Annotated in this window: 96 protein-coding genes, 1 tRNA gene and 1 pseudogene; 56 read left to right on the forward strand and 42 right to left on the reverse strand. The window is 72.0% G+C overall.

Annotated features, from left to right (window positions below; all coding sequences use genetic code 11):
• Positions 1-187: 187 nt before the first annotated feature.
• Positions 188-751 carry an MFS transporter gene (locus FHX40_RS21935; RefSeq protein ID WP_142261366.1) on the reverse strand — a complete coding sequence of 188 codons (564 nt, stop codon included), beginning with the start codon at positions 749-751 and terminating at the stop codon, positions 188-190.
• 270 nt (positions 752-1,021) lie between these two features.
• Here FHX40_RS21935 and FHX40_RS21940 point away from each other — a divergent pair, with 270 nt between their 5' ends.
• The 10 genes from FHX40_RS21940 (at position 1,022) to FHX40_RS21985 (ending at position 14,569) form a co-directional block, all read left to right on the forward strand.
• Complete coding sequence (locus tag FHX40_RS21940) at positions 1,022-1,990, forward strand: sulfotransferase family protein (protein ID WP_142261367.1); 969 nt, start codon at positions 1,022-1,024, stop codon at positions 1,988-1,990.
• Between the two features lie 150 nt (positions 1,991-2,140).
• Complete coding sequence (locus FHX40_RS21945) at positions 2,141-3,310, forward strand: glycosyltransferase family 4 protein (RefSeq protein ID WP_142261368.1); 1,170 nt, start codon at positions 2,141-2,143, stop codon at positions 3,308-3,310.
• Between the two features lie 269 nt (positions 3,311-3,579).
• Positions 3,580-4,293 carry a Crp/Fnr family transcriptional regulator gene (locus FHX40_RS21950; RefSeq protein WP_142261369.1) on the forward strand — a complete coding sequence of 238 codons (714 nt, stop codon included), beginning with the start codon at positions 3,580-3,582 and terminating at the stop codon, positions 4,291-4,293.
• Between the two features lie 116 nt (positions 4,294-4,409).
• Positions 4,410-5,240, forward strand: coding sequence for a hypothetical protein (locus tag FHX40_RS21955; RefSeq protein WP_142261370.1), 831 nt, complete (start codon positions 4,410-4,412; stop codon positions 5,238-5,240).
• Positions 5,237-7,465, forward strand: coding sequence for a hypothetical protein (locus FHX40_RS21960; protein ID WP_142261371.1), 2,229 nt, complete (start codon positions 5,237-5,239; stop codon positions 7,463-7,465). Before FHX40_RS21955 ends, FHX40_RS21960 begins: the two co-directional genes overlap by 4 nt.
• A gap of 86 nt (positions 7,466-7,551) precedes the next feature.
• Positions 7,552-8,340, forward strand: a complete 789-nt coding sequence (locus tag FHX40_RS21965) for a hypothetical protein (RefSeq protein WP_142261372.1) — start codon at positions 7,552-7,554, stop codon at positions 8,338-8,340.
• A complete protein-coding gene (locus tag FHX40_RS26130; RefSeq protein ID WP_142261373.1) occupies positions 8,337-9,626 on the forward strand; it encodes an OmpA family protein in 1,290 nt (429 codons plus the stop codon). Before FHX40_RS21965 ends, FHX40_RS26130 begins: the two co-directional genes overlap by 4 nt.
• 1 nt (position 9,627) lies before the next feature.
• The gene (locus FHX40_RS21975) at positions 9,628-11,040 is read left to right on the forward strand and encodes a hypothetical protein (protein WP_142261374.1); all 1,413 of its coding nucleotides are present in this window, start codon (positions 9,628-9,630) and stop codon (positions 11,038-11,040) included.
• Positions 11,037-11,534, forward strand: coding sequence for a Pycsar system effector family protein (locus FHX40_RS21980; RefSeq protein ID WP_142261375.1), 498 nt, complete (start codon positions 11,037-11,039; stop codon positions 11,532-11,534). Before FHX40_RS21975 ends, FHX40_RS21980 begins: the two co-directional genes overlap by 4 nt.
• 281 nt (positions 11,535-11,815) lie before the next feature.
• Entirely contained in the window at positions 11,816-14,569 is a 2,754-nt protein-coding gene (locus FHX40_RS21985) for a glycoside hydrolase family 3 protein (RefSeq protein WP_142261376.1), read from the forward strand.
• A 135-nt stretch (positions 14,570-14,704) separates the two neighbouring features.
• On the opposite strand, the gene FHX40_RS21990 is transcribed toward FHX40_RS21985, so the two are convergent.
• Together FHX40_RS21990 and FHX40_RS21995 are read right to left on the reverse strand one after the other, a co-directional pair.
• A complete protein-coding gene (locus tag FHX40_RS21990; RefSeq protein WP_142261377.1) occupies positions 14,705-16,303 on the reverse strand; it encodes a sugar ABC transporter ATP-binding protein in 1,599 nt (532 codons plus the stop codon).
• Between the two features lie 111 nt (positions 16,304-16,414).
• A complete protein-coding gene (locus FHX40_RS21995) occupies positions 16,415-17,224 on the reverse strand; it encodes a DeoR/GlpR family DNA-binding transcription regulator (RefSeq protein ID WP_142261378.1) in 810 nt (269 codons plus the stop codon).
• Positions 17,225-17,468: 244 nt separating this feature from the next.
• On the opposite strand from FHX40_RS21995, the gene FHX40_RS22000 reads away from it, so the two are divergent.
• The 5 genes from FHX40_RS22000 to FHX40_RS22020 all read left to right on the forward strand — a co-directional run bounded on the left by FHX40_RS22000 (position 17,469) and on the right by FHX40_RS22020 (position 25,081).
• A complete protein-coding gene (locus tag FHX40_RS22000) occupies positions 17,469-20,069 on the forward strand; it encodes a PA14 domain-containing protein (protein WP_142261379.1) in 2,601 nt (866 codons plus the stop codon).
• 20 nt (positions 20,070-20,089) lie between these two features.
• On the forward strand, positions 20,090-21,190 hold the full coding sequence (locus FHX40_RS22005) for an ABC transporter substrate-binding protein (RefSeq protein ID WP_211350352.1): 1,101 nt from the start codon (positions 20,090-20,092) through the stop codon (positions 21,188-21,190).
• Between the two features lie 118 nt (positions 21,191-21,308).
• The gene (locus tag FHX40_RS22010) at positions 21,309-22,967 is read left to right on the forward strand and encodes a sugar ABC transporter ATP-binding protein (protein WP_142261380.1); all 1,659 of its coding nucleotides are present in this window, start codon (positions 21,309-21,311) and stop codon (positions 22,965-22,967) included.
• A 102-nt stretch (positions 22,968-23,069) separates the two neighbouring features.
• The gene (locus tag FHX40_RS22015) at positions 23,070-24,032 is read left to right on the forward strand and encodes an ABC transporter permease (protein ID WP_142261381.1); all 963 of its coding nucleotides are present in this window, start codon (positions 23,070-23,072) and stop codon (positions 24,030-24,032) included.
• A complete protein-coding gene (locus tag FHX40_RS22020) occupies positions 24,029-25,081 on the forward strand; it encodes an ABC transporter permease (RefSeq protein WP_142261382.1) in 1,053 nt (350 codons plus the stop codon). The genes FHX40_RS22015 and FHX40_RS22020 overlap by 4 nt, the downstream gene beginning before the upstream one ends.
• A gap of 337 nt (positions 25,082-25,418) precedes the next feature.
• On the opposite strand, the gene FHX40_RS22025 is transcribed toward FHX40_RS22020, so the two are convergent.
• On the reverse strand, positions 25,419-25,904 hold the full coding sequence (locus tag FHX40_RS22025; protein WP_170198926.1) for an ATP-binding protein: 486 nt from the start codon (positions 25,902-25,904) through the stop codon (positions 25,419-25,421).
• 594 nt (positions 25,905-26,498) lie between these two features.
• Here FHX40_RS22025 and FHX40_RS22030 point away from each other — a divergent pair.
• From FHX40_RS22030 to FHX40_RS22040, 3 genes are read left to right on the forward strand one after another with little or no spacing between them, the layout of a single operon-like run.
• Complete coding sequence (locus FHX40_RS22030; protein ID WP_229788492.1) at positions 26,499-27,347, forward strand: helix-turn-helix domain-containing protein; 849 nt, start codon at positions 26,499-26,501, stop codon at positions 27,345-27,347.
• A gap of 21 nt (positions 27,348-27,368) precedes the next feature.
• Positions 27,369-27,590 (forward strand): DUF397 domain-containing protein, encoded by a 222-nt coding sequence (locus FHX40_RS22035; protein WP_142261384.1) that lies wholly within the window; start codon positions 27,369-27,371, stop codon positions 27,588-27,590.
• A 58-nt stretch (positions 27,591-27,648) separates the two neighbouring features.
• Entirely contained in the window at positions 27,649-27,885 is a 237-nt protein-coding gene (locus FHX40_RS22040; protein WP_142261385.1) for a DUF397 domain-containing protein, read from the forward strand.
• A 7-nt stretch (positions 27,886-27,892) separates the two neighbouring features.
• Here the strand turns inward: FHX40_RS22040 and FHX40_RS22045 are convergent, their stop codons facing one another.
• The 3 genes from FHX40_RS22045 to FHX40_RS22050 form a co-directional block, all read right to left on the reverse strand.
• Positions 27,893-28,165: a DUF397 domain-containing protein gene (locus FHX40_RS22045; RefSeq protein WP_142261386.1), complete on the reverse strand. Its 273-nt coding sequence runs from the start codon at positions 28,163-28,165 to the stop codon at positions 27,893-27,895.
• Between the two features lie 104 nt (positions 28,166-28,269).
• A complete protein-coding gene (locus FHX40_RS25270) occupies positions 28,270-28,446 on the reverse strand; it encodes a hypothetical protein (protein ID WP_170198927.1) in 177 nt (58 codons plus the stop codon).
• Positions 28,447-28,513: 67 nt separating this feature from the next.
• Positions 28,514-28,999 carry a MarR family winged helix-turn-helix transcriptional regulator gene (locus FHX40_RS22050; protein WP_142261387.1) on the reverse strand — a complete coding sequence of 162 codons (486 nt, stop codon included), beginning with the start codon at positions 28,997-28,999 and terminating at the stop codon, positions 28,514-28,516.
• A gap of 410 nt (positions 29,000-29,409) precedes the next feature.
• On the opposite strand from FHX40_RS22050, the gene FHX40_RS22055 reads away from it, so the two are divergent.
• From FHX40_RS22055 to FHX40_RS22075, 6 genes are all read left to right on the forward strand, one after another.
• A complete protein-coding gene (locus tag FHX40_RS22055) occupies positions 29,410-30,900 on the forward strand; it encodes an FAD-dependent oxidoreductase (RefSeq protein WP_142261388.1) in 1,491 nt (496 codons plus the stop codon).
• Positions 30,901-30,976: 76 nt separating this feature from the next.
• Positions 30,977-31,636 (forward strand): DUF998 domain-containing protein, encoded by a 660-nt coding sequence (locus FHX40_RS22060; protein WP_170198928.1) that lies wholly within the window; start codon positions 30,977-30,979, stop codon positions 31,634-31,636.
• Positions 31,633-32,505 (forward strand): DMT family transporter, encoded by an 873-nt coding sequence (locus tag FHX40_RS25570; protein WP_211350353.1) that lies wholly within the window; start codon positions 31,633-31,635, stop codon positions 32,503-32,505. Before FHX40_RS22060 ends, FHX40_RS25570 begins: the two co-directional genes overlap by 4 nt.
• Complete coding sequence (locus FHX40_RS25575) at positions 32,487-33,725, forward strand: glycosyltransferase (protein WP_211350354.1); 1,239 nt, start codon at positions 32,487-32,489, stop codon at positions 33,723-33,725. The genes FHX40_RS25570 and FHX40_RS25575 overlap by 19 nt, the downstream gene beginning before the upstream one ends.
• Entirely contained in the window at positions 33,697-34,401 is a 705-nt protein-coding gene (locus FHX40_RS22070) for a response regulator (RefSeq protein WP_142261390.1), read from the forward strand. The genes FHX40_RS25575 and FHX40_RS22070 overlap by 29 nt, the downstream gene beginning before the upstream one ends.
• A complete protein-coding gene (locus FHX40_RS22075; RefSeq protein WP_211350355.1) occupies positions 34,398-35,729 on the forward strand; it encodes a sensor histidine kinase in 1,332 nt (443 codons plus the stop codon). Before FHX40_RS22070 ends, FHX40_RS22075 begins: the two co-directional genes overlap by 4 nt.
• 42 nt (positions 35,730-35,771) lie before the next feature.
• Here the strand turns inward: FHX40_RS22075 and FHX40_RS22080 are convergent, their stop codons facing one another.
• The 9 genes from FHX40_RS22080 to FHX40_RS22120 form a co-directional block, all read right to left on the reverse strand.
• Complete coding sequence (locus tag FHX40_RS22080) at positions 35,772-36,314, reverse strand: DUF6624 domain-containing protein (protein WP_142261959.1); 543 nt, start codon at positions 36,312-36,314, stop codon at positions 35,772-35,774.
• Positions 36,315-36,319: 5 nt separating this feature from the next.
• Positions 36,320-37,309 (reverse strand): MvdC/MvdD family ATP grasp protein, encoded by a 990-nt coding sequence (locus FHX40_RS25275; RefSeq protein WP_170198929.1) that lies wholly within the window; start codon positions 37,307-37,309, stop codon positions 36,320-36,322.
• 3 nt (positions 37,310-37,312) lie between these two features.
• Positions 37,313-37,939, reverse strand: coding sequence for a GNAT family N-acetyltransferase (locus FHX40_RS22090; protein ID WP_142261391.1), 627 nt, complete (start codon positions 37,937-37,939; stop codon positions 37,313-37,315).
• 19 nt (positions 37,940-37,958) lie between these two features.
• On the reverse strand, positions 37,959-39,872 hold the full coding sequence (locus FHX40_RS22095) for an ABC transporter ATP-binding protein (protein ID WP_142261392.1): 1,914 nt from the start codon (positions 39,870-39,872) through the stop codon (positions 37,959-37,961).
• Between the two features lie 213 nt (positions 39,873-40,085).
• The gene (locus FHX40_RS22100; RefSeq protein WP_142261393.1) at positions 40,086-40,376 is read right to left on the reverse strand and encodes a hypothetical protein; all 291 of its coding nucleotides are present in this window, start codon (positions 40,374-40,376) and stop codon (positions 40,086-40,088) included.
• 161 nt (positions 40,377-40,537) lie between these two features.
• Positions 40,538-41,299 (reverse strand): AfsR/SARP family transcriptional regulator, encoded by a 762-nt coding sequence (locus FHX40_RS22105; RefSeq protein WP_142261394.1) that lies wholly within the window; start codon positions 41,297-41,299, stop codon positions 40,538-40,540.
• Between the two features lie 366 nt (positions 41,300-41,665).
• Positions 41,666-42,157, reverse strand: coding sequence for a hypothetical protein (locus FHX40_RS22110; protein WP_142261395.1), 492 nt, complete (start codon positions 42,155-42,157; stop codon positions 41,666-41,668).
• A 104-nt stretch (positions 42,158-42,261) separates the two neighbouring features.
• Positions 42,262-43,782 (reverse strand): nitronate monooxygenase, encoded by a 1,521-nt coding sequence (locus FHX40_RS22115; protein ID WP_244941612.1) that lies wholly within the window; start codon positions 43,780-43,782, stop codon positions 42,262-42,264.
• Positions 43,783-44,399: 617 nt separating this feature from the next.
• Positions 44,400-45,275, reverse strand: coding sequence for a DUF2249 domain-containing protein (locus FHX40_RS22120; RefSeq protein WP_142261396.1), 876 nt, complete (start codon positions 45,273-45,275; stop codon positions 44,400-44,402).
• A 97-nt stretch (positions 45,276-45,372) separates the two neighbouring features.
• Here FHX40_RS22120 and FHX40_RS22125 point away from each other — a divergent pair, with 97 nt between their 5' ends.
• Genes FHX40_RS22125 through FHX40_RS22135 form a run of 3 tightly spaced genes read left to right on the forward strand, consistent with a single transcriptional unit; the run spans position 45,373 to position 49,942 of the window.
• Positions 45,373-46,113, forward strand: coding sequence for a helix-turn-helix transcriptional regulator (locus FHX40_RS22125; RefSeq protein WP_229788490.1), 741 nt, complete (start codon positions 45,373-45,375; stop codon positions 46,111-46,113).
• Complete coding sequence (locus tag FHX40_RS22130; protein ID WP_211350357.1) at positions 46,110-47,381, forward strand: hypothetical protein; 1,272 nt, start codon at positions 46,110-46,112, stop codon at positions 47,379-47,381. Before FHX40_RS22125 ends, FHX40_RS22130 begins: the two co-directional genes overlap by 4 nt.
• Entirely contained in the window at positions 47,378-49,942 is a 2,565-nt protein-coding gene (locus tag FHX40_RS22135; RefSeq protein ID WP_142261398.1) for a multicopper oxidase domain-containing protein, read from the forward strand. Before FHX40_RS22130 ends, FHX40_RS22135 begins: the two co-directional genes overlap by 4 nt.
• On the opposite strand, the gene FHX40_RS22140 is transcribed toward FHX40_RS22135, so the two are convergent.
• The gene (locus tag FHX40_RS22140; protein WP_142261399.1) at positions 49,929-50,717 is read right to left on the reverse strand and encodes a helix-turn-helix transcriptional regulator; all 789 of its coding nucleotides are present in this window, start codon (positions 50,715-50,717) and stop codon (positions 49,929-49,931) included. The two genes, FHX40_RS22135 and FHX40_RS22140, sit on opposite strands and share 14 nt — an antisense overlap.
• A 263-nt stretch (positions 50,718-50,980) precedes the next feature.
• Entirely contained in the window at positions 50,981-51,295 is a 315-nt protein-coding gene (locus FHX40_RS22145; RefSeq protein WP_142261400.1) for a MerR family transcriptional regulator, read from the reverse strand.
• Between the two features lie 172 nt (positions 51,296-51,467).
• Here FHX40_RS22145 and FHX40_RS22150 point away from each other — a divergent pair, with 172 nt between their 5' ends.
• From FHX40_RS22150 to FHX40_RS22175, 6 genes are all read left to right on the forward strand, one after another.
• The gene (locus FHX40_RS22150; protein ID WP_142261401.1) at positions 51,468-52,613 is read left to right on the forward strand and encodes a COG1470 family protein; all 1,146 of its coding nucleotides are present in this window, start codon (positions 51,468-51,470) and stop codon (positions 52,611-52,613) included.
• 16 nt (positions 52,614-52,629) lie between these two features.
• Positions 52,630-53,631, forward strand: coding sequence for an ABC transporter ATP-binding protein (locus tag FHX40_RS22155; protein ID WP_142261402.1), 1,002 nt, complete (start codon positions 52,630-52,632; stop codon positions 53,629-53,631).
• Entirely contained in the window at positions 53,615-54,565 is a 951-nt protein-coding gene (locus FHX40_RS22160) for an ABC transporter permease (protein WP_142261403.1), read from the forward strand. Before FHX40_RS22155 ends, FHX40_RS22160 begins: the two co-directional genes overlap by 17 nt.
• Before the next feature lie 464 nt (positions 54,566-55,029).
• Entirely contained in the window at positions 55,030-55,854 is an 825-nt protein-coding gene (locus FHX40_RS22165) for a hypothetical protein (RefSeq protein WP_142261404.1), read from the forward strand.
• Positions 55,791-56,477, forward strand: coding sequence for a sensor histidine kinase (locus tag FHX40_RS22170; RefSeq protein WP_142261405.1), 687 nt, complete (start codon positions 55,791-55,793; stop codon positions 56,475-56,477). Before FHX40_RS22165 ends, FHX40_RS22170 begins: the two co-directional genes overlap by 64 nt.
• Positions 56,474-57,103 (forward strand): response regulator transcription factor, encoded by a 630-nt coding sequence (locus FHX40_RS22175; protein WP_142261406.1) that lies wholly within the window; start codon positions 56,474-56,476, stop codon positions 57,101-57,103. The genes FHX40_RS22170 and FHX40_RS22175 overlap by 4 nt, the downstream gene beginning before the upstream one ends.
• Before the next feature lie 7 nt (positions 57,104-57,110).
• Here the strand turns inward: FHX40_RS22175 and FHX40_RS22180 are convergent, their stop codons facing one another.
• Positions 57,111-57,866, reverse strand: coding sequence for a hypothetical protein (locus tag FHX40_RS22180; RefSeq protein WP_142261407.1), 756 nt, complete (start codon positions 57,864-57,866; stop codon positions 57,111-57,113).
• 341 nt (positions 57,867-58,207) lie between these two features.
• Between FHX40_RS22180 and FHX40_RS22185 the strand changes: the two genes are divergently transcribed.
• From FHX40_RS22185 to FHX40_RS22235, 11 genes are all read left to right on the forward strand, one after another.
• A complete protein-coding gene (locus FHX40_RS22185; protein WP_142261408.1) occupies positions 58,208-58,663 on the forward strand; it encodes an excisionase family DNA-binding protein in 456 nt (151 codons plus the stop codon).
• Between the two features lie 2 nt (positions 58,664-58,665).
• Positions 58,666-59,223 (forward strand): PIN domain-containing protein, encoded by a 558-nt coding sequence (locus FHX40_RS22190; protein ID WP_142261409.1) that lies wholly within the window; start codon positions 58,666-58,668, stop codon positions 59,221-59,223.
• Positions 59,224-59,689: 466 nt separating this feature from the next.
• Positions 59,690-60,220, forward strand: coding sequence for a flavin reductase family protein (locus FHX40_RS22195; RefSeq protein ID WP_211350359.1), 531 nt, complete (start codon positions 59,690-59,692; stop codon positions 60,218-60,220).
• Between the two features lie 124 nt (positions 60,221-60,344).
• Entirely contained in the window at positions 60,345-61,247 is a 903-nt protein-coding gene (locus tag FHX40_RS22200; protein WP_142261410.1) for an isocitrate lyase/PEP mutase family protein, read from the forward strand.
• Positions 61,240-62,613 (forward strand): FAD-dependent oxidoreductase, encoded by a 1,374-nt coding sequence (locus FHX40_RS22205; RefSeq protein ID WP_142261411.1) that lies wholly within the window; start codon positions 61,240-61,242, stop codon positions 62,611-62,613. Before FHX40_RS22200 ends, FHX40_RS22205 begins: the two co-directional genes overlap by 8 nt.
• A complete protein-coding gene (locus FHX40_RS22210; RefSeq protein WP_142261412.1) occupies positions 62,610-63,392 on the forward strand; it encodes an SDR family oxidoreductase in 783 nt (260 codons plus the stop codon). The genes FHX40_RS22205 and FHX40_RS22210 overlap by 4 nt, the downstream gene beginning before the upstream one ends.
• Before the next feature lie 23 nt (positions 63,393-63,415).
• Entirely contained in the window at positions 63,416-64,018 is a 603-nt protein-coding gene (locus FHX40_RS22215) for a cysteine hydrolase family protein (protein WP_142261413.1), read from the forward strand.
• Positions 64,019-64,026: 8 nt separating this feature from the next.
• The gene (tcuA, locus tag FHX40_RS22220; RefSeq protein ID WP_142261414.1) at positions 64,027-65,460 is read left to right on the forward strand and encodes an FAD-dependent tricarballylate dehydrogenase TcuA; all 1,434 of its coding nucleotides are present in this window, start codon (positions 64,027-64,029) and stop codon (positions 65,458-65,460) included.
• A gap of 127 nt (positions 65,461-65,587) precedes the next feature.
• Complete coding sequence (locus tag FHX40_RS22225; RefSeq protein ID WP_142261415.1) at positions 65,588-66,385, forward strand: aspartate/glutamate racemase family protein; 798 nt, start codon at positions 65,588-65,590, stop codon at positions 66,383-66,385.
• Positions 66,382-67,767, forward strand: a complete 1,386-nt coding sequence (locus FHX40_RS22230; RefSeq protein WP_211350360.1) for an FAD-dependent oxidoreductase — start codon at positions 66,382-66,384, stop codon at positions 67,765-67,767. Before FHX40_RS22225 ends, FHX40_RS22230 begins: the two co-directional genes overlap by 4 nt.
• A 19-nt stretch (positions 67,768-67,786) precedes the next feature.
• Positions 67,787-69,181 carry an MmgE/PrpD family protein gene (locus FHX40_RS22235; protein WP_142261416.1) on the forward strand — a complete coding sequence of 465 codons (1,395 nt, stop codon included), beginning with the start codon at positions 67,787-67,789 and terminating at the stop codon, positions 69,179-69,181.
• A 289-nt stretch (positions 69,182-69,470) separates the two neighbouring features.
• Here FHX40_RS22235 and FHX40_RS22240 read toward each other — a convergent pair whose 3' ends face one another.
• From FHX40_RS22240 to FHX40_RS22280, 9 genes are all read right to left on the reverse strand, one after another.
• Positions 69,471-70,202 carry an ABC transporter ATP-binding protein gene (locus FHX40_RS22240; protein WP_211350361.1) on the reverse strand — a complete coding sequence of 244 codons (732 nt, stop codon included), beginning with the start codon at positions 70,200-70,202 and terminating at the stop codon, positions 69,471-69,473.
• Positions 70,199-70,945, reverse strand: coding sequence for an ABC transporter ATP-binding protein (locus FHX40_RS22245; protein WP_142261965.1), 747 nt, complete (start codon positions 70,943-70,945; stop codon positions 70,199-70,201). The genes FHX40_RS22240 and FHX40_RS22245 overlap by 4 nt, the downstream gene beginning before the upstream one ends.
• Positions 70,938-72,005: a branched-chain amino acid ABC transporter permease gene (locus FHX40_RS22250; protein ID WP_142261417.1), complete on the reverse strand. Its 1,068-nt coding sequence runs from the start codon at positions 72,003-72,005 to the stop codon at positions 70,938-70,940. Before FHX40_RS22250 ends, FHX40_RS22245 begins: the two co-directional genes overlap by 8 nt.
• Positions 71,992-72,867, reverse strand: a complete 876-nt coding sequence (locus tag FHX40_RS22255; protein ID WP_142261418.1) for a branched-chain amino acid ABC transporter permease — start codon at positions 72,865-72,867, stop codon at positions 71,992-71,994. The genes FHX40_RS22250 and FHX40_RS22255 overlap by 14 nt, the downstream gene beginning before the upstream one ends.
• Positions 72,868-72,931: 64 nt before the next feature.
• Complete coding sequence (locus tag FHX40_RS22260; RefSeq protein WP_170198930.1) at positions 72,932-74,158, reverse strand: ABC transporter substrate-binding protein; 1,227 nt, start codon at positions 74,156-74,158, stop codon at positions 72,932-72,934.
• A gap of 131 nt (positions 74,159-74,289) precedes the next feature.
• On the reverse strand, positions 74,290-75,015 hold the full coding sequence (locus FHX40_RS22265; RefSeq protein WP_142261420.1) for a putative quinol monooxygenase: 726 nt from the start codon (positions 75,013-75,015) through the stop codon (positions 74,290-74,292).
• Between the two features lie 37 nt (positions 75,016-75,052).
• Positions 75,053-75,601: a 3-phenylpropionate/cinnamic acid dioxygenase subunit beta gene (locus FHX40_RS22270; protein WP_142261421.1), complete on the reverse strand. Its 549-nt coding sequence runs from the start codon at positions 75,599-75,601 to the stop codon at positions 75,053-75,055.
• 30 nt (positions 75,602-75,631) lie between these two features.
• Positions 75,632-76,948: an aromatic ring-hydroxylating dioxygenase subunit alpha gene (locus FHX40_RS22275; protein WP_142261422.1), complete on the reverse strand. Its 1,317-nt coding sequence runs from the start codon at positions 76,946-76,948 to the stop codon at positions 75,632-75,634.
• Between the two features lie 58 nt (positions 76,949-77,006).
• Entirely contained in the window at positions 77,007-78,137 is a 1,131-nt protein-coding gene (locus FHX40_RS22280; protein WP_170198931.1) for a VOC family protein, read from the reverse strand.
• Positions 78,138-78,489: 352 nt separating this feature from the next.
• Between FHX40_RS22280 and FHX40_RS22285 the strand changes: the two genes are divergently transcribed.
• The gene (locus FHX40_RS22285) at positions 78,490-79,734 is read left to right on the forward strand and encodes an NAD(P)/FAD-dependent oxidoreductase (protein WP_142261424.1); all 1,245 of its coding nucleotides are present in this window, start codon (positions 78,490-78,492) and stop codon (positions 79,732-79,734) included.
• A gap of 192 nt (positions 79,735-79,926) precedes the next feature.
• Here FHX40_RS22285 and FHX40_RS22290 read toward each other — a convergent pair whose 3' ends face one another.
• The 3 genes from FHX40_RS22290 to FHX40_RS22300 all read right to left on the reverse strand — a co-directional run bounded on the left by FHX40_RS22290 (position 79,927) and on the right by FHX40_RS22300 (position 82,343).
• Positions 79,927-80,277, reverse strand: coding sequence for a beta/gamma crystallin domain-containing protein (locus FHX40_RS22290; protein ID WP_142261425.1), 351 nt, complete (start codon positions 80,275-80,277; stop codon positions 79,927-79,929).
• 507 nt (positions 80,278-80,784) lie between these two features.
• Positions 80,785-81,126 (reverse strand): bifunctional 3-phenylpropionate/cinnamic acid dioxygenase ferredoxin subunit, encoded by a 342-nt coding sequence (locus tag FHX40_RS22295; RefSeq protein ID WP_189136160.1) that lies wholly within the window; start codon positions 81,124-81,126, stop codon positions 80,785-80,787.
• Between the two features lie 344 nt (positions 81,127-81,470).
• Positions 81,471-82,343, reverse strand: a complete 873-nt coding sequence (locus FHX40_RS22300; RefSeq protein WP_142261427.1) for a hypothetical protein — start codon at positions 82,341-82,343, stop codon at positions 81,471-81,473.
• Between the two features lie 333 nt (positions 82,344-82,676).
• Between FHX40_RS22300 and FHX40_RS22305 the strand changes: the two genes are divergently transcribed.
• Positions 82,677-83,087 carry a helix-turn-helix domain-containing protein gene (locus tag FHX40_RS22305; RefSeq protein WP_142261428.1) on the forward strand — a complete coding sequence of 137 codons (411 nt, stop codon included), beginning with the start codon at positions 82,677-82,679 and terminating at the stop codon, positions 83,085-83,087.
• The gene (locus FHX40_RS22310; protein WP_142261429.1) at positions 83,087-83,374 is read left to right on the forward strand and encodes a DUF6941 family protein; all 288 of its coding nucleotides are present in this window, start codon (positions 83,087-83,089) and stop codon (positions 83,372-83,374) included. Before FHX40_RS22305 ends, FHX40_RS22310 begins: the two co-directional genes overlap by 1 nt.
• A 13-nt stretch (positions 83,375-83,387) precedes the next feature.
• Here the strand turns inward: FHX40_RS22310 and FHX40_RS22315 are convergent, their stop codons facing one another.
• The 3 genes from FHX40_RS22315 to FHX40_RS22325 all read right to left on the reverse strand — a co-directional run bounded on the left by FHX40_RS22315 (position 83,388) and on the right by FHX40_RS22325 (position 87,231).
• A complete protein-coding gene (locus tag FHX40_RS22315; protein ID WP_142261430.1) occupies positions 83,388-84,536 on the reverse strand; it encodes a hypothetical protein in 1,149 nt (382 codons plus the stop codon).
• A 259-nt stretch (positions 84,537-84,795) separates the two neighbouring features.
• Positions 84,796-85,836 (reverse strand): tetratricopeptide repeat protein, encoded by a 1,041-nt coding sequence (locus tag FHX40_RS22320; protein ID WP_170198932.1) that lies wholly within the window; start codon positions 85,834-85,836, stop codon positions 84,796-84,798.
• A gap of 75 nt (positions 85,837-85,911) precedes the next feature.
• The gene (locus FHX40_RS22325) at positions 85,912-87,231 is read right to left on the reverse strand and encodes a helix-turn-helix domain-containing protein (protein ID WP_142261432.1); all 1,320 of its coding nucleotides are present in this window, start codon (positions 87,229-87,231) and stop codon (positions 85,912-85,914) included.
• Positions 87,232-87,546: 315 nt separating this feature from the next.
• On the opposite strand from FHX40_RS22325, the pseudogene FHX40_RS26320 reads away from it, so the two are divergent.
• Positions 87,547-87,849 (forward strand): annotated as a pseudogene (locus FHX40_RS26320) (ATP-binding protein); the annotation flags it as partial.
• A 318-nt stretch (positions 87,850-88,167) separates the two neighbouring features.
• On the opposite strand, the gene dmpG reads toward FHX40_RS26320, so the two are convergent.
• The 3 genes from dmpG to FHX40_RS22345 are packed head-to-tail and all read right to left on the reverse strand — an operon-like array spanning position 88,168 to position 90,925.
• Positions 88,168-89,211, reverse strand: a complete 1,044-nt coding sequence (gene dmpG / locus FHX40_RS22335) for a 4-hydroxy-2-oxovalerate aldolase (protein ID WP_142261433.1) — start codon at positions 89,209-89,211, stop codon at positions 88,168-88,170.
• Positions 89,208-90,113 (reverse strand): acetaldehyde dehydrogenase (acetylating), encoded by a 906-nt coding sequence (locus FHX40_RS22340; RefSeq protein ID WP_142261434.1) that lies wholly within the window; start codon positions 90,111-90,113, stop codon positions 89,208-89,210. Before FHX40_RS22340 ends, dmpG begins: the two co-directional genes overlap by 4 nt.
• Positions 90,110-90,925 (reverse strand): 2-keto-4-pentenoate hydratase, encoded by an 816-nt coding sequence (locus FHX40_RS22345; protein ID WP_142261435.1) that lies wholly within the window; start codon positions 90,923-90,925, stop codon positions 90,110-90,112. The genes FHX40_RS22340 and FHX40_RS22345 overlap by 4 nt, the downstream gene beginning before the upstream one ends.
• Before the next feature lie 127 nt (positions 90,926-91,052).
• On the opposite strand from FHX40_RS22345, the gene FHX40_RS22350 reads away from it, so the two are divergent.
• Entirely contained in the window at positions 91,053-91,883 is an 831-nt protein-coding gene (locus FHX40_RS22350) for an IclR family transcriptional regulator (RefSeq protein WP_229788489.1), read from the forward strand.
• Positions 91,884-91,895: 12 nt separating this feature from the next.
• Here the strand turns inward: FHX40_RS22350 and FHX40_RS22355 are convergent, their stop codons facing one another.
• Entirely contained in the window at positions 91,896-92,285 is a 390-nt protein-coding gene (locus FHX40_RS22355; protein WP_142261436.1) for an ArsR/SmtB family transcription factor, read from the reverse strand.
• A gap of 309 nt (positions 92,286-92,594) precedes the next feature.
• Between FHX40_RS22355 and FHX40_RS22360 the strand changes: the two genes are divergently transcribed.
• A complete protein-coding gene (locus FHX40_RS22360) occupies positions 92,595-94,460 on the forward strand; it encodes an NAD(P)/FAD-dependent oxidoreductase (protein ID WP_142261437.1) in 1,866 nt (621 codons plus the stop codon).
• Between the two features lie 69 nt (positions 94,461-94,529).
• Here FHX40_RS22360 and FHX40_RS22365 read toward each other — a convergent pair whose 3' ends face one another.
• The gene (locus tag FHX40_RS22365; protein ID WP_142261438.1) at positions 94,530-95,342 is read right to left on the reverse strand and encodes an SDR family NAD(P)-dependent oxidoreductase; all 813 of its coding nucleotides are present in this window, start codon (positions 95,340-95,342) and stop codon (positions 94,530-94,532) included.
• A gap of 150 nt (positions 95,343-95,492) precedes the next feature.
• Here FHX40_RS22365 and FHX40_RS22370 point away from each other — a divergent pair, with 150 nt between their 5' ends.
• Genes FHX40_RS22370 through FHX40_RS22385 form a run of 4 tightly spaced genes read left to right on the forward strand, consistent with a single transcriptional unit; the run spans position 95,493 to position 99,376 of the window.
• A complete protein-coding gene (locus FHX40_RS22370; RefSeq protein ID WP_170198933.1) occupies positions 95,493-98,051 on the forward strand; it encodes a sensor histidine kinase in 2,559 nt (852 codons plus the stop codon).
• Complete coding sequence (locus FHX40_RS22375) at positions 98,048-98,455, forward strand: roadblock/LC7 domain-containing protein (protein WP_142261440.1); 408 nt, start codon at positions 98,048-98,050, stop codon at positions 98,453-98,455. The genes FHX40_RS22370 and FHX40_RS22375 overlap by 4 nt, the downstream gene beginning before the upstream one ends.
• The gene (locus tag FHX40_RS22380) at positions 98,452-98,820 is read left to right on the forward strand and encodes a DUF742 domain-containing protein (protein WP_142261441.1); all 369 of its coding nucleotides are present in this window, start codon (positions 98,452-98,454) and stop codon (positions 98,818-98,820) included. The genes FHX40_RS22375 and FHX40_RS22380 overlap by 4 nt, the downstream gene beginning before the upstream one ends.
• Positions 98,801-99,376, forward strand: coding sequence for a GTP-binding protein (locus tag FHX40_RS22385; protein WP_142261442.1), 576 nt, complete (start codon positions 98,801-98,803; stop codon positions 99,374-99,376). Before FHX40_RS22380 ends, FHX40_RS22385 begins: the two co-directional genes overlap by 20 nt.
• A gap of 543 nt (positions 99,377-99,919) precedes the next feature.
• Here FHX40_RS22385 and FHX40_RS22390 read toward each other — a convergent pair.
• Complete coding sequence (locus FHX40_RS22390; RefSeq protein WP_142261443.1) at positions 99,920-100,504, reverse strand: HD domain-containing protein; 585 nt, start codon at positions 100,502-100,504, stop codon at positions 99,920-99,922.
• 229 nt (positions 100,505-100,733) lie between these two features.
• On the opposite strand from FHX40_RS22390, the gene FHX40_RS22395 reads away from it, so the two are divergent.
• A tRNA-Arg gene (locus FHX40_RS22395) sits at positions 100,734-100,806 on the forward strand.
• A gap of 251 nt (positions 100,807-101,057) precedes the next feature.
• On the opposite strand, the gene FHX40_RS22400 is transcribed toward FHX40_RS22395, so the two are convergent.
• Together FHX40_RS22400 and FHX40_RS22405 are read right to left on the reverse strand one after the other, a co-directional pair.
• The gene (locus tag FHX40_RS22400; protein ID WP_142261444.1) at positions 101,058-101,708 is read right to left on the reverse strand and encodes a LuxR C-terminal-related transcriptional regulator; all 651 of its coding nucleotides are present in this window, start codon (positions 101,706-101,708) and stop codon (positions 101,058-101,060) included.
• Positions 101,696-102,910 carry a sensor histidine kinase gene (locus tag FHX40_RS22405; RefSeq protein WP_142261445.1) on the reverse strand — a complete coding sequence of 405 codons (1,215 nt, stop codon included), beginning with the start codon at positions 102,908-102,910 and terminating at the stop codon, positions 101,696-101,698. The genes FHX40_RS22400 and FHX40_RS22405 overlap by 13 nt, the downstream gene beginning before the upstream one ends.
• A gap of 204 nt (positions 102,911-103,114) precedes the next feature.
• On the opposite strand from FHX40_RS22405, the gene FHX40_RS22410 reads away from it, so the two are divergent.
• Positions 103,115-103,329, forward strand: a 215-nt coding sequence (locus FHX40_RS22410) for a hypothetical protein (RefSeq protein ID WP_211350362.1), incomplete at its 3' end; no start/stop codon positions are given.

The following is a 103,329-nucleotide window of genomic DNA, read 5'->3' on the forward strand; positions in this document are numbered from 1 at the left end:
CCTGCGGGTTGCCGGGCGTGCGGAACAGGGCGCGCCGAAGGACCGCCGTCAGGGCGGGCATCCGCGGGCAGAAGGGGTCACCGGTGCCCGTTGGAACGGTTCCGGGCGGCGTCGGCGCGCCGCCGTACCGGCACCCGTGGGCGTACGGCGCGGTGTGCACCCGGGCCGCCTGGCGTGGCGGATCCGGTCACGCGGCGGAGGCGGCGGGCAGGAACGGCGGGCCGCGCCAGCTGATCACATGGCGCGGCGGCGCCTGGTGACGCGGCCGCTCCCGGTCCACCCGTACCGGCACCGGGGACGCGAAGTTCGGCACCGAGGGCCCGGTCAGCAGCCGGATCAGCCGTACGGCGAGCCCGCGCAGCAGCCGCCACAACGCGGCCTCGCCGCGCGCGAGCCAGACCGCGGTGAGCCCGGCCGCCCACGCGTGGGCGATCAGCATCCCCAGGGTCGGGGTGCACTCGTCGTGCAGGTTCGCGACCAGGGCCCCGTCCGCCGCCGCGGCGGGCCACGACGAGAACAACAGGTGCAGCACGACCTGCACCGCGCCGAGCAGCGGCATGATCGTGCGGAGGGTGCGCTCCCGGCCGGACAGCGGCATCGCGGCCGCGTACCCCACCGCCAGGCCGACGCCCACGCCCCGCCAGGTGATCGTCCCGCCGGCGAACAGGTGCGCACCCAGCGCCAGCCCGAGACACACCACCGCGAACGCGGTGGCCCGAGCGAGACGGAACGTCAGGGCGGCGGGAAACATCGCATCGCCATCATGACACGCGCCCCCGCCGGTCCCCCGCCCGGCCGGGAAACTCGGACCACCCCGCGTCACCCGGCGTCCGTCGCGGCCGTGCCGTACCGCTGATCTTCCACGTTGCGCATTGCGACACGCGGTCGCCGCCGGGTCGCCTAGCCCGGCGATCGGCCGACCGGGCCGTATCCTCGCAGGTGAGCGAGTTGATCACAGAGTGGCCGCGGCGGTTTGCGGCTTACATTCTTTTCACAGGAAGACTGGGTAATATCGGCGCGCATGAGCTGGAAACGCAAGGTAAACGAGGCTCTGGTGGAGTTCACCGGGTACCAGATCACCCGGTACCGGCCGGAGCAGAGCCGTCCACGCCCGGCCGCCGCTCGGGCGACTCCAGCTCCCACGGCGCCGCCGGAGCAGGTGCGGCCGCCCGCCGACCCGGAGCACGACCGGCTGGTCAAGTCGCCGATCTTCATCATGTCGCCGGTGCGCTCCGGCTCGACGCTGCTGCGCGCGATGCTCAACGCGCACTCGATGCTGCACGCCCCGCACGAGCTGCACATCCGCCGGCTGACGGTGCAGTTCGGCACGAACCTCGCCGAGAAGGCGATGGCGGCACTCGGCCACAACCAGGCCGATCTCGAGCATCTGCTGTGGGACCGGGTGCTCCACCGCGAGCTGGCGCGGAGCGGCAAGAAGTACATCGTCGAGAAGACGCCCGCGAACGCGTTCGCGTACCAGCGGATCGCCACCTGCTGGCCGGACGCGAAGTACATCTTCCTGCTGCGCCACCCGGCCTCCATCGCCCAGTCCTGGTACGAGGCGAGCCCGGACAAGCGCACCCCTGAGGAGGCCGCCGAGGACGCCCTGCGCTACATGCGCGCGGTGAACAGGGCGCGCAAGGCGCTGCAGGGGCTCACCGTCCGGTACGAGGACCTCACCGCCGACCCGGAGGCCGAGGCGAAGCGGATCTGCGAGTTCCTCGGCGTGCCGTACGAGCCGGGCATGCTCGAGTACGGCATGCCGGACGTGATCGTCAAGGGTCTCGGCGACTGGAAGGAGAAGATCCGCGCGGGCAAGGTGCTGCCCGGCCGGGAGCTGCCCAAGCCCGACGAGATCCCCGAGCTGCTCCGGCCCATGTGCGTGGCCTGGGGCTACCTGCCGAAGGAGAAGGGCGGGTCCGCCGGGCAGAGCGCCGAGACCGGCACGGACACGAGCACGGAGAAGCCCGACCAGGAGACGCCCGCCTAGCCATGTGTCCCGGCCCCGGTTCCGGCCGCGGCAGGGGAACGCGTCCGCGGGCCGTATCCCGCTCCCGACGCCGGTCCGGCCTCGGTCTGAGCACCGCCCCGGCGGGCAGGTGGACGAGGCGGGAATCCGCCTGAGCGAAGGTGATCGACGGTGAGAATCCGGTACCTCCTCCTCCACGCCTACGGGATGGGCGGCACCATCCGCACGGTGTTCAACCAGGCGAGCGCGATGGCGGCGGCCGGTCACGACGTGGAGATCGTCAGCGTGGTGCGGCGCCGTACCAAGCCGCAGTTCCCCCTCGACCCCAGGGTGCGGATCAGCACGCTGGTGGACCAGCGTGACGGGTACGGCCCGGACAGCCTGTTCCGCCGGATCCGCCGCAAGCTGCGCGGCCGGGTGGTGCCCAGCGACGAGTTCGCCGCCCGTTACTTCACCGAACGGGTGGAACGCGCCACCATCGACGCGGTCGCGAGCCTCGACGGCGGCATCCTCGTCACCACCCGCCCGGCGCTGAACATCATCGGCGCCCGGTTCGCCCCGCGCCACGTGGTGCACGTGGCGCAGGAGCACATGAACCTCGCCACGCACAAGCCGGACACCAGGCAGCAGATCATCAAGTACTACCCGCGCTGCGACGCGGTCGTCGTGCTCACCAACACCGACCGCGAGGAGTACCGCAAGGTGCTCCCCGGCACCCGGATCGAGCGCATCCCCAACGCCACGCCGCTCGCCGGCCGCAAGCCCTGCGACCCGGACAGCAAGATCGTCATCGCCGCCGGGCGGCTGTACAAGCAGAAGGGCTTCGACCTGCTCATCCCCGCCTTCGCCCAGGTCGTCGCGGCCCACCCCGACTGGCGGCTGCGCATCTTCGGCACCGGCCCGCGGCAGCAGCGGCTCCAGGAGCAGATCGACGAGCTCGGCCTCACCGAGCACGTGAAGCTCATGGGCCGCAGCGACACCTTCGACGAGGAGCTGGCCAAGTCCTCGATGTTCGTGCTCAGCTCCCGCTTCGAGGGCCTCCCCATGGTCATGATCGAAGCGATGGCCCACGCCCTGCCCGTGGTCAGCTTCGACTGCCCCACCGGCCCCGCCGACGTGATCACCCACGAGAAGGACGGCCTGCTCGTCCCGCCCCGCGACATCGACGCCCTCGCCCAGGCCATGATCCGCGCCATCGAGGACCCCGACCTGCGCAAACGCCTCGGCGCCGCCGCCCGCGAAACGGTCCGGGCCTACACCCCCGAGGTCGTCATGCCCCAGTGGGAGTCCCTCTTCGCCGACCTCCTCGCCACCAAGGGCGCCACCGCCCCGGTGCGCTGACCGTCACGCGCGGCCCGGCCGGTCCTCAGGCCGGGCTTTAGTTCGCTTTTCTGGACATAATCTGTATTTCCGGCCAGAACAAAAATATCCGGCGCGCCCACTTTTTACGGCACATCCATAATCAGCCCGTACGGCGCATCCGAAACCACGGTTCGAATCTTTACCAAATATCCATCGAGCATCACCAAAAACAAGTAGTAAAGTTTGCGGCATCGGGCGGTGATCCCGCCCAAACATCCGTTTTGCCTGCAAACGACGCAGGAGACGTGGTGGCACCACAGCCCACGCCATTGGCGTCCCGCGACTGGCCCGCGGGCACCTTCATGTCCAAATTGCCGGTTGCCGACCGGAAGGCGCTGCTGGACCTCGGTATCCCTCGATGGCACTCGGCCGGCGAGATGCTCTTCCGCCAAGGGGACAAAGGCGACAGTGTTCTCGTTCTGCTCGATGCGGTGGTGACGGTGAAAGCGGGCGTGGAAAACGGCGTTGAGACGCTCATCGCCATCCGGGTCAGCGGCGACCTGGTCGGCGAGATGGCGGTGATCGACGACACCACGAGGTTCGCCACGATCACCACCTGCCGCCGCTCGCTCATCAGCCACATCCCCGGCCCGGCCTTCCTCGACTGCCTGCAGCGCAGACCCTCGGTGGCGATCACCGTCAACCGGATGCTCAGCGAGCGGCTGCGACAGGCCGGCCGCCGTCGGCTCGACTTCACCGGCTACGGAGTGGAGGTACGGCTCTGCCGTGCCCTGCTCGAGCTGGCGGACCGCCACGGGCGTATGGATCCGAGGAGGGGTGCCGTCGACGTCGGCGTGCGGCTGTCCCACGCGGAATACGGCGCGTTGATCGGTGCCACCAAGGAATCGGTGCAGCGGGCGCTCAGCCGGCTCGCGGCGAAAGGGCTGGTCGAGACGGGTCGTCGTCGCGTACTGATCACCGACAAGGCAAGGCTCGCGAAGTTCGCGGACATCGTCACCTAGCCGCAAACGAGGTCAGCAAGTTCGCCCTTTCGACGACTTTTGTCGTCGTTCGTGTCGCCCACCTCGTGGCACGGTGCGTGTCAGCCACGTCGCATGACTTATCCGGAGGCTTACGGATGAGCGACTCCCGCATGCGCAAGATCCATCCGATGCTCTCGCTCGATATCGAGAACTACACCGGCCGGAACGAGGCGGAGCAGTTCCAGGCGCAGAAAAGCCTCACCGGCCTGGTGGAGACCGCCATGCGCGAGGCGGGCGTCGACCTGAACGACTGCTGGCCGCAGTTCTCGGGGGACGGCCTGTTCGCCGTACTGCCCGCCGACACGCAGATGGACCGCTTCGCGGAGACGTTCATCGAGGAGCTCAACGTCCTCCTCGGCACCCACAACCGCCGCAGGCGACCCCGCCCGTGGACCCCGATCCGCCTGCGCATGTCCCTGCACGAAGGCCCGGTACGGACCGACGCCGCCACCGGCATCGCGGGCGATCCCGCGGTGGCCGTCAACCGGCTGATCGACGCCGAGGCGCTGCGGGTCGCGCTGGCCGCCTGCCAGGGTGCGGACCTGGCGGTCATCGTCTCGGATCGCATCTACACCGACCACCTCAGCGCCGGGTACGGCTCACTCGACCTCGCCGCCTTCCGCCCGGTCCACGTCGCGGTGAAGCGGAACCGGTACCGCGCCTACCTGTACGTGCCGAACTGCGATCTCTTCAAGATCCCCGAGCTGGACCGTTTCAGCCTGCCCCCTGACTCACCGCCGGGCACGGACCCCGACCCGCCCTCCGGTGGGATTCCCGGTCCGTCCCCCTCCCCGCCTTCGCCGCCGGCGCCGAACCACGTGCAACCCCGCACCCAGTCCGCCCACAACATTCGGAATTCCGTGGTGAACCAGACCGACTCGGGTGACATCAACATCCGCGACATCAACCTGGGCGGCCGCAGATGACCGAACCGGCACCCATTCCCGAGACCGCCACCGCCGCCGAGCACGCCCCTGTCTCGCCTGCCGACACTCCCCAGGCCACCGGCACCACTCCGGATTCGGATTCCGTCGCCGCGAACGCTGACGGCACGCCGAATGCGGATTCCGGCACCGCGGCCGACCGGAACACGGAGGCACAGGACCAAGGGGACGATGAGGAGGCCGACAAGCCTCTCGGCCAGCGGCTCGCGCGCGAAGCCGTGGAGAGCCGGATGCGCGAGGAGAGCCTGCGGACGTACGTCCACACCTCCCATCACGTCGAAGGCGGCGTTCTCCTGAGGACACGCACCGGCAACATCACCATCCGCGACATCAACATAGGGCTGGAACGCTCCGGAACGATCAAACCTGATCTGGTCGGCGCGAGGCTTGCATCGGAGATCAAAAACACCTTCGTTCCGACCCCCTCATACGAAAAGCTGGTACGGCAGCTCCGCGACGACGAGGTCGTCGTGCTGAAGGGGCCCGCAAACAGCGGGAGGTTCTGGACCGCACTCGCCGCCCTGGCCATGTGGGTGGCCGAGAAACCCGAACTCCGGAGTCACGGATGGCTCGACGGCGTTGAGGACCCACGCCGGATCGAGGCGGCATGGCTCGACAAGCACACGGGCTACGTGATCGACGCCACCGACGAGGAGTGGGTCCGGCGTGGCCGGGACGCGGCGATACGCCACCTCCGGGGTATCGCGGAAACCTTGCAGGGTCGTTTCGTCATTCTGACCGGCCCGGACGGTTTACCCGGCTGCCCCGAGATCGCGCACGAGCCCTCTGATCCCCGCGAGGTGTTCGAGAGCCGCCTCATATGGCACCTGCAGCAGCGGGGTCATGAATGCACCCAGTCCACCCTCCAGGCGCTCGCGGACATCGCGAGCGAGCACCGGCTGCCTCGGGAGAGCGACGACCTGGCGATGCAGGCGGCCGATTTCCTCGCCGGGGGTGGGCGCGCCGAGGACTTCTCCTCCGGTCTCCCGGACGCGTTGCGCAAGCTGGCGAAGGAGCTGCTCCAGGAGGACTCCACACTGCACCGGCGTTGCTTCCTCATCAGCCTCGCGGTGCTGAACGAACTCCCGCTGGTCACGGTGTCACGCGCCGCCACTCTCCTGCTCGAAAGGCTGGCGCCGCCCAACTCGGTACCCGAGGCGGCGGCCTCCCCGTCATGGGAGTGGCTTCCCGAGTGGCTGGAGTCGGCCCAGGCCGAACGCCTCGTCCGGGAGAGCGTCACCAGGGTCCGCTTCCGCCGCCCCAGGCTCGCGGGCGCGATCCTCGAGGTGGCCTGGCAGGACGGAGAGAGCATCCGCGAGGCGATCCTCGACTGGCTGAAGCTGCTCGCCCAGCGAAAGGACCGGCAGGACTGGGAGGTCCGTCTCAAGGTCGCCCACGCGATCGGGCGCATCGCGGCCTTCGACTTCAAACTGATCGAGGCCGAGTTCCTGAACCAATGGGTCGGTACGAGGCGGCAGAACGACTCGTGGCTCGCCGCCTGGACGCTGGAGGCGGCGTACGCGGCGGACCCGTCCCAGCAGGTGCTGGACTGCCTTGCCCGGTGGGTGCGCACTGCGACCGCGCGACGCACCGCGGCGCGCGCTTACGGCTCACTCATCGGCCGGGAACGGATCGCCGAGGCGCTCTGGGCCTTCCGAACCATGGTGCGCCAGTCCACGCGCTGGAATCGTTACCTGCACGACTCCGTCGGGCGAGCGCTCACCGAGGTGTACCACCTCACCACCGCCTCCGCGATCCTCAAGGAGCTCGCCCGCTGGAGCGAAGACGATCACCCCGGTCTTCGCCGCACCGCCGCCCTCGCCCTCACCCGGCTCGCCATGAGGAAGGGTGCGACACCGGACCGGCTGCAACTCGACGATCTGGAGACCGAGTCGTGGCCGTTCACCGAGCGACGGCTCGCCAAAGCCTGGATCAACGCGTTGAGCTACGGCCTGAGCTCGGCCGCGCAGGAACACGGAGTCGCACCGCCGGTGTCCGAGACCTGGGAAGCGCTCGCATCCTGGCTGGCCGACTGGGATGACTCATCGGACCGCTACCGATCCGTCGTCGAGCGCGTGTTCACCACGAGCCCCGCCGTACTGCACGGGCCGCTCCGGCTGCATCTGTGCCACTGGTACCACAACCGCATCGCGAGCGCCGACCTGTGCCGACACCTTCACCAGCTCATGGAGGGCGGTTCCGGCTGATGAGTATCCTCCAGCGACTTCGACGGTTGTTCCGACGCCACTCGGCTCTTCCCGCATGCGCCGGCGAGGGACCGGACATCCCGATCATGTTCGTCCAGCGGTTCCTCCAGCCGCCGCCCCAGCCGTGCGATCACCCGCCCGGCGAGGGCCTGCACGTGTGGGACGAGCCGCTGGTGATCAACACGCCCGCTCGCGGCGACGCGTACGACTTCGTCGTGACGGTGTGGTGCACCTGGTGCGCCCAGCCGAAGACGTTCGACCCCAAGCCGGATCTCGCCGCAGAGATCAACGCGAGGCGGCGAGGGGTGGAACGGGACATTCGCAACGTCATCCGCGCTACCGCCCGGCAGTTCCTCGCCAACCTCCCGCACGAGGCTGAGGAGGCGGTCAACAAGGAGCTGGCGGCGGCGTTCTTCCGGCCGATCCACGACTGTGAGAACGCGACGGTGAAGCTCACCGTGCAGGCGTGGGTGGGGCTCAGCGAGGAGCTTCGCGAACAGCGGCGCGAGTTCTACCGCAAGGTAATGAACCGGCGCGATGAGCTGGAGGACACCCACATCCGGGTGGGAACCCTCCGGCAGCAGCGCGACCTGTGGCTCGGCTTCCTCGAGGAGTGCGAGGAGAACTGGCGCAGCCGCCACGCCGTGAAGATCCCCGACGGCGAGGCGGCGAAGGTCATCGAGGACATGGAGCGCCGGCGCGAGGAGGCCGTCGACCAGTTCCTCAAGACGCTCGACAAGGTCATCGCCAGCCAGCAGCAGGTCAACGTGTTCGACCTGGCCAAGAACAGCGAGAGCGCGCTCCGGGTCGCTCTCCGGCAGCTCGGTGTGCACGTTCCCGAACCCTCGACTCGGCTTCCGTGGGAAGACGCATGAACGCTCCTCCACTGCGCTCGGCCGCCGCTCTGGCCGGCCTCCTCCTCGTGTCCGCGTGTTCGCTCTTCAACGACCCGACGACCGTCACCGCCGAGCCGGTGCCGGGTGCCGCCTGCGCCGCGATCGAGCGCATGGCCCGGGACAAGACCCCGACGGCGCAGGAGGTCGTCGTGGTGATCGACCGCAGCCCCTCCATGCGCGACGCGGAGACCGGCCAGAGCCCCGACTGGTACGCGGCGATCTTCGGCGGCAGGGGTGTGCCGCAGCAGGACGGCTCGATCAGCTTCGGCTCTGAGGCGGCGCTGATCCCGTCGATCGGCACGCCGGCCGTGATCAGGATCGGCACGATCGACGGCGGGGAGAGCATCACCTGGCAGGGTGCGCCTATCTACCTGCCGCGGATGACCGGTGGTGACCGTAACCGGCAGATCTTCGCCGGGAACACGAGCGCCTGCCTGCGGGAACGCATCGGCCAGGCGGTCCGAGAGCCCGCCGCGGAACGGGGCAGCAACGTCATGGCCGCGTTCCAGGTGGGCACTCAGGAGACGAGCCGGGCACGGCGCACCCTGGTCATCGCCACCGACGGACTCGCCACGACCGGCTGCGCCGACCTGCGCCAGACCGCGATGCGGGACATCGGCCACGCCAAGCGCATCGTCCGGGCCTGCGCCCGGCAGCGGGCCGTACCCGAGCTGAAGGGCTGGGAGGTGCTGCTGCCGTGGGTGGGCGTGGTCGGACCGGGGCACCCGGAGCCCGAGGAGCCACACCGGCAGTGGCTGCGCACCCTGTGGACGGAGATGTGCGCTGAGGTCACCGGCGCCAAGGACGGCTGCCAGGTCAGGTCGACCGACCGGCCGCAACTCGCCGAGGGCGCCGCGGCGGCGAAGGGGGCCGCGGACGAACCCGTCCGGTTCCGGCCCATCGCGACGCCGCCGAATCCGGTCCGTACCGAGACGCTCCCCAGTGACCTGCTCTTCGACGTCGACTCGGACCGAATCTCCGCGAAGGGGCGCAAGGCGCTGGAGGCGTTCGCGGAAAAGGTCATCCCGAAGGCGCCGGAATGGGTCGAGGTGGCCGGGCACACCGACGATCAGGGCGACGAGGCGTACAACAAGGACCTTTCGCTCCGGCGCGCCGAGGCGGTGCGCCGCGTGCTGGAGGACGCCGGGCTCGGCGGCATCCGTGTCGTCGGGAAGGGCGAGACGTCACCCAAGTGCCCGGGGACGAGCGCCGCGGCGCGGCAGTGCAACCGCCGGGTGGAGATCAAGTACAAGGTGCGTGGTTGACATGACCGGCAAGGAATTCAACCGAGACGACGATGCGCCGGAGGGCCGGTTCCCGCAGGACGACGACGGCGCGCTGGACGGCCGGCTCGTGCCGCCCGGCGCGAACACCGGTGCGCCGAACGGCGTCGCGCCGGTGCACCTGTGTCACCACGGGTGCGACTGCTGGCAGCGCAACTTCGACGCCTACCTGCACCGCACCCCGGCCCGGCGGCCGGAGCAGCTCGACAACCTGGAGGCGCACGCCCTGCTGTACGCCAAGAACCAGGGGTCGCAGCTCGTGCAGCGGCACGCCGACCGGCTGAACGCGCAGCGGGAGCGGCTGATCGGCGCGTACCACGCGGCGGAGGCGTCCCTCACCGAGCTGCGCGCGCTCGTGCACGCCGAGGAACTCGGCGCGGCCGTGCGGGAGCTCCGGCGGGTGACGGAGGCGCGGATCGAGAGCGGGGCGAAACCGCCGCCGCTCTGGCTGCGGGCGCTCGCCTGGCCCACGGTCATCGCGGTCGGCCTCTTCGACACCTGGTACTTCAAGGGGGTCTTCCAGCAGTTCGTCGGGAACACCGACATCAGCGCCCTGGAGGAGGTCCTCACCCTGCTGCCCGGGTTCGCGCTCACCGTCGGGCTGCTCATCTCCGGCACGATCCTCGGCGGCCCGGTGTACCGCGCCCGCCGGACCCACCACGAGCGGCAGCTGCGCCGCACCGGCCTGGCCCGCGGGCTCGCCGGGCTCGCGTACTGGGTGTTCCGTCTCACCCTGCCCGCCATGCTCGTCATCTGTGCCCTGGTCTGGGCGGTGCAGCGCACCCGGGAGGCGAACGCCTCGCTCGGGCAGGCCGGCGACGTGCCGTACCTCGAGCTGCCCACGGACTTCGTGGCGATCCTCATCCTCACGCTCACCCTCTGCGCGCTGGCGTTGAAGATCGTCGCCTACGACCCGTTCGTGAGCGAGGAGTACCGCGCCCGCAGGCGGCTGCGGCGGGCGAACCGGGCGACCACGCGCCTGCTGCGCAAGGCGGGAAAGCTGGTGAAGCGGCACGACGTCGCCTGGAGCGACCTGAAGGCGCTGCGCGAGGAGATGATCGCCCGGATCGTCGAGCGGTACGCCGCGGCGTACCAGTTCGTGCTCTACTCCCGCGGCTTCCACGACAAGGCGGGCGGCGTGCCTCCGGCCTTCGCCACCGCGGGGCGCACCGACTCGCTTCGTGACCGGCTCCGCCCCGAGCTGCACGGCGTGACCGGTCCCGAGCCGGAGTTCGGCGCGCTGCAGGAGGTGGACGACGCGCTCCGGCGGTTCGAGCCGGAGCCGCTGGCGGAGGAGCTGCGGCGGCTGCGCGAGGCGTGGGTCGCGCAGCGCGGCGACGGCGCCCCGGTCACGGCGGCCACGGTGCCCGCACGGTTGGCGGACCAGGTCCCATGACGGATCCGACGGAGCAGGCCGCCGCCTACGCACGCCACCTGCTCGGCGAGATCAGGGCCGAGGTGAGCCGGGCCGACACCAAGGCGTCGATCATGCTCGGGGCGACGGCGGTGGCGGTGGGGGCGGCGCTCGGCGGGCTGTTCGCGGGGGACTGGCGGCCGCACTACCTCGGCGACGGGCAGTGGCTGTGGTGGTGCGGCGCGGCCCTGACGTGCACGGCGATCGTGATGTTCCTCGCGGCCGTGTATCCGCGGCTGGGGCACGGGCGGGCCGGGGAGCTGATCCGGTTCTACGGCGACGCGGTACGGCAGAGCTCGCCGTACGCCCTGGTCGCCGCGCTGGAGCGGTCCTCGCGGACCGAGCTGGAGGCGCTGGCGCAGCAGATCGCGGTGCTGAGCAGGCTGGTGCGGACGAAGTACCGGCTCATCCAGGCGGGGGTGTGGACGCTGGCGGTGGCGACCGCGGCGCTGGTGGCCTCGCCGTTCCTCGCGTGATCGCAACCGACTTGACCTTCGATCTAACATGAGTCAAGATCGGTTTGCAAAAGCGTGACGGCGGTGGTGCCATACCGCGGCCGTGCGAGCACCGGGGTGCGGCGAGCGCGGTCGCCGCACCCCGGACCCTGCCGTGAGAGCGCTCTCAGCCTAGCCCGATTGCTACGCACGGGTAACACGAATCGTTATTTCCACAAACCTTGACTGTGAGAAAAGTGACACCGACGCTGTGCTGAGAGCGCTCTCTCCTTGATCGGTCCCATCGCACCCTTGGAGGGTCCATGGGTAGCTCGCACGCACGGCGCCCGGTACCCGCCTCCGGCCGGCGCCGCCTGCGCCCCCTCTTCCGTGCCCGCCTGCTCGCGACCGCGGCCGGGGTCGCGCTGCTCGGCGGCACCGTGGCGATCACGCCCGCCGCCGCGGCCACGACGCCGCCGGGGCCGGGTCCGGTCACGGCCGGGCCGGGGCCCGTCGGCGGCCCTCACCCGCCGCAGGGTCCGCCGGTCGGCCCGCACCCGCCGCAGGGCCCGGTCGCCTGCACGCAGATCCCGAAGAACCTGCCGAAGCTGCGGGACTGGCCGAAGGTGAACAGCCGGTTCCGCAAGGACCCGGCGGACGAGAAGCGCATCGACGAGCTCCTCAAGAAGATGACGCTTGAGGAGAAGGTCGGGCAGATGACCCAGCCGGAGATCTCCGCCATCACCCCCGAGGAGGTGAAGCAGTACCACATCGGGTCGGTGCTCAACGGCGGAGGCTCCTGGCCGAACCGGAACAAGCACGCCTCGCCGCAGGAGTGGCTCGCCCTCGCCGACGCGTACTGGGAGGCGTCGAAGAGCACCCGGCTGAAGATCCCGATCATCTGGGGCACCGACGCGGTGCACGGCCACAACAACGTGTTCGGCGCGACGCTGTTCCCGCACAACATCGGCCTCGGCGCCGCGCAGGACCCCTGCCTGGTACGCAAGATCGCCCAGGCGACCGCGCTGCAGGTGCGGGTCACCGGCCTGGACTGGACGTTCGCCCCGACCGTCGCCGTGCCCCGCGACGACCGGTGGGGCCGCACGTACGAGGGCTACTCCGAGGACCCGCGGATCACCCGCGCGTACGCGACCGAGGCCGTGCTCGGCCTGCAGGGCACCGGCAACCGCCGCATCGACAAGGCCGGCGTGATCGCCACCGCCAAGCACTTCATCGGCGACGGCGGCACCGACAAGGGCGTCGACCAGGGCGTGAACATGTCCTCCGAGGCCGAGATGATCAACATCCACGGCCAGGGCTACTACGGCGCGATCGCCGCCGGCGCCCAGACCGTGATGGCCTCGTTCAACAGCTGGACCAACGAGGAGCTCGGGATCACCGAGGGCAAGATCCACGGCAGTGAGAAGGTCCTCACCCGGATCCTCAAGCAGAAGATCGGGTTCGACGGGTTCGTCGTCTCCGACTGGAACGGCATCGGCCAGGTGCCGGGCTGCACGAACGCGAGCTGCCCGCAGGCGATCAAGGCCGGCATCGACATGGTGATGGTGCCGAACGACTGGAAGGCGTTCATCACCAACACCGTCGCCCAGGTGCGGTCCGGCGAGATCCCGATGTCCCGGATCGACGACGCGGTGCGCCGCATCCTGCGCGTCAAGCTGCGCGCCGGCCTGTTCGAGGCGCCCAAGCCGTCCGCCCGGTACGCCGCGGGCAAGGTCGACCTGCTCAAGGCCCGCGAGCTCGCCCGCGAGGCGGTACGGCGGTCGCAGGTGCTGCTGAAGAACAACAAGGGCGTGCTGCCGCTGTCGCCGCGGTCGAAGGTGCTCGTGGTCGGCAAGAGCGCCCACAGCATGCAGAACCAGACCGGCGGATGGTCGCTCACCTGGCAGGGCACCGGCAACACCAACGAGGACTTCCCGGTCGGCCAGACCATCCTCGACGGCCTGCGCGAGGCGCTCGGCCCGCAGAACGTCACCTTCAACGAGACCGCCGACAACGTCGACGTCCGCGCCTACGACGCGGTGATCGCGGTGATCGGCGAGACGCCGTACGCCGAGGGCGTCGGCGACCTGTCCCGGCGCACCCTGGAGGCGGCGCGGCTCTACCCGGGCGACCTCGCCGTGCTCGACAAGGTGAGCGGCAAGGGCACCCCGGTGATCACGGTGTACGTGACCGGCCGCCCGCTCTACGTCAACAAGGAGCTCAACCGCTCGGACGCGTTCGTGGTCGCGTGGCTGCCCGGCACCGAGGGCGGCGGCGTCGCCGACCTGCTGGTCCGCGGCCGCAACAGCGGCCCCGGCTACACCGGCAAGCTGCCGTACTCCTGGCCGAAGGGCCCCTGCCAGACCCCGCTCAACGTGGGCGACAAGGGTTACGACCCGCTCTTCCCGGTCGGGTACGGCCTGCGGTACGGCCAGCCGAGCAAGATCGGCAAGCTCGACGAGCCCACCTCCGAGCTGCCGTGCGGCGCCACGGACGGCGGCGGCACCGCCACCGAGCCCCTGGAGATCTTCAACCGCACCGACGTCGACCCGTACCGCGGCTACATCGGCTCGGCGGAGAACTGGAGCGGCACCGAGATCGGCCCGGACCTCACCGCGTCGCACAGCGAGATCAGCGTCGAGCCGTCCGACGTGAACGTGCAACAGGACGCGCTGCGCGCCACCTGGAACGGCACCGGGCCCGCGCAGATCTACATGCAGGACCCGGCCGGCGGCAGCGACCTGCGCGGCTACCTGAATGCGAACGGCGCGCTGGTGTTCGACACGATCGTGCACCAGCCGCCCGCCGCCCGCACGGTGATCAGCGTGCACTGCGTCTGGCCGTGCGGCGCCGAGGTGGTGGCGACGAACCTGTTCCAGAACCTGCCGGTGGGCGAGAAGGCCACGGTGAAGATCCCGATCGCCTGCTTCGCCTCGCTCGGCCTCGACCTGGAGAACGTCAACACGCCGTTCCTCGTCTACACCGAGGGCGCCTTCTCCGCCTCCTTCGCCAACGTCCGCTGGGTCCCGCAGGCGGCGAACGACCCCGACGCCCGCTCCTGCGAGAGCCTGACCTGACCCGCGGACCCCGTCACGGACACGGCCCCCGGATCCGCCGGATTCGGGGGCCGTTCCCCTGCCGGGACGTTCGCCGGACGTCCCCGCTCGGATCGGATGATGACCGAATCCGACCGATTCGGAGCGGTCGAGGTCTCAGGGGGTGGCGAGCCCGGGGTCCGCGGTGGCCATCCCGGCCGCCCGGGCGGGGGCGGACGCGCCGGAGGGGCCGGTGGCGGGTACGGCGGCGATCGCCTCGACGATGCGCTGCTCGGTGATGGCGAGGCCGGACAGCTCGCCGACCACGGCGCCGTCGCGCAGCACGACGACGCGGTCGCAGTTGTCCGCGAGCTCGCGCGGGTCGTTCGAGATGAGCAGTACGGCGAGCCCGTCGACGGCGAGGTCGTCGATGAGGGAGCGCAGGTCGGCCTTGGCGGCGACGTCGACGCCGCGGGTGGGCTCGTCGAGCAGCAGCACCCGCGGGCGCATGGCGAGCCAGCGGGCGAGCAGCACCTTCTGCTGGTTGCCGCCGGACAGCTCGGCCACCCGCTGCCGGGGCGAGGTGGCCTTGATGTGCAGCCGGTCCATCAGGTCGGCGACCAGTTTGTCCACCCGCGCGTCGGAGACGATCCCGGCGCGGGACAGCCGGGACAGCGCGGCGAGCGCGATGTTGTCCCGCACCGACAGGGTCGGCACGATGCCCTCGGTGCGGCGGTCCTTGGGCACCAGGCTGATGCCCGCGCGGATCGCGGCGCGGATCGACCACTTGCGTTTCGGCGCGCCCGCCACGGTGACCTGGCCCGCGTCGACCGGCAGCGCGCCCGCGATCGCCCGGGCGGTCGCGCTGCGCCCGGCGCCGAGCAGGCCGCCGAGGCCGAGCACCTCGCCGGGGCGCAGCGCGAGCGACACCCCGGAGAGCACGCGCCGCCGGGTGAGCCCGGTGGCGGTGAGCACCGGCTCGTCGCCGGGCTCGTCCGCGGGCTGCTCGCCGGCCGGGTCGGCCGCGGCCGGGCCGGTCGTCGCGGGCCGGTACGGCCGGCCGAGCATGAGCGAGACGAGCCGCACCTGGTCGATCGCGGCGAGCGGCCCGGTGCGCACCACCCGGCCGTCGCGCAGCACGGTGACCCGGTCGCCCACCCGGTACAGCTCGTCGAGCCGGTGGCTGACGTAGACGATCGCCCGGCCCTCCGCGCGCAGCCGGTCGACCACGGCGAACAGCGTGTCGAGCTCGGCCGGTTCCAGCGCGGCGCCGGGCTCGTCGAGCACGATCACGCGGGCCCCGGTGGACACCGCGCGGGCGATCGCGACGAGCTGCCGCGTGCCGGGGCCGAGCGAGCCGAGCGGGCGGCGCACGTCGACGTGCAGGCCGTACCCGGCGAGGGTCTCGGCGGCGAGGTCGTGCATCCGGGAGAAGTCGATGAGGCCGAACCGGCGGGGCTCGCGGCCGAGGAACAGGTTGCGCGCCACGCTCATCATCGGGACGAGGTTGCCCTCCTGGTGCACCGCGCCGATCCCGGCGCGCAGCGCGTCGAGCGGGGTGGCGAAGCGTACCGGGCGGCCGTCGACCCGCAGCTCGCCCCGGTCGGGGCGGCACACCCCGGACAGCACCTTGACCAGCGTGGACTTGCCGGCCCCGTTGCCGCCGACGATCGTGTGCACCTCGCCGGCCCGCACGGCGAGGGAGACGTGGTCGAGCGCCCGGACCTCCCCGAAGGACTTCAGGACGCCCACGGCTTCGAGCAGGTTGGCGGCCACAGGCTCCCTCCTCACCCCGAGGAGACGTTCCCTTGTGATCGATCGTGTGCCCACCCGGTAACAGGAACGTAATAAAACGGAACTGTTACGGTTACGAGCGATCAGACTCGATCAGAGTCGAGCGACGTGCAGCCGCACGCCCCGGGCGGCGAGCTCGTCGAGCACCTCGGCGGGCGCGTTCTCGTCGGTGACGAGGTGGTCGATGCGCTCGGCGGGCACGGTCTGCACCATCGTGTCCACGCCGATCTTGGTGTGGTCGGCGAGCACGACGACCTCCTCGGCCGCCGCGGCCAGCGCCCGGTCCACGCTCGCGACCTGCATGTTCGGGGTGGACAGGCCGCGCTCGGCGGTGAGCCCGTTGCCGGACAGGAAGGCCCGCCGTACCCGGAGCCCGGCGAGCGAGGCCTCGGCGGCGCTGCCGACCAGGGCGAGGATCGAGCCGCGCAGCGTGCCACCGGTGAGCACCACCTCGATGCGCGGGTACGCGGCGAGCGCCTGGGCCACCGGGAGCGAGTTGGTGACCACGGCGAGCTCGGAGAACCGGCCGAGGCGGGCGGCGAACGCCTGGGTGGTGGTGCCCGGGCCGACCACGATCGCGTCACCGTCCTCCACCAGGGAGGCGGCGAGGTCCGCGATGGCGAGCTTCTCGGCCGAGGCGACCTGGGCCTTCTGCGCGTGGGTGGGCTCGCGGGTGAGGTCGCCGGGCAGGGTGGCCCCGCCGTGGTGCCGGTTGAGCAGGCCCTCGGCGGCGAGCGCCTTCAGGTCGCGGCGGACCGTGACCTCGGAGGAGCGCACGGCCTGCGCCAGCTCCCGCAGCGACAGCGCCCCGTTGGCGCGCAGCAGCTCGAGGATGCGCTGCCTGCGCTCGGCCGCGAACACGGGGCGGCGTGCCTCGCCCGGGACCTGCGGGTCGCTCACCATGCCTACTCCGGCGTCACCCTCGGGCCGGCCACCGGCCTCACCTGACGTCTCCGGCCGGCCCGTGCCGACGTCCCCGCCGCCCCCGGCGGGGACCTGACCACTACCGATCATAGTCGGTCGGCCACAGCCGGGAGCACCCCGCGAAGGTTGAACGAATGTGAACGTTTTCGATCGAAAGTGTTGACTCTTTCGATCACGCGGTGCTTTCTTTAGGGCACGGGCTCCCGAGAGAGGACGTCGTGCGATGAGCACCACTCGTGGAAGGACAACCCTCAAGCACCCCCTCCTGCTCCTGCTCGCGGCCCTCTGCACGCTCGCGGCGCAGTTCGCCGCGCCGGCGCCGGCGGCCGCGGAGGCCGCGGACGGCCGCCCCGGACTGCGCGGCGACTACTACACGAGCACGGGGCCGGGCCGGTTCGACTTCGGCGAGCTGAAGGCGACCGTCGTCGACCCGAACATCGAGTTCGCCGACCTCGAACCGGTCTTCACCCTGCTGACCGGCCAGAACGACAACGTGACCGTCCGGTGGACCGGGCGCATCACGCCCGAGCACTCCGAGACGTACACGTTCTCGGCGATCGGCGACAACGGCTACCGGCTGTGGATCGACGGCCGGCTCGTCATCGACCACTGGGTGGACGACTGGGACGTCGAGGTGGTCGGCACCCCGATCGCGCTCGAGGCCGGCCGGGCGTACGACTTCAAGCTCGAGTTCTTCGAGCACTGGGGCGGCTCGCACATGCGGCTGCGCTGGGAGAGCCCGAGCACGCCCAAGCAGATCGTGCCCGCGTCCGCGTTCACCCTCCCCGAGGGCTTCGAGCCGCCGGGCCCGGTGACCGCCCGCGTCGTCGAGTCCGGTGACACGGCCGTGCTCACCTTCGACAGGCCGCTCGCCCGCGTGCCGAAGCAGGCCGCGTCCCACTTCGGCCTCACCATCGGCGGTACGGCATGGCCGGTGAAGTCGGCCACCCTCGACCCGCGGGACCGCCGGGTGCTGCGCCTCGGCCTGCAGTACCCGATCCCCGCCAAGGCCGGCAACAACCTGCGCACCTCCTACGACGGCCAGGGCGGCGTCACGTACGCCGACGGCGGCGAGTTCCCGGCGTACGTGCACGTGCTCGTCGAGAACGGCTCGGCGTACACGCTGAGCACCAGGTGGGCGAAGAAGGTGAACCCGAACCGGCCGCTGCCGGAGTACCCGCGCCCGCAGCTCACCCGCAAGGACTGGAGCAACCTCAACGGCGTCTGGGAGTTCGCCCCCGCCCGGGAGGGTGAGGCCCCGCCGTTCGGCCGCACCCTGCCCGAGCGCATCACCGTGCCGTTCCCGGTCGAGTCGACGCTCTCCGGCATCGGCCGGCACGAGGACCGCATGTGGTACCGCCGCACCTTCACGGTGCCGGGCGCCTGGCAGAAGGGCCGCGTGCTGCTGCACCTCGACGCGGTCGACTACGAGGCGGTCGTCTACGTGAACGGCAGGCAGGTCGGCTCGCACAAGGGCGGCTACGACCGGTTCACCGTGGACGTCACCGACGCGCTCCGGCCGCACGGGCGGCAGGAGCTGATCGTCCACGTGTCCGACCCGAGCGACCGCGACCGGCAGGCGCTCGGCAAGCAGCACCCCAACCCGCACAGCATCTGGTACACCACCGCCTCCGGCATCTGGCAGACCGTGTGGCTCGAGCCCGTGCCCGCGGCGTACATCAGCGGCCTGCGCACCACCCCGGACGTGCCGGGCAAGGCGCTGAAGGCGACCGTGACCGCCGAGGGCGAGGCCGCCGCCGTCACGCTCACCGCCCGCGCGAACGGCCGCGTCGTCGGCACCGTGACCGGCGCCCCGGGCACCGAGCTCACGTTGCCGGTGAAGGACCCGATCCTGTGGACGCCGGAGCGGCCGTTCCTCTACGACCTCGAGGTCACGCTCAAGGACGGCCGCGGCCGCACCCTCGACAAGGCCGGCAGCTACTTCGGGATGCGCTCGATCGCGATCGGCAAGGTCGACGGGATGAACCGCATCCTGCTCAACGGCGAGCCGGTGTTCCACTTCGGCCCGCTCGACCAGGGCTTCTGGCCGGACGGCATCTACACCGCGCCCACCGACGAGGCGCTGCGCTTCGACCTGGAGCAGACCAAGAACCTCGGCTTCAACGCGGTGCGCAAGCACGTGAAGGTGGAGTCCGACCGCTGGTTCTACCACGCCGACCGGCTCGGCCTGCTGGTCTGGCAGGACATGCCGTCCCGGTTCGCCGCCCGCTCCGCCGAGGACAACGCCCAGTTCGAGGCCGAGCTGAAGCGGATCATGGACCAGCACCACAACAGCCCGGCCGTGGTGATGTGGGTGCCGTTCAACGAGGGCTGGGGCCAGTACGACCAGGCCCGCATCGCCGACCAGGTGAAGGCGTGGGACCCGTCCCGCCTGGTGAACAACATGAGCGGCATCAACTGCTGCGGCGCCGTCGACGGCGGCAACGGCGACGTCGCCGACTACCACATCTACGTCGGCCCCGGCGACCCGCCCGCCCCGACCGGAAACCGCGCCACCGTCCTCGGCGAGTACGGCGGGCTCGGCCTGCTCGTGGTCGGCCACAGCTGGTCCGGCGGCGGCTGGGGCTACCAGGGTGAGCCCGACGCGAACGCGCTCACCGAGCACTACCTGCAGCTCAACGAGCAGCTCAAGCGGCTGCGCTCGTGCAAGGGCCTGTCCGCCGCGATCTACACGCAGATCACCGACGTCGAGATCGAGGTCAACGGCCTGCTCACCTACGACCGCGCGATCCTCAAGCCGGACGCCGGCAAGGTCCGCGCGGCCAACCGCGCCGTGATCGACGGCCCGCCGGTCGCGTGCTGACCACCCGGAAAGGAACCATCATGATCACCGCTCTGCGTCCCGTGCCCCGCACGGCCCGCCGTACCGGGATGGCGCTCGCCCTGTGCGCGGCGCTCGCCCTGGCCGGCTGCGCCCGCGGCGAGGAGGACACCGCCCCGCCGGCCGCCTCCGGCGGCGGCCAGGGGCAGCAGCAGGTCGTGGCCTCCCCCACCGGCGAGCCCGCGTCCACCTGCACGCTGGAGAGGTTCGGCGGCGAAAAGTTCGACCTCACCTCGGTGCCGGTCGGCTTCTCCCAGTCGGAGAAGGAGGCGAACCCGTTCCGCATCGCCGAGACCAAGTCGATCAAGGATGAGGCGGCGAAGCTCGGGATCAAGGACCTGCGGGTGACCAACGCCCAATCGCAGTTCTCCAAGCAGATCACCGACGTGCAGCAGCTCATCGCCCAGGGCGTGAAGCTGCTGGTGATCGCGCCGCTGAACAGCGACGGCTGGGAGCCGGTGCTCCAGCAGGCCGCGGCGAAGAAGATCCCGATCATCACGGTCGACCGCAGGATCAACGCCACGCCGTGCCAGGACTACCTCACGTTCATCGGGTCGGACTTCTACGAGCAGGGCAAGCGCGCCGCCGACCGGATGATCGAGGCCCTGGGCGGCAAGGGCGAGGTGGCGATCCTGCTCGGCGCGCCGGGCAACAACGTCACCAACGAGCGCACCGCCGGGTTCAAGGACCGCATCCAGGAGAAGGCGCCGGACATCAAGATCGTCTTTGAGCAGACCGGTGAGTTCACCCGGGAGAAGGGCCAGCAGGTCACCGAGCAGCTCATCCAGTCCCGGCCGGACATCAACGGCATCTACGCCGAGAACGACGAGATGGCGCTCGGCGCGGTGACCGCGCTCAAGGGCGCGGGCAAGGAGCCCGGCGACATCAAGATCGTCTCGATCGACGGCACCCGCAGCGCGGTCCAGGCGATCGTGGACGGCTGGCTGCACGCCGTGGTCGAGTCGAACCCGAGGTTCGGGCCGCTCGCCTTCGAGACCGCGCAGAAGTTCCTCAACGGCGAGGAGATCCCGGACAAGATCATCATCTCCGACCGCGAGTACGACACGTCCACGGCCAAGGAGTCGCTGGGCGACGCGTACTGATCCGTGAGGCCCGCCCCGTCCGGACTTCCCGTGAGCCCGTGTCCGGGCGGGGCGTCCACGGGCGCGGCACGCGGTTCCACCGCAAGACCATGCACGAGACGGCCACGGGGGAGGACCGTTGCCCGTATCCACCGACCCGGAGCCGGTGCTCGAGGCCCGGCGGGTCTCCAAACGTTTCCCCGGGGTGCTCGCCCTCGACGAGGTGTCGTGCGCCCTCCGCCCCGGCGAGGTGCACGCGCTCGTCGGGGAGAACGGCGCCGGCAAGTCGACCCTGATCAAGGTGCTCACCGGGGTGTACCGGCCCGACGGGGGCGAGCTGCGGTACCGGGGCGAGCCGGTGACGTTCGCCACCCCGCTGCAGGCGCAGCGGTCCGGCATCTCGACCATCTACCAGGAGGTCAACCTGGTGCCGATGATGAGCGTGGCCCGCAACCTGCTGCTCGGCCGCGAGCCGCGCAACCGGTTCGGCATCATCGACGTGGCCGAGATGAACGCCCGGGCCGAACGGCTGCTCGCCGAGTACGGCGTGCGCACCGACGTGCGCCGCCCGCTGCGCAGCCTCGGCGTCGGCGCCCAGCAGATGGTCGCCCTCGCCCGGGCCGCGTCGGTCGACGCCCGGGTGATCGTGATGGACGAGCCCACCTCGTCCCTCGAGCCGCGCGAGGTGGAGACGCTGTTCGGCGTGGTGGCGGAGCTGCGCCGCCGCGGCCTCGCGGTGGTCTACGTCAGCCACCGGATGGAGGAGCTCTACCGCATCTGCGACCGGGTCACCGTGCTGCGCGACGGCCGCCTCGTGCACACCGGCCCGCTCGCCGAGCTCGACCGGCTGGAGCTCATCTCGCTCATGCTCGGCCGCGACCTCGCCGCCGCGCCGGCGCGCCGGTCCACCCGGGGCCGCCCCGCCGCGTCCGGCTCCGGCGGCGACGGGGCCGGCCACCCGGCGCCGCGTACGGCCGCACGCGAGGCCGGCCCGCGGGGGCACGCGGCGCACGGGGGCCGGGCCCCGGTGGTGGAGGCGCGCAACCTCACCCGCCGCCACGTGCTGCACGGCGTCTCGGTCGCGGTACGGCCCGGCGAGGTGGTGGGCCTGGGCGGGCTGCTCGGGTCCGGCCGCAGCGAGACCGCGAAGGCGATCGCGGGCGCGGTGCCGCTCGACGACGGCGAGGTGATCGTCGCAGGGCGGCCGCTGCGGCGCCGCACCACCACGGCCGCGGTTCGGGCCGGGGTGAGCCTGCTGCCGGAGGACCGCAAGGCCGAGGGCATCGTGCCCACGCTCTCGGTCCGCGAGAACATCGCGCTCGCCGCGCTCCCCCGGCTGTCCCGCGCCGGGATCGTCTCCGACGAGCGCATCGACCGCATCGTGGAGACGTTCATGCGGCGGCTGCGCATCAAGGCCGCCTCGCCGCACCAGCGGGTGTCCGAGCTGTCCGGCGGCAACCAGCAGAAGGTGCTGCTCGCCCGCTGGCTCGCGGTGCAGCCGAAGGTGCTGCTGCTCGACGAGCCCACCCGCGGCATCGACGTCGGCGCCAAGGCGGAGGTGCGGGCGCTCATCGACGAGCTCGCCGAGGAGGGGCTCGGCGTGCTGCTCATCTCCTCCGACCTGCAGGAACTCGTGGACGGCTCGGACCGCGTGGTGGTGCTGCGCGAGGGCGCGGTCGTCGGCGAGCTGCGCGGCGACGAGGTCACCGAGCAGGCGATCATGGCGACGATCGCCCGCTCCCGGGGCGCGGACGCCGCCACCGCCGCCGGCCCGGGAGAAGGAGAGCAGGATGTCTGAAAGATCCGCCTTGCGGCGCTTTCGCGTCGGTGAGTGGATGGTGTCGGCGGCGTCGTACGCCGGGCGGCCGTGCCGTACCGGGAAGGCGGAGGGCGGTGCCTGATGGCCGAGATCGCGGCGAAGCCGGGGCGGCTCGACCGGGAGCGGGTGCTGGCCTGGCTGCAGGAGTACGGCGTGTACGCGGCGGTGCTCGCCCTGCTCGTCTTCAACATCCTGTTCACGCCGAACTTCCTCGACGTCGGCAACTTCCGCACCCAGCTCGTCCAGGTCACCCCGATCGTGATCGTCTCGCTGGGCATGGCCTTGGTCATCGGCACCGAGGGCATCGACCTGTCGGTCGGCTCGGTGATGGCGCTCGCCGCCGCCGTCGTCGTGCTCTACCTCGGGTACGGCGCGCTCCCCGCGATCGCCATGGCGCTGCTCGCCGGGGCGGTCGTCGGCGCGGTCGGCGGGTCGCTCGTCGCGTACGTCGGGGTGCAGCCGATCGTGGCCACGCTCGCCCTGCTCGTCGGCATCCGCGGCCTGGCGAACGTGCTCGTGCCGCAGCTGCGCGAGTTCCGCAACCCGGACCTGATCGCGCTCGGCGGCGAGTCGATCGCGGGCGTCCCGATCATCGTGATCGTCGCGGCCGTGCTCACGCTGGCCATCGCGTTTGTGGTCCGCCGCACCACGTTCGGGCGGCACGTGGTGGCGATCGGCGGCAACCGGGCGGCGAGCGAGCTGTCCGGCCTGCCGGTGAAGCGCACCCTGCTCATCGTGTACGTGATCTCGGGCGTGCTCGCCGCGATCGCCGGGGTGCTCGCCACCGCCCGGCTGCAGGCGAGCGACCCCACCTCGCTCGGCCTCTACATGGAGCTGTCCGCGATCACCGCCGTGGTGGTGGGCGGCACCCCGCTCACCGGCGGGCGCATCCGCGTGCTCGGCACCGTGATGGGCGCGCTGCTCATGCAGCTGCTCTCCGCAACGCTGATCAAGCACAACCTGCCCCAGTCGTGGACCCAGATGGTCCAGGCGGCCATCATCCTCGCCGCCGTCTACGCCACCCGGGAGCGAGGCACCCGATGACCGAATCCTCCACCTCCACCCCGGCCGCCGGTACGGCACGGCCGCCCGCCGCGGCCCGCCTCGACGCGGCGGCCGAACGGCAGCGGGGCGTGCTGCGCGAGCGGGTGGGCCGGCTGCTGCAGCAGCACGGCGCGCTCATGGTGCTCGCCGTACTCGTCGTCTTCGGCTCGGTGGCCTTCGAGTCGTTCGCCACCGCGGACAACGCGATCAGCGTGATCGTGTCCTCGTCCTTCCTGGCGATCATCGCGATCGGCATGACCTTCGTGATCATCAGCGGTGGCATCGACCTGTCGGTCGGCTCGCTGTTCGTGCTCGGCGGCGTGCTCGCCGCGTACGCCTCCCAGGCCGGGACGCTCACCGCGCTCGCCCTCCCGCTCGCGGTGTGCGGCCTGTTCGGCCTGGTGCAGGGGGTGATCATCGCCCGTACCGGCATGGCCCCGTTCATCGTCACGCTCGCCGGCATGCTCGGGGCCCGCGGCCTCATGCTCGCCGTGTCGCACGAGGGCGCCACCACGTACCTGGTCGAGGACCGGGCCTTCGCCGCGCTCGGCCAGACCGGCCCGTTCGGCACCGGCCTCACCTGGCCGGTGTACATCACCGTGGCCCTCGCCCTGCTCGGCATGCTGCTGCTGCAGCGCACCGGGTTCGGCCAGAACGTGTACGCGATCGGCGGCAACGAGGACGCGGCCAGGCTGATGGGCGTGCCGGTCGCCCGTACCAAGATCCTCGTCTACACCATGTCCGGCCTGCTCGCCGGGCTCGCGGGCGCGCTCAACGCGGCCCGGCTCTCCTCCGGCGTCACCATCCTCGGCGTCGGCCTCGAACTCGACGTGATCGCCGCCGTGGTGATCGGCGGCACCCTGCTCACCGGCGGCGTCGGCGGCATCACCGGCACCATGGCCGGGGTGCTGCTCATGGGCGTCATCCAGAGCCTGATCAACCAGGTCGGCAGCCTCACCTCCGCGGTGCAGCAGGTGGTCAGCGGCGCCTTCCTCGCCCTCGTCGTCATCGCGCAGCGCCTGCTCAGCAGGGCCCAGGGCATCACCTGACCAGCTCGCGGGAGGGGCGCGGCCGGCGGCGGGAAAGGTACCTCGGGCGGTCATCGCCCGTCTCCCCGCCGCCGGCCGTCCGATGTCCGCATCCGGCCGCACGGAATCCGCCAAATGTCGCGCGGCCTTCATCGCCTTCTACACGGGAGTGGGCTAGGCCGGTGGGCTGCACGAGCCTGCCGAGCCTGACTCACCACGCCGGTGTGGGACAGCCCACGCCGGTCTATGTTCAACCGAACTCGCCTCGCTGCGACTTGCCGTCGGGGTCCTGTCGGATCGCGACAACGAGCGATACCTCCCCGACGGCTTCAAACGCTTTGCGCCTCGCGACTGTTCGTCAGTCGGGCAAGGGTCTGGCATCCAACTCAGCCCATACCACGGTGCCTGCGGGATCCCGGTGGAAGCCCCATCGCCGTGCCGCCATGGCCACGAGCGCGAGCCCTCGTCCGCTGTCGCAGTCGATGTCGCATGAGCGCAGGTGGGGTGTGCCGGACAGTCCGCTGTCGCGGACGGCCACCACGACCGAGTCGTCTCCCAGCACCACGGAGACCTCGAACTCGCGTCCGGGGCCTTGGCCGCCGTGCCGTACAGCGTTTCCCGCGAGTTCGCTCACCACGAGCACGACGTCATGCAGCCGCGGATGCCGCTCGCCCACGACGCGGCGGGCGAACGTGCGTGCCTGCCCGACCTGCTCAGGTGTCGCCGTGAAGTGGCGGACCCTCAACAGCGGGCGCTCGGTGAGGTGTAACCAGGTCAGACCGAACGATTGGCTGCGGGCGTGACGTCCCTGGGCGCTTCTGAGGCGGGCGACCGCAATCCTCATGCCACGAACCCGGGAGGACACTCGAGTCAGCGTTCCGCGCAACATGACGATCGCCCATCCGGTACATGGCCGACGGCCGCGTGTTCTGACCGTGGCCTCGTGCTGATCGGGTGCCGTCGCGGGTGTGTCCCGGTGCCGTCGTCCCGGTCACCTGCTGTGCGTTCGGCCTGCTGGATCAGTGTGGCAAGCGCCTGCGGGTCAGGGGCTTCGAGGAGCCTCTGTGCATGGCGGTACGTGGCGGGTGGCATCGCCCACCATCGCCTGGTGAACGGCCCGTACCAGATGTGCCAGCCGCAGGGTGGGCTCACAGAAGCCGGCGATCGTTGCGTCTCGGCGGCCGATTGAGGGTGCGCGCGGTCGGCGTTGTCGATCGCGATCGTCGCGGGTTGGGCAACCACGGTCGCCTCCATGTCCATGGCTGGGGGATTGCGGGCAAGGCATGGGTAACCCTTGATCGCCACTTTGCGTGTACGATCCCTCACGCAGAGCATGTCATGAACAGCTCATGACTGCATAGTGCTTAAGCAGAATCACGCAAAGTTGTGTGGCGCAAGTCCGCCACAAACGGCCCCAACCCACCCGAGAGGAGCCGCGGTGACCGCCAGACGAGGCATGACGCTCCGCGCCCAATGGCTCGGCCGACAGCTTCGCGAACTTCGGGAGGCCGCCGGATACACGTTGCGGGAGGCCGGAACGTACATCCAGCGCGACGGTGCCACCATCAGCCGCTTCGAAGCGGGCATCTACCCCGCCCGCACCCCGGACGTTGCGGCGCTCCTCGACCTGTACGGCGTCTCCGACCCCGACGTACGCGCCGCCCTCATGCGTTTGGCCGCCGACGTCTGGCAGGAGGGCTGGTGGGACAACTACAGCCAGGACCTGCCCAGAATGATCATTGATTTCGCCTGGCTGGAGTCCCGCGCATGTCGAATCCGGTCGTTCGATGCCATGGTGATCCCCGGCCTGCTCCAGACTCCCGCATACATGCAGGCCTCGATGCAAGAGGCGGTGGGTGACGAGGCTCCCCAGACGCGAGGGATGCAGTTCCGGCAGGAACGGCAGAGCCTGCTCGACAGGCCGAATCCTCCACAGATCGAAGTAATCCTTGACGAGAGCCTGCTATGCCGCGAAACCGGAGGACGTGCGGTCCTTAAAGAACAGCTCGACCACCTCATCGAGCTTTCCGGCCGCCCAAATATCGATATTCGAGTCCTACCCTTCGCCGCCGGAGCCCATACAAGCCCTGAAGGCCCATTCATGATCTTCGACCTGCCCGGCCCATATCCCGAGGTCGCCTACATCGACACTCCTGTCGGCGGAATCTATGTAGAGACAGAGAACGTACAGAGGCTTATCCTCAGATATGACCGTATTCGTCAGCGTTCGTTGGATCCATCCCAGTCGACCGCCTTCATCAAAGCGGCCGTGGACAGGCTGAACTAGCTCCGATCGGAGAGACGGCGCATGTCACGTCCTGATCAGCTGCCCGAGGTTGCCTGGCACATCAGCAGTTACAGCCCTAACGGTGGTGCCAGTTGCGTCGAGGCAGGTCCGCTCCTGGATGGCAGCGGCCGTATCGCCGTCCGGCACAGCCACCACCCCGACGGCCCGGTGATCATATTCACCCGAGCCGAATGGGACGCCTTCCTCGCAGGAGTACGTGCTTCCGAGTTCGACTTTCGGTGACTCCTCTTTCCCGCGGGTGTTCCTCCCAGCCCTCGCCGTGATCGGGAAAGGATCTGGCATGAGCAGGGACGCCATCGACCCGGCTTGGCTCGAAACACAGCTCCGAAACGCGCAATGGCGCACCAGCAGCTTCAGCAGCGGCGGGACGAACTGCATCCAGGTGGCATTCCTGGACCGTGGCCTTGTGGCCATCCGCGACTCCAAGCAGCCACAAAATCCGCCGCTCCTGTTCTCCGACGCCGAATACGACGCGTTCGTCAAGGGCATCGAGCATGGTGAACTTCGGCGCGCCTGAGCGCAGCTCAGGGTGGTTGCCGCGGGTAACGGAGACGAGGCCGGCCAAGGCCTGATCCATGGCCTACCGACCTGTTGGCGGAACGGCCCAAGTGCTGGATGAATTCCTTCCACTCAGTCCTGCTGAACAACAAGACAGGGCCGTCCGGGTTCTTCGAGTCGCGCAATGCGATCCGGTCACCGAAAGCTGCGACCTCGACACATTGGTTACCTTGCGTGTTGGAGTGGCTGGATCGGCGCCACGTCGACGTGGCGCATTCGCGTCCTTCTCGCTGAGGCATAGCGTGCTCCTCCGCTGCGACCACTCCATGTGCTGAGGCGTGGCGGCGTTCCCACCGCCTGATTTCCGTGTGGAGAGCACCGAAAACCGCGTCACCGCAAATACTCACTTCGCGACCTCGATGTCGCGGTCGTTCGTGTCGATCCAGGCGTGCGGTAGCGGGACGGAAGTTTTCACCTCGTCGGCCGCGGGGCCGGACGGGAACGGCCCGCACGGCGACAGCCACCGGGCGGTCGCCGTCCAGACCTTGCGGGCTGGTGTGGCCCAGATTGGGGGGGGCACGTGCTCGCTGGTTGTCGTCCATCTTGTCGCCCATCAGAGATACCGGCGCTCCCCCGATCCGCCGCGGCTAGTCCTCCTTGCGCTCGGCCAGCGTGGCCGCGGTCGTCAGGTCGTCGGCCAACCGGCGCAGCAGGCGGTCGAGTTCGAGGAGGTCGCGGTCGCTCCACTCGGTCAGGGCGGGGAGGAACATGCGCTCGCGGGCCGCGTCGAGCGCCTCGGTGACGCGGCGGCCCGCCTCGGTGAGCACGGCCTCCTTGACCCGGCGGTCGATCGCGCTGGGGCGGCGTTCCACGAGGCCGAGTTCGGCGAGCTTGGCCACCTGGCGGCTGACCGTGGTGTGGTCGCGGCCGCCGCGTTCGGCGAGCTCGACGACACCGATCGGGCCGAAGCGCCGGATGGCGACGAGGACCTGGAGCAGGGCGCGGTCGAGGTCGACCCCGGTCTCCGCGATGAGGGTCTCGTCGCGTTGCGGGAGGTTCAGGACCGCGATCAGGTCGAGGATCGATTCGTGGATGCGCCGGCCGATGAGGGCGCGGCGGTGTCTGGACGTCATGATCGCAACCCGATGCCTCTGGCGCCCTTGCGGGCGGACGACGGTGTCGAGGGGAGGATACCGGCGATCATCGCGGGCACGGCCCTGACCGGCCCGGGGGCCGCTTTCGGCCCGTGGCCGTCCCACGCCGTCCGCCAACGACATGCCGGATCACCTCCTCTCACTTAGATGTGCTCATCGTACACATATCTTCGATCGGCACGCCACTCCACCGAGGGAATTTTCCCGGCTGCCATGACAAGCTGAATCAGCAGCTCATCGTGCATGTACGTCGTTCCAATCGGGCCGCCGCCCCGGATCGGCCACTTGACGCACGCATCTGACCGCCCACATACTCCGTGCAAAACGCACACATCTTGAAGGTCGCCGCGGCGCCCGTACGGCGGGCGGCGGCGGAAAGGCGGAGTCCGATGGCACGCAAGTACGACACCGACGTGGTCATCTGCGGGGCGGGGCCGACCGGGCTGACCCTCGCGATCGAGCTGGCGCGCCGGAACGTGTCGTTCCGGCTGATCGACAAGTCGCCGGAGCCGTTCCCCGGGTCGCGGGGCAAGGGCATCCAGGCGCGTACCCAGGAGGTGTTCGAGGACCTCGGCATCCTCGACCGGGTGGTCGCGTCCGGCGGCCAGTACCCGACCGCCCGCGTCTACACCGACGGCGGGCCGATCGACCGGGCCGCCGTGCCGCCCCCGCCGACCCCGGCCGAGCCGTACCACCTGGCGCTGCTCGTCCCGCAGTTCCTCACCGAGCGCCGGATGCGGGAGCGGCTCGCCGAGCTGGGCCACGCCGCGGAGTTCGGCCGGCCGCTGGTCGGGTTCGAGCAGGACGACGAGGTGGTGACCGCGCACATCGGCGGCGCGCACGGCGAGGAGACCGTGCGGGCCCGGTACCTGGTCGGCGCGGACGGCGGGTCGAGCTTCGTCCGCAAGACCCTCGGCGTCGCGTTCCCCGGCCGGACCCTCGGCGTGGAGGCGATCGTCGCCGACCTGCGGGTCGAGGGGCTCAGCTGGGACCTCTGGCACCGCTGGGGCGACGGCACCCAGGGCCGGGAGTTCTCGCTGTGCCCGCTGTACGGCACCGACCTGTACCAGCTCATGGCCGCGGCCCCGGCCGAGGGCGAGATGGACCTCACCCCGGAGGGGCTCACCGCGCTGGCCCGGGAGCGCACCGGGCGGGACGACATCGTGGTCCGCGAGGTGTCCTGGGCGTCGGTGTTCACCATGCAGGCGCGGCTCGCCGACAGCTACCGGGTGGGCCGGGTGTTCCTCGCCGGGGACGCCGCGCACTGCCACCCGCCGACCGGCGGGCAGGGCCTGAACACGAGCGTGCAGGACGCCTACAACCTGGGCTGGAAGATCGCCGCGGTGATCGACGGCGCGTCCGCGGCGCTGCTCGACACCTACGAGGAGGAGCGGCGCCCGATCGCCGAGGACATGCTCGGCCTCACCAAGCGGCTGCTCGGCGAGGCGAAGGCCGGCGGCATGCGGCGCGGCCGCGACGTGATGCAGCTCGACGTCGGGTACCGCGGCTCGTCGCTGGGGCTGCCCTGCCCGGGGCGGGACAAGGGCGTGCTCCCGGGCGACCGGGCCCCCGACGCGCCGGTCACCGGGGCGGCCGGGCAGACCGTGCGGCTGTTCCACCTGTTCCAGGGCACCCACTGGACCCTGCTCGGCTACGAGCCCGGCACCGCGACCATCGCGCCGCGCCGCGGCCTGCGCATCCACATCGTCGGCGCCGACATCCACGACACCGAGGGCCACGTGCGGGACGCGTACGGCCTGGAGGCCGGCGAGTGGGCGCTGATCCGCCCGGACGGGTACGTCGCCGCCGTGGTCGGCACCGCCGGCCTCGGCTCGATCGAGTCCTTCCTCGACCGCGTCGGCGTGCGGCCGGTGCGCTGACCGCTCGCCCGAGCTTCACGGAAGCTTCATGATTCCCTACGTCTCTCCCTCACGCAGGCCCGGTTCGCTACGGGTCATGACCGGATCCCCTCACTCACGGAGCCTCGCGGTCGCCGCGCAGGCCGGGCTCGCCGCGACCGTGGTGGGCGCCACCGCCCTCCACCTCGGCTGGGCCCGGCAGGTCGACACGGTGCGGCACGCCGTGAGCGACTACGCGCTGGCCAAGGGCGCGAACCGCGTCTTCGCCGGGACCGTGGCGAGCCTCACCGCCGGATCGGCGGCGCTGCTCGCCGGGCTCGTCCGGTCCCGGCTCCCGATCGGCGCGTCGGCGACGGCCCTGCTCGGCACCTGGTGCGGCGGGCTCGCCCTCGCCGGGATCTTCCCGCCCGACCCGCTCGGCGCCACCCGGACGCCGAGCGGCCGCACCCACCGGTACGCCGCGGGGGCCGCGATGGCGGCCCTCCCGGCCGTGGGGCTGCTCGCCGCCCGGCGGCTGCGCCGGCTGCCCGGCTTCGCGGCCCGGGCGCGGCGGCTGAGCCGTACCTCGTGGGCGAGCGCGGCCGCCTGCCTCGGATTCCTCGTCGCCGACCAGTGCGCGGCGCGGCGCGACGCCGGCCCGGTGGCCCGCACGGTCGGCGGCTGGCTGGGCCTCACCGAGCGCGTGGCGCTCGGCCTCGAGCTCGGCCTGCTCCACCAGCTCGCCACCGCGGTGCGCGCGGGCCGGGGGAAGCCGTGAGCTGGCTCGCGATCGGCCTGGCCCTGCTCAACGCGTGCTGCTTCACCGCCGGGACGTGGCTGCAGTACGGCGTGGCCGCGACCACGCCGTCGCTGCTCGCGGCGGCCCGGCGGCCCCGCTGGCTCGCCGGGCTGGCGCTGCTGGCCACGGGGGCGGCGTGCCAGGTGATCGCGCTCTCCTTCGCCCCCGTGACCCTGGTCGAGCCGGCCGGGGTGCTCGGGATCGTGCTCACCGTCCTGCTCGGGCTCCGGCTGCGCGGCGAGCGGCTGCGCCCCGGCACCGCGTGCGCGCTCGCGGCGATCCTCACGGGAGCAGGATCGTTCGCGGTGCTCGCCGCGCTGCACACCGTGCCCGCGCCGATCGGCACGGAGTCGCTGGTCGGCGCGGGGGCGGCGGTCGGCGGCGTGGTCGCGGTCTGCGCGCTCGCCGGCTCGGCGCTCGGCGGCCGCGCCCGCTCCCTGATCTCCGCCGTGGGCGGCGGCGCCGCCTACGGCACCACCTCCACGTTCGTCCGGGCCGCGACCGAGCGGTTCGCGGCCGAGGGCGTCGGCCCGGCCCTGCTCGCCGTACTCGCCGGGCTCGCGGCGGTGCTGCTCGCGGGCTTCTGGCTGGTGCAGCGCGCGCACGCGGGCAGCCCGCCGGAGAACACCGTGGCGAACCTCACCGTCACCGATCCGCTCGTCGCCGTCGCCATCGGCGTCGGCCTGCTCGGCGAGGCGCCCGGGCTGACCGTACCGGTCGCGGGCCTGGGGATCGCCGCCGCGGTCCTCGCGTTCGCCGGCGTCGTGCACCTCTACCGCACCACTCCCCCGCACCCCTCCCTTCCCTCCGCCACACGTCAGGAGACCCCATGTCCTTCCAGCGCATAGTGATCGGCGCGGACACCTACCCGCCCGACGTCAACGGCGCGGCGAACTTCGCCCACCGGCTCGCCGCCGGGCTCGCCGCCCGCGGCCACGAGGTGCACGTCATCCGGCCCGCGGTACGGCCCGGCGCGCCCGCCCAGGCGGTGCCGGACGGCCTGACCGTGCACGACCTCGCCTCCTACCCCACCCCGTTCCACCCCACGTTCCGGTTCTGCGTGCCGTGGCGCATCCGCGGGGAGGCGGCCCGGCTGCTCGACCGCATCGCGCCCGACGTGATCCACGTGCAGTCGCACTTCGGCGTGGGCCGTACCCTGATCCGGCTCGCGCAGCGCCGGGGCATCCCGGTGCTGGCGACCAACCACTTCATGCCGGAGAACCTGCTCGGCTACACCCCGCTGCGCGGGCGCGCCGCGGCGACGGTGTCGAGGCTCGCCTGGCGGGACTGCGTGCGGGTGCTCGGCCGCGCCCGGGTGGTGACCGCGCCGACGCCGCGCGCCGTACGGCTGCTGCGCGAGCAGGGCCTCGGCGGCCCCGTGCTGCCCGTGTCCTGCGGGCTCGACCTGCGGCACTTCGGACAGACGCCGGCGCGGGCGGACGGCGCCGGGCCACGGACGGTGCTGTTCGTGGGCCGGCTGGACGCGGAGAAGAACGTGGACGTGCTGCTGCGCGCCCTCCCCTCGGTGGCGGCGTGCACCCCGGTCCGGGCGGAGATCGTGGGCGACGGGTCGCGCCGCCGCGAGCTGGAGCGCCTCGCCGACGAGCTCGGCGTCGCGGACCGGGTCGTCTTCCGCGGGTTCGTCTCCGAGGCCGAGCTGCTCGACGCGTACGCCCGGTGCGACGTGTTCTGCATGCCGAGCATCGCCGAGCTGCAGAGCCTGGCCACGATGGAGGCGATGGCCGCGGGCAAGCCGGTGGTGGCCGCGAACGCCATGGCGCTGCCGCACCTGGTGCGGCCCGGGCGCAACGGGCTGCTGTTCCCGCCCGGTGACGTCGCGGCGCTCGCCGACGCCCTCGCGCTGATCCTGGGCGACGCCGGGACGGCGGAGCGTATGGGCGAGGCCGGGCGCGAGATCATCGCCCGGCACGACATCGAGGCCACCCTCGACGCCTTCGAGGCCCTCTACCGGGGGTCGACGACCATACCGGCGGCGGAGCCCGCGGCGCTGCTCGGCGCCGGGCACGGTGGAGGCGAACGTGAGCAGGCGGCGCATTCTGGTCGTTGACGACGAACCCAAGATCCGCATGACGGTACGGGGCTACCTGGAGGCGGACGGCTTCGAGGTGCTGGAGGCGGCGGACGGGCCGTCGTGCCTGGCCGCGGTCGGCCGGGAGCGGCCCGACCTCGTAGTCCTCGACGTGATGCTGCCCGGCCTCGACGGGTTCGAGGTGCTGCGCCGGATCCGGGCGACGAGCCAGGTGCCGGTGATCCTGCTCACCGCCCGCAGCGAGGAACTCGACCGGGTCATCGGGTTCACCGCGGGCTCCGACGACTACGTGACCAAGCCGTTCAGCGCGCGGGAGCTCGCGCTGCGGGCGCGGGCCGTGCTGCGCCGCGCCGAGGGCGCCGAGCCGGCCCCGGAGGACCGGGTGCTGCGGTTCGACGGCCTGGTCATCGACCCGGACGCGCGCACCGTGGTGGTGGACGGCGAGCGGAACGTGGAGCTGTCCGCGCTCGACTTCGACCTGCTGCTCGCGCTCGCCCGCGCGCCGCGGCGGGTGTTCACCCGGCGCGGCCTCATCGAGCAGGTGTGGGGCCGCGACTTCTTCGGCGACGAGCGGGTGGTGGACGTGCACATCCGCACCCTGCGGCGGGCGCTCGGCGACGACGCGAGCGCGCCCCGCTTCGTGGGCACGGTGCGGTCGGTCGGCTACCGCTTCGTCGCCCGGCCGGTCGGATGACCGGCCGCCACCGCCGGGCCGCGCGGGGCGGGGCGATGCGGGCCACCGCCGCCCCGTTCGTGCCGGCGCCGGTGGCAGGGGCCGCGGCCGCGCTGGTACGCCTCCCCGCCCGCGCGCTCCGCGGGCTCGCCGCGGCGGTACGGCGGGCGGTGCCGTCGCCGCTGCGCGCCGCGGCGTCCCGCGTCGCCGGCCTGGTGGCGGCGGCCGGACGGGTGATCGCGCTGCCGCTCGCGGTACGGCTGGCGCTGTCCCACATTGCCGTGCTGCTGGTGGCGCTGGTGACGGTGAGCATTGCCATCGATGTGATCACCAACCGCGACCTGCTCGGCGCGTTCGGCCGGCTCGACTCGGCGATGGCCCTGTTCACCTCGCTGCTCCTGCAGAAGGCCGGGGCCGAGGTGATGTGGCCCGCGCTCACCTTCGGCCTGGTCGCGGCGCTCACCATGGCGCTGGTGTTCTCCCGGTTCCTGCTGCGGCCGCTGCGGCAGGTCAGCGCCGCGACCCACCGGCTCGCCCAGGGGCACTACGACGACGTGCTCGAGGTGCCCCGGGAGCCGGGGCTCGCCACGCTGGTCGAGGACGTCAACCGGCTCGCCGCCGCGCTCGCCGACATCGAGCGCCGCCGCGCCCGCCTGATCTCGGAGATCGCCCACGAGATGCGCACGCCGCTCACCATCCTCCGCGGCCAGATCGAGGGCATGGCCGACGGCATCTTCGCGCCCGACGAGGCGATGTTCGCCTCGCTCGCCGACGACCTCAACCGGCTGCAGCGGCTCGTGGACGACCTGTCGAACCTGTCCCGGGCCGAGGAGGGCGCGTTCGACCTGCAGTGCAGCCGGGTCGACGTGACCGAGCTGGCCCGCAGGACCGCCGAGTGGCTGCGGCCGCAGTTCGACGACGCCCGGATCCGGCTCGTCGCGGTCCCCGGCCCGCCGGTGGCGGCGTGGATCGACCCGGGCCGCATCCGGCAGGTGCTGGTGAACCTGCTCGGCAACGCGCTCGCCGCGTGCGACCCCGGCGGCCGGGTGGAGATCGCGGTGCGCCCGGTCGGCGGCCCGCACCCGCACGTGGAGATCCGGGTCACCGACGACGGCGTCGGCATCGCCGCCGCCGACCTCGACCGCATCTTCACCCGGTTCGAGCGGGTCGAGCACCCGGGCCGCCCGGCGCGCGCGGGCGGCAGCGGCATCGGGCTCACCATCGCCCGGGGGATCGCCCGCGCCCACGGCGGCGACATCGTCGCGTCCTCGCCCGGCCCGGGCCTGGGGGCGACCTTCACGGTATGGCTGCCGCTGGAGGCGGTACGGCAAGCCGGCGCGGCCGGCTGACCGGCCGTCCCGTGCCGGGGCCGGTGGCGCCGCGGGCCCGGGTCAGCGGCGGACCGGGCAGGCGGGCGGGATCGCGGCGACGATCTCGGCGGGCAGGGGCGGCAGGCCGACCGCGGCGCGGCGCTCGTTGAGCCGGTCCACGTCCGCCACCGGCCAGGGCCGGTCGCCGTGCTCGGTGTGCACCTGCTGCGTGCCGTACCGCTGGAGCCTGCCCGCCGCCACGAGCACCCGGTCGCACAGGTACGCGTACAGGCGGGGGTTCGCCTCGCCGTGGGCGACGGCCGCGGCCATCAGCTCGGCGCACCGGGCCTGGAAGGGGCGGTCGTGGTCGGCGTGCAGGGCGAGCAGCCACAGTTCCTCCGCGGCGCGGTCGCCGATGCGGGACCGGGGCGGCCAGGCGTCGCGCAGCACGGTGCGGAGCCAGGCGGTGTTGTCGCGGTCGATCGCGTGCATGCGGGCGAGCAGGCGGGCACGCCGTACCGGGTCGCCGGGGCCGGCCCGCCGTACCGCGGCGCGGATCGCCTGGTCGGCCGCGGCCCGGCGGCCGAGCTCGGCGGCGAGGTCGAGGTCGACGCCGAGGTCCATGCCGGTCACGGCCCCTCCCCGGCGAGCAGGTTCGCGATCGCCGCGCCGATCGGCAGCCCCGCCTCCTCCTCCAGCCACAGCCACTGGCCGTTGCCGTTGACCTCGAGGAAGACGTGGTCGCCGGCGGGGGTGACGATCAGGTCGACGGCGCCGAACGCGAGGCCGAGGTCGGCCACGACCTCGACGCAGGCGCGCGCCACCGGCTCGGGCAGCTCGCACGCGGACCAGTCGAGGCCCGGCGCGTCGAACCGCCAGTCGACGGCGGTGTGCGCGGACGCCTGGCTGTCCACGGCCGCGGCGAACACCTCCCGGCCCACGACGACCGCGCGGATCTCGTGGTCTTTCTTCACGTACTCCTGGAACAGGCACGGGGTGACGCGGACCCGGTCGAGGTGGGCGGCGTGCTCGTCGGTGATCTCCGTGGTCATGACCACCTGCGGCACCCTGGCGCCCTTGGCGACCGGGCGGCCGCTCAGGCTCTTGTAGACGACCCGGTCCCGTTCCCGCAGGAAGGCGCGGGCCGCGTCCGGGTCGTTCGTCACGAGCGTGTCGGGCACGCGCAGCCCTCTGCGGCGGGCGACGGTGAGCTGCAGCGGCTTGTACTGGGCGGTGGTGAGCTTCTCCGGGTGGGAGACCCACCGCGCGGGGAGGCTGCGCAGGAGCCCGCCGATGCCGCGGCGGGTCTCGGCGAGGGCGAACTCGCGTTCCAGGCCCTTCAGCGCGTCGGGCAGGCCGAACGCGCGGGGGCGCCGGTAGTAGACGCCGCGGACCTCGGCGAGGTCGACGACGGTCTCGCCGTGGCGGAGCGCCGCGCGCCACGGCCGGTCGCCGGTGAGCGTCGCGGTGAGCGTGGCGGCCATCGGGTAGTCGGCGAGGTCGAACCGGGCCACGCTCGTGCCGCGGGCGCGCAGCTCGCCGATGACGCGGTCGGCGTGCACGTCGTCCGGCTGGGTGAGGACGAGGACCCGCGGCCTCGCGAGGTTGATCTCGGGCATCGGCTACCCCTCCGTCCACGGCTCGAACCGCAGGGCGCGGGCGATCCGGCCGGCCTTCTTCAGCCACTCGTCCCGGTAGACGGCGATGGTGAACCGGTCGCGGTAGCGGCCGTCGAGGAAGATGTGCTCGCGCAGCCGCGCCTCGACCCGGAAGTACCGGTCGATCCCCGACCGGTACTGGCGCAGGGCGTTGTCGTAGGAGTCGGCGTAGATCTTGCGCATGGCGGTGGTGAGGAAGAGCTGGGTGAGGAACAGCGCGGCCGCCTCGATGCCGAGCCCGGTCGACCGGGTGCCGGGGTCGGCGACCACGCTCAGCCACGCGTACCCGTCGGCGGCGTTCCGGTTGTACAGGGACAGCCAGACCACCGGCGTGCCGTCGGGGCGGGTGGCGACGAGCTGGCGGGTGGGGTCGAGGCGCATGCGCTCCTCGAAGATGCCGAGGCTCGGCGCCGGCTCCCGGTAGCCGAGCAGCCCGCGTACCTCGGGGTGGTTCTCCCACTGGTAGAGCAGCGGGTGGTCGGCCGGGTCGACGGCCCGCAGGCGCAGGTGGCGCGAGCGGGTCGGGGCCGGTCTGCCCTCGGCGGTCCGCGCCAGGTCGGCGACGTCCCAGTCGGTCAGGTTCTGCTGCACGGGCTCACCCGTCTCCTTCTCACTCGTCGGTCCGGTCGGGCCCGGCCTGCTGGGCGTAGAGCCGCGAGTAGACCGGGCCGCCGTTCACCAGGTCGCGGTGCCGCCCCCGCTCCACGATCGCCCCGTCGGCGAGGACGACGATGTGGTCGGCGTCCACGACGGTGGAGAGCCGGTGCGCGATCACCAGGCAGGTGCGGTCGGCGCTGAGCCGCTGGAGGGCGGCGTTCACCAGCCGCTCGTTCTCCGCGTCCATCTGCGAGGTGGCCTCGTCGAGCACGAGGATGCGCGGATCCTGCAGGATCGCCCGGGCGATCGCCATGCGCTGCCGCTCGCCGCCGGAGAGCCGGTGACCCCTCGCGCCCACCCGGGTGGCGAGGCGGTCGGGGAGGGCGTGCACCGTGTCGTGCAGGTTCGCCGCCTCCAGCGCGGCCCACATCTCCTCCTCGGTGGCGTCGAGCCTGCCGTACCGGAGGTTGGCGGCGATGGTGTCGTTGAACAGGAACGGGTCCTGCGGCACGCAGCCGACCAGGGCGCGCAGGCGGTCGTCGTCGAGGTCGGCGGCATCGGTCCCCCGGATCAGGACCCTGCCGGAGGCCGGCGGGTAGATCGCGGTCGCCAGGTAGCCGAGGGTAGTCTTGCCGGAGCCGCTCGGGCCGACCACCGCGACCTTCTCCCCGGCCCCGACCCGCAGGTTCACGCCGCGCAGCGCCCACCGCTCCGGCCGGTACGGCGCGGCGTCGCGGCCCGCGGGGCCGGTGGGGCCGGCGCGGTCCGGCCGGGCGCGGTCGTAGCTGAACCACACGTCCCGCAGCTCCAGGTCGGGGACCTCGCCGCCGGCGGCGTGGTCCTCGGCCGGGACGGCCGTCTCGGCGGGCGGCCGCTCCCGCACCTGGAGCGCGGGGCGGCTCACCGGGACGTCGAGGAAGGCGTAGATGCGGGTGAGCGAGGCGCCGGCGGCGGCGAGCCGGGTCCGGGACTCGGCCATCGACGACAGCGGCAGGTACAGGCTCGCCAGTGCGGCGGCGAACCCGGCGACCGTGCCGATGCTCGTCGCGCCGGTGCTCACCAGCCACATGCCCACCCCGACCGTGGCGACCGCGACGAGCGCGCCCATGACGGTCACCGCGAACCTGACCAGCGCCTCGATCCGGGTCCGCCGGATCCCGAGCCGCCGCACCCGGTCGGTGAGCCGCAGGAAGCGTTCCTCCTCGTGGCCCTGGCGCCGGAACAGGCGGATCTGCAGCGCGCCGGACACCCCGGTGGTGTCCGACACCACGCCGATCAGCTCCTGCAGGCCCGCGAGCTGGGTGGCCGCGGTCCGCGTGGCGTGGCCGCGGGCGATCCGCACCAGGAGCACGGCGAGCGGCACCGAGACCAGGGCGACGAGGGTGAGCCGCCAGTCGAGCACGAGCACGGCCGCGACCACGACGAGCAGGTTCGCCGCGCCGGCGAGCAGCGCGGGGATGTCCATCGCCATCGCCACCTGGACGTTGGAGACGTCGTTGGCGAGCAGGGTGAGGAACGCCCCCGGCTCGCTGGACGGGTAGAAGCCGAACGGCACCCGCAGCGCGTGCCGGTACAGGGTGGTGCGCATCCGGCTGGCGACCGTCTCCCCGAGGGCCGCCGTGGTCACCATGCGCAGGGCGAGCACGCCGGCCTGGGCGACCGCGACGGCGAGGACGACCAGCAGCGGGGGCCACAGCGCCGCCGTCCCGGTCCCCGCGACGACGCCGTCGACGAGGGCCCGGACCACGAACGGGGTGACCAGCACCCCGAGCGAGCCGGTCACCGACAGCAGGACGACGCCGATCAGCCGGGCCGCCTGCCCGTGCAGCAGCTCACCGGTACGGCGGGCGAGCGGGCTGCCGGTGAGCCATGCGAACACGGCGGTGAACACGCCCGCCACCCGGTCGCCCCTGCCGCTTCGCGCCATTCTCCCCGCCCTTTCGATCGCCGGAACCGGTGCCCGGGAGAAGTGTTTCCCCGGGCACCGGCACCACCTCGGAACCACTCGGAACCGGCCGGATTCATCCGGCGGAGCAGCTCACGCACGGTGAATCCGGACCGCCCTTTTCGTGTCGTGAACGGGCCTTTTCTCCCCCAGGGTTCCCCGGTCAGGAGAACTGCGCGAGGGGCACGGTGAAATTCAGTCGTTGATGCACTGGAAACCGTTGTCGATCCAGACGTAACCGGTGGAGTTGTACCGGGTCGCGTACACGCGGAGGTACCGCTCCTCGTCGGCGATCACGGCGTCGCCGGAATCGCCGACCGGGGTGAAGGAGAGACCGGCCGCGAAAGGCAGGACCGCGGCGTCCGCGGTCTTCTCGAAATCCGCGAAATGGTCCTCCGGAACCAGTGTGGGCTCGTACTCGGCGAGCCCGCTCATCTCCAGCGCGCCCTGGTCGAGGTCGACCTCGGCAGGGGTGTACGTCGGCACTTCCTGACTCCTTTCGGGAAAGATGCCGGAAAGGGTTCCCTGGGGAGAGCGTCACCCGGCGGGGTCCACCGCCGGTTCACCGGGGGAACACCGGCGATACACCGCGCCGTCGCCGCCCGGCACCGCGGTTCCGCGCGGCCGCGGCCGGCCCGGCGCGGCGGTCAGCGGGCGGCGCCGCGGGCGTCGGCGAAGGTCGGCGGCCGGGCGGCGAGGATCCGCTGGTGGAGCTCGGCGAGGCGGGGCCCCGGCTCCACGCCGAGCTGCTCGGTCAGCACGTCCCGGCACTGGAGGTAGGCGGCGAGCGCGTCCCCGCGGCGGCCGTCCTCGTAGAGCGCGATCATGAGGTCCGCCCACAGCCGCTCGTGCAGCGGGTAGATGGCCAGCGCGACCCGCAGCCAGGCGACCGCCTCGCCGTACTCGCCCAGCCTCCGGTAGACGGCGGCGAGCCGGTGCAGCGTCTCGATCAGCCGGTCGTCGAGCAGGGTCGCGGCGTTCCGGAGCGCCTCGGACTCGCCGACGAGGTCCTCCAGGGCGGGCCCGCGCCACAGCTCGGCCGCCGCGCGCAGGTGCCGGGCCGCGGCCGCGTGGTCGCCCCGGGCGAGCGCCGCCGCGCCCGCGGCGCGGTGCTCCTCGAAGCGCACGACGTCCAGGCTGTCCTGCGGCGCGTCCAGGCGGTAGCCGCTCGGGACCGTGCGGATGGACGCCCCGGTGGCGCGCAGCTCGTTCCGGAGCATCGACACATACGTTTTCAGATTTCCGTGGGCGGAGGCCGGCGGCCGCTCTCCCCACAGCGCGCTGGAAAGTCGTTCGGTCGAGACCGCCCGGCCGCGATTCAGCAGCATATAGGCGAGAAGTTGCCGCAGCTTCAGCCGCCGCAGCTCGACGCGACCGCCGTCCGCCCTGCGCACCTCCAGTGGACCCAATAATAAAAACCTCACCTGGCCATCCTCCCCCGGGGGCAATTTTCGGTGACCCACTAGGTGGCCTGAAGCGATCAGATTCAACTCGCGGTGTGACGACGGCGTCAAGGAATTCTTAAGGAACGGGAACAGGCGTCGGTGCGCACCTGTTATCGCGGGTCACCCGCCGCGTGCGCCGCCGGTGAAACACGCAGCGATTTCGGGTGCGGCCCGCGGCCGGGGAGAAACGAATACCGAGCGTGACGGATCTCCGGGCCCGGCGGGATTGAAACTAGCCTGAAATCCGGCCGCGCCGGCGCGGCCGGGCCGCCGCGGGAACGGTACGGCGGGGCGCGGCCTCGCCCCGCCGCCGTTCTCCCGGGAGCCTGCTCAGGAGCCGGTCGCCAGCACCGCGGCGGTCATGACGAGCGCGGCGCCGATCGCCATGAAGGCGAGGCCGAGGCCGATGACCAGGGTGGTCAGGTGCCAGGCCTGGTAGGCGCTCATCAGCGAGGCGCGCAGGGTCTGGCCCATGAACGCGGTCTGGCGGAGGGCGGTGAGTTCCTCGTCGCCGCGGCGCTCGGCGAGCTGGGCGCTGATCTCGGAGTAGGTGCGGCCGCCGGTGGCCTTGCGCACGTTCGCGCCGATCATGTCGGCGAACGCCTTCGCCTGGTCGCCGGTGGCCACCGCGGCACCGGCGTGGCGGGCCAGGTGCGGGGGCAGCTTCTCCGCCTCGGGGAAGACGATCTTCTGGTCGGCGAGCTCGCGCCGGATCTCGGCGCGCCCGCTGCGGCCACGGACGACCATCACCGGGCCGGCCGTGAGCATCGCCGCGCCGACCACGGTGAGCAGCGCTACGGCAAGCCCTCGGATATCGGTCATTCATGCCCTCCGGTGGAGAAGTGGCCGGTCGGCGCCCTCCCCGGCCCGGTGCACGGGCGGGTACGGCGTGCCGGGCGGTCCGGAGCGGCCCCCGTGGCCCGCCGTCATATGGGGGACGCGGGTTGCGGGGCCAGGGCGTCGGACCGGCGCACGGTCGGGTTCGGTACGGCGGGCACGTCCGGCGTGCCGCCGCGCAACAGGTAGGCGACCACGTCGGCGGCCCCGTAGTCGGGCGCGGGCAGGTGGGCGAGGAAGCCGAGGTCCTGGCCGAGGGTGACCAGGGGCGGCTCGGCGTAGCCGTCCTGCCGGGTCTGGCCGAGTCCCGCGGTCGCGGTGAGCGCGTTGCACAGGCAGTGGCGTCCGGCGGTCTCCTCGGCGCTGCCGCCCTTGCGCACGAACAGGTCGACGGGCTCGGCGGGGCAGCGGTAGCCGACGTCGCCGTCCGGCTTCAGGTAGGGGGTGCGCAGGTAGCCGAGGTCGCACAGCCGGGGGCGCGCGGCGTACACCCGCTCCTCCGACAGCGTGCCCGCCAGCCGGGCCACCTTGAACGGGAAGCCGGTCGGCGAGGAGGACGGGTCGTTGCGCACGTGCAGCGCGCCGCGCCCGGCGAGCCGGAGCAGCCGCCGCCGGATGTGCTCGCCGAGCCCGGACTCGCGGCACAGCGCGAACGCGGTGCCCACCTGGATGCCCGCGGCCCCGGCGGCGAGCGCCTCGGCGAGCCCCTGCGGGGTGGCGTAGCCGCCGGCGAGCCAGAACGGCAGGCCGAGCGCGGCCACCTTCGCCACGTCGATGCGGTCGCGCGGGCCGTACACCGGCTCGCCGGTCTCGCTCAGCCGCATCCGGCCCCGTGGCGGGGCGCTGTGGCCCCCCGCCACGGGGGTTTCCAGGACGAAGCCGTCCGGCCGGGTCGCCGGGTTGCGGCTGAGGTGGACGGCGAGCACCGCCGCCGAGACGATCGCGAGAAAACGGGGACGGAGCGGCGGCGGTGCCCCTGGTACGGCGAGGCGCGATGGGTCGAAGGTGATCACGTGCGGGGCGTCGGCCCCGGCGACGGTGATCGACAGCCTGGCGGGGCGTCCGGCGGCGAGGGCGTCGAGCAGGGCCGGGATCTCGCTCGGGATGCCGGCGCCCATGAGCACGTAGTCGACGCCGGCGAGCATCGCCCCGTAGACCGAGGCCGGGGTGGCGAGCTGGATCTTCTCCAGGTAGTTGACGCCGATCGGGCCGTCGTGGCCCTGTTTGGCGAGCCAGACCTCGACGAAGTTGCCCGCGGCCTGCAGCTCGTCGCGCCACGGGTTCGGGCGCAGGCCGAGGCGGGGCACGGGCCGGAACGGGCGTCCTTCGGGGATGCCGCCGGGCACGTAGTAGCGCTCGAGGATGCGCTCGGCGGCCTGCCTGCGCGGGTAGGCGGCGAGGGCGCGCCGTACGTGGCCGCCCGGGTCGCCGAGCTGGAGGCGGCGGGTCATCAGCGTGTCGAGGGCCACCCCGGACACGACCCCGAGCTGGCCGGTGGCGGCGACGGCGCGGGCGAGCCGCCAGTTCGACACGCCGACCCCCATGCCGCCCTGGATGATCCGGGGGAGGGCGTGGCGCCCCGTCTCGCCGAGTTGCTGAGCAGCGGTCACCCAGACGCCCTTTCCACGGATCTCGTACGGCCGGTACCGACCCCCGTTGGCCAACCATCATGTCTCCGCTGCCCGTGGACAGGGGGGCCACGGGCAGCGGAGCCCATGTGCAGCGCGGCTCGATCACGGCCGGGGCCGAAGCCGTCTCCCTACCCGGCGGCACGAACCGGGGACTTCGGCCCCTCTGCGGGACTCATGGCGGAGGCATCCGAAACCAGTACGGGCCGGTCGTGATCGCGCCACCACGAGCATGCCGCCCCGCCCATACGTCGCACCTGGGACTTTGGTCCCGAAACGGTGGACCGATCGTCCTGATCGCCGCCGCCCGCGCGCCCGCCCGGGGAAGCCGCGACGACCTTTCACATGATCATGATTCGCAGGTGGGAGGGGCGGTCCCGCCCCCGGCCCCCGGTGGACCAAGAGCCGACCGGAAAGGGTCCTTGGACCCTGGTTGCGGTCTCGCGGAACGGGTTCCTTTTGTGTGACGTAGCCCTCAGCCGGTCGGCCCCCACCGGCCGGTGCCCGGAAGGCGGACTCGGATGAAGGTGAGGCGCGGTGTTCCCCGCTGCTCGTCCCGCGGTACGGCGGGCCTGCTCGGCCGGCGCCGCGCGGGGCGGTCAGAGGCGCGCGATGCGCACCTTCCACAGCTCGGGGCCGGTCTCCACGTAGTCCCAGGTGAACTCGCCGGTGCGCTCGGCGGCGAAGTGGTGGTAGAGCGGCCTGGGATCGTGGTCGTTGACGAGCACGAACGCCTCACCCGGCCGGAGCGCGTCGAACGTGGCGAAGATCTGCGCGTGCCGCCTGCCGTGCGGCAGCGCCCGTACGTCGAGTTCGCCGTCGACGAGCTCGGCGGTCGCGTCCGGGTCCCCCGCCGTGTCGTGACCCCCGCAGGCGCACCGGTGCTCCGCCGGGGCGTCCGCCTGGGCGTGCCCGTGCGCCTGCCCGTGACCGTGCCCGTGGCCGCCACAGCCGCATCCGTGGGCGGCCTCGGCGGCGCCGGGGTGCGCCTGCTCGCCGAGGATCTCGTGCATGCCGTCGAGCAGGCCGGCCAGATCGACCCCGGCGTCGGCCAGGGCCGGCAGCAGCAGGTCGTTCTCCTTGCGCAGGTGGACCTGGAACAGCACGTCGAGCGCGCTCGCGGCGCCCGCGATCTCGCCGGTCGTGGTCGCCTGCTCCAGCTCGCCGACCAGCTCGCGCAGCACCGCGTGCTCGTCCGCCATCGCGCGCACCAGCAGACGGGTCTCGGCGAGATCGGCACCGGCGGCGTACAGGGTGCGCTCCTCGGCGAGGGCGTGCGGCAGCACCTCCTTGGTGCAGAAGGCCACCATGCGCGCCCGGCGGTCGTACGGCGAGAGCAGCCGGTCGATGTCGCGCCGCAGGGCGACGGCGTGCTGGGCCATGGTCAGGCCGAGCCGCCGATGGTGGTCCCGGATCGCCCGGAGCGTCGCCTCCTGGGCGTGCGCTCCGTGGGCTGCGGTGGTTCGAGCGGTCATGTCGGGCTCCTTCCCCGGGTCCGGCACCTGCCGAGAGTCGAGGATAGTTTTTACGATGTCTCTTGTATTTACAATGCCGTCTGTGCAAAATCAAGGTGTGACCGAGCACGACGCGCGAATCGACCCGCGCGCACACCGAGTGCTGGCGGACGTGAGCCGGGTCGCCGTCCTGGAGACCCTCCGCCGGGCGGGCCGTCCGCTGTCGATCCCGGAGATCGCCGCCGAGGTCGGCCTGCACCCGAACACCGTGCGGGCACACCTCGCCCTGCTCGCCGAGTACGGCTACGCCACCGGTAGGACCGAGGACCGCGACCGGCCGGGCCGCCCCCGCCTGCTGTACGCGGCCACGCAGCGGCACGACGAGGACGACCGCCGCAACTACCGGCTGCTCGCCGAGGTGCTGGTCGGCTACCTCACCGGCGTCAGGGACTCCCGGTCGGGCGACACGTTGTCCAGCCCGGCGTCCGCGGCGATCGCCGCGGGCCGCGTGCACGGCACCCGCATCGCCGGTGCCCAGGCACGCAACGGCCGCCCGGTCGACGCGGCCGAGGCCACGCGCCGGGTGGCCGACCTGCTCCGCGACGCGGGCTTCGACCCGCGCCCCGCCCCCGACGGCAGCCACATCGAGCTGCGCCACTGCCCGTTCCGCGAGCTCGCCCGGACCAACGCGGACGTGGTGTGCGGCGTGCACCTCGGCCTCATGCAGGGGGCGCTGCAGGAGCTCGGCGCCTCGGTCACCGCCGCGTCGCTGCGCCCGTTCGCCCGCCCGGGCGTGTGCGTCGCCACGCTCCGTCCCACCGACCGTCCCGCCGACGAAGGACCACCGCCACCGAGATGAACCACCCGCCGCCTCCCGCGCCCCCGCCCGGCACGGGCCGCGCGACCCCCGCCGGGCCACCGGCCGACGCCGTGCCCACGGCGGCGACCGAGGCCGCCTCAGCACCGATGGCGGCGGCCGGCACGGCCGGGGTGCCCGCCGCCGCGACCGCCGCACGGCCGGCGCGCCCGCCGTACCGGCCCGCCGTGGCGCGGCTGCCGCTGCTCGCCGGGGCCGCCGTCGCGCTGGTCGCCGGGCTGTGGGGCGGGCTGGCGCGGCTCGAGGTTGCGCCGGTGCCGCAGGAGGCGTTCGCGGCCGAGCACGGGCCGCTCATGGCGCTGGGCTTCCTCGGCACCCTGATCGCCCTGGAGCGGGCGGTGGCGCTGCGCCGCCGCTGGGCGTACGCGGCACCCGCGCTCGGCGGCCTCGGCGCGGTCGCGCTGGCCGCGGGCCTCGCCGAGGCCGGGCGGGTGGCGCTCACCGCGGCGGCGGGCTGGCTCGTCGCCTGTTATGTCGTCGTCGTGCTGGAGCGGCGGCCCGGCCGCGCGGTCGGCGTGCAGCTGACCGGGGCCCTCGCCTGGTACGGCGGTGGCCTGCTGTGGCTCCGCGGGTACCCGGTCGCCGACCTGGTGCCCTGGCCGGCGGCCTTCCTCGTCCTCACGATCGCCGGGGAGCGGCTGGAACTCGCGCACGTGGCGTTCCTGCGGCGACGTGCGGCCGACGGCCTCATCGCCACGGCGGGCCTGCTGGTCGCGGGCGTGCTCATCTCGGTTCCGCTGCCGGACGCCGGGTGGCGGGTGGCCGGGGTGGGCATGCTCGCGCTGGCCGGGTGGCTGGCCGCGTTCGACGTGGCCCGCCGTACCGTGCGCGGGGCCGGGCTGACCCGGTTCACCGCGGTATGCCTGCTCGGCGGCTACGCCTGGCTCGCCGTGGGCGGGCTGCTCTGGGCGGTCGCCGGGCGGCCCGACGGCGAGCTGTACGACGCGGCGCTGCACGCGGTGTTCCTCGGCTTCGTGATGTCGATGGTGTTCGGGCACGCGCCGGTGATCCTCCCCGCGGTGCTGCGGGTGCGCCTGCCGTACGGCCCGGCGATGTACGGCCCGCTCGCGCTGCTCCACCTCGCCCTGGCCGCCCGGGTGGCCGGTGACCTCGCCGGGATCGGCCCGGCGCGCACGATCGGCGGGGTGCTCGGCGAGGTGGCGCTGGCGGGCTTCGCCTGCTGCGCGGTGGCCGCCGCGCTGCGCGCCCGCAGGCGTGTTCCGGGGGACGTTCCGAGGGAGCCGTCATGACCTCGGTGGGCATCCGCGTCGAGCGCCGCCGCCCCGGGACGCCCCGGCCGCGTCCGGGGCGGGCGCGGTGGCACGCGATCGCGAACGCGGTGGTGCTGGTCTGGCTCGCGCTCGCCGCGGTCGCCGTGGCCGCGCAGGGCGTGCTGCCCGCGCCGCGCTGGTCGGCGCTGCACCTGTTCCTGCTCGGCGCGGTCAGCAACGCGATCGTGACCTGGAGCGAGCACTTCGCGGTCACCCTGCTGCGGCTCGCCGACCCGCCCGCCCGGTGGCGGGCCGGGCGGCTGGTCGCGCTCAACGCCGGTGTCGTGGCCGTGCTCACCGGCGCGTCGGCCGGCCCGGTCGCCGTCGGGGTGGCCGGGGCGGCCGTGGTCGTCGCGGTGGTCGCCGCGCACGTGGCCGTGCTCGCGGTCCGGGCCCGGGGCGCGCTCGCGGGCCGGTTCTCGCACGTGGTGACCTGGTACGTCTGGGCCGGAGCGGCGCTGGCCACCGGGGGCGTGCTCGGCGGGATCATGCTCGCCGGGGTCGTGACCGGGGCGGCCGAGGAGCGCCTGGTCGCCGCGCACGCGCACGTCAACCTGCTCGGCTGGGTGGGGCTCGCCGTGCTCGGCACGCTGTTCACGCTCTGGCCGACCGTGCTGCGCACCCAGGTCATCGACGGGGCAGGCCGGATCGCCCGGCTGTCGGTACGGCTCGCCGTACCCGGGCTCGCCCTCGCCGTGGGCGGCCTGCTCGCCGGAGCGCGGTGGGCCGCCGCGCCGGGCCTGTTGCTGTACGCGACGGCCGCGGCGCTCGCGCTCGTGCCGTTCCTGCGCACCGCGCGGCGGCGCCCGCCGCACGGCGCGGCCGCGTTCCTGCTCGCCGCGGGCACCGCCTGGTTCGTCCTCGCCGTCGCCGCCGACATCGCCGTGGTCGCGACCCGGCCGCCGGAGCGGGTCGGCGAGACGATCGAGGCGGCGCTGCCGCCGGTGCTCGCCGGGTTCACCGGCCAGACGCTCATCGGCGCGCTCACCTTCCTGCTCCCGGTCGTGCTCGGCGGCGGCCCGGCCGCGCTCAAGCGCAACGCCGCGCTGCTCGAGCGGTTCTGGCGCGCCCGGCTCGCCGCGACCAACCTCGGCCTCGCGGCCGCCGTGCTCCCCCTGCCCGGCCCGGTCCGTACGGCAGGCCTCGGCGTGGCGGTGGCCGCGCTCGCCGCGTTCGTGCCGCTCGCGGTCGCCGCCGTGCTGCGGTCGCGCGACGTGCGGATCACCCCGGCGACCGGCGGCATCGCGGTCGGCGTGCTCGCCACGCTGCTCGCCGTCGCCGCCTCGGTGACCACCGTGGCCGAGCCGTACTCCCGCACCGTGACCGGCGGCGGCACGCAAACCGTGGACGTCACCCTCGTCGGCATGCGCGTAGTCCCCGGCGTGATCGAGGCCCCGGCCGGCACCCGCCTCGTGCTCCGGGTGACGAACAACGACGGCCGGCGCCACGACCTGCGCCTCTCCACCGGCGAGCGCACCCCGATGCTGCGCCCCGGCGAGTCGGCCACGCTCACCCTGCCCGAGCTGACCGGCCCGGTGGACGGCTGGTGCACCGTCGCCGGTCACCGCGCCGCGGGCATGACCCTCCGCATCAACGTGACGGGCACCGCCGCGCAGGCCACGCCCGCGCCCGCACCCGGCCACACCGCGCACGCCACGCACCAGGGCCCGCTCAACCTGGCCGCCCCGATGAGCCCCGGCTTCGAGCCGTACGACGCGACGCTGCGTCCCGCCCCAGGCGGCACCGAGCACAAGGTCGAGATCCGCGTCGTGGAGAAGGAGATCGAGGTCGCCCCCGGCGTACGGCAGCGCATGTGGACCTTCGGCGGCACCGTGCCCGGCCCGGTGCTGCGCGGCAAGGTCGGCGACGTCTTCACCGTCACGTTCGTCAACGACGGCACGATCGGCCACGGCATCGACTTCCACGCCGGGTCCCTCGCCCCGGACCGGCCGATGCGCACCATCGAGCCGGGCGAACGCCTCACCTACCGGTTCAGGGCCGAGCGCGCGGGCGCCTGGCTCTACCACTGCTCCACGATGCCGATGCTCCAGCACATCGCGAACGGCATGTACGGCGCGGTGATCATCGATCCGCCGGACCTGCCGCGCGCCGACCGCGAGTACGTGCTCGTCCAGGGCAAGCTCTACCTCGGCACGCCGGGCGATGCGGCCCAGGTGGCGAAGATGCGCGACGGCCGCCCCGACGGCTGGATGTTCAACGGCGCCGCCGCCCAGTACGACCACGCGCCGCTGGCCGCCCGCGCGGGCGAGCGGGTCCGCGTCTGGGTCGTCGCCGCGGGCCCGGCCTCCGGCACCGCGTTCCACATCGTCGGCACGCAGTTCGACACCGTATATAAGGAAGGCGCCTACCTGCTGCGCCCGGACGACCCCGGCGGCGCGCAGGCCCTCGACCTCGCCCCGGCCCAGGGCGGCTTCGTCGAGACCGTCTTCCCCGAGCCCGGCCGCTACCCGTTCGTCGACCACGACATGCGCCACGCCGAGTCCGGCGCGCACGGCTTCTTCCAGGTCACCGCCCGGTAGTGGCCGCCGGTCCGGCCTTCGGCGACGGGCCGCCCGCCGTGGCCAGGTGGGTGAGGCAGACCGAGGGCTCGGCGAACGGCACCAGGCGCTCGGCCGTGACCGGGGCGCGGGTCTCCGCCAGCACGCCCTGCATCATGCCGAGGTGCAGCGCGCACACCACGTCGGTGTGCCGCTCGGCGACCTCCCGGAACGGGCAGTGCCGCAGCCGGATCACCGGCCCGCCCGGCTCCGGCCCCGGTGCCGCGCCGTACCCGCCGCCGTCCTTCGCCGCCGCGGCGTCCGCCGCGTGCGGCCCAGCCCCGTTCGGGGTGACCACCTCCGGGTCGAAGCCCGCGTCGGTGAGCACCGCGACCAGCCGCCGCACCGCCTCCTCGGCGTCGACGTCCTGCCAGGGCGCGGGCGCCTCGCCCAGGTACCGGCCCCAGGTGCGCCCGGCCTCCAGCGCGGCCTGCTCGGCGTCCGGCAGCCGGGTGGCGATGAGGGCGGTGAGCATCTCGGCGAGCAGCCGGTAGCTGCGCCGGCCGGTCGCCTCCCCGGACGCCCGGTACACCATGCGCGGGCGACCGGCATGGCCGCGCTCCCCAGGCTCGCGGGTGGCGAGGCCGAGCTCGACGAGGGCGTCGAGGTGGTAGCGGGCGGTGTTGGGGTGCAGCCGCAGCGCCGCCGCGACGTCCTGCACGCCGAGCGGGCCGTCCGTGGCGCGCAGCACGTCGAGCACCCGGCCGCGGGTGCCGCCCGGCACGGGCCCCGGATCCGTGAGCCTGGTTTCGCTCATAATCATTAGTTTATTTAAAGGCCCTTATAATAAAGAAAAGCACGGTAATTGATTTACGTGATCATCCGGACGTGACGTCGGCCGACGGTGATGATCGACTTCCTGTCGCCCCGCGGGATCCCGCCGGTCATCGCCCCGGTGGCGTGCCTCCGTTCGCCCTCGGAGGTCACCGGCGGCACCGGCCGTGCCGTACGGCCGGCGCGCCCGCCTCCCGCGCCCGTCCGCGATCGTGACCGGTACCCCGCCCACCCCGACGTGCGGCGTCACCCCTCCAGCTCGGCGATGCGGGCCCGGGTACGGCGCAGCTCCTCCTTGACCTCGGCGATCTGCCGCTCCAGCTCGAGGATGCGGCGGATCGAGGCGAGCGTCATGCCCTCGCCGGCCAGGCGGGTGACGTACTGGACGACCATGATGTCGTGCCGGGAGTAGCGGCGCTGGCCCCCGGCGGAACGGCGTGGCGTGACGATCCGATGCTGGTCGAGTCGCCGTAGGTACGCGTGCCGTACCTGCAGCATCTCGGCGACCTGGCCCAGCGAGTACAGCGGCGCGTGCTCGTCGTCGAACGGCAGCTCCGGCATCACACCTCCTCCTCACCGGGGAGCTGACTCTCCCGTGCCACGCCAAGTCACGCTCAGATGACCTTCGGGTAACCGGTTCGGAAACGATCTTGCAAAGAATTTATATCTGGACTTATAAGTTCCCTGCGAACTCAACGACAAGTATCCATCATCCGACCTCAGGACGGCTGTGATGATGTCGCTGATCCGCTCCCTCTTCGTGGGCGTTTTGGCGGCCGTTCTCGGAGTCGCCGCCGCAGCCGCGCCCGCATACGGCCAGACCACGGCCTCGATCACGCTCACCACCCCCTACCCCTCCGTCGTCGTCGAGCCCGGGTCCCAGGTGTCGCTCGACCTGAAGGTCAAGGCCTCCCCGGCCGGGCGGGTCGAGCTCGACGTCGACGCGCCGAAGGGCTGGCGGACCTCGCTGCGCGGCGGCGGCTTCGTCGTGTCGAGCGTGCACGCGGGCAGCACCGACGTGACCCTCGACGTCAACGTGCCCGCGGACGCGAAGGGCAAGAACAAGGTGACGGTCACCGCCACCGGCCCCGGCGGGCGCGCCCGCCTGCCGCTCACCCTCTCGGTGCGCGGTGGCGGCTCCGGTTCGATCGGGCTTGAGGCCGAGTTCGCCAAGCTCACCGGCAAGCCGACCGACACCTTCAACTACAGCGTCACACTGCGCAACGGCACCGCGAAGAAGACCACGTACGCGCTCCAGGTGCAGGGCCCGGCGGGCTGGAACGTCTCCGCGAACCCGTCCGCGCAGTCGCAGGCCACCACGGTCACCGTGGACGGCGGCGCCACCGAGACGATCAGCGTCACCGCCGACCCGCCGGACAACGTCACCGCCGGCGCGTACCCGATCCGGCTCGGCGTGAGCGGTGGCGGGCAGAACGCCGCGATCGACCTCGCCGCCGAGATCAGCGGTACCGGCGAGGTGGAGCTCACCACCAAGGACGAGCGGCTCAACGCCTCGGGCACCTCGGGCGACCGCACCCGCGTCCAGCTCGTGATCACCAACAAGGGTTCGGCCCCGGTCAACGGCGTGAAGCTGAGCAGCTCGCCGCCGGCCGGCTGGGAGGTCACCTTCGAGCCGGAGACCGTGAACATCGAGCCGCAGAAGCAGGTCGAGGCCACCGCGATCATCACCCCGTCGGGTGACGCCGTCGCCGGCGACTACATGGTCACGCTGCGGGCGGAGAGCGACGGGCAGACCTCCTCCGCCGACATCCGGTACACCGTGGAGACCTCCCAGTGGTGGGGCCTGCTCGGCATCCTGTTGATCGCAGCCGTGGCCGGTGGACTGTGGCAGGTGTTCCGCGTCTACGGACGTCGCTGACCCGGGCGAGGCGCGTATGGACGACAGCGTCGCCAACGTCTCCACAGGCACGGAAACCAAGGGCACCGCGACCGAGGTCGTCGACCTTCCCGAGCACGTCATCAAGATCGACCGGCTGACCAAGCGGTACGGCGACGTCACCGCGGTCGACCGGCTCGACCTGCGGGTGCGCAAGGGCGAGGTGTTCGGGCTGCTCGGGCCGAACGGCGCGGGCAAGACCACGACGATCCTCACCCTGCTCGGCCTGATCGAGCCGACCTCGGGCACCGTGCGCGTGCTCGGGATGAACCCCACCAAGGAGGCGATCAAGGTCAAGCAGCGGGTGGGGTACGTCCCGGACTCGGTGGGCTTCTACCCGTCGATGACCGGCCGGGAGAACCTGCGCTACACCGCGCGGCTCAACGGCATCAAGGACGCCGAGGACCGCATCGCCGACGCGCTCGAGCAGGTCGGCCTCACCGAGGCCGCCGACCGGCGGACCGGTGGCTACTCACGCGGCATGCTGCAGCGGCTCGGCATCGCCGACGCGCTGGTGAAGAACCCGCAGGTGATGATCCTCGACGAGCCGACCATCGCCATCGACCCCGAGGGCGTCAAGCTCGTGCTCGACCTCATCCGCCGGCTGCGCGACGAGCGGGGGATGACCGTGCTGCTCTCCTCCCACCTGCTCTACCAGGTGCAGGAGGTGTGCGACCGGGTCGGCATCTTCGTGCGCGGGCGGCTGGTCGCGGTCGGCTCGGTCGAGGAGCTGTCCCAGCGGCTCGCGCAGGGCCGTACCGTCACCGAGATCGCGGTGGCCGACGACGTCGACCTGGCGGCCCGGCGCATCGCGAAGCTCGACTCGGTACAGCAGGTGGACCGCGAGGGCGATCTGATCGTGGCGGTGTGCACCGCCGACGTACGAGGGAAGATCGCCGAGACCCTCGTCGGCGCCGGGCACACGCTGCTGCACCTGCGGCAGCGCAGCAGTCATCTGGACGAGATCTACCACCGGTACTTCCATGAGCAAGTCAACTGAGGTCGCCATCCCGCCGGGGTGGCGCACGGTGGCGCGCAAGGAGATCGCCGACCATCTGAACTCGGCGCGGCTCCTCGTGGTGGCCGGGCTGCTCACCATCACGGGCGTGGCGGCGGTCTACGCGGCCGGCGGCCGGATCCGCGACGCGGCCCAGGCCGCCACCGACGAACCCTCGCTGTTCCTCAACCTGTTCACGCTCGCGATCGAGAACACGCCGTTCGCGTTCGTCAACTTCGTGGCCCTGATCGGGCCGCTGCTCGGCATCGCGTTCGGCTTCGACGCGGTGAGCTCGGAGCGGTCCCAGCGCACCCTGCCGCGGCTGCTCGCCCAGCCCATCCACCGCGACGACGTGGTGAACGGCAAGTTCGTCGCCGGCCTCGCGGTGATCGGCATGCTGCTCACCGCGCTCATGGTGCTGGTCGGCGCGATCGGCATCGTCCGGCTCGGCATCGTGCCGTCGCCGGACCAGGTGGCGCGGCTGATCGTGTACCTGGTGGTGTCGTGCGTCTACATCGGGGTGTGGCTCGCCTTCGCCCTGATGCTGTCGATCCTGCTGCACCGGGCCGCCACCGCGGCGCTCACCGCGATCGGCGCCTGGCTGGTGTTCTCCCTGCTCGCGGGCCTCATCGTGCAGATGGTCGCGAGCGTGTTCACCACCCCCGGCACGATCGCCAACGCCGAGATGCAGCAGGCCCTCGGCCGCCTCTCCCCCGCCTTCCTCTACGAGGAGGTCACCGCGGCCCTGCTCACCCCCGAGCTGCGCACCCTCGGCGTGATCCTGCCCGAGCAGGCCTACCGCGCCGTGCCCAGCCGCCTCCCGATCGGCCAGAGCCTCCTCCTCGTCTGGCCCCAGCTCACCGCCCTCGTCGCCCTCTGCGCGGTGATGTTCGCGATCGCCTACGTCGCCTTCCTCCGCCAGGAGGTCCGCGTCTGACATTCCGTGTCTGACATACGGGCCGGGCGACGACGAACCCGAAGCCCGGCCGAGGCACCGGCCGCCCGCACCCCCACTCCCGACGCCCAACGGCCCGGTGCCTCGGCCACCTCTTTCACCCACACCCGCCTCGCCGGTTATCGGCGCCACACGATCACGACGCACCCCGCCGAAGCCACCACGGCGCCCGCGCCATCGTCGTCCGGAGGGACGTCGTCCGCCCGCGCACGCCCGGCCATACGCGGGCCGAAACGATCAGCGGCCCCGGTATGCCGTCTGACGTGCCGCGGCAGGGCGGAAGCGAAACGGGCGGCACCTGGGCGAACCCCGTGCGGCGCGGGCCTGCCAAGGCGGCTGTGCCGTAACGGAGACGCCGTAACGGAAACACGGCGGCATACCTCACACATGTATTGGCGCTAATGTCGCCTTCGTCACGAATCTCGGGCGCGAGCGAGCGGGGTGGGATGGTGCGGGTCGGCGGGCGGGTGGCGTGGCCGGTGTGCGTCGTCAGCCTGTCACTGGTCGCCGTGGGGGCGGTGCTCGCCCTGGGCAACGGCACGGACGCGCGGGCGCTCGGGCACCTGCCGTTCGTGGCCGTCTGCGCGGTGGTCGCGGCGGTCATCGAGACGGGCAGGCCGGGCAACGCGGTCGGGCGGCTGCTCGCGCTCGGCGGGTTCTCGTTCGCGCTGATGGAGGCCTGCGGCGAGTACGCGTTGTACCGGCCGGGCACCGCGCTCGGGACCGTCCTGGCGTGGCCGCAGACCTGGCTGTGGGTGCCGGCCAACACGGCGTTCGCGCTGATCCCGCCGCTGCTGCCGGACGGCCGGGCGCCGTCGCGGCGGTGGCGGCCGGTGGTGATCGCCGTCGTCGCCGCGGCGGGGGTGACCGCGATGCTGGGCTCGCTGCGCCCGGGGGTGAACACACAGGTCGGCGCGGGGGTGGTCAATCCGCTCGGGGTGCCCGCGCTGGCCGGGGCGGCGGCCGTGGCCGAGGCGGCGTTCACGGCGCTGCTGGGGGTCGTGTTCGCGGGCGGCGCCATACCGCTGGTGGTGCGGGCCGTACGGGCGACGCCGCCGAGCGGCGCGGGCTGCGGTGGCTCGCCTACGTCGCGGCGCTCGACGCCGCCATCGTGGCCGGGCGGCTCGCCGCCGGGCTGGCCGACGGCGATCCCGGGTCGGTGTGGCCGCGCGGCAGCCATGTGTGGGAGTTCGCCGGGGCCGTCGGCATGGCACTGGTGCCCGTGGCGCTCGGCGCGACCGTGCTGCGCGAGCGTTCCCTGCAGCAGGTGATGTCGGCCCGGGAGGAGGAGCGGCGGCGGCTCCGGCGGGACCTGCACGATGGACTCGGCCCGGCGCTCGCCGCGCTCAGCATGCGGGCGGAGGCGGTGCAGGAACTCGTCCGCGACGAGGCCGCGAAACGGCTGCTCGACGAGATCGTCGCGGACGCGCAGGCCGCCGTCACCGACATCCGCGGGCTCGTCGACGACCTGCGCCCGCCCGTCCTCGACAGCCTCGGCCTCGTCGGCGCGCTGCGGGCGCTCGCCGGCGGCGGCGACGGGCGGCCCGCGGCGGACGGGCCCGCGGTGCTGGTGCGCGCGCCGGAGGAACCGCCGCCGCTGCCCGCCGCCACCGAGACCGCCGCGTACCGGATCGCGGCCGAGGCCCTGGCCAATGCGCGCCGGCACGCCGCGGCGAGCCGGATGTGGATCACGTTGGAGGTGGCGGCGGGCATGCTGCACCTGGAGGTGGCCGACGACGGCCGCGGCATCGGCCCGGTACGGCCCGGCGGCGTCGGCCTCACCGCGATGCGGGAACGTGCCGCCGAGCTCGGCGGCGTCTGCGTCGTGGTGCCCCGCCCCCGCGGGGGCACCCTGGTCCGGGCCACGCTGCCCGCGACGGAGGGAGCCCGATGATCCGGATCATGGTGGCCGACGACCACGCGGGCTTCCGTGCCGGGCTGCGCGCCCTGCTCGCCACCGCCGAGGGGATGGAGATCACGGCGGAGGCGGCGACCGGCGAGCAGGCCGTCGCGCTCGTCACGTCGGTGCAGCCCGATGTGGTGCTGATGGACCTCGCCATGCCCGGCATGGGCGGCGTCGCGGCGATCGAGCGCATCGTCCGCGACCATCCGCACGTGCGGGTGATCGCACTCACCATGGCGGGCGACGACGCCTCGGTGGCCGCCGCGATCCGCGCGGGCGCCCGCGGCTACCTCGTCAAGGGCGCGCGGAAGGCCGAGATCGTGCGGGCGGTGCAGGCCGTCGCGGACGGCGAGGCGATCTTCGGCGCGGCGGTCGCGGCACGGCTCGCCGCCCACTTCGCCGCCCCCGAGCGGGCCGCGCCGCCCTTCCCCGAGCTGACGCCCCGGGAGCGGGAGATCCTCACGCTGATGGCCGCCCGCCTCAGCAACCAGCAGATCGCCGACCGGCTGGGGCTGAGCCAGAAGACCGTGCGCAACCACGTCTCCCTGATCCTGGGCAAGCTGCGGGTCGCCGACCGTGCGGAGGCGATCGCGCTCGCCCGCGAGGCGGGCCTGTGACCGGCCGTCACTCGGCCACGTAGCGCCACTCGTCGTTCGACATGCGCAGCACGCGCAGCCCCAGCATGCCGTAGACGAGGATGTGCGGCAGCGCGCCGATCGCCTGCACCAGCGGCGACAGCTCCACGGTCAGGAACGGCACGATCGTGCCGGCGAGCGCGACCGGCACCGCCCACCACGGCAGGACGCGCGCCACGGCCGCCCCGATCAGCAGGATGTAGAGGCCGACGTGCGTGAGGAAGCCGGGGAGCAGCATCCCGTACACGAAACCCCACAGGTCGTTCGCGCGGGCGGTGACCTGCTCGGCCTGCGCGGGCGCGAGCTCGTGCGCGAGGGCGAGGTCGTAGAAGTCGGTCGTGAACAGGGTCAGCGCGTGCGCCGCGCCCAGCAGGCCGATCGCCGCGCCGATCTCCGACAGGCGCGGCAGCCGCGAGCGCAGCAGGTGCGACAGGCCGAGCACGGTCGGGATGATCGCCATCGTGGCCCACAGGTAGAGCAGGGCGCTGAGCTGCACCTTGGTGTCCTGCTCGCGGAAGATCACGGGGTCGTGCGTGGCGCCGGGCGGCGAGGTGACGAAGGCCAGGAACTCCAGCACCGGCCAGGCGAGTAACGCGACTCCGGCGACGATCCGCCGGAAGCCGGACGCGGGCCGCTCCGCGCCGGGCTCCGCCGGCTCCGCCTCCCGGGCCCAGCCGGTGGCCGCGCCGGGCGGTGCCCCCTGACCTGTGTGGTGATATGCGGTGATGTTCGCCTGATCGTTCATGGCCCGCATGCAACCGCGGCGGCGTCCCGGCGCACCTGTGACAGCGTCCCGGGATTGTCCCGGAGGCGACGGGATTTTCGCGGGCTCACCGGCGGTTCGGCCCGCGCTCCGGAGTTCGGCCACGCCCTCCCACCGCCGCCGAGAACGCGATCGGCCTCATGGCCGCGCTGCGGCTCCGGGCCACGCCCGCGAACCGCCGCCGACGCCGACGGCGCGGCTCCTCAGCCGTTCTCTTGCCGCCCGCGGTCGTACCCTCGAAGACCACTGGCACTGGCTCGACACCCCGCACTCATTGCGTTTGTTTCGTTTGTTACGGATAATTCGACTAGGAGGTCGGTGTCATGACGGATGTCCAGGCCAAGCGGCTTCAACCCGGATCCATCGATGCCGAGGTGGCGAGTCGCGCCGTTCGCAGGATCAAGGACTACCTCATGCGGCATCCGGAGCGGCTGACCATCGAGGTGGCCGACGAGCATGGGGCCGAGGACCCACTGATCCTGCCTCGTGAAGCGGTGAGCCTGCTCGCGTTCATCCTCGCGCAGGCGGCCGAAGGCCGGGGGGTCACGGTCATACCGTCGCATGCCGAGCTGACGACGCAGCAGGCCGCGGACATGCTAAACGTCTCCCGTCCTTATCTGATCAAACTCCTGGAGGCGGGCGAAATTCCGTATCGCCTGGTCGGCAAGCACCGGCGCATCACGTACGAAGATCTCCAGGAGTACAAGCGCCGTGACGACGCGCGTCGTCGCGCGGCCGCCGACCAGCTTGCCGAACTTGGCCAGGAGTTGGGTATCTGAGCATGAGCCTGGTGGTGGTGTACGACGCGAACGTGCTCTATGGGAACACGCTTCGCGACCTGCTGATCCGCCTCACCCAGACAGGGCGAATCCAGGCAAAGTGGACTAATACCATCCTCGACGAACTGCAGCGCAACCTTGCGGCCAATCGTCCCGACATCCCAGAGGAGAAGCTGCGCAAACTACGACTTCTCATGAACTCGGCCGTCCGTGACTGCCTGGTCGAGGGACACGAGCCGCTGATTGAAGGGCTGAAACTGCCCGACCCCGAGGACCGGCACGTGCTCGCCGCTGCGATCAAGGCGAAGGCTCGGGTCATCGTCACGTCCAACCTTCGCGACTTCCCGGCAGAGGCTCTCGCCGATTGGGATATTGAGGCCAAGTCACCCGATGACTTCATATTGGATCTGATCCATCTGGATGGGCGCGTGGTCTGGGCGTGTGTCCAGCAAATTGCCGATTCAAGGACCAATCCACCGGAAAGCGTCGATGACGTTCTCGACGCTCTAGAGAGAGCGGGACTCGTCGAATCGGTCGCCGCCCTCCGGGCCGGCCAATAGGGCCACGCAGTCGTCTACGCCGACGCCTCACCCGCCCAACGTGTCGGTGCGCCACTGAGGCGATGATGGCGCACCACGCGCGGATCCCGATTCCGCCCGCTCCCGGTGATCTCACCGGGGGCGTTTCTTTGTGCCCCGACTCTTTGTGCCCCCGTCGCCACCGGTACGGCACGGCCGCGGCGGCCGGGACGGGGGCCGCTCGCCGATTGGGTGCCCGCTCTGCGGAACACGATCCTTGCCTCGCCGATCGGCCCGGCTTAGGTTTCCAGCCACCACGGCCTGTAGTGCCCACTACAGAGCCAGGGCCGACGCGGACCCGGGGGGACGGCCGATGACCGGCGACGGCGGGCGAACGGCCCCGCCGCACGGCACCGGCCGCTCGGGTCGCGAGCGGCCGCGGCGGACGCCGGACCCCACGGCCGGGGCCGGGCCGTACCGCCCACGAGCAGGAGAAAGGAGAGTGCCGATGTCCGTGTCCCCGATGCACTGCAGCGGCACGCCGTACCGCGGCGAGGTGGACCCCGCCACCATGCGGCGGGTGCTCAGCCACTACCCGACCGGGGTGGTGGCGGTCACCGCGATGCACGACGGCGAGCCGGTCGGCATGGCCGTCGGCTCGTTCACCTCGGTCTCGTTGCGCCCCGCGCTGGTCGGGTTCTTCCCCGACTCCGGGTCCACCACCTGGCCGCGGATCCGCGCCGCGGGCGCGTTCTGCGTGAACGTGCTCGGCGAGGAGCACGAGGAGCTGTGCCGGCGGTTCGCCACCCGGGGCGCGGACAAGTTCGCCTCGCTCGGCTGGGAGCCGGGCGAGACCGGATCGCCGATCCTCGACGACGCCACCGCCTGGATCGACTGCCGCCTGGACGCGGTGCTGGAGACCGGCGACCACTACCTCGCGCTGGGCCGGGTGGTGGACCTCGGCGTGAAGAAGGCGACCGGGCCGCTCATCTTCTACCGCGGCGGCTACGGCGGCCTGCGGGAGCCGGTCGCCTCCTGACCTTGCCCGCCACTCACCAGCCTGTAGCAGTCGCTACAGGAATTGAAAGGTTGACCATGCCGATCGCCGACGCCTCGGCCGCCGCCGCAGGCCGTACCGGTGCCGACGCCCCGGAGGTACGCCCGTGACCCACGCCGTCCTGCCCGGCCGCAGCCCCGCGGAACGCCGCGCCGAGCTGCGCCGCCTGCTCGCCACCGGCGAGACGCTGATCGCCCCCGGCGTCACCGACGCGGCCGGGCTCCGCCTCGTCGAGGAGGCGGGCTTCCGCGTCGCCTACCTCACCGGCGCCGGGCTCGCCAACGCCCAGTACGGGCTGCCCGACATCGGGCTCATCTCGCAGCGCGAGGTCGCCGACCACGTACAGCGGCTCGCCTCCGCCACCGACCTGCCGCTGATCGTCGACGCCGACACCGGGTACGGCGGGCCGCTCGCGGTGATGCGCACCGTGCGCCTGCTCGAACAGGCCGGGGCCGCCGCGGTCCAGCTCGAGGACCAGGTGCTCGACAAGCGCTGCGGCCACTTCGACGACCACCGGCTCATCCCGGCCGAGGAGATGGTCGCCAAGATCCGCGCGGCCGTGGACGCCCGCGGCGACTCCGGCCTCGTGCTCGTCGCCCGCACCGACGCGCGCAGCGCGTACGGCCTCGACGAGGCGATCCGCCGCGCGAGGCTGTACGCCGAGGCCGGGGCGGACGTGCTGTTCGTGGAGGCGCCGCGCACCGTCGAGGAGATGCGGACGATCGGCCGCGAACTCGCCGGGACCCCGCTGCTCGCCAACATCGTCGAGGGCGGCAAGACCCCCGAGCTGAGCGTCGCCGAGCTGGCCGAACTCGGCTTCTCGATCGCGCTGTTCGCCAACTACCTGATGCGCAGCATGCTGCACGCCGGCCGCCAGGCCCTCGCCCACCTCAAGGCGGCCGGGGAGACCCGCAGCCGCACCCCGCACCTGCTGCCGTGGGCCGACCGGCAGACCCTGTTCGGGCTCGCCGCCTACACCGAGGTCGAGCAGAGGTACGCCGATGGCTGAGCGGTTCGACGTGGTGGTGGCCGGGGCCGGGCTCGCCGGGGCGAGCGCGGCGGCGGCCGCGGCCGAGCAGGGCGCCGCGGTGTTGCTGCTGGAGAAGAACCCCACCCCCGGCGGCAGCACCGTGCTCTCCTCCGGGCTCAACGCGTACGCGGGCACCGACGAGCAGGCCGCCGCCGGGGTGTCCGACAGCGTCGAGCTGCTCCGCACGGACCTGCTCGAGGTCGGCGGGCACCGCAACGACGTGACCCTCGTCGACGCCTACTGCCGCGAGCAGCTCGCCACCTACCGCTGGCTGCGCGGCCACGGCGTTACCTTCGGCCCGCCGCTGCCCGGCTCCGGCCAGTCGGTGCCGCGCTCCCACCCGGCCGACACCGCCGCGATGGTCGAGGCGCTGCTGCGCGCCGCCCGCGCCCGCGGGGCCGAGGTCCGCTACCGGTGGGCGGTGCGCCGCCTGGAGACCGGCGGCGGCCGGGTCACCGGCCTGGTCGCGGCCGACCGGGACGGGACCGAGCACCGCATCGCGGCGGGCGCGGTGGTGCTCGCCACCGGCGGCTTCTCCCGCAGCCCCGAGCTGATCTCCCGGTTCGCCCCGCGCATGGAGCAGGCGATCAAGGCGGGCGGCTCCGGCAACACCGGCGACGGGCTGCGCATGGCCTGCAAGCTCGGGGCCGGGCTCGCGGACCTGCCGTACGTCAAGGCGACCTTCGGCGTGTTCCCCTGGCCGAACCCCGCCGAGGAGGGCCACGGCCTGCTCGCGGTCTACAAGGGGGCGATCGCGGTCAACGGCCACGGCGAGCGGTTCACCGACGAGTCGCTGCCGTACAAGGAGATCGGCGACGCCTGCCTCGCCCAGCCCGAGGGCATCGCGTTCCAGATCTTCGACGCGCCGGTGCTCGCCGACGCCAACCCGAACGTGCCGATCTACGACTTCGAGCCGCGGCTGCGCGCCGGGCAGTTCCAGCAGGCCGGCACCCTCGCCGAGCTGGCCGACCTGCTCGGCATCCCCGGCGACCGGCTGCAGGCCACGGTCGACGACTACAACGCCCGGATCGCCGCCGGCGAACCGGACCGGTTCGGCCGCCGCACCCTCTCCGGCGGGGTCGGCAAGCCCCGGCCGATCGCCACCCCGCCGTTCTACGGCTACCCCTGCACCGCCGTGCTGCTCGCCACCTACGGCGGCATCACCGTCGACGCCGAGGCCCGGGTGCTCGACGTGTACGGCGAGCCGATCGCCGGCCTGTACGCCGCGGGCGAGGTGACCGGCGGCTTCCACGGCGCGGGCTACGTGACCGGCACCTCGCTCGGCAAGTCCGCGGTCTTCGGCCGGATCGCCGGGATCACCGCGACCAGGGAGGCGGATCGGTGAGCACGGACGTGTTCGACCTGACCGGGCGGCGCGCCCTCGTGGTCGGCGCCGCCGAGGGCGGCCTCGGCGCGCAGGCCGCGCTCGCCCTCGCCCGCCGCGGCGCCGAGGTGGTCGTCGCCGACCTGCCGTCGCGCGGCGCCGACCTCGACGCCACCCTCGGCAGGCTGCTCGCGCTCGGCCGCCGCGCCCGGGCGCTGCGCTGCGACGTCACCCGGGAGGACCAGGCCGAGGCGGCCGTGGCGCACGCCGCCGACCCGGACGGGCGGCTCGACATCCTGGTGAACGCGGCCGGGATGATGCTGCGCCGCGAGGTGGACCAGACCTCGCTCGACGAGTGGCGGCGGGTGCTGGAGGTGAACCTCACCGGCACCTGGCTGCTCAACCGGGCCGCGGGCCGGATCATGACGCGGCGGCGGCGCGGCGCGATCGTCAACTTCTCCACCGTGTACGCCGAGCGGGTCGGCCCGATCCCCGAGTCGGCGTACTACGCCGCCAAGGCCGGGATCGCCAACCTCACCCGCTCGATGGCCGCCGAGTTCGGGCCGTACGGGGTCACCGTGAACTGCCTGGCACCGGCGGTGTTCTACCCGACCCGGATGACCGCCCCGCTCGCCGACGACCCGGACCGGCTGCGCTGGTTCGCCGAGCGCACCATGCTCGGCCGGCTCGGCGACCCGGAGACCGACCTGGAGGGGCCGCTGCTGCTGCTCGCCTCGGACGCGGGCCGCTACATGACCGGCCAGATCGTGTACGTCGACGGCGGCTGGTCCGCCTGGTGAACCCCGCAAAGGAGATCCCCCGCATGAGCCGTACGGCCCTGCTCCTCATCGACTACCAGGTCGCGCTGTGCGAGCTGGGCGAGCACTGCCGCATGCCCGCGCTCGCCGAGCAGGTGGCGCGCCGCGGCGTGATCGCCGCCGCCGAGCAGACCCTCGCCGCCGCCCGCGAGGCCGGGCTGTACGTGGTGCACGTCCGGCTCGCCTTCGACCCGTCGTACGAGCTGCGCACCAACCGCACCCCGCGGTTCGACGCCTACCCGCGCGAGCGGGCGATGCTCGCCGACGCCCCCGGCGCGCGCATCGTCAGCCCGCTCGCCCCGCTGCCCACCGAGCCGGTGATCGACAAGGGGGCCGTCGGCGCGTTCGCGGGCACGCCGCTGCTCGGCATGCTGCTCGCCCAGGGCGTACGGCACGTCGCGCTCGGCGGCGTCGCCACCAACCTCGCGGTCGAGTCGACCGCCCGCGTCGCGGCCGACAGCGGCCTGCAGGTCACCGTGCTCGCCGACCTGTGCGCCTCGTTCGACCCGGCGCTGCACGACGTCGCGATCGAGAAGATCCTCCCCATGTTCGCCTCGGTCCGCACCTCGGCGGAGTTCCTCGCCGAGGTCGACCACGCAACCCGATAGGAGCGGGCATGTCCGTGACCGACACATCCCAGTTCGACGTAGTGGTGGTGGGCGCCGGGGTGGCCGGGCTCACCGCGGCCGTCTCCGCCGCCGAGGCGGGCGCGCGCGTCGTCGTCGCCGAGCGGGCGCCCCGGGACGAGGCGGGCGGCAACACCCGCTACACCGAGGCGTTCCTCCGCATGAAGTCGCTCGACGAGGTGTCCGACGACTTCGCCGAGATGCTGCTCGGCGACTTCCAGGGCCACCCCGACCCGGGCCTGGTGGTGGAGACGCTGCGCGACCGCGACTCCTGGTCCGCGCCCGCCCGCACGCTCAGCGTGGTCGACCCGGACGTGGTCGCCACGCTCGCCGACCAGGCCGGGCCGACGCTGCGCTGGATCCGCGACCACGGGGTGCGGTTCGAGGCGCTGCCCACGCCGTTCCTCACCACCTCCACCACCCGGCTCATGCCGATCGGCGGCGGCGCCGCGCTGGTGGAGGCGCTCACCGCCGCGGCCGAGCGGCTCGGCGTCGAGTTCCGGTACAAGACGGCCGCCCGGTCGCTGATCGTCGAGGACGGCGCGGTGGCCGGGGTGCGCACCTCGCGCGGCGAGCTGCGCGGCCGGGTGGTGCTCGCCTGCGGCGGCTACGAGGGCAACCCCGAGCTGATGGCCCGCTACCACGGCCGCGGCGGCCGGTACACCCGGCCGGTGGCGCGCGGCGGCCACTACAACAAGGGCGACGGCCTGGTCATGGGCCTCGCGGTCGGCGCGGCCACCGCCGGAGACTTCGCGCTGTTCCACGCCGAGCCGGTCGACCCGCGCTCCGGCATGCCCGAGGCCGCGATCTTCGCGTTCCCGTACGGCATCCTCGTCAACAAGGAGGGCAGGCGGTTCACCGACGAGGCGCCCGGCCCGGTGGACGCCTGGTACGAGCGGGTGGCCCGGCGCATCCACGCCCAGCCGGACGGCATCGCGTACGCGGTCTTCGACGCCGGGTGGGCCGACGTGCCGAACTTCTCCGCGGCGATCCGCACCGACCAGCCGCCGATCGAGGCCGACACCCTGGAAGGGCTCGCCGCCAAGCTGGAGATCCCGGCCGACGCGCTCGCCGCCACCGTCGCCGAGTTCAACAAGGCGTGCGTCGACGGCGAGTTCCGGCCGCTCGAGGTCGACGGGCTCGCCACCCGGGGCCTTACGCCGCCGAAGTCGAACTGGGCCCGGCCGCTGGTGGCCGCGCCGTACCGGGCGTACCCGATCATCGCGTCGAACGTGTTCACCTTCGGCGGGCTGAAGACCGACGACCGGGCCAGGGTGATCGACACCGACGGCGAGCCGATCCCCGGCCTGTACGCCGCGGGCGAGCTCACTGGCATGTACTACACGAACTACACCGGCTCCACCTCGGTGCTGCGCGGCGCGGTCTTCGGCCGCATCGCCGGGCGGCAGGCCGCCGAGGGCTGACCCCGGGCCACGGCGAGGCGGCGGGCGCGGCCATCTTGAGGGCTCGCCGGCCGCGCCCGCCCCGCCGTACCGGACGGACCCCACCGAACCCCCACCCGCCACCCGGCGAGAACGGCAGGAATCCGACATGCGCATCTGGCACCAGAGCTTCACCGTGCTCGACGACGTGCCGCACTACCGGGACGCGCTGCGCCGGCATCTGACCGCGGCCGCCCGGCCCGGCACCGAGGTGGAGCTGCACGGCATGGCGCCCGGCACCTACCCGAGCTCCTATCCGGGGGTGCACATCGGCCACCTCTACCTGACGAACCTCCACCGCGAGCAGTTCGTGCGGGCCGCGCTCGCCGCCGAGGAGCAGGGCTACGACGCGTTCTTCATCGCCACCCTCCCGGACACCGGGTTCGAGGAGATCCGCACCCTGGTGGACATCCCGGTGGTGGCGTTCGGCAACGCCTCGGTGGCGTACGCGGCGACGCTCGGCACCTGCGTCGGCATCGTCAACTTCATCGCCGCGCTCGAGCCGCAGATCCGCCGCAACATGGCCGCATACGGCCTCGGCTCGCTCGTCGGCCCGATCGTGCAGGTCGAGGCCGAGTTCACCGACGTGATGGCCGCCTACGACAACCCCGGGCCGCTGGTCGACGCGTTCCGCCGGGCCGCGCGGAAGGCGATCGACGCCGGGGCGAACGTGATCGTCCCCGGGGAGGGGCCGCTCAACGTGTTCCTCGCCGACCAGGGGATCTCCCGGGTGGACGAGGTCCCGGTGATCGACTCGCTCGCCACCGGGCTCGCGCTCGCCGAGACCCGGGCCGAGTTCCACCGGCGCAGCGGGCTGCGCCCGGCCCGCACCGGCATGTACTTCAGCAAGCCCGACATGGCGATGGTGCGGGCGGCGCGCAAGTTCTACTTCGGGGGTGACCGGTGACGGGGTTCGACTACGAGGTCGACGTCGCGGTGGTCGGCGGCGGGGCGTGCGGCCTCATGGCCGCGCTGCGCGCGGCCCGCGACCCGGGGCTGGTCGTCGCGGTGTACGAGAAGAGCACCAAGGAGGGCTGCAACACCCAGTTCTCCAGCGGCAGCCTCGCCGCGGGCGGCACCCGCTTCCAGCGGGAGGCGGGCATCGACGACTCGCCGGAACGGCACGCCGCCGACATCCTCGCGGTCAACCGCGACCCGGACTCCGCGCCGATCGTGCACGCGCTGTGCCGGGTCGCGCCCCGGTACGTGGAGTGGCTCGCCGACGAGCTCGGCCACCCGGTCGAGATCGGGGTCGACATGGCCCGGTCCGGGCAGAGCGTGCCGCGGCTGCACACCGACACCGGCCGCGCGGGCGGCGGCCGGCTCGTGGCCACCCTGCGCAAGGCGGTGGAGTCGGCCGACAACATCGCGTTCGTCGACAACACCCCCGGCGTGGGCCTGATCGCCGAGACGGCCGGCGGCCGGGTCCGGGTCACCGGGGTCGAGGTGCTGGAGAACGGCGAACGCCGCCGGGTCGGCGCGAAGGCGGTCGTGCTCGCCGCCGACGGCTTCGGCAACAACCCGACGATGCTCGCCGAGTACTGCCCGCAGGCCGTCGGCGCGTTCTACGGCGGGGTGAGCACGAGCACCGGCGACGCCATCTCCTGGGGCATCGGGCTCGGCGCGGCCGTCCGCAACATGGGCGCCTACCTCGGCCACGGCCTCGTCGTCCCCGGCCACGGCACCCGGCTCAACCCGGTGCTGCCGTTCCTCGGCGCGCTGCTCGTCGGCGTGGACGGCCGCCGGTTCGTCGACGAGAAGGCCCAGGGTTACTCCAAGCTCGGCCGCATCATCGCCGGGCAGCCCACGGGCCGTGCCGTACTGATCTGGGACGAGCGCATGCACGAGATCGCGATGAACTCCGAGCTCATGCGCGAGTCCGCCGCGGCCGGCGCGTTCGCCCGGTACGGCTCGGCCGCCGAGCTCGCCGCCGCGTTCTCGCTGCCCGAGCAGGCCCTCGCCGAGACCCTCGCCGCCTTCCGCGCGGTCTCCGTCGTCGAGGACCCGTCCGGCTTCGACCACGGCCCGCTCGAGTTCCCGCTGCTCGCCGCCTGGGTCACCCACGGCATCCTCACCACCCAGGGCGGCCTCGTCGTCGACACCACCGGCCGCGTCCGGCACCGCGACGGCGGCCCCATCGCGAACCTGTACGCCGGGGGCGGCTCGGCCTGCGGCATCTCCGGCCCCTCCGCCGAGGGCTACATGTCCGGCAACGGCCTCCTCTCCGCCCTCGGCTTCGGCTGGATCATCGGCGACCACCTTGCCGGCGGCGGCCTGAAGGCCGCGTGACGTCTCAGGAGAAGTGACCATGCGGAACGCCGAACCCCCCGTCGAGCGGCTGATCGCCGAGAAGGCGGTGAGCCTGCGGTTCGAGGATCTTCCGGAGAACGTGGTACGGCTGGCGAAGGTCGCGGTCACCGACACGATCGGGGTGGGCCTCGCCGGGACGCGGGAGCCGGTCGCGCGGGCCGCCGCAGATCTGGTGACCTCGACCACCGAGGCGCCGGGGTCGGCCACGGTGTGGGCGACCGGGTCCGGGTCGGCGCCGCAGGGCGCCGCGTACGCCAACGGGGTGGCCTGCCACGCGCTCGACTGGGACGACTACATGCACCCGATGCACGGCCACTGCAGCGCGGTGCTGCTGCCGGTGTGCTGGGCGCTCGCGGAGAGCGGGGACGCGGACGGGCGGCGGTTCCTGGAGGCGTTCGTCGCCGGGTACGAGGTCAACGGGATGCTGGGCCGTGTGCTGGCCACCCCGCACTACGAGAAGGGCTGGCACTCCACGAGCACGATCGGGGTGATCGGGGCGGCCGCGGCGGCGGCGCGCATGCTCGGGCTCACCGTCGACCAGACCGCGCACGCCCTCGGCATCGCGGCGTCGCACGCGAGCGGCATCCGGGTGAACTTCGGCTCGATGACCAAGGCGCTGCACGCCGGCCACGCCGCCCGCCAGGGGGTGACCGCCGCGCTGCTCGCCCGCCGCGGGGTGACCGCCTCGGCCGAGTGGCTGCTCGGCCCGAACGGCTACCTCGCCACGTACGGCGGGCAGATGACCCCGGCCGAGGCCGCCGAGTCGATCCGCGCCCACACGTTCGACACGTTCGTCATCGAGGGCCCGGTCGGCCTGGTGCAGAAGCCGTACGCGTGCTGCGGCAGCAGCCACGCCGCGGTCGAGGCGACGATCGCGCTCGTCGAGGAGCACGACCTGACCCCCGAGCGCATCGACGCGATCGAGGTGCACGTCGACCCGCTGCTCAACAAGACGCTCATCCACCACGACGCGGCGAACGCGCTCGAGGGCCGGTACTGCCTGGAGTACACGATCGCGGTCGCCGCGGTGGACCGGGCGGGCGGCGCGGCGCAGTTCAGCGACGAGTCGGTGGGCCGTCCCGAGGTGCGCGCGCTGATGCCGAAGGTGCGCCGCATCGCCGACCGCCGCAACGGCCCGGAGGCCCGGTTCGCCGCCGAGGTGGTGATCCGCTCCGGCGGCCGGGAGTACCGCCGCTTCCAGGAGCACCAGCCCGGCCACCCGAGCCACCCGCTCACCGAGGCGCAGCGCGCCGCCAAGTTCGCCGCCGCGGTCCGCCCGGTGCTCGGCGACCGCGCCGACGAGCTGCGCCTCCGGACCGCCGACCTGGAGCACGTCACCGCCTGGCGCGAGCTCGCCGACCTCATCCTCCTCCCCACGGCGGTGCCGGCCTGACCGGCCCGCGACTCCGCCGCACCACACGGCCGCCGGGGCACCCCGCCCCGGCGGCCACCTCTTTTCCGGGCCGCCGACGCGCGTGACACGTCGATGGCACGCCATGCCACATCGGCGCCACACGCATGCCGCACCGGTGCCACGCCCATGCCGGCAGCCGGAGGCGGCCGCGCCGCATCCGTGACACACCCGTGCCACGGCATGCCACGCGCGTGCCGTACCGGGCGTGCCGCACACGCGAACGCCGGTGTCCTCGGCCTCGGGACACCGGCGTTCCGGCCGGTACGGCTCAGCCCTTCGCGGAGCCCGGCGTGGCCTCGGGGGAGCCGAAGTACGCGTTCTGCAGCAGCGTGCCGTCGGCGAGCCCGGCGACGTCGCCGGTGTACACGGCGCGGCCGTTGGCGAGCACCACCGCCCGGTCGCAGATCCGCAGCGCGGCCGAGAAGTTCTGCTCGACCAGCAACACCGGGGTGCGCCCGGCAATTTGCCGCAGCGCCTCGTACACGGTCTGCGCGACCAGCGGCGACAGCCCGAGCGACGGCTCGTCGAGCATGATGAGCCGCGGGTTGCCGACGAGCGCGCGGCCGATCGCCACCATCTGCTGCTGGCCGCCGGACAGCGTCCACGCCATCTGGTGCGGGATCTCCCGCAGCGCGGGGAACAGGTCGAACACGTCGTCCACGGTGTGCCCGCCGCCGCGGCGGCCCTGCGCGGTCATGCCGACCTGCAGGTTCTCCAGCACGGTGAGGTTGCCGAACAGCCGCCGCCCCTCGGGCACGTGGATGAGCCCGAGCCGGGCGATGCGCTCGGGGGACATGCCGCGCAGGCTGACCCCGTCGAAGACGACCTCCCCCTCATGCGGCACCAGCCCGGAAACGGCCTTGAGGGTGCTCGACTTGCCCGCGCCGTTCGCGCCGAGCAGGGCGAGGGCGCCGCTCGACGCCATGGCCAGATCGAGCCCGTCCACGGCGACGGTGGTGCCGTACCGGACCCGCAGTCCCGAGATGCTCAACATGCTCATGTCCCCAGGTAGGCCTCGATGACGGCGGGGTCCTGGAAGACCCGCTCGGGTGGGCCGGACGCGATCAGCCGCCCCAGCTCGAGGACGTCGATGCGGTCGCAGATCCGGCTCAGGTACTCGATCTTGTGGTCGACGATGAGCAGCGAGACGCCCTGCTCGCTCACCGACCGCAGCAGCTCGGCGAGCCGGTTGGTCTCCTCGGCGTTGAGCCCGGCCGACGGCTCGTCGAGCGCGATCACCGCGGGCTCCCCGGCGAGCGCCCGCGCGATCTCCAGGTACCGGGCCTGGCCGTACGCGAGCCCCTTCGCGGGCCGGTCCCACATCCCGTCGAGCCCCACCGTGGCCAGCGCCCGGCGCGCCCGCTCGGTGCGTTCGTGCTCGTCGCGGAGCATGCGGCGGCGGCCCAGCGTGGCGCCGAGGAACCCGGTGCGGCGGAACCGCTCGCCGGACAGCATCACGTTCTCCACGCAGGTGAGGTCGTCGAACACCTGCGGGGTCTGGAAGGTACGGCTCAGCCCGGCGGCCCGCACCTTGAGCGGCCGGCCCATCGGCACCGGCACGCCGCGCAGCGTGAGCGAGCCGGTGGCCGGGACGATGCCGCAGATCGCGTTGAGGAAGCTCGTCTTCCCGGACCCGTTCGGGCCGACGAGGCCGACCACCTCGCCGCGGCCGAGGCGCAGCGACACCCCGTCGACCGCGGTGTTGCCGCCGAATTTGACCCGGATGTCCGTCGCCTCAAGCATGCGTCGTCACCCCGCTCGACCGGCCGCCGCCGCGGCGGCGGTGCCGTACCTTCCCGGCGAGCCACGCCACGCCGCCGACGATGCCGTTGGGGAAGAGCACGATCGTGGCGAGCAGGAGCAGCGAGTAGACCACGGTCTCGTACTCCTTCACCGGCCGCAGGAACTCCGGCAGCCAGGTGAGGAAGAACGCGCCCGCGACCCCGCCCCACATCGAGCCGACCCCGCCGAGCAGCAGCATCAGGTAGAGGTTGATCGCCACGCCGACCTCGAACGCCTCCGGCGCGATCGTGCCGAGCGAGTGCGCCTGCAGCACCCCGGCGAGCGCGCCGAGCGTTGAGCCGTAGGTGAACAGGGTCATCGCGCTGCGCCGCGGGTCGATGCCGTTCGACTCGGTGACCTGCGGGATCGCCTTCACCGCGAGCGCGTGCCGGCGCAGCGGGGAGCGCTCCAGCAGCACGCTGAGCAGCAGCACCACCCCGAGTACGGCGAGCAGGAACCAGAAGATCTGCCCGGAGGTGGCGAACTCGTACCCGGCGACGCTCGGCGGGGCGATGCCGTACAGCATGCCGCCGCCGGTCGGCCCGGCGGTGACCTCCCAGTTCCGGAACACCAGCACGGCGATCTCCGCGAACGCCATCGCGCCGATCGCGAAGTACATGTGCTTGGCGTCGCGCAGCAGGAAGGCGAGCAGGTACGCGAGCACCGCCGCGACGATCAGCGCCACCCCGGCGGCGAACACGAACCCGTGCTCGGGGGTGAGGATCGCCGAGGTGTACGCGCCGATGCCCATGAACGCCGCCTGGGAGAAGGCGAACATGCCGCCGAGCTGGTAGGCGAAGTAGAGGCCGACCGTGGCGACCGAGGCGGTCAGCGCGGTGTTGAACACGCTGATCTGGTACATGTTCCCGGTGTTTCCGGCGCCCGCGAGCGCGATCACGGCGAGCACGACGGCCACGGTCAGGTAGTGGCGCCGCCCGTAGACCGGGGGCAGCCCGCCGACGGCCGCGGCCCGGCGCCGGCCCGGCGCGGCCGTACCGGTGCGCCGATCAGAGGCGAGCACGGGCCTCACCTCCGAACAGTCCCTCGGGCCGGAAGGCGATGATCAGCAGCATGGCGGCGAACGGGAACACCTCCCGCCAGTTCGTGGAGATGTAGCCGCCGCCGAACTGCTCCACCAGGCCGAGCAGTACGGCACCGGCGACCACGCCGCCGAACCGTCCGAACCCGCCGATGATCGCCGCCCCGAACGCGAACAGCATCGGCGACAGCCCCATCTCGGGGGTGAGCGCGGCGACCGGCCCGAGCAGCGTGCCCGCGAGCCCGGCCATCGCGCTGGCGAGCGCGAACGTGATGATCGACAGCCGGTTCACCGGGATGCCCTGCAGCCGGGCGGCGTCCCGGTCGAACGCGAGCGCGCGCACCTGGCGGCCCATGCGGGTGCGGTTGAACGCCCAGGACAGCGCGGCCACCGCGATCGCGCAGACCACGATCACGAACAGCGAGTGCTTCGGCACCGGGGCGCCCAGGATCTCCACGGTCTCCAGGCCGAACGGGCTCGCCAGGCTGCGCGGCTCGGCGTCGTACCACAGCACGATGAGCCCGACGAACGCGAACCCGCCCGCGAGCGTGGACAGGAACACCGAGTCGACCGGCCGGGAGCGCAGCGGCGCGTACGCGAGACGTTCCAGCCCGACGCCGACGAGGGCCATCACGGCGATCGACAGCAGGTACGCGGCGACCAGCGGCAGCCCGAGGTCGGTGGAGGCCCAGAACGCGAGGTACGCGCCGAGGCCCACGAGCCCGAACTGGGCCGCGTTCACGATCCCGGTGGCCTTGTAGAGGATGACGATCCCGAGGGAGACGAGGGTGTAGATCGCCCCGAGCGTCAGGCCGCTGAACAGCAGCGCGACGAAGTTGCTCATCGGATCTCCGTTCCGGCCGCGCCGGGGGCCGGCGCCCGTCCGGCACGGCCGTCCACGTGGTGCGTCATCCCTGCTTGCGGCCGGTCCCGGCGAGCTCCGCGGCGGTGTACCGGGCCAGCTCCTTCGGCTCGCCCTTGGCGTAGGAGATCACCACGGCCTCGTGCATCAGCTCGTGCCGGTCGTCGGACTTGTACGTCGAGGCGCACATGGTGTTCTGCGAGAGGGTGAGCGTCGTCAGCGCCTCGGCGATCTTCGCGCGGTCGAGCGAGCCGGCCGCCTCGACCGCCGCCTTGGCGAGCTGGACCGCGTCGTACCCGGACGCGGCCGACGCGTCGGCCACCGCGTCGAACCGGGCCTGGAACCGCTTGGCCCACTCCTGCACGTGCGGCCGGGTGTCGGCGGCCGGGTCGCAGGAGGACATGCCGATGAGCGAGTCGCGGTTCTCCACCGGAACCAGGCCGAGGGTGTTCACGATGCCGACCGCGCTCGGGCCGAGGTGCGGGATGTCCCCCATCCCGTTCTGGTAGGCGGTCTTGGTGGCGAGCGCGAACTGGTTGGGGAAGCCCCAGTCGACGATGGCGTCCGCGCCGCGCATCGCGAGCAGCTCGTTGGTGAGGTCCTTGGCGTCCTGCGGGTACAGCTTGCTGTCGATCACCTCGACCCCGGCCGCCTGGAACTTCTCGGCGTACAGCGGCAGCGCGTTCTGGCCGAAGTCGGTGTTGAGGCCGAGCAGCCCGACCTTCTTCACCTTGACCTCCTTGATCAGGTACTCGGCCGCGGCGTGGATCTGCTCCGGCATCGGGGTGACCACGCGGAACGTGAGGTCGCCGCCGAAGCTCTCGTCCTTCGCCACCGCGGTGGAGGAGGCCATGTTGAGGTGGACCACCCCGGCACGCTGGTAGATCGGGGCGGCCGCGTTCGTCTGGATCGCGGTCGGGCCGCCGATCACGACGTCGACGCCCTCGGAGACCGCGAGCTGGGCGGCCGACGCGGACTTCTGCGCGTTCAGCGCGTCGTCGTACTCCTTCAGCTCGATCTTCTGGCCGTTGACGCCGCCCGCCGCGTTGATCTCCTCGACGGCGAACCGCACTCCGTTGACGTACGGCGCCTGCGACTGGGGGCCGGTGAGCGCGAACACGGAGCCGAGGACGAGCGGGCGGTTCGCGCCGTCGCCCTCCGCCGCCGTGCCGGTGCCGCCGCCGTTGCCGCAGGCGGCGCAGACGATGGCGCTGAGCAACGCGCCGACCCCTGCCTTGAGGGCTCTCTTCCGGTTGGCGAACCTGTCTGCCACGGTTTCCACTTCCTCTTGCGTGCGGACGTCCCGGCCGCGATGGCGAGGGGCCGACGACGCTCTCTCGTGACCTGTGGGGAGGGGTGCCGGACGCGGTGCCGTACCGCGTCCGTGTGCGGGTGTGCGGCCGGTCAGTCCGGCCAGACGATCGTTTCCGACCACCTGCCGGCGTCGGCGGGCAGCCAGCGGTCGTACAGGTGGCGGAACGGCTGGTGGCGGTAGAACTCGAGGCCGTTGGACCCGACGCGGCGCGGCGCGGGCTCCGCCTTCCGCCCGCCCGAGCCGGTCTTCAGCCGCAGGTGCCAGTGCGCGTCGTACACCGCCTGGTCCCGCCACAGCTCGAGCAGCAGGAAGTGCTCGGGGTACTCCACGCTCTGCGCCCGCAGGTACTGCAGGCAGCCGGGCTCCCGCCGGGTGGCCCGCTCGTCGGCGACGAGCGCGGGCAGCGCGGCCTCCGGGTCGGCGAAGCTCGACTGGATGATGATCCGCACCGCGCCCGCCGCCGGCCAGTGGATCCGGGGCGGCTCGCCGGCGAACCGGTCCGCCACCCACACTCGGTCGAGGTGGAACCGGGCGTGGCGGTAGAACTCGGAGGGCTCGCCCTCGGGCGCGTCCGGCCGCACGGACGCGTGGACGAGGTCGTCGCCCGGGTCGGCGAGCACCTTCGCCCAGTGGCGGTCGTGGTCGCGCTGGTCCGCCCAGAGCGCCACGAGGTAGAGCGCGCCCGGGTCGGAGATGGCGCGGTAGCACTCGGCCTCCAGGCAGCCCGGCCGCTCCCGCAGGCGCCGCGCGTACCCGGCCGCCGCCGCGGGGTCGGTGCCCGCGGGCAGCGGGTGCAGGGCTCGGATGGCGGTCATGGTCGTCCTTCGCTGGTACGGCAGGGCGGGCGGCGGGCTAGTAGAAGAGGCTGAGGTTCTTGACGAGCAGGGTCGCCATGTCGAACACGACCGTCCGCCTGGCGATGCGGTAGCCGTACCGGGTGTCGGCCCGCCGGATCAGGTCGTAGCGCTTGCCCACGACGTGGTCGACGTCCCGCTCGCCGCGGGTCCGGTAGACGTAGAAGCTCGACTCGACCGCGTACTCGTCCGGGTTCTCGGTGGCCCCGACCCGGATGTTGGTGATCAGGTGCCGGGTGCGCGACGGCGGCTCCTCGGCCCACGCCATGTGCGTGTAGAGCCGGTCGACCCGCTGCACCAGCTCGGCGTACCCCTCGTCGAAGTAGGCCGACTCGCCTGGCGGGGCCATCTCCTTGCGCCGCTCCCGGTAGAGCCGGTTCTCCCGGGTGGGCGCCCAGTAGTGGATCTCGGGGTCGAGCAGCTCCAGCCACTCGCGGAACTCCCAGCCGTCCAGCAGGTCGGCCTCGTCGAACAGGAACCGCTCGATGTCCCGCTGCACCTCGACGGGGACGGCGGTCCCGGCGGCGCGCTCGGAAACCAGAGGCATGATCGCTCCTTGGGTCTGGGGTGCTCGGGGTCAGCGGTCCGCGGCCTGCGCCTCGCGGCTCTTCTTCAGCTCGACGATCTCCGGCCAGGACAGCCCGGACATCAGGTCGGCGTAGTGCCGGTACATGCCGCGCGCGCCCTCGTCGGCGTAGCAGTGCGGCACGGTGACGCCGGGGAATCCGTCCACGTCCCGGCGGGCCCGGCCGAGCTGCATCGTGTAGAGCAGCGGGTTCCTGCGGGCCATGTAGCCGCGCAGGATGCGCTGCTCCTCCAGCCAGTTCTCCGCGTCGTCCTGCTCGAACATGCCGCCCGGGCTGAACGTGCGCAGCACCTCGATGCGGTACTGCTCCTTCACCTCGGGCGGGGCCACGACCGGCACGAAGGTCCAGGCCCAGATCTCCATCTCGTGCGGGCCGCGCGGGTGGGTCACCCGCATGGTCCCGTTGTTGAGGAACATGAAGGTCGGGAAGATGTTCGCGTGCCCGCGCACCGCCGCGGCCCGCACCTCGCCGAGCCGCTCGGCCACCTGCGGCTGGGTCTCGTTCTCCCACGCCGCGATCACCGGGTTGCGGCTGCTGCTCGAGGTGGTGTCGAACCAGCCGGCCCCGTGCCCGTACGGCGAGCTGAACTGGTGGCCGCGCCCCTTGGCGTACCGCTCGGCGCCGTTGTCCGCGCCGGGCCGCTTGAGCACCTGGACGGCCGAGGCGTGCGACACCTCCGCGTGGTACATGTCGCTCGCCGGCTGCTCGGCGTTGAACTTCCAGTTGCACGGGATGACCCACTTGTGCAGGGCGATCGCCTCGAGCCCGCCCTCGTACCGGTCGATGTAGGCGTCGAAGTACCAGGCCATCTCGCCCAGGTACTCCTCGAACGAGGGCGCGGTGGTGTCCCAGGTGCCGAAGATGAAGCCCTTGTAGTTGGCGAGCCGCGGCACCTGGATCGGGCCCCAGTCCTTCTTGTCGAACACCTCCGGGTCGTAGGCCTCCTCCTCGTGCGGGACGTGGATGAGGTTGCCCGCGGTGTCGTACGTCCAGCCGTGGAAGGAGCACATGAAGCTCTTGGCGTTGCCCCGGTCGGCGCGGCAGATGCGCATGCCGCGGTGGCGGCACTGGTTCATGAACGCCCTGACGGAGCCGTCCCGCTGGCGGACCACGAGCACCGGATCCTCGCCCATGTAGTTCTGGATGAAATCCCCCGGTTTGGGGATCATCGAGTCGTGGGCGAGGAAGAGCCAGGACCGCCCGAACACCAGCTCCAGCTCCCGCTCGTAGATCTCCTGGCTGGTGAAGATCTCCCCCCGGATCAGTCCCCGATCCGCGTCGATGTACTGCGAAACGTCAACGGTCATGGCACGGCTCTTTCCTGATCTTGCGGAGATTTGGAACGTTCCGGGCTGAACGGGACACTCACCGGGACGCGGTGATGGCGGCGAAGTCGATGTAGTAGGCGGGCGCCGCGAGCTCGGGGTCGGGCCTCTCCCGGCGCAGCACCCCCTCGACGATGAAGCCGCCGAGCGCCGCCCAGGTGTCGTAGTAGCAGAACGCGGTCGCCCCGCCCATGAGGTCGGCGCCCATCACCGTGGGCACGCCGATGCCGGCGAGCCACCGCTGGGTGCGGTCCCAGGCCTCCGGGTCGGTGTCGATGTGGAGCAGCATGTGGTGCACGCCCTCGCCCCACAGGTCGCGGAACTCGCGGTTGTAGTGGCTGGGCCCGAAGGTCGGCTGGATCACCTCGAAGCCGAAGTCGGCGAACGGGGTCAGCCCGGTGAAGTACTCGTGCTCCACCGGCGCGCCCCGGTAGAAGGCGTTCTCCAGCAGGCCGGGCTCGGTTCGCCAGTCCCGGATCGCCCACCGCTCCACGCCGAGGATCTCGTGGTACCGCGGCAGGGTCGCCATCAGGTCGTGGACCACCACCCCGAAGTGCGACACCCCCGACACCGGCAGCGGCCCGACCCCCTCCGGCCGGGTGTACGTCCCCGAGTGGTCCCACACCTCGTCCGGCGGCAGGTCGCCCAGGTCGGCCCCTGCGTCGCCCGGCACCCGCACCTCGACGAGGTAGCCGCCGAGCGCCTTGCGGGTGTCGACGAAGTGCCGCCGCACCCGCCCGTCGACGGTCATCGAGGCGGCGATCCCGATCCCCCGCTCGGCGAGCCGCCGCCGGGTGTGCTCGAATGTCTCCTCGTCCTGTACGGCGAGCGCCAGGTGGCTGATCCCCTGCCCGCGCACGAACCGGAACTCCTGGAACGGGCTCTCCCCGGTCAGCGGCTGCACCAGCTCGAACGTGACCGGCACCGAGAGCGGCCCGGCGAGCGGGTGGTCCGATCGCGGCGGCACCGTCGTGGTCCCGGTCGCGGTACGGAAGCTCGGCGTCACCGGCCGGCCGTACGCCAGCGTGTCGCCGAGCCGTACCGCGTCGAAGTGGCGAACCTCCCACCGGTCGATACCGAGGATCTCCGCGTACCTGCGCGTCGCCGCCTCGAGGTCCTTGACCACGACGCCGACGGAGTAGAGGCGATCCACCGGCAGCAAAGCGCCCACTGCATGACCTCCAAGGTGACTGGTCACGGCGGCCCGAGGCCGGGCCGTATCTCCGGCCGGTCGTCAACGGGGCTCGGCGCGGAGAACCCCGAACAGATCTCGATCTGGCGTGCGCTGTGGCGCTGTCGCTGGTCCGAACCGTCTCGCCCGTTTCGCCAGTTGGGCGGAACGGCCGTGCCGCCACTTTCACGTATCGCGGCGCACCCGCCAAGGCCTCACGTTCCGCCCATCAGAACGCAATGTTGGACGAATCACACCGATCAGCCGAAGAGTGTGCCGCAGGAAGGACCGAGCCCCCGGCGGTGTTGGTCGCGGTGAAGGCCGGTCCGGGAACGGGTGAAACGGAGGCGACGTGAGCGACCGGGAGACGTACGCGATCGTGGGTGCCGGGCTCGCCGGCGCACGGGCCGCCGAGGCCCTGCGCGGCGCGGGCTTCGGCGGACGCATCGTGCTCATCGGCGCCGAGCCCGACCTCCCGTACGACCGCCCGCCGCTGTCCAAGGAGGTGCTGACGGGGTCGATGCCGCCCGAGCGCACCCGCCTGCGCTCCGCCGAGGAGTGGGCCGCCGACGAGATCGACCTCTACCTCGGCACCCGGGTCACCCGCCTGCTCCCCGCCGAGCGCAGGCTCCTGCTCGCCGAGTCCACCGGCCGCACCGGCTCGCTGCGGGTGGACAAGGTGCTGTTCGCCACCGGCGGCCGCCCCCGCCGCCTCGCCGTACCCGGCGCGGACCTCGAGGGCGTGTCCCACTTCCGCACCCTCGCCGACGCGCTGGCCGTCCGCCCCCACCTGGTGCCCGACGCCCCCATCGTGGTGGTCGGCGCCGGCTTCATCGGCGCCGAGATCGCGGCCTGCGCCCGCCAGTCCGGCTGCCAGGTCACCGTGCTCGAGATCGCCGACGTCCCGCTACGCCGCGTCCTCGGCGACGAGATGGGCGCCCGCTACGCCCGCTACCACCGCGAACGCGGCGTCGACCTCCGCCTCGGCGTCAACGTCGACCGCATCGAGGGCGACGACCGCGTCCGCGCCGTCGTGGCCACCGACGGCACCCGCATCGAGACCTCCTGCGTCATCGTCGGCATCGGCATCGAGCCCGACCTGGAGGTCGCCGCCGAGGCCGGCGTGGCCACCGCCGACGGCATCCTCGTCGACGAGTACTGCCGCACCTCACTCGAGAACGTGTACGCCGCGGGCGACGTCGCCAACGCCCCCAACCCGTACCTCGGCCGCCGGGTTCGCCTGGAGCACTGGCAGAACGCCCAGAACCAGGGCATCGCCGCGGGCCGTTCGATGGCCGGGGCCGCCGAGCCGTACGGCGAGGTCCCCTGGTTCTGGTCCGACCAGTTCGACCTCCGCCTCCAGCTGGCCGGCCACATCTCCCCCGACCACAAGATCGTCTACCGCGGCGACCCCGACTCCGCCTCGTTCTGCGCCTTCTACCACCGTGACGGCGTCCTCCACGCCGCCCTCGGCATCAACCGCCCCCGCGAAGTTCGCGCCGCCATGCGCCTCATCGCCAAGCGCACCCGCGTCGACGTCCACGAACTGGCCGAGGAAGGCCGCGACCTCCGCAAACTCACCCCGCTCCCGGCCTGACCCGGCGACACCGGACCTCGCCGGCCAACCTCATACGTGAACGGCGCGGCCCTGGCCGAACAAGCCAGGACCGCGCCGCCACATCCACGTCTACGAGATCCACGTCTACGAGCGCCGCCGCCCCGCCGAGCCATGGCGGCACTCACCTACGGCAGGCGAAACACCTGTCGGCCGACAGGCACGGCCGGAGCACTAATAAATTGTGATTCGCTCCACCTTGATAAGGGTCTGCGGAATCGGGTCGCCCCAGGACTCGTACTTGTCCAGATAGATGACCCCGGGCGTACCCGTGCCGTTGTCCGAGACGTAGTCGATCCGCACCCTGTTGTTTCTCGACTCGATACGCCAGGTGATGTAGATCTCGACGTCGAGCGACCCCGATCCCGCGTAGCAGAAGATGTGATGGGCATTGATTTTGACGGCCTGCGCCCCTTCTTCACCAAAACACGAGACCATACTGGTCGCGGACGCCGGCGCCGGCACGCCCATCACAAGCCCACCGGCCGCCACCGCGGCAACCGCCAGCTTCTTCCAGACTCTCACGCTCTCCCCTGCTCGTCGCTGCCGGCCGATCCGGCCCACGGGACACGACAAAAACGCCCGGGAATGCCCGGATCACGTAACCAGCGGCAATATAAACAGGGCAAATTTACGCGGTCAAGTCAGTCAGAGCCGCTTGTTTCACAACCCAAAAATGCAAGCCGTGACGCCGCGATCTCGTGACGTCACCCGTGGGTGGCTACGCGGCGTGGCAGGGCGACCCCCAAAACCCCGTGAACAGCGGAAATCCGCGAGCACGGCCCGCGCCCGTTGGATCGCCCCGCCACCCCGCCGCCGTACACCGCTAACGATTTCTCACAAATTTTTAAGGATTCTCGTCACAGCGCGCAGTGACCGGCGAGCCAAGAAAGATGCCACCCTGGCACACCCAACACGAACACCCGGCCCACCGATCGCCCGCGACCAAGGGCACCCCGAGGACGGGACCCACACCCCATGACCGATCACGTCCACCCAGCCGCCGACGTGGCCGCGAGCCGCGACACTCTCCTACACGATGTCCGAGAGCGTGGCCGCGATCGATTCTGTGACCTCGACGTAGACCTCGCCGCCTTCCACCCGTACCGGGTAGGTCCGCAGGTCGACAGTGGCCGGAAGGCAGAGCGCGCGGCCGGTACGCAGGTCGAACTTGGCGAAGTGCCAGTTGCACTCGACGGTGCAGCCCTCGACGTACCCCTCCGCCAGCGAGGACTGGCCATGGCTGCAGGTGTCGTCGATCGCGTAGAACTCGCCGTCCACGTTGAACACCGCGATCGGCGGATCGACGTCCACCCTGACCCCCTCCCCACCCGGCTCAAGGTCGTCAACACTACAGGCCTTGATCCACGGCACCGCCACACCTCTTTCTCCACCGCAGCCGCCCGCCGCTCCCCACCTTGTGGCCATGGCCGCCCGGCTCGTCGATCCAGCCACGACCAGTCCGCAACGACCATCGCCCAACGGGGACGCCGGTGTTCGGCTCGCCGCTCATGCGGCAGCCTCAGCCTGCGCCCGAGGGCAAGGCCACGGCAACGCGAACGTCCCGACGAACGGAACACGCCTCTGCCTTCCGGACCAATCGGCGATGGACGCCAGAAGGCGTCAGCTCGAATCTCGAACGCCTTCCGGCTCGGCGTGATGCCTGGAGACACCGTGTGATCCAGCAGCGCCAGAGTGAGCTGCGACGGGCTAGGGAGTTAGCAGGGCCGAGGTTGGGAGGCGTCGTCGAAGAGGTCGTCGATATGAGCGGCATCCAGAGCGCGGCGTAGCCACAGGTCCAGCTGGTCTAGGTCAGTGCAGCTTCTGATCTGCCGCTCCCGCTCAGGGGGAACCTCGATGCCGCGGTGGCGGAGAACCGAAAGCACCGAGGACGCCTCTCCTGCGGCCTCGCCCTCACGGTAGAGGTTCTGCGCCCAAGGGCTGTGCTTTGGGACGTAGACGGACACGGTCTCCTCCAGAACCCGGCGGGCCTCGGGCACGGCCATGTCGACAGTGTAACCAAACAGAGACGTTGCGTCATCGGCGGGTAGCTTGTCGAGCATGCCGACGAAAGCTCTGGGGACCTCCTCGCGATGCCCGTGCGCCATCACCGACAGCACCGCCATCAGCGGATCCTTGAGCATTGCGTCAGAACTGGTCAACACGGGAATATCCCCAGGGCCGACGATCACAGGGTCCATGCTGACGCGCATGCAGCCGGCGCAGACCTCAACCGGCTTGGCGAATCGGACCGCTTTCGGGTCTGGGGTCAAGAAGATCACGTAGACGGGCTTGCGGGTCTCCAGCCAGAGGATCTCCGCGGCGGTCAGAGTCTGCCGCAGTTTGTCCTCGCTCATATTGGACTCGACTTCGACGATGGCCGAGTACCAGCGATCCTGTCGCGGGCCGCAGTAGATCACCGTGTCGGCGTGCAGTTCGCGGGAGATGCGGTCGCGCAGATCGCCAGGGCCAACGGACAGCTGACCACCTACGGGAAGGTCGACACCGCCAATCTCGCGTAGCAGGCGGATGGGCAGATCGGGATATTTTCGAATGAGTCTGTTCAAGGCGTCATGCCGTGAGGATGGCATGCGCGAAACGTTACCATTCAATTACTGATCGTTGTTCTCGGCTTGGCATACGAATCGGTTTCTGGACACCTGCCCGAGAGTGATTGGACACACTTTGCCCGCACTGCAATGAATCGCACACCGGTGACCAAGGAGCCAGATCAGCACATATCGTAAATATGTCACGAAAAAAATCAATCCCCACTCGGGGCACAAGCGAATAATCCTCGCATTCTAAACAGGAAAACCATAGCAAGGTCGACGCGCCCTAAAGAACTGGTTTTGAACAAAGTGGCGGCCGACCGGCGGAGCCGGATATCAGGTTGACCTGATAAGGGGAGGCTGTGGGCTGCGATGGATCAGGAACTCGCCGACCTGCTGGGGATCGATTTCAACGACCCCGACGTCCAGCGCGAGAACGAGGCGATCGAGCGCGACATGCGGCTGATCGAGTGCCTTGTCAGTCTTCGCAGGCAGCTCGGACTCTCGCAGGCCGAGGTCGCCGCGCGCATGGGACGGAGCCAGCCGGCCGTCTCCGACTTCGAGCGACTCGGCGGTGACCCGCATCTGTCGACGATCCGCCGCTATGCCCTGGCCATCGGCGCTGAGGTCATCCACATCGTCCGGCTGCGGGGTAAGGAGGAGTCGCCCACTCTCGCGCCCGCGGCAATGAACGTCCGCGTCGAAGGTCCCGGGACGGCCAACACGGGCAGTACGACCACCGGTCTTCCGGTCTACCGGGTCGCAATGGCCGGGAACGCCTGATGGAAGCCTTCATCATATTGAGTGACGCGGCGCAGATCGATGCGTCGGGGAAAGTCGGTCTGCTGGGCGCGGGATGGACAATAACCGGGCCTAATGTACCGCCGATGGCCGTCACCGTTTTCTTGCGCGTTCCCTGGGAGGAAGCGGGACAGCGCCGTACTTTCAGGATCCGTCTTCTGGACGAAGAAGATCAACCCGTTTACAGGCCCGAAGCGACGAAGATCCGATCGAATTCACCGGTCAATTGCAGCTCGACGAGAAGCGAGCACTACCGGATGACGAGGTAAGACTGGTGGACATTCACGTGCCCATCTCCGTCACCGCGCATCTGCCTTCGCTACACGGAGGGCACCGGTATAGGTGGGTGTTCGAAGTCGAGGGGAAGGAGCTGGCATCCACGTCCTTCGTGGTACGCCGAGACGATACTGCGACGAATCCCGAGAAAAACGACAAGTAAGGGCGCAGACCGGGGCCGGCCGAGCTGAACGGCCGGCCGGATGCGTCTGGCGGGTCCGTTCCGGTACTACTGCCGGACCGAGATTCGGAGATATCGTCGAACAGGTCGTCAATGTGCGACGCGGTCAGAGCCCGCTGCAGCCACGCGTCCAGTCGTTCTAGGTCGTCACAGAACCTGATCTGCCGTTCCCGCTCAGGCGGGACCTCGACGCCTCGATGCCGGAGCACCGAGAGCACGGAGTTGGCCTGGCCTCTCGCGCGGCCTTGCCTGAGCCCTTCCGCTAACCCTCCGAGATGTCCGTGTTCCTTGCCCTGACGGTAGAGGTTCTGCGCCCAAGAACTGTGCTCGGGGACATAGGCCATCACGGTCTCCTCCAGAGTCCGACGGACCTCGGGGGGCGCCATGTCAACGCTGTAGCCGAACAATTCCGTCGCATCATCGGCGGGAAGGTCGTCGAGCAGCTTGACGAACGCCTCGGCGACCTCGCGGCGATGCCCATGCGCCATGGCCGAGAACGCCGCCCTCAGCGGGTCAGCAGCCATGCTCTTGGGGTCGCACAGTACAGGGATGTGACTTGGACCAACGATCACCGGATCGACGACGACCGAGACAGAGCCACCGCGCAGCTCCACCGGTCCCGAGACCCGCGATGCGCCGGGGTCGGGTGTGATGAACAGGAGGTGCACAGGCCGCCGGCCGGCCTCAACCCATAGGAGGGCGGCAGCGAGGGCCATCTGATGCAGTTTTTCCGCGGAGATCTCCGTGGCGACCTCGACGATGATCAAGTACTCGGCGTTCGGTTCTGGGCCGCTGAAGATGTTGATGTAGTCGCCCACCTCAACCGCAACGCGGTCATGCCACTCGTCGTAGACCGGGCTGAGCGACCCACCTGGTGGTATCTCTACTCCTCCTACCTCGCGCAACAAGAGGACGGGTAGGTGCGGGTAGCGCTCGATGAGCCTGTTAAGTGCCTCGTACTGCAAGCGCGGCATGCACACAACGTTATCAGTTGATTACGAACAGCTCTCCCGTTCTTGACACCACTGGAACCGAACCTGGTGATCAGCCTGCACCGCCCGTCCGATCCTGCTCCCTTGCCCGTTCAGAGGAGACCCTGTCGGCAGCGGGATCTACGTCGCCCCGCGGCCGGGTACGTCAAACGCCCGTCACCTGGCGCACCTCGGCCAGACCAGAGGCCGACGGCACGCTCGCCTGAGCCAACGCACAGTCGCGTCGGCCAAGTGCGGGCGGTCAGGCGGCTGCGGGTGTCACCAATGCCCGTAGTTCGCGGGCAGCAGGCAGCTCTCGCGCCTTATCGGGCAGGGCTGTGAGAACCTCCCCGACAAGGCGGCGGCGAGGTGGCGTCACCGGGAGAGACTGTGTGACGCGAACGGCGTGGCCGAGTCCTTCGGTCACCTCGTGATCCTGGATGAGGCACCACGCCTGGAGGAGTCCGATGTTGGCTCGCCCGCCGACCTTCTCCTCTGGGAGATCGGCGAGAGCCTGCTCCAACAAGGGCGCGGCGGCCTTGGCGTCTCCCAGCTTTGCGAGCGTCCACGCCTCTCCGGACTTGGCTTCCGCGGACGCCAAGCCCCAGACGGAGATGCGCTCGTCGGTCACGGTCGAAGGGAGCGCGGAATAGGTGTCCTTGAATTCGCGCAACGCCGCGCGAGCCTCTTCCACACGCCCGTCCTCGGCGAGCACTCGGGCACGAATCTTCTGCGCCTGCGCGAGGCCCAGAGACGGGTGGTTCCCGGCGAGCTGGACGGCTTCGTCGAGGAGGTTCTCCGTGGCGGTCCTCACGCGCTGCATGTAGTAGGACTCCACCGCCTCCTCGGCTCGCACCCACACGGCCAGGTCGCGGTCGCCGGAGGCGTCGGCGGCGGTACGAGCGGCGGCCCATGCTCGCCAGCAGGCCCGAGCACCTGCGATCAGGGGCAGATCCAATGCCAGGAACGCCGACAACTGCGCATACACGCGCAGCAGGGACGCGCGCTCGCTGGTGCCCGTGGTTCTGGCCAATTGTTTCGACAGGTCGCGGATGTCGGCGACGAGGTTGGCGGAACGCGAACCCGACAGATCGATCCATACACTCTGCGCGTAGTCCCAGGCGACTCGCTCCCAGTCATCGACATCACGGTCGGTTGGCTCTGCGGAGATCCGCGGCAACTCACCGGGCGTGAAGGTGGGAATAGCCGCTACTGGGCCGAGTACCGACAGGAGGCGAAGGAGGGAGCGACGTTCCATGTCGTCCTCGCCGAGGCTTGGGGAGTTTGCTGTGAAGGTACCCATCCGCAGCGGCATTGCCTGCCGGCTCCGGCACACCCTCTGATCACAGGCGAGCCGTTCTCCGTCCCTGGTTCGCGCTCAAGCCGCAGCCGCCGATACAAGCGTTCGTAGTTCACGAGCGGCGGGCAGGGCCTGGGCCTTTTCGGGGAGGGAGGTCAGGATCTCGCCGACGATTCGGCGCCGGGCAGGGGTGACGGGAAGTGACTGGGTGAGCTGAACGGCACGGTCGAGTCCTTCGGTCACCTCGCCGTCCTGGATCGCGCCCCACATGCGCACCAGGTTGATGTTGGTTCTGCCGCCCACCTTCTCCTGCGGGGAGGACGCGAGCGCCTGCTCCAGCAGCGGAGTCGCGCGGCCGACGTCGCCGAGTTTGGTCAGGACCCAGGCCTGACTCCATTGCACGTCCTCCGGCGGTTTTCCCCATACGGAGATGTGATCGTCTGTCACATGCGCCGGCAGGGCGGCGTACACCTCCTCCAGCTCGCCGAGAGTTCTCCGGGCGTCATCGGCTTTCCCCTGATCGGCGAAGATGCGGCTGTGGACGTCGAGCGCCTTCACCAACCCGATGCTGGGGCGACCGTCGGCGAGCGCGACGGCTTCGGCGACCAGGTTCTCCGTGGCGGAGCCCAGACGTTTCATGTAGTACGAGTCGGCCGCCTCCTCAGCCCGTACCCATACGGCCAGGTCCTTGTCGCCGGAGGCATCGGCGGCGGCGCGGGCGGCCGACCAGGCGCGCCAACAGGCGCGTGGGCCTGCGATCAGCGGAAGATCGAGCGCGAGGAACGCCGACAGCTGCGCGTACACCCGTAGCAGGGACGCACGCTCGGTGTTGTCCGCGGTGCCGGCCAGATCTCGGGATAGGTCGTGGATGTCGGCGGCGAGATCGGCGGATCGTGTCCCCGACAGATCGGTCCACACGCCCTGTGCGTAGTCCCAGGCGACCTGCTCCCAGTCGTCCGCGTCGCGATCGACCCATTCCCCGGTGATCTGCCGCAGGCGGACGTGCACGGCGTCGATCGTCGAGGCGGAAACGGCCGCGCCAGGGCCGAGGACCGAGAGGAGGCGAAGGAGGGCGCGACGCTGCATGTCGTCCTCGTCAGGGATCGAGGGATTTGCTGGGAACGTACCCGACAGGAGCTTGGACTCCCATTCGGTAAGGACCTTGTCGCGGGCGAGCAATTCGCTGAGCTGGATCAGAGCTCCGTTGGCCTGGTAGGCCACGTCGAAGAGCGGGATCAGGTCGGGTGGTACCGGTTGTTCGCCGCGTTCGATCCTGGCCAGGTGGCCCCAGGAGATCGGGAGCCGGGCGGCCACCTCGCGCAGGCCGGTGCGGCGGAAGGCGCGGAGGACCGCGCCGAAGAGCTGGGCGGAGGAGGGTCGGGGGGTCTGTCCGCTCATGCCGCCTCTCCGTAGGTGACGGTCGCGTGACACGAGTGGTCACGGATTTCGCTGCATGCGATTACAGAGCGTCTCCATGATGTCACTCGCAACCCCCTCGATGGTCGGAAACAGCGGCCATCGGTGCGCCAGCGGGAGCCGTACGGCCGCCCCCGTCGTACGGCTCCCGCCCTGAACGTGAAGTGGAGTACGGGTCATGGTGGACGTGGACGGCACGGTACGCCGACGCGGATGGCGATATGGGTCGACCGTGATCTCGGTCGGCGGTGCTCGGCGGGCCTCCGGCTGTGGGCCAGGTGTGGGTGTGGGGCGGCCATGACGGACGCGTGCCGGGATCAGCCGCCGCAGTGCGGCGATGCGGACGGGCTGCTGAACGCGAGCTGGACCTGGGAGCCCGAGGCCAGGTACGTGCGGGAGGCCCGGAAAGAGGCCGAGGCGACGCTGGTCTCGTGGGGCGTGAGCGGGCAGGACCTTGAGGATGTGATCCTCGTGTTGAGCGAGCTCGTGTCCAATGCGCTCGTCCACGGCAAGGGGGCCATCACGGTCACGCTCACCCTCGACCGCCACCGCAACACGCTGACCGGCGGGGTCACCGACGCAGGGCCGGACTGGCCACGTGAAACAACGTGCGAGAACGGGACCGCCGGGGAGGCCCAAGGAGGATCCGTTCGCCGAGAACGGGCGCGGGCTGTTCCTGGTCGGGCTGTTGTCGAACGGGTGGGGCGTGGCCAGGGAGTCCGATGGCACGCAGAAGACGGTGTGGTTTCGGCGCGAGCTGGCCTGAGGTGGCCCCGCCGTACGGCGAAGCCCGCGAAAGCACGGCGACGACGCCCAGGGCGGGGGTGTGCCGTGGGCGTCGTGCGTGCGCGAGGGGTTGCCTCGCCTCCCCATGGGGCACCGGACGTGGTGCCGGTGCGGGTCGCCGTCCCGATGGGGTCAGTCCTTTTTCTTGTCGTCCTCGGCGCGTTCCCGTTCGGCGACGAGCTGGAGGGCGATGTCGATGATCATGTCCTCCTGGCCGCCGACGTAGCCGGCCTCGCCGACGCGCTGGAGGATCTCGTGGGCGGGCACGTCGTACCGTTCGGCCGCCCGTTCGGCGTGGAGCAGGAAGCTGGAGTAGACGCCCGCGTAGCCCTGGGTGATGGCGCCGCGGTCGGCGAACGGCAGCCGCTTGAGGAACGGCTTGACCACCTCCTCGGCGGCCGCCAGAGCGCCCTGCACGTCGACGCCCGTCGGGATGCCGAGGCGTTCGAAGGTGGCGGCGAGGACCTCGGTGGGCGAGTTGCCCGCGCCGGCGCCGAGGGCGCACAGGGCGCCGTCGATCTGCAACGCCCCGCTCTGTACGGCGAGCACGGAGTTGGCGATGCCGAGCGAGAGGTTCTGGTGGCCGTGGAAGCCGACCTGGGCCTCGTGGCCGATCTCCTTCACCAGGGCGGCGATGCGCTCCTGGGCCTCGCCGAGCACGAGCGCGCCGGCCGAGTCGACGACGTACACGCACTGGGCGCCGCCGTCGACCATGATGCGGGCCTGCCTGGCGAGCTCCTCGGGGCCGATGCGGTGGGAGAGCATGAGGAACCCGACGGTCTCCATGCCGAGCTCGCGGGCGGCGGCGAAGTGCTGCAGCGAGATGTCGGCCTCGGTGCAGTGGGTGGCGATGCGGGCGACCGACGCGCCGGCGTCGTGGGCCTTCTTCAGGTCCTCGATGGTGCCGACGCCGGGCAGCAGCAGCACGGCGATCTTGGCCTGCCTGGCCTCGTCCACGGCGGCGGCCACGAGTTTGATGTCGTCCTCGAGGGAGAAGCCGTAGTTGAACGACGAGCCCCCGAGGCCGTCGCCGTGGCTCACCTCGATGACCTCCACCCCGGCCGAGTCGAGGGCGTGCACGACGTTGCGCACCTGCTCCTCGGTGAACCGGTGGGCCATGGCGTGGCTGCCGTCGCGCAGCGTGGAATCCGTGATCCTGACCTTCTGGGGCGTCATGCCGTCACCTTCCCGGACGCCTTGCGCATCGCGAGCTGCTCGCCGGTACGGGCGGCCGCCGCGGTCATGATGTCGAGGTTGCCCGCCCACGGGGGCAGGTAGTCGCCGTTGCCCTTGACCTCGAGGAACACCGCCACGCGGGCGTGGCCGTTCCAGATGTCGCGGGGCTCGTCGAACTGCGGCTCGGCCCGGAGCGTGTACCCGGGCACGTACTCGCGCACCTTGTCCACCATGCGGTGGATCGACTCGGCGATCGCGTCGGTGTCCGCGTTCGCCGGGATCGCGCAGAACACCGTGTCCCGCATGATCATCGGCGGCTTCACCGGGTTGAGGATGATGATCGCCTTGCCGCGCCCGGCGCCGCCGACCGACTCGATGGCCCGCGCGGTGGTCTGGGTGAACTCGTCGATGTTCGCCCGGGTGCCGGGGCCCGCCGAGCGGGAGGCGATCGAGGCGACGATCTCCGCGTACGGCACGGGCACCACGCTGGACACCGCGTGCACGATCGGGATCGTGGCCTGCCCGCCACAGGTGATCATGTTGAGGTTGGGCGCGTCGGACAGCTCGTCGAGGTTGACCGGCGGGCAGACGAACGGGCCGACCGCGGCCGGGGTGAGGTCGATCGCCTGAATCCCGGCCTCCTGGTAGCGGGGCGCGTTCGCCAGGTGGGCCTTGGCCGAGGTGGCCTCGAAGACCAGGTCGGGCAGGTCGTCCTGGGCGAGCAGCCAGTCCACGCCCTCGGCCGAGGCGGGCACGCCGAGCTCGCGGGCGCGGGCGAGGCCGTCGGAGTCCGGGTCGACGCCGACCACCGAGTGGACCGTGATCCAGTCGCTGCGCAGCAGCTTGATCAACAGGTCGGTGCCGATGTTGCCGGGGCCGACGATGGCGGCGGAGAGGGTCATGCCGCCTCCTTCGCGAACGCGATCGACACCGAGCCGATGCCGCCGAAGGTGGCGGTCACGCTGTCGCCGGGCCGTACCGGGATGGAGGCGGTGCACGAGCCGGGCAGCACCACGTGCCCGGCCTCCAGGGTCACGCCGCGCTCGCCGAGCACGTTGGCGAGCCACACCAGGGCGTTGAGCGGGGAGCCGAGTACGGCACCGCCGGCGCCGGTCTGCTCGAGCTCGCCGTTGCGGTGCAGCAGGCAGCCGGTGAGGGCGAGGTCGACGGCGTCGAGCCGTACCGGGCGGGTGCCGAGCACCACGCCGCCGCTGGAGGCGTTGTCCGCGATCGTGTCCGCGAGGGTGATCTTCCAGTCGGCGATGCGCGAGTCGATGATCTCCAGGGCGGGCAGCACGAAGTCCACCGCGGCGGCGGCCTCGGCCGCGGTCACCCCGGGGCCGCGCAATGGCCGGCCGAGCACGAACGCGACCTCGGGCTCGATGCGCGGCTGGAGGAACCGCCCGGCGTCGACGCGCGAGGCGTCCGCGAAGAACATCGCGTCGGTGAGGTGCCCGTAGTCGGGCTGGTCCACGTTGAGCTGGCGCTGCATCGCGGCCGAGGTGAGGCCCACCTTGTGGCCCTTGATCCGGGCGCCCCGGGCGAGCCACGCGTCCACCTGGGCGAGCTGGATCGCGTACGCGTCGTCGACGGTCAGCCCCGGGAACGTCTGGGTGAGCGGCGCGATCGGCGTGCCGGACGCGTACGCGTCGAGCAGCAGCGCCGCGGCCTTGTCCACGACGCCCGCGGGCGTGCGGACCTTGTCGTCGTCCATGCTGGTCCCTTCGTCGTCGTCCCGGGGATAGACCCTGGTGGGCGGGACCGGGCGCGGGCAACGAACGTGTCCCGCTCGACGGGACGCCTCCTGAAGTTTTGCCGGAAGGGGCCGAATAAAGTTAGGCGTGTCCTCCGCCATGACCAGCGACTCCTACCTGCACCGGGTCGTCCGGGTGCTGTCCGCGTTCCGGGCCGAGGACGACGAGCTCGGCCCGTCCGAGCTGGCCCGGCGCACCGGGCTGCCGAAGTCGACGGTGCACCGGATCATGCAGGCGCTCGTCGAGGAGGGCCTGCTGGAACGGCGGGGCCAGGAGGTACGGCTCGGCCTGCGGCTGTTCGAGATCGGCCAGCGGGTGCCGCGGCAGCGGGTGCTGCGCGACGCGGCCCTGCCGTACATGGCGGACCTGTGGGAGGCGACCCGGCAGACGATCCACCTCGCGGTGCTGGAGGGCACCGAGGTGGTGTACGTGGAGATCCTGCACGCGCCGGGCGGGCCGGAGTTCCCGTCGCGGGTGGGCGGGCGGCTGCCCGCGCACGCCACCGGGGTGGGCAAGGCGATCCTCGCGTTCTCCCCGCCGGAGGTGGTGCAGCGGGTGCTGGAGGCCGGGCTGTCCCGGATGAGCGGGCGCACGGTGGCCGCGCCCGGGCTGCTGCTGCGGGAGCTCGCCCGGATCCGGCGGGAGGGCGTGGCCTACGACCGGGAGGAGTCGGGGCCGGGGATCGTGTGCGCGGCCGCGCCGGTACTGGGGCGGGGCGGCGAGGTGCTGGGGGCGCTGTCGGCGTCCGGGCTGTCGACGCGGATGCGGCTGGAGCGGATCGCGCCCGCGGTGCACACCGCGGCGCTCGCGCTCTCCCGCACGCTCGGCCGCCGCGACCGGCCGTACCACACGGCGCAGCGGGCGCTCGCCGCCTGGTACGTGCCCGGCGTGGCCGAGCGGCCTCCCGACCGCCTGTGACGCACGGCGGCGTCAGGCCATGGCGGTGGTCTTCTCGGGCTCGGTTTGCCCGGCCTCTCCGGCGGCGGGCGGGGTGAACGGGGCGAACAGGGCGCCGAGCCGCGCCACGGTCTCCGGGACCACACGGTAGTAGACCCAGGTGCCGCGCCGCTCGCAGTCGATCAGCCCGGCGGTGCGCAGCACCTTGAGGTGGTGCGAGATCGTCGGAGCGGTGAGGTCGAACGCTCCGGCGAGGTCGCACACGCACACCTCACCCTCCGCGGCGGAGGCGATCATCGACAGCAGGCGCAGCCGTACCGGATCGGCGACGGCCTTGAGCGGCACCGCGAGTTCCGCGGCGTCGGCCTGCGACAGGGGCGCGCTCGTGATGGGAGCGCAGCACCGGTCCACTGTGGTGGCCATGACAGCTCCTGTTCGCGACTCACCCGGAATCATATCGGCGTTCGGGCGTTCCGGCCGTTCCCGCTTTCCCGCCCGGGCCGTTTGATGATCATGGGGTCGTCGCAGGAAGGGGCCGGGTCCGGGCGCGGCGAGGCGGCCCGCGTACCCATCGAGATGACGTTTCGCGGTATGGCGAGAATATTCCCGCTGAACGATCGGCAAGGAAGTCGTCAAGAAACTTTCACAGAATCGCACCCCGAACGGTGCGCCGCGGGGATTCAATTTGATATCGCGACGATTATCGCCATTATGGTGGATTCTTCGCTTGGCATGGAACGCCCGATAAGCCGCAGGGATTTCCTGGACGGCGTCGCGCTGTCGACGGCGACGACCCTGGTGCCCGGCCCGGGCGCCGGGCGGCCCGGCGACGACGTGGCGGTGGACGAGGAGCCCGGCCACGGCCGCCCGCCGGAGTGGCAGGGGCTGCAGGGGGACACCGCGGACGCGATGGCGGTGCCGCACGCGCTGCGCGACCGGCGGTTCTGGGAGCGGGCCGGCGCGCCCGAGGCCACCGGCGAGGAGTACGAGCTGGTGGTGGTGGGCGCCGGGATCAGCGGCCTCGCCGCGGCCTACCGGTGGTGGCGGGAGAACCCCGAGGCCCGCATCCTCGTGCTCGACAACCACGACGACATCGGCGGGCGCAGCCGCCGCAACGAGTTCCCGGTGGCCGGGCTCGTCGGGTACGGCGGGCCGCCCGCGCTGCCCTCCTCGCCCTCGCCGGAGACGGCCGAGCTGCTCGCGGACCTCGGCATCGAGCTCGGCACTGCCGAGGGCACGGCCGAGGGCGCGCCCGGGGCCGGGTGGGCCGGGCGCGAGCCGTACCGAGAGCTCGGCATGGGCGAGGCGGTCTTCTGCGACCGGGAGAGTTTCGGCACCGACCGGCTCGTGGCCTTCCGGCCGGGCTGGATCGACGAGCTGCCGCTGGCCGACGCGGCGAAAAGCGAATTGTCGGCGCTGTTCGGCAACCCCCCGGACTGGTGGCCCGCGGCGAGCGTGGCGGAGAAGCGGGCCCGGCTGGCGCGGATCAGCTACTCCGGCTTTCTCCGCGAAATATGCCGTGTTCATCCCGAGGTGGTGCGATTCTGTCACACGATGCCGGTGCACGACCGGTGCCGCACCAGCGACATGATCAGCGCGCTCGACGCGTTCGCGCTCGCCGACGACCACTCCTTCCCGGGCCTCGCCGGGCTGGGCATCCCGCGCCCCGGCGGCCACGGCCACGTGCAGCTGTTCCCGGACGGCAACCACGGCCTGGTCCGCGCGCTGGTCGGCCGCATGATCCCCGAGGCCGGAGGCCGTCCGGACGGCGGCGCCGTACCCGCCCGCATCGACTACGACCGCCTCGACCTGCCCGGCAACCGGGTGCGGGTGCGCCTCGCGAGCCCGGTCGTGCTGGTGCGCAACGACGGCCCGGCGGAGACCGCGACCTCGGCGACGGTCGGCTACTTCGACGGCGAGACGGTCCGGACCCTGCGGGCCGGGGCGGTGATCCTCGCCTGCTGGCACGCGATGATCCCGTACCTCGTCCCGGACCTGCCGCAGCACCGCCGGTCCGCGCTGCTGCGCACGGTGCGCGCGCCGATGCTGTACGCCACGGTGCAGGTGCGCGACTGGCGCGCCTGGCACGCGGCCGGGATCGACCGGGTGCGGTTCACCGGGGCCTACTGGTCCGACGTCCGGCTGCCCGCGGTGCCGCAGGCCGGCGAGCGGGCCGCCGTGGACCCCGGCGAGCCGGCCACCGTCCACCTGGTACGGCTCGCCGTGAAGCCGGACGCCGACCCGATCGAGGGCGCGGTGGCCGGGCGGCGGGAGCTGGCCGAGGTGCCGTACGAGCACCTGGAGTTCACCGTGCGCGACCAGCTCGCCCGGCTGCTCGGCCCGACCGGGTTCGACCCGGCGCGGGACATCCAGGCCATCACGATCAACCGTTGGGCGCACGGCGTGCCGCTCGGCGACGGGCTGCCCGGCGGCAAGCCGCCGTTCGCCTCCCCGCACGACGACCCGATCGAGGGCGACTGGCGGTTCGGGCGCATCGTGATCGCCGGCTCGGACCGGGCGCCGGAGGGCGGCGCGGACGCGGCGATCGCCGTGGCCGTGCGTGCCGTGGACGAGCTCACGCCCGCCCGCAGCCGGTGACCCCCGCCACCGGGCCCGACGCGGTGCCGTACCGGCGCCCGAGGCCGGTACGGCCAGGCGGCACGGCGGCTAGGCGGAGGTGGCGGCGAGGCTCGCCGCCCAGAGGCGGCGGGCGAGCTCCGGGTCGGTCATGTTCGCCGAGGCGCGGGCCGGGGTGGTCCGCACGAAGTACCGGCCGGGGTACGCGGTGCCGTCCGGGTGGGTGGCGAGGTGGACGAGCCCGCGCGCGCCCTCCTCCGGCGAGCGGGCGAGGCCGGGGATCATCATCAGGAACCGCATGTAGGCGGTGTCAGATGCGAAATTTGTCCTAATTATCCCTGGATGGAAGCAAGTGGGATAAATGTTCTTTCCCAGCCGGGCGAGATGGGCGGTGAAAAGCACGTTCGCCTGCTTGGAGTCGCCGTACTGCAGCCAGCCGTTCCACCACCTGCGCCTGCGGTCGAGGTCGTCCGGGTCGATCCGCCCGGTCCGTGCCGCCATCGACGCGGTCGTCACGATCCTCGCCCCGGACTCGTGCAGCCGGTCGAGCAGCAGCGTGGTCAGCAGGAACGGCGACAGGTGGTTCACCTGCATGATGAGCTCGTGCCCGTCGACGGTGGTCTGCCGCCGCGGCGTCATCACCCCCGCATTGTGGGCCAGAACATCGATCCGCTCGTAGCGGTCGAGCAGTTCCGCGGCGAGCTTCCTGACCTCGGCGAACGACGCGTAGTCGCAGGTGAGAATGTCGGGCCGGGACCCTGAGACGGACGTCACACGGTCCGCCGTGCGCTCGAGTTTCGCCCGGTCACGGCCGACCAGAACCACCGTGTGACCACGTGCGGCCAATTCCACCGAGGCGGCCGAGCCGATGCCGCCGGCGGCCCCCGTGATCACACAAATCATCGGGTCCTCCCGTACGCTAGAACCATTTCGGTGCTAACCTTTGTTCGATCTTTCGGAGGTGCATTTATCCCCATATATGCGGGCTGGACTCCCGCACCCGAGGAGCGGCTGATGCGTTCGAAAAACCGGTCGATTCGGTTCAAGGTCTTTATGCTGCTGCTCCTGCCGCTGCTGTCCCTCAGCGCGCTGTGGGGCTTCGTCATGAACCTCACCGTGGGTGACGGTCTCGCCCTGCTCCGTGCCAACACCCTCTACAACACGATCGGGACCACCAGTACCGAGCTCGGCGTCCAGATCATGAACGAACGCGCGCACTCGGCCTCCCTGGTCAGCAGCGGGCGCCGCGCCTCCCCCGAGCTCACCGCCCAGCGCGGCCGCACCGACGTCGCGCTCGCCGAGTTCCTGCAGGCGGCGCGGAGCGATGAGGCGACCCAGGCGATGAGCCCCGCCATGAAGGGGCCGGTGGACTCGATGATCCGCGAGCTCGACCGGCTCGACCGGATCCGGGCCGAGGTCGACAACGGCACCTCCGATCGTCTCGAGGTCGTGCAAGCGTACAGCCGGATCATGGATTCGCTGAATCGCGTGTACGACCAGCTCGTCACCGTCCCGGACCTCACCGTGTTCCGCCAGGCCGCCACGCTGCAGTCGATGGCGAACGCCCGCGAGCTGCAGTCCCGGCAGATCGCCCTGATCGAGGGCGCGCTCGTCGAGAACCGGCTCACCCCGGAGGAGCGGGCCGAGTTCGCCCGCCTCGCCTCCGTCCGCCGCTACCTGTACGAGCGGTTCCTGCCGATCCTCCACACCGACCTGCGGCAGCCGTACGAGCGGGTGTTCGAGTCCTCGGCCTACAAGCGGTACCTGGAGCTCGAGGACCGGATCGTCAACGCCAGCGGCATGGGCGACGGCCTGCCCGCCGCCGGCGAGTGGCGGTCCACGTCGAGCGCGGTGGCCGCGGCGCTCGACCGGGTGAACATCGGCTCCGGCGAGATCATGGCCGAGAAGGCCAAGGAGGCCGCGACCACGATCCTGCTGCGCATCGTGATCGCCGGTGGCGTGGGTCTGCTCGCGGTCGTCGCCTCGATCACGTTCTCGCTGCGGTTCGCCCGCCGCCACGTGCGCGACCTCGCCACGCTGCGCAACTCCGCGCTCGAGCTCGCCGACACCCGCCTGCCGCGGATCGTGGAACGGCTCAGCCGCGGCGAGGACGTCGACGTGGCCGCCGAGGCGCCGCCGATCAAGGCCGGCGACTCCCGCGAGGTCGCCGACGTCAGCCACGCGTTCTCGTCGGTGCAGCGCACGGCCGTCGAGGCCGCGGTCGGCCAGGCGAAGCTGCGCAAGGGCATCGCGCAGATGTTCGTCAACCTCGCCCGGCGCAAGCAGGCGCTGCTCAACCGCCAGCTCCAGCTGCTCGACTCGATGCAGCGCCGTACCACCGAGCCGGACGCGCTCGAGGACCTCTACCGCCTCGACAGCCTCACCACCCGGATGCGCCGCCACGCCGAGAGCCTGATCATCCTCTCCGGCAACACCCCCGGCCGGGCCTGGCGGCGCCCGGTGCCGGTGGTGGACGTGATCCGCGCCGCGGTGGCCGAGATCGAGGACTACCAGCGCATCCAGGTCTTCCCGGTCGGCGAGACCGCGGTGAACGGCACCGTCGCCGCCGACCTCATCCACCTGCTCGCCGAGCTCGTGGACAACGCCGCGAGCTTCTCGCCTCCGCAGACCACCGTGCAGATTCGCGGTGAGGAGGTCGCCAACGGCTTCGTGGTCGAGATCGAGGACCGGGGCCTCGGCCTCTCCGCCGAGGAGTACGCCGCGATCAACCAGAACCTGGCGAACCCGCCCGAGTTCGACCTCGCCGACAGCGACCGCCTCGGCCTGTTCGTGGTGGGCCAGCTCGCCAACCGGTACGGCGTGGCCGTCACGCTGCGGCCCTCGCCGTACGGCGGCACGACCGCGATCGTGCTCATCCCGCGCTCGCTGCTCGCCACCGACGCCGGGCCGGCCGCGATCGAGGGCACGGCCGTGAACGCCGCCACGGCCGCGCCGTACGTGCCGCGGCACTCGGCCACGCCCCCGCAGCCGGTCCAGGCGACCGTGGTCGAACGCAAGACCGGGCCCGACGCCGACGCGGGCAAGGCCGACGCCGAGGACGACCGCGCCAGGCGCGACCAGGCGGCCCAGGCGGGCACCGAGCAGAAGCGCGGGGCCACCGACACCTCGCCGTTCTTCACCCCGGCGGCGCTGCGCACCGAGCCGGTGCCCAGCGCCCTGCGGAACCTCGACGACGAGGACGACCGCAGGCCGGGCGACCGGCGGGGACGGCCCGGCCCCTCGCTCACCGTGCTCCCCGGAAGCGCGCCGGGCGCCGACGCGGACGCGCCGTCGCCGCAGCCGGGCTCCTCGCCCGCGCAGGGCGGCGCTCGGAAGCCACCGCAGCCGGTGACCAACGGCACCTACCGCGGGCTGCCGCGGCGCGTGCGCCAGGCGAGCCTCGCCCCACAGCTGCGCAACAGGTCCACACCGCTCTCCGCGCCCCCGCCGGAGCGCGTTCCGGAACGCTCACCGGACGAGGCGCGGGCTCTGTTCTCCGCCTTCCAGCAGGGAGTGCGGAGAGGGCGTCTCGACTCGGAGCGTCACGCTGACGAGCAGGAGCCCAACGACGATGTGGCGAACCAGATCACTGCCGAGAAGGGTACGGAATGACGGGCAAAACGACGTCGAACGGCGAACTCAACTGGCTGCTGGACGATCTCATCAGTAGAGTCGGCGCCGTCCGTCAAGCGGTGATCCTTTCCACCGACGGGCTCCTGGTCGGCTCCTCACAAGGGCTCAGCCAAGAGGACGCCGAGCACCTGTCCGCGGTGGCGGCCGGGTTCCAGAGCCTCGCCCGCGGTGCCGGACGGCACTTCAACGGCGGCGAGGTACGCCAGACCATCGTCGAGATGGAGTCGGCGTTCCTGTTCGTGACCGCGGCCGGCCAGAACACCTGCCTCGCCGTACTCGCCGAGGCCGACGCCGACGTGGGCCAGATCGCGTACGAGATGGCCATGCTGGTGAAGCGTGTCGGACAGCACCTCTCAACCAACCCCCGGGGGACCCAGTCGTGAAGAAGCCGGAGTGGCTGGACGAAGACGCAGGGCCGGTGGTTCGCCCATTCGCCCTGATCCGCGGTCGTACCAGATCCTCCGGCGATAACTTCGATCTCATCGCCGTGGTGGTCCCGACCGGTGCCTCGGCACCGCCCGAGGCCATCATCGGCCCAGAACAGCACCGAATCCTGGAGCTCGCCGAGGAGGGGGTGACGGTCGCCGAGGTCGCGTCCGAACTCGACCTCCCCCTCGGCGTGGTCCGGGTTTTGCTTGGCGACCTGAAGGACCACGGCCTCATCGAGGTCCGCCCGCCGGCTCAGGTCTCGCCGCTGCCCAGCGAGCGTATTCTCAAGGAAGTGATCCATGGCCTCCGCGCCCTATGACGACCCGGTGGCCCTGAAGATCCTCATCGCCGGAGGCTTCGGGGTCGGCAAGACGACACTGGTCGGCTCGGTCAGCGAGATCCGCCCGCTGCGCACCGAAGAGCTGCTCTCCGACCGGAGCATCGGCGTCGACGACACCGAGGGCGTCGACAACAAGACGACCACCACGGTCGCGATGGACTTCGGCCGCATCACCATCCGCGACGGCCTGGTGGTCTACCTGTTCGGCACGCCCGGCCAGCACCGGTTCTGGTTCATGTGGGACGAGCTCGCGTACGGCGCGCTCGGCGCGGTGGTGCTCGCCGACACCCGGCGGCTCACCGACTGCTTCCCCTCGATCGACTACTTCGAGCAGCGCGGCACCCCGTTCATCGTCGCCGTCAACTGCTTCGACGGCGCCGAGGTGCACGACCCGGAGAACGTGCGCATCGCCCTCGACCTCGACCCGGACGTCCCCGTGATGAACTGCGACGTCCGCCGCCGCGCCTCCGCCAAGACGGTCCTGATCACCCTGGTCGAGCACGCCCTGCGCACCCTCACCGCCAACGCCGGCTGACCCTCCGGCCGGGCCCCCTTGGCGGCCGCGGGCTCACCCGCCCTGCGGCTTTCGAAGGCCACGCCCTCGCCCGGCCGGACGGGTCACCCATGCTCGTCGTACGGCCTTCGGCCCTGATTGGCCGCACGTTGGCCCGCACAGCCGCGTCCGGTCGGCCATCGCCCTTCGCCCATCCGGCTCGACCGCGGCGGGCCCACAAGGCCCCACCGCCGCGCCGTACCGGCCCACCTTTCGTACGGGCGGGTGGGCATTTGGTTCTGAGCCGCCTTGGGTACGGCCATGCCCCCTGTGGGGACCTCCCGCTTGCTCACCGTCCGCCGCCGGCGATCGGCCTATGGCCGCGCCTGTGTGGCCGCCGACGGCTTCACGACCACCGTTCCAGAGCGGCCTCCGGCCCATCCCACCATGTGCTCGCGGGTCGACCACCAGCACACGTCAGGCACGCAGCCGACGGCCGCAGCGGGCCGTTGACGGCCTGCGGCCTGCCGAGGGCTCGGCCTGATGGAGCCTTGGCCGCTCGGCCCTGGCGGCCGGCCGTACCTCTCAGTGGCTCTGGTCGCCGTTGAGGACCCGCGAGACCCACTCCAGCGAGCCGGTGCGGAGGATCTCGTCGGCGAGCCGCTTGGCCGTGGTCGTGGTGAGCGCGGCGAGCGAGCTGTCGATCCACGGCTGCACGTTCTGGTTCCCCTGCTCGCGGTACTCCACCGCCTGGATCAGGCACTCGAGCTTGTCGGCGTCCCGCGCGCAGATCGCCTCCAGGCTCGCCTTCTCCTCGTACTCGGCCACCGCGTCCTGGATCATGCGCGCCACCGGCTCGGGCACGTCCCGCACCTGCTCGGCCGTGACCTCGGGGTTGGGCACCGCCGTCAGGTACCGCTTGCCGAGGTACGGGATGTCGGTCGTCCGTGTCTCCTGGGTGTCATGGAACAGGCTCATGAAGGCGGCACGCTCCGGATCGGCGCCCTCCAGCGACGCGATCACACTCGCGATCACCGCGGCCCGGAAGCTGTGGTCGGCCACGCTCTCCGGACTCGTCACGCCCGCCACCAGCCAGCCGGTCCGCTTGTACCGCTTGAGCAGACCGAGCTCGTACAGCAGGCCTGCCAGCCCGGCCATCTCCTGCTCCATGCGAATCACTCCAGCCTCGTCGACCACAAGCGATGACGTGCGAGATAGATGCCCCCGCTGCCACCGCCCCCAACCCGTCCCACCCGGGCGATCGCGAACCCCCACGCTCCCGCCCGTACCCCTCGATTTGCCGTCTCCCCGCGGAGGCAATAAGCTCTCACTGCGATCGGCGGACGTGCTAGCCTAGGTCTCGACCAAGGCGAAGCCGCAGGTCAACAACTCTATACAGGCGGCCGTAGCTCAATGGATAGAGCATCTGACTACGGATCAGAAGGTTAGGGGTTCGAGTCCTCTCGGCCGCGCGCGGATCAAAAGCCACTTCCGATCTTCGGAGGTGGCTTTTGAAGCTTGTACGGCGGCAGGTACGGCAACGGCCTCGAGTGCCGTGCCGCTCCAGGGCGATCATTGAGCCGCGTAAGTGCCCACGCGAACATTGGGAAATTCCAGCGCGAACCGCCCGCCACTCTCCGGAGTCGATCGGCAGGTTATCGGGCGTCCGAGGTCATCATTCCGGCTACATCGGGTTTTCGAGCGACCGTACCCGGCGTCGGGGTCAGGTCGTTTCATTCAGGTAGGTCAGCACGGCCAGGACGCGGCGGTGGTCGTCGTCGGACGGGGGTAGGCCGAGCTTGGCGAAGATGTTGTTGATGTGCTTGCTCACCGCCTTCTCCGTGATGACCAGGCGGGCGGCGATGGCGCTGTTGGAGCGGCCTTCGGCCATGACGGCGAGGACCTCGCGTTCCCGTGGGGTGAGCGCGGAGAGCCGGTTGCGCCCGCGGCCGGCGGTGAGGAGCCGGGCGACGACCTCGGGGTCCATGACCGTGCCGCCCGATGCGACCTGGCGGACCGCGGACACGAAGTCGCGGACGTCGCCGACACGGTCCTTGAGGAGGTAGCCGACACCGCCGGATCGGTCGGACAGGAGTTCGGCCGCGTAGAGGTGCTCGACGTACTGGGACAGGATCAGTACGGGCAGGCCGGGAACCCTGCGGCGGGCCTGCAGGGCGGCACGCAGGCCCTCGTCGGTGAAGGTGGGCGGGAGCCGTACGTCGACGACCGCGACGTCCGGGCGGATCTCCACCAGGCGGTCGGCGAGGTCGGTGCCGTCCGCGACGGTGGCCACGACCTCGAAGCCGTACGCGGTGAGCATCCGGGTCAGGCCGTCCCGGAGCAGGGCGAGGTCCTCGGCGATCAGGACACGCACGGCAGCTCCGCCTCCACGATCGTCGGGCCGCCGACCGGGCTGGTGACGCGCAGCGTGCCGTCGAAGGCGGCCAGGCGGCGTTCCACGCCGCGCAGGCCGGAGCCGCGCCGCGGGTCGGCGCCGCCGCGGCCGTCGTCCTCGACGCGCAACACCAGCCGGTCGCCGAGGTCCCTGACGGTGATGATGATGCGCGATGCCCCGCTGTGTTTCACCGCGTTCGTCATGGCCTCCACCATCGTGAAGTACGCGGCCGACTCCAGCGGCGGCGCGAGCCGGCGGTCCAGGCGGATGTCGAGGTCGACGGGTACGGCGCTGCTCATCGCCAGCGAGCGTAGTGCGCCCTCGATGCCGCGGTCGGCGAGCAGCGGCGGGTGGATGCCGCGCACCAGGTCGCGCAGCTCGGTCAGGGCGGTGTGCGCGCCCTGCCGCGCGTCGGCGATCAGGGCCTTGGCGGCCTGCGGGTCCTGGTCGAGCAGGTCCTCGGCCATGCCGAGGTTCATGGTCAGGGCGACGAGCCGGGCCTGGGCGCCGTCGTGCAGGTCGCGTTCGATGCGGCGCAGCTCGGCGGCGGAGGCGTCCACGGCCTCCGACCTGGTCCGGGTCAGCCGTTCCACGCGCGCGGCGAGCTGCGCCTTCTGGGTCGGGGCGAGCAGCCACCGGCAGTACCGCCGCTCCAGCTCGACCGCCGGGCCGGGGGCGCGCAGGCCCAGGAAGAGCGCGAGCGCGGCGGCCAGGGTGGCGAGCAGGGCGGAGCCCGGGCCGGTGATCGGCATGCCCAGGTACTCGGCGTCGGGGAACTGTCCGATCGCCCACAGCCCGGCGGTGAGGACGCCCTGTACGCCGCTGAGCCACAGGAGCGCGCCGATCACCGCCAGGAAGAGCTGCCCGGGGAGGGCGACCCACAGCAGGTCGCGGGCGGTGGCCGGGGTGCCCAGGATGGTGAGGACCTTGGCCAGGGTGCCGTCCGGCATCGGCGGGTACGGCGAGCCGGGTTCGACCCCGACCCTGGCCCGCTGGAAATCGGCCAGCCGCCGGTTCAGCTCGACCGCCTTGACGAACAGCGGCAGCCCGCCGACCAGGCACGCCACCGCGCCGAGGAGGACCAGGACGAACACGCCGTACCCGGCGAGCGCGACGCCCAAGCTGATCACGAGGTGGCGGACCCGGCACGGCCAGGTGCCGCCGCGCGTCTCGGCGCCCATCATCGCCTCCGCGACGGGGTCGGGGCGGCCGGATGGAGGGCGTGCGGGGAATCCGTCACGGGCCACATGGCTGTGACTCTAAAGCGGGACGCCGCGGTGGGTGGAGGGTGTGCGCACGCCGATCCGAGGTGGTGCCTGCACCACCATCGATTGGCGGTGCCGCACCATCGAGACGACACGGTCGCCGCCCGTAGCGTTCCGGGCATGATCTCGATTCGCGACATCCGGCGTTCTCGTTCCCTTCGCCGCCGTGCCGGGCTCCTCGGCACCGCCGTACTGGCGACCCTCACCGTGACCGCGGCCCCTGCGGCCTCCGCCGTACCCGCGGCCGAGCGGCACGCCACCGCGTCCGATTCCGTCGACGTCGTCCAGCGGGGGCTGGACAGGCTCGTCGGCAAGTACGGGTTCCCCGCCGCGCT

The sequence above is a fragment of the Thermopolyspora flexuosa genome (assembly GCF_006716785.1).
Lineage (GTDB): Bacteria > Actinomycetota > Actinomycetes > Streptosporangiales > Streptosporangiaceae > Thermopolyspora > Thermopolyspora flexuosa.

What these genes read in the sequence shown, in the direction of transcription:
- FHX40_RS21935 (WP_142261366.1), bottom strand. Translation starts at nt 751, where the DNA reads ATGTTTCCCGCCGCCCTGACGTTCCGTCTCGCTCGGGCCACCGCGTTC.
- FHX40_RS21940 (WP_142261367.1), top strand. Translation starts at nt 1,022, where the DNA reads ATGAGCTGGAAACGCAAGGTAAACGAGGCTCTGGTGGAGTTCACCGGG.
- FHX40_RS21955 (WP_142261370.1), top strand. Translation starts at nt 4,410, where the DNA reads ATGAGCGACTCCCGCATGCGCAAGATCCATCCGATGCTCTCGCTCGAT.
- FHX40_RS21960 (WP_142261371.1), top strand. Translation starts at nt 5,237, where the DNA reads ATGACCGAACCGGCACCCATTCCCGAGACCGCCACCGCCGCCGAGCAC.
- FHX40_RS21965 (WP_142261372.1), top strand. Translation starts at nt 7,552, where the DNA reads ATGTTCGTCCAGCGGTTCCTCCAGCCGCCGCCCCAGCCGTGCGATCAC.
- FHX40_RS26130 (WP_142261373.1), top strand. Translation starts at nt 8,337, where the DNA reads ATGAACGCTCCTCCACTGCGCTCGGCCGCCGCTCTGGCCGGCCTCCTC.
- FHX40_RS21975 (WP_142261374.1), top strand. Translation starts at nt 9,628, where the DNA reads ATGACCGGCAAGGAATTCAACCGAGACGACGATGCGCCGGAGGGCCGG.
- FHX40_RS21980 (WP_142261375.1), top strand. Translation starts at nt 11,037, where the DNA reads ATGACGGATCCGACGGAGCAGGCCGCCGCCTACGCACGCCACCTGCTC.
- FHX40_RS21985 (WP_142261376.1), top strand. Translation starts at nt 11,816, where the DNA reads ATGGGTAGCTCGCACGCACGGCGCCCGGTACCCGCCTCCGGCCGGCGC.
- FHX40_RS21995 (WP_142261378.1), bottom strand. Translation starts at nt 17,224, where the DNA reads ATGGTGAGCGACCCGCAGGTCCCGGGCGAGGCACGCCGCCCCGTGTTC.
- FHX40_RS22000 (WP_142261379.1), top strand. Translation starts at nt 17,469, where the DNA reads ATGAGCACCACTCGTGGAAGGACAACCCTCAAGCACCCCCTCCTGCTC.
- FHX40_RS22005 (WP_211350352.1), top strand. Translation starts at nt 20,090, where the DNA reads ATGATCACCGCTCTGCGTCCCGTGCCCCGCACGGCCCGCCGTACCGGG.
- FHX40_RS22015 (WP_142261381.1), top strand. Translation starts at nt 23,070, where the DNA reads ATGGCCGAGATCGCGGCGAAGCCGGGGCGGCTCGACCGGGAGCGGGTG.
- FHX40_RS22020 (WP_142261382.1), top strand. Translation starts at nt 24,029, where the DNA reads ATGACCGAATCCTCCACCTCCACCCCGGCCGCCGGTACGGCACGGCCG.
- FHX40_RS22025 (WP_170198926.1), bottom strand. Translation starts at nt 25,904, where the DNA reads ATGAGGATTGCGGTCGCCCGCCTCAGAAGCGCCCAGGGACGTCACGCC.
- FHX40_RS22035 (WP_142261384.1), top strand. Translation starts at nt 27,369, where the DNA reads ATGTCACGTCCTGATCAGCTGCCCGAGGTTGCCTGGCACATCAGCAGT.
- FHX40_RS22040 (WP_142261385.1), top strand. Translation starts at nt 27,649, where the DNA reads ATGAGCAGGGACGCCATCGACCCGGCTTGGCTCGAAACACAGCTCCGA.
- FHX40_RS22045 (WP_142261386.1), bottom strand. Translation starts at nt 28,165, where the DNA reads ATGCCTCAGCGAGAAGGACGCGAATGCGCCACGTCGACGTGGCGCCGA.
- FHX40_RS22050 (WP_142261387.1), bottom strand. Translation starts at nt 28,999, where the DNA reads ATGACGTCCAGACACCGCCGCGCCCTCATCGGCCGGCGCATCCACGAA.
- FHX40_RS22055 (WP_142261388.1), top strand. Translation starts at nt 29,410, where the DNA reads ATGGCACGCAAGTACGACACCGACGTGGTCATCTGCGGGGCGGGGCCG.
- FHX40_RS22060 (WP_170198928.1), top strand. Translation starts at nt 30,977, where the DNA reads ATGACCGGATCCCCTCACTCACGGAGCCTCGCGGTCGCCGCGCAGGCC.
- FHX40_RS25575 (WP_211350354.1), top strand. Translation starts at nt 32,487, where the DNA reads ATGTCCTTCCAGCGCATAGTGATCGGCGCGGACACCTACCCGCCCGAC.
- FHX40_RS22075 (WP_211350355.1), top strand. Translation starts at nt 34,398, where the DNA reads ATGACCGGCCGCCACCGCCGGGCCGCGCGGGGCGGGGCGATGCGGGCC.
- FHX40_RS22080 (WP_142261959.1), bottom strand. Translation starts at nt 36,314, where the DNA reads ATGGACCTCGGCGTCGACCTCGACCTCGCCGCCGAGCTCGGCCGCCGG.
- FHX40_RS25275 (WP_170198929.1), bottom strand. Translation starts at nt 37,309, where the DNA reads ATGCCCGAGATCAACCTCGCGAGGCCGCGGGTCCTCGTCCTCACCCAG.
- FHX40_RS22095 (WP_142261392.1), bottom strand. Translation starts at nt 39,872, where the DNA reads ATGGCGCGAAGCGGCAGGGGCGACCGGGTGGCGGGCGTGTTCACCGCC.
- FHX40_RS22110 (WP_142261395.1), bottom strand. Translation starts at nt 42,157, where the DNA reads ATGACCGATATCCGAGGGCTTGCCGTAGCGCTGCTCACCGTGGTCGGC.
- FHX40_RS22120 (WP_142261396.1), bottom strand. Translation starts at nt 45,275, where the DNA reads ATGACCGCTCGAACCACCGCAGCCCACGGAGCGCACGCCCAGGAGGCG.
- FHX40_RS22130 (WP_211350357.1), top strand. Translation starts at nt 46,110, where the DNA reads ATGAACCACCCGCCGCCTCCCGCGCCCCCGCCCGGCACGGGCCGCGCG.
- FHX40_RS22135 (WP_142261398.1), top strand. Translation starts at nt 47,378, where the DNA reads ATGACCTCGGTGGGCATCCGCGTCGAGCGCCGCCGCCCCGGGACGCCC.
- FHX40_RS22140 (WP_142261399.1), bottom strand. Translation starts at nt 50,717, where the DNA reads ATGAGCGAAACCAGGCTCACGGATCCGGGGCCCGTGCCGGGCGGCACC.
- FHX40_RS22145 (WP_142261400.1), bottom strand. Translation starts at nt 51,295, where the DNA reads ATGCCGGAGCTGCCGTTCGACGACGAGCACGCGCCGCTGTACTCGCTG.
- FHX40_RS22150 (WP_142261401.1), top strand. Translation starts at nt 51,468, where the DNA reads ATGATGTCGCTGATCCGCTCCCTCTTCGTGGGCGTTTTGGCGGCCGTT.
- FHX40_RS22155 (WP_142261402.1), top strand. Translation starts at nt 52,630, where the DNA reads ATGGACGACAGCGTCGCCAACGTCTCCACAGGCACGGAAACCAAGGGC.
- FHX40_RS22160 (WP_142261403.1), top strand. Translation starts at nt 53,615, where the DNA reads ATGAGCAAGTCAACTGAGGTCGCCATCCCGCCGGGGTGGCGCACGGTG.
- FHX40_RS22165 (WP_142261404.1), top strand. Translation starts at nt 55,030, where the DNA reads ATGGTGCGGGTCGGCGGGCGGGTGGCGTGGCCGGTGTGCGTCGTCAGC.
- FHX40_RS22170 (WP_142261405.1), top strand. Translation starts at nt 55,791, where the DNA reads ATGGCACTGGTGCCCGTGGCGCTCGGCGCGACCGTGCTGCGCGAGCGT.
- FHX40_RS22175 (WP_142261406.1), top strand. Translation starts at nt 56,474, where the DNA reads ATGATCCGGATCATGGTGGCCGACGACCACGCGGGCTTCCGTGCCGGG.
- FHX40_RS22180 (WP_142261407.1), bottom strand. Translation starts at nt 57,866, where the DNA reads ATGAACGATCAGGCGAACATCACCGCATATCACCACACAGGTCAGGGG.
- FHX40_RS22185 (WP_142261408.1), top strand. Translation starts at nt 58,208, where the DNA reads ATGACGGATGTCCAGGCCAAGCGGCTTCAACCCGGATCCATCGATGCC.
- FHX40_RS22190 (WP_142261409.1), top strand. Translation starts at nt 58,666, where the DNA reads ATGAGCCTGGTGGTGGTGTACGACGCGAACGTGCTCTATGGGAACACG.
- FHX40_RS22195 (WP_211350359.1), top strand. Translation starts at nt 59,690, where the DNA reads ATGTCCGTGTCCCCGATGCACTGCAGCGGCACGCCGTACCGCGGCGAG.
- FHX40_RS22205 (WP_142261411.1), top strand. Translation starts at nt 61,240, where the DNA reads ATGGCTGAGCGGTTCGACGTGGTGGTGGCCGGGGCCGGGCTCGCCGGG.
- FHX40_RS22215 (WP_142261413.1), top strand. Translation starts at nt 63,416, where the DNA reads ATGAGCCGTACGGCCCTGCTCCTCATCGACTACCAGGTCGCGCTGTGC.
- tcuA (WP_142261414.1), top strand. Translation starts at nt 64,027, where the DNA reads ATGTCCGTGACCGACACATCCCAGTTCGACGTAGTGGTGGTGGGCGCC.
- FHX40_RS22225 (WP_142261415.1), top strand. Translation starts at nt 65,588, where the DNA reads ATGCGCATCTGGCACCAGAGCTTCACCGTGCTCGACGACGTGCCGCAC.
- FHX40_RS22235 (WP_142261416.1), top strand. Translation starts at nt 67,787, where the DNA reads ATGCGGAACGCCGAACCCCCCGTCGAGCGGCTGATCGCCGAGAAGGCG.
- FHX40_RS22240 (WP_211350361.1), bottom strand. Translation starts at nt 70,202, where the DNA reads ATGAGCATGTTGAGCATCTCGGGACTGCGGGTCCGGTACGGCACCACC.
- FHX40_RS22245 (WP_142261965.1), bottom strand. Translation starts at nt 70,945, where the DNA reads ATGCTTGAGGCGACGGACATCCGGGTCAAATTCGGCGGCAACACCGCG.
- FHX40_RS22255 (WP_142261418.1), bottom strand. Translation starts at nt 72,867, where the DNA reads ATGAGCAACTTCGTCGCGCTGCTGTTCAGCGGCCTGACGCTCGGGGCG.
- FHX40_RS22265 (WP_142261420.1), bottom strand. Translation starts at nt 75,015, where the DNA reads ATGACCGCCATCCGAGCCCTGCACCCGCTGCCCGCGGGCACCGACCCC.
- FHX40_RS22270 (WP_142261421.1), bottom strand. Translation starts at nt 75,601, where the DNA reads ATGCCTCTGGTTTCCGAGCGCGCCGCCGGGACCGCCGTCCCCGTCGAG.
- FHX40_RS22275 (WP_142261422.1), bottom strand. Translation starts at nt 76,948, where the DNA reads ATGACCGTTGACGTTTCGCAGTACATCGACGCGGATCGGGGACTGATC.
- FHX40_RS22300 (WP_142261427.1), bottom strand. Translation starts at nt 82,343, where the DNA reads ATGCCATCCTCACGGCATGACGCCTTGAACAGACTCATTCGAAAATAT.
- FHX40_RS22305 (WP_142261428.1), top strand. Translation starts at nt 82,677, where the DNA reads ATGGATCAGGAACTCGCCGACCTGCTGGGGATCGATTTCAACGACCCC.
- FHX40_RS22310 (WP_142261429.1), top strand. Translation starts at nt 83,087, where the DNA reads ATGGAAGCCTTCATCATATTGAGTGACGCGGCGCAGATCGATGCGTCG.
- FHX40_RS22315 (WP_142261430.1), bottom strand. Translation starts at nt 84,536, where the DNA reads ATGCCGCGCTTGCAGTACGAGGCACTTAACAGGCTCATCGAGCGCTAC.
- FHX40_RS22320 (WP_170198932.1), bottom strand. Translation starts at nt 85,836, where the DNA reads ATGGGTACCTTCACAGCAAACTCCCCAAGCCTCGGCGAGGACGACATG.
- FHX40_RS22325 (WP_142261432.1), bottom strand. Translation starts at nt 87,231, where the DNA reads ATGAGCGGACAGACCCCCCGACCCTCCTCCGCCCAGCTCTTCGGCGCG.
- dmpG (WP_142261433.1), bottom strand. Translation starts at nt 89,211, where the DNA reads ATGACGCCCCAGAAGGTCAGGATCACGGATTCCACGCTGCGCGACGGC.
- FHX40_RS22340 (WP_142261434.1), bottom strand. Translation starts at nt 90,113, where the DNA reads ATGACCCTCTCCGCCGCCATCGTCGGCCCCGGCAACATCGGCACCGAC.
- FHX40_RS22345 (WP_142261435.1), bottom strand. Translation starts at nt 90,925, where the DNA reads ATGGACGACGACAAGGTCCGCACGCCCGCGGGCGTCGTGGACAAGGCC.
- FHX40_RS22355 (WP_142261436.1), bottom strand. Translation starts at nt 92,285, where the DNA reads ATGGCCACCACAGTGGACCGGTGCTGCGCTCCCATCACGAGCGCGCCC.
- FHX40_RS22360 (WP_142261437.1), top strand. Translation starts at nt 92,595, where the DNA reads ATGGAACGCCCGATAAGCCGCAGGGATTTCCTGGACGGCGTCGCGCTG.
- FHX40_RS22365 (WP_142261438.1), bottom strand. Translation starts at nt 95,342, where the DNA reads ATGATTTGTGTGATCACGGGGGCCGCCGGCGGCATCGGCTCGGCCGCC.
- FHX40_RS22370 (WP_170198933.1), top strand. Translation starts at nt 95,493, where the DNA reads ATGCTGCTGCTCCTGCCGCTGCTGTCCCTCAGCGCGCTGTGGGGCTTC.
- FHX40_RS22375 (WP_142261440.1), top strand. Translation starts at nt 98,048, where the DNA reads ATGACGGGCAAAACGACGTCGAACGGCGAACTCAACTGGCTGCTGGAC.
- FHX40_RS22385 (WP_142261442.1), top strand. Translation starts at nt 98,801, where the DNA reads ATGGCCTCCGCGCCCTATGACGACCCGGTGGCCCTGAAGATCCTCATC.
- FHX40_RS22390 (WP_142261443.1), bottom strand. Translation starts at nt 100,504, where the DNA reads ATGGAGCAGGAGATGGCCGGGCTGGCAGGCCTGCTGTACGAGCTCGGT.
- FHX40_RS22405 (WP_142261445.1), bottom strand. Translation starts at nt 102,910, where the DNA reads ATGGGCGCCGAGACGCGCGGCGGCACCTGGCCGTGCCGGGTCCGCCAC.